The sequence below is a fragment of the Pseudomonas sp. H3_C08 genome, from assembly GCF_054669455.1.
Window position 1 is genome coordinate 1,942,911 of sequence record NZ_CP162803.1, and the last position, 114,933, is coordinate 2,057,843.

The 114,933-nt window shown below is 59.3% G+C and carries 104 protein-coding genes and 2 pseudogenes (2 of these 106 running past the window's edge); 45 read left to right on the forward strand and 61 right to left on the reverse strand.

Translation table 11 applies throughout. The features are described from left to right. The 6 genes from speB to AB4N74_RS08985 form a co-directional block, all read left to right on the forward strand. Positions 1-306, forward strand: the 3' portion of a protein-coding gene (gene speB, locus AB4N74_RS08960) for an agmatinase (RefSeq protein WP_460099517.1). 654 nt of this gene lie to the left of the window's left edge; the window shows 306 of its 960 coding nt (coding positions 655-960); the start codon falls outside the window, past its left edge; its stop codon occupies positions 304-306. Positions 307-495: 189 nt separating this feature from the next. Then, complete coding sequence (locus AB4N74_RS08965; RefSeq protein ID WP_099759072.1) at positions 496-1,212, forward strand: helix-turn-helix transcriptional regulator; 717 nt, start codon at positions 496-498, stop codon at positions 1,210-1,212. Positions 1,213-1,264: 52 nt separating this feature from the next. Next, positions 1,265-1,606, forward strand: coding sequence for a nuclear transport factor 2 family protein (locus tag AB4N74_RS08970; RefSeq protein ID WP_093432845.1), 342 nt, complete (start codon positions 1,265-1,267; stop codon positions 1,604-1,606). A 22-nt stretch (positions 1,607-1,628) separates the two neighbouring features. Next, complete coding sequence (gene zapE, locus AB4N74_RS08975) at positions 1,629-2,744, forward strand: cell division protein ZapE (protein ID WP_460099521.1); 1,116 nt, start codon at positions 1,629-1,631, stop codon at positions 2,742-2,744. Between the two features lie 18 nt (positions 2,745-2,762). Further along, a complete protein-coding gene (locus AB4N74_RS08980) occupies positions 2,763-3,344 on the forward strand; it encodes a DinB family protein (protein ID WP_460099524.1) in 582 nt (193 codons plus the stop codon). Between the two features lie 124 nt (positions 3,345-3,468). Further along, positions 3,469-3,966: a GNAT family N-acetyltransferase gene (locus AB4N74_RS08985; protein ID WP_093432839.1), complete on the forward strand. Its 498-nt coding sequence runs from the start codon at positions 3,469-3,471 to the stop codon at positions 3,964-3,966. A gap of 326 nt (positions 3,967-4,292) precedes the next feature. Here AB4N74_RS08985 and AB4N74_RS08990 read toward each other — a convergent pair whose 3' ends face one another. The 3 genes from AB4N74_RS08990 to AB4N74_RS09000 form a co-directional block, all read right to left on the reverse strand. Then, a complete protein-coding gene (locus tag AB4N74_RS08990; protein WP_460099528.1) occupies positions 4,293-4,502 on the reverse strand; it encodes a hypothetical protein in 210 nt (69 codons plus the stop codon). A gap of 273 nt (positions 4,503-4,775) precedes the next feature. Next, on the reverse strand, positions 4,776-6,524 hold the full coding sequence (locus AB4N74_RS08995) for a phosphoethanolamine transferase CptA (protein WP_320336830.1): 1,749 nt from the start codon (positions 6,522-6,524) through the stop codon (positions 4,776-4,778). Positions 6,525-6,733: 209 nt separating this feature from the next. Beyond that, positions 6,734-6,916 carry a DUF6026 family protein gene (locus AB4N74_RS09000; protein ID WP_007914840.1) on the reverse strand — a complete coding sequence of 61 codons (183 nt, stop codon included), beginning with the start codon at positions 6,914-6,916 and terminating at the stop codon, positions 6,734-6,736. Between the two features lie 273 nt (positions 6,917-7,189). Here AB4N74_RS09000 and gnd point away from each other — a divergent pair, with 273 nt between their 5' ends. The 3 genes from gnd to AB4N74_RS09015 are packed head-to-tail and all read left to right on the forward strand — an operon-like array spanning position 7,190 to position 10,508. After that, positions 7,190-8,170: a phosphogluconate dehydrogenase (NAD(+)-dependent, decarboxylating) gene (gnd, locus tag AB4N74_RS09005; protein ID WP_093432832.1), complete on the forward strand. Its 981-nt coding sequence runs from the start codon at positions 7,190-7,192 to the stop codon at positions 8,168-8,170. Beyond that, the gene (gene zwf / locus AB4N74_RS09010) at positions 8,167-9,690 is read left to right on the forward strand and encodes a glucose-6-phosphate dehydrogenase (protein WP_460099532.1); all 1,524 of its coding nucleotides are present in this window, start codon (positions 8,167-8,169) and stop codon (positions 9,688-9,690) included. Before gnd ends, zwf begins: the two co-directional genes overlap by 4 nt. Further along, positions 9,687-10,508 (forward strand): HAD family hydrolase, encoded by an 822-nt coding sequence (locus AB4N74_RS09015; RefSeq protein WP_099759080.1) that lies wholly within the window; start codon positions 9,687-9,689, stop codon positions 10,506-10,508. Before zwf ends, AB4N74_RS09015 begins: the two co-directional genes overlap by 4 nt. Before the next feature lie 124 nt (positions 10,509-10,632). Here AB4N74_RS09015 and nhaB read toward each other — a convergent pair whose 3' ends face one another. The 3 genes from nhaB to AB4N74_RS09030 form a co-directional block, all read right to left on the reverse strand. After that, positions 10,633-12,135, reverse strand: coding sequence for a sodium/proton antiporter NhaB (gene nhaB / locus AB4N74_RS09020; RefSeq protein WP_093432826.1), 1,503 nt, complete (start codon positions 12,133-12,135; stop codon positions 10,633-10,635). Positions 12,136-12,208: 73 nt separating this feature from the next. After that, complete coding sequence (locus AB4N74_RS09025; protein ID WP_460099536.1) at positions 12,209-13,510, reverse strand: NHL repeat-containing protein; 1,302 nt, start codon at positions 13,508-13,510, stop codon at positions 12,209-12,211. Between the two features lie 266 nt (positions 13,511-13,776). Further along, positions 13,777-14,043, reverse strand: a complete 267-nt coding sequence (locus tag AB4N74_RS09030) for a hypothetical protein (RefSeq protein WP_093432822.1) — start codon at positions 14,041-14,043, stop codon at positions 13,777-13,779. A gap of 354 nt (positions 14,044-14,397) precedes the next feature. On the opposite strand from AB4N74_RS09030, the gene AB4N74_RS09035 reads away from it, so the two are divergent. Continuing rightward, the gene (locus AB4N74_RS09035) at positions 14,398-15,723 is read left to right on the forward strand and encodes a sigma-54 dependent transcriptional regulator (RefSeq protein ID WP_016983762.1); all 1,326 of its coding nucleotides are present in this window, start codon (positions 14,398-14,400) and stop codon (positions 15,721-15,723) included. Positions 15,724-15,822: 99 nt separating this feature from the next. On the opposite strand, the gene AB4N74_RS09040 is transcribed toward AB4N74_RS09035, so the two are convergent. The 10 genes and pseudogenes from AB4N74_RS09040 to AB4N74_RS09085 form a co-directional block, all read right to left on the reverse strand. Continuing rightward, positions 15,823-17,130: a transporter gene (locus tag AB4N74_RS09040; RefSeq protein WP_093432820.1), complete on the reverse strand. Its 1,308-nt coding sequence runs from the start codon at positions 17,128-17,130 to the stop codon at positions 15,823-15,825. Between the two features lie 45 nt (positions 17,131-17,175). Then, positions 17,176-17,922 carry a hypothetical protein gene (locus tag AB4N74_RS09045; RefSeq protein WP_093432818.1) on the reverse strand — a complete coding sequence of 249 codons (747 nt, stop codon included), beginning with the start codon at positions 17,920-17,922 and terminating at the stop codon, positions 17,176-17,178. 48 nt (positions 17,923-17,970) lie between these two features. After that, positions 17,971-18,648, reverse strand: a pseudogene (locus AB4N74_RS09050) (C39 family peptidase); the annotation flags it as partial. 63 nt (positions 18,649-18,711) lie between these two features. Beyond that, a complete protein-coding gene (locus AB4N74_RS09055) occupies positions 18,712-19,719 on the reverse strand; it encodes a heme utilization protein (protein ID WP_093432813.1) in 1,008 nt (335 codons plus the stop codon). 73 nt (positions 19,720-19,792) lie between these two features. Beyond that, positions 19,793-20,368, reverse strand: a complete 576-nt coding sequence (locus AB4N74_RS09060) for an adhesin (RefSeq protein ID WP_460099541.1) — start codon at positions 20,366-20,368, stop codon at positions 19,793-19,795. Between the two features lies 1 nt (position 20,369). Continuing rightward, positions 20,370-20,819, reverse strand: a complete 450-nt coding sequence (locus tag AB4N74_RS09065; protein WP_093432807.1) for a hypothetical protein — start codon at positions 20,817-20,819, stop codon at positions 20,370-20,372. Continuing rightward, positions 20,795-21,031 (reverse strand): hypothetical protein, encoded by a 237-nt coding sequence (locus tag AB4N74_RS09070; RefSeq protein WP_139213402.1) that lies wholly within the window; start codon positions 21,029-21,031, stop codon positions 20,795-20,797. Before AB4N74_RS09070 ends, AB4N74_RS09065 begins: the two co-directional genes overlap by 25 nt. A gap of 145 nt (positions 21,032-21,176) precedes the next feature. Further along, positions 21,177-21,701, reverse strand: coding sequence for an AAA family ATPase (locus AB4N74_RS09075; protein ID WP_116256216.1), 525 nt, complete (start codon positions 21,699-21,701; stop codon positions 21,177-21,179). Continuing rightward, complete coding sequence (gene pnuC, locus AB4N74_RS09080; protein ID WP_099759084.1) at positions 21,698-22,261, reverse strand: nicotinamide riboside transporter PnuC; 564 nt, start codon at positions 22,259-22,261, stop codon at positions 21,698-21,700. Before pnuC ends, AB4N74_RS09075 begins: the two co-directional genes overlap by 4 nt. Before the next feature lie 167 nt (positions 22,262-22,428). Next, positions 22,429-24,063, reverse strand: coding sequence for a methyl-accepting chemotaxis protein (locus tag AB4N74_RS09085; RefSeq protein ID WP_460099546.1), 1,635 nt, complete (start codon positions 24,061-24,063; stop codon positions 22,429-22,431). 305 nt (positions 24,064-24,368) lie between these two features. Here AB4N74_RS09085 and AB4N74_RS09090 point away from each other — a divergent pair, with 305 nt between their 5' ends. Together AB4N74_RS09090 and AB4N74_RS09095 are read left to right on the forward strand one after the other, a co-directional pair. Then, a complete protein-coding gene (locus AB4N74_RS09090; RefSeq protein ID WP_257355032.1) occupies positions 24,369-25,199 on the forward strand; it encodes an undecaprenyl-diphosphate phosphatase in 831 nt (276 codons plus the stop codon). Continuing rightward, the gene (locus tag AB4N74_RS09095) at positions 25,196-25,627 is read left to right on the forward strand and encodes a DUF1294 domain-containing protein (RefSeq protein WP_095126282.1); all 432 of its coding nucleotides are present in this window, start codon (positions 25,196-25,198) and stop codon (positions 25,625-25,627) included. Before AB4N74_RS09090 ends, AB4N74_RS09095 begins: the two co-directional genes overlap by 4 nt. Before the next feature lie 117 nt (positions 25,628-25,744). Here the strand turns inward: AB4N74_RS09095 and AB4N74_RS09100 are convergent, their stop codons facing one another. Beyond that, a complete protein-coding gene (locus tag AB4N74_RS09100) occupies positions 25,745-26,104 on the reverse strand; it encodes an MmcQ/YjbR family DNA-binding protein (RefSeq protein WP_099759087.1) in 360 nt (119 codons plus the stop codon). After that, positions 26,101-27,009 carry a LysR substrate-binding domain-containing protein gene (locus tag AB4N74_RS09105; RefSeq protein WP_093432790.1) on the reverse strand — a complete coding sequence of 303 codons (909 nt, stop codon included), beginning with the start codon at positions 27,007-27,009 and terminating at the stop codon, positions 26,101-26,103. The genes AB4N74_RS09100 and AB4N74_RS09105 overlap by 4 nt, the downstream gene beginning before the upstream one ends. Positions 27,010-27,137: 128 nt before the next feature. Here AB4N74_RS09105 and AB4N74_RS09110 point away from each other — a divergent pair, with 128 nt between their 5' ends. Further along, positions 27,138-27,749 carry an FMN-dependent NADH-azoreductase gene (locus tag AB4N74_RS09110; RefSeq protein WP_257355037.1) on the forward strand — a complete coding sequence of 204 codons (612 nt, stop codon included), beginning with the start codon at positions 27,138-27,140 and terminating at the stop codon, positions 27,747-27,749. Positions 27,750-27,985: 236 nt separating this feature from the next. After that, on the forward strand, positions 27,986-29,023 hold the full coding sequence (locus AB4N74_RS09115) for an alpha/beta hydrolase family protein (RefSeq protein WP_095048871.1): 1,038 nt from the start codon (positions 27,986-27,988) through the stop codon (positions 29,021-29,023). A gap of 123 nt (positions 29,024-29,146) precedes the next feature. On the opposite strand, the gene AB4N74_RS09120 is transcribed toward AB4N74_RS09115, so the two are convergent. Further along, positions 29,147-30,334, reverse strand: a complete 1,188-nt coding sequence (locus tag AB4N74_RS09120; protein ID WP_186623295.1) for an MFS transporter — start codon at positions 30,332-30,334, stop codon at positions 29,147-29,149. Positions 30,335-30,593: 259 nt separating this feature from the next. Next, positions 30,594-32,180, reverse strand: a complete 1,587-nt coding sequence (locus AB4N74_RS09125; RefSeq protein WP_007914779.1) for an ABC-F family ATPase — start codon at positions 32,178-32,180, stop codon at positions 30,594-30,596. 378 nt (positions 32,181-32,558) lie between these two features. Between AB4N74_RS09125 and lpxO the strand changes: the two genes are divergently transcribed. After that, positions 32,559-33,458: a lipid A hydroxylase LpxO gene (gene lpxO, locus AB4N74_RS09130; protein ID WP_093433562.1), complete on the forward strand. Its 900-nt coding sequence runs from the start codon at positions 32,559-32,561 to the stop codon at positions 33,456-33,458. 116 nt (positions 33,459-33,574) lie between these two features. On the opposite strand, the gene ku is transcribed toward lpxO, so the two are convergent. Continuing rightward, on the reverse strand, positions 33,575-34,441 hold the full coding sequence (gene ku / locus AB4N74_RS09135) for a non-homologous end joining protein Ku (RefSeq protein ID WP_116256212.1): 867 nt from the start codon (positions 34,439-34,441) through the stop codon (positions 33,575-33,577). Positions 34,442-34,630: 189 nt separating this feature from the next. On the opposite strand from ku, the gene AB4N74_RS09140 reads away from it, so the two are divergent. Beyond that, positions 34,631-34,951 carry a hypothetical protein gene (locus AB4N74_RS09140; protein WP_116256211.1) on the forward strand — a complete coding sequence of 107 codons (321 nt, stop codon included), beginning with the start codon at positions 34,631-34,633 and terminating at the stop codon, positions 34,949-34,951. A 52-nt stretch (positions 34,952-35,003) separates the two neighbouring features. After that, entirely contained in the window at positions 35,004-36,158 is a 1,155-nt protein-coding gene (locus AB4N74_RS09145; protein ID WP_116256210.1) for a PQQ-dependent sugar dehydrogenase, read from the forward strand. A gap of 104 nt (positions 36,159-36,262) precedes the next feature. Here the strand turns inward: AB4N74_RS09145 and AB4N74_RS09150 are convergent, their stop codons facing one another. Then, positions 36,263-37,363 (reverse strand): peptidase C39 family protein, encoded by a 1,101-nt coding sequence (locus tag AB4N74_RS09150; protein WP_460099555.1) that lies wholly within the window; start codon positions 37,361-37,363, stop codon positions 36,263-36,265. 91 nt (positions 37,364-37,454) lie between these two features. Between AB4N74_RS09150 and AB4N74_RS09155 the strand changes: the two genes are divergently transcribed. The 4 genes from AB4N74_RS09155 to nudC all read left to right on the forward strand — a co-directional run bounded on the left by AB4N74_RS09155 (position 37,455) and on the right by nudC (position 41,815). Continuing rightward, the gene (locus AB4N74_RS09155) at positions 37,455-39,029 is read left to right on the forward strand and encodes a RimK family protein (RefSeq protein WP_460090830.1); all 1,575 of its coding nucleotides are present in this window, start codon (positions 37,455-37,457) and stop codon (positions 39,027-39,029) included. Positions 39,030-39,036: 7 nt separating this feature from the next. Next, positions 39,037-39,960, forward strand: a complete 924-nt coding sequence (locus AB4N74_RS09160; RefSeq protein ID WP_186623283.1) for a magnesium transporter CorA family protein — start codon at positions 39,037-39,039, stop codon at positions 39,958-39,960. A gap of 205 nt (positions 39,961-40,165) precedes the next feature. Continuing rightward, on the forward strand, positions 40,166-40,978 hold the full coding sequence (locus AB4N74_RS09165) for a crotonase/enoyl-CoA hydratase family protein (protein WP_095048882.1): 813 nt from the start codon (positions 40,166-40,168) through the stop codon (positions 40,976-40,978). A gap of 6 nt (positions 40,979-40,984) precedes the next feature. Then, positions 40,985-41,815, forward strand: a complete 831-nt coding sequence (gene nudC, locus AB4N74_RS09170) for an NAD(+) diphosphatase (RefSeq protein ID WP_099759095.1) — start codon at positions 40,985-40,987, stop codon at positions 41,813-41,815. On the opposite strand, the gene AB4N74_RS09175 is transcribed toward nudC, so the two are convergent. After that, positions 41,783-42,562, reverse strand: coding sequence for a TSUP family transporter (locus AB4N74_RS09175; RefSeq protein WP_093432755.1), 780 nt, complete (start codon positions 42,560-42,562; stop codon positions 41,783-41,785). The two genes, nudC and AB4N74_RS09175, sit on opposite strands and share 33 nt — an antisense overlap. A gap of 332 nt (positions 42,563-42,894) precedes the next feature. Between AB4N74_RS09175 and sfnG the strand changes: the two genes are divergently transcribed. After that, positions 42,895-43,977: a dimethylsulfone monooxygenase SfnG gene (gene sfnG / locus AB4N74_RS09180; protein WP_116256206.1), complete on the forward strand. Its 1,083-nt coding sequence runs from the start codon at positions 42,895-42,897 to the stop codon at positions 43,975-43,977. 120 nt (positions 43,978-44,097) lie between these two features. Here sfnG and AB4N74_RS09185 read toward each other — a convergent pair whose 3' ends face one another. Together AB4N74_RS09185 and AB4N74_RS09190 are read right to left on the reverse strand one after the other, a co-directional pair. Continuing rightward, a complete protein-coding gene (locus tag AB4N74_RS09185; RefSeq protein WP_038361256.1) occupies positions 44,098-44,577 on the reverse strand; it encodes a nuclear transport factor 2 family protein in 480 nt (159 codons plus the stop codon). A gap of 54 nt (positions 44,578-44,631) precedes the next feature. Then, positions 44,632-45,195: a TetR/AcrR family transcriptional regulator gene (locus AB4N74_RS09190; protein WP_007914737.1), complete on the reverse strand. Its 564-nt coding sequence runs from the start codon at positions 45,193-45,195 to the stop codon at positions 44,632-44,634. Positions 45,196-45,411: 216 nt separating this feature from the next. Here AB4N74_RS09190 and pssA point away from each other — a divergent pair, with 216 nt between their 5' ends. Continuing rightward, positions 45,412-46,755: a CDP-diacylglycerol--serine O-phosphatidyltransferase gene (gene pssA / locus AB4N74_RS09195; protein WP_093432748.1), complete on the forward strand. Its 1,344-nt coding sequence runs from the start codon at positions 45,412-45,414 to the stop codon at positions 46,753-46,755. A gap of 123 nt (positions 46,756-46,878) precedes the next feature. Here the strand turns inward: pssA and efeO (AB4N74_RS09200) are convergent, their stop codons facing one another. The 4 genes from efeO (AB4N74_RS09200) to efeU are packed head-to-tail and all read right to left on the reverse strand — an operon-like array spanning position 46,879 to position 51,102. Next, positions 46,879-47,703, reverse strand: a complete 825-nt coding sequence (gene efeO, locus AB4N74_RS09200; protein ID WP_186623277.1) for an iron uptake system protein EfeO — start codon at positions 47,701-47,703, stop codon at positions 46,879-46,881. Between the two features lie 28 nt (positions 47,704-47,731). Next, positions 47,732-49,030: an iron uptake transporter deferrochelatase/peroxidase subunit gene (gene efeB, locus AB4N74_RS09205; protein ID WP_460099565.1), complete on the reverse strand. Its 1,299-nt coding sequence runs from the start codon at positions 49,028-49,030 to the stop codon at positions 47,732-47,734. A gap of 18 nt (positions 49,031-49,048) precedes the next feature. Beyond that, on the reverse strand, positions 49,049-50,248 hold the full coding sequence (gene efeO, locus AB4N74_RS09210) for an iron uptake system protein EfeO (RefSeq protein ID WP_460099568.1): 1,200 nt from the start codon (positions 50,246-50,248) through the stop codon (positions 49,049-49,051). Between the two features lie 8 nt (positions 50,249-50,256). Continuing rightward, positions 50,257-51,102 (reverse strand): iron uptake transporter permease EfeU, encoded by an 846-nt coding sequence (efeU, locus tag AB4N74_RS09215; RefSeq protein ID WP_116256202.1) that lies wholly within the window; start codon positions 51,100-51,102, stop codon positions 50,257-50,259. A gap of 291 nt (positions 51,103-51,393) precedes the next feature. Between efeU and AB4N74_RS09220 the strand changes: the two genes are divergently transcribed. The 6 genes from AB4N74_RS09220 to AB4N74_RS09245 all read left to right on the forward strand — a co-directional run bounded on the left by AB4N74_RS09220 (position 51,394) and on the right by AB4N74_RS09245 (position 58,385). Next, entirely contained in the window at positions 51,394-52,410 is a 1,017-nt protein-coding gene (locus tag AB4N74_RS09220; RefSeq protein ID WP_460099573.1) for an AraC family transcriptional regulator, read from the forward strand. A gap of 266 nt (positions 52,411-52,676) precedes the next feature. Further along, entirely contained in the window at positions 52,677-54,341 is a 1,665-nt protein-coding gene (locus AB4N74_RS09225; RefSeq protein WP_460099576.1) for an AMP-binding protein, read from the forward strand. A gap of 16 nt (positions 54,342-54,357) precedes the next feature. Next, the gene (locus AB4N74_RS09230) at positions 54,358-55,119 is read left to right on the forward strand and encodes an SDR family NAD(P)-dependent oxidoreductase (RefSeq protein WP_414925975.1); all 762 of its coding nucleotides are present in this window, start codon (positions 54,358-54,360) and stop codon (positions 55,117-55,119) included. Positions 55,120-55,131: 12 nt separating this feature from the next. Further along, positions 55,132-56,325 carry an acetyl-CoA C-acyltransferase gene (locus tag AB4N74_RS09235; RefSeq protein WP_460099579.1) on the forward strand — a complete coding sequence of 398 codons (1,194 nt, stop codon included), beginning with the start codon at positions 55,132-55,134 and terminating at the stop codon, positions 56,323-56,325. 142 nt (positions 56,326-56,467) lie between these two features. Beyond that, positions 56,468-57,595, forward strand: a complete 1,128-nt coding sequence (locus AB4N74_RS09240) for an acyl-CoA dehydrogenase (RefSeq protein ID WP_460099582.1) — start codon at positions 56,468-56,470, stop codon at positions 57,593-57,595. A 16-nt stretch (positions 57,596-57,611) separates the two neighbouring features. Then, entirely contained in the window at positions 57,612-58,385 is a 774-nt protein-coding gene (locus tag AB4N74_RS09245) for an enoyl-CoA hydratase (RefSeq protein ID WP_460090846.1), read from the forward strand. Between the two features lie 328 nt (positions 58,386-58,713). Here the strand turns inward: AB4N74_RS09245 and AB4N74_RS09250 are convergent, their stop codons facing one another. The 14 genes from AB4N74_RS09250 to arnB all read right to left on the reverse strand — a co-directional run bounded on the left by AB4N74_RS09250 (position 58,714) and on the right by arnB (position 74,334). After that, a complete protein-coding gene (locus tag AB4N74_RS09250; protein WP_003224706.1) occupies positions 58,714-59,865 on the reverse strand; it encodes an acyl-CoA dehydrogenase family protein in 1,152 nt (383 codons plus the stop codon). Positions 59,866-59,868: 3 nt separating this feature from the next. Continuing rightward, positions 59,869-60,975, reverse strand: coding sequence for an enoyl-CoA hydratase/isomerase family protein (locus AB4N74_RS09255; protein ID WP_460099586.1), 1,107 nt, complete (start codon positions 60,973-60,975; stop codon positions 59,869-59,871). Positions 60,976-61,155: 180 nt separating this feature from the next. Continuing rightward, the gene (locus tag AB4N74_RS09260; RefSeq protein WP_460099589.1) at positions 61,156-61,842 is read right to left on the reverse strand and encodes an HPP family protein; all 687 of its coding nucleotides are present in this window, start codon (positions 61,840-61,842) and stop codon (positions 61,156-61,158) included. Positions 61,843-61,998: 156 nt separating this feature from the next. Continuing rightward, positions 61,999-63,177: an MFS transporter gene (locus AB4N74_RS09265; RefSeq protein ID WP_093432712.1), complete on the reverse strand. Its 1,179-nt coding sequence runs from the start codon at positions 63,175-63,177 to the stop codon at positions 61,999-62,001. 200 nt (positions 63,178-63,377) lie between these two features. Beyond that, on the reverse strand, positions 63,378-63,896 hold the full coding sequence (locus AB4N74_RS09270) for a GNAT family N-acetyltransferase (RefSeq protein ID WP_460099592.1): 519 nt from the start codon (positions 63,894-63,896) through the stop codon (positions 63,378-63,380). Positions 63,897-63,932: 36 nt separating this feature from the next. After that, positions 63,933-65,552: an ArnT family glycosyltransferase gene (locus AB4N74_RS09275; protein ID WP_414925979.1), complete on the reverse strand. Its 1,620-nt coding sequence runs from the start codon at positions 65,550-65,552 to the stop codon at positions 63,933-63,935. Then, positions 65,525-66,904: a UDP-glucose dehydrogenase family protein gene (locus AB4N74_RS09280; RefSeq protein WP_034153972.1), complete on the reverse strand. Its 1,380-nt coding sequence runs from the start codon at positions 66,902-66,904 to the stop codon at positions 65,525-65,527. The genes AB4N74_RS09275 and AB4N74_RS09280 overlap by 28 nt, the downstream gene beginning before the upstream one ends. Further along, on the reverse strand, positions 66,901-67,305 hold the full coding sequence (gene arnF, locus AB4N74_RS09285) for a 4-amino-4-deoxy-L-arabinose-phosphoundecaprenol flippase subunit ArnF (protein ID WP_016986767.1): 405 nt from the start codon (positions 67,303-67,305) through the stop codon (positions 66,901-66,903). The genes AB4N74_RS09280 and arnF overlap by 4 nt, the downstream gene beginning before the upstream one ends. Further along, positions 67,302-67,646, reverse strand: a complete 345-nt coding sequence (arnE, locus tag AB4N74_RS09290; protein ID WP_016986766.1) for a 4-amino-4-deoxy-L-arabinose-phosphoundecaprenol flippase subunit ArnE — start codon at positions 67,644-67,646, stop codon at positions 67,302-67,304. Before arnE ends, arnF begins: the two co-directional genes overlap by 4 nt. After that, complete coding sequence (arnT, locus tag AB4N74_RS09295) at positions 67,643-69,295, reverse strand: lipid IV(A) 4-amino-4-deoxy-L-arabinosyltransferase (RefSeq protein ID WP_460099596.1); 1,653 nt, start codon at positions 69,293-69,295, stop codon at positions 67,643-67,645. Before arnT (AB4N74_RS09295) ends, arnE begins: the two co-directional genes overlap by 4 nt. After that, positions 69,292-70,176 carry a 4-deoxy-4-formamido-L-arabinose-phosphoundecaprenol deformylase gene (gene arnD / locus AB4N74_RS09300; protein WP_460099599.1) on the reverse strand — a complete coding sequence of 295 codons (885 nt, stop codon included), beginning with the start codon at positions 70,174-70,176 and terminating at the stop codon, positions 69,292-69,294. The genes arnT (AB4N74_RS09295) and arnD overlap by 4 nt, the downstream gene beginning before the upstream one ends. Then, positions 70,176-72,167 (reverse strand): bifunctional UDP-4-amino-4-deoxy-L-arabinose formyltransferase/UDP-glucuronic acid oxidase ArnA, encoded by a 1,992-nt coding sequence (arnA, locus tag AB4N74_RS09305; RefSeq protein WP_460099601.1) that lies wholly within the window; start codon positions 72,165-72,167, stop codon positions 70,176-70,178. The genes arnD and arnA overlap by 1 nt, the downstream gene beginning before the upstream one ends. After that, a complete protein-coding gene (arnC, locus tag AB4N74_RS09310) occupies positions 72,164-73,189 on the reverse strand; it encodes an undecaprenyl-phosphate 4-deoxy-4-formamido-L-arabinose transferase (protein ID WP_099759112.1) in 1,026 nt (341 codons plus the stop codon). The genes arnA and arnC overlap by 4 nt, the downstream gene beginning before the upstream one ends. Next, positions 73,186-74,334 carry a UDP-4-amino-4-deoxy-L-arabinose aminotransferase gene (gene arnB / locus AB4N74_RS09315; protein WP_460099604.1) on the reverse strand — a complete coding sequence of 383 codons (1,149 nt, stop codon included), beginning with the start codon at positions 74,332-74,334 and terminating at the stop codon, positions 73,186-73,188. Before arnB ends, arnC begins: the two co-directional genes overlap by 4 nt. A 433-nt stretch (positions 74,335-74,767) precedes the next feature. Here arnB and AB4N74_RS09320 point away from each other — a divergent pair, with 433 nt between their 5' ends. Beyond that, positions 74,768-75,658, forward strand: a complete 891-nt coding sequence (locus tag AB4N74_RS09320) for a site-specific integrase (protein ID WP_049802099.1) — start codon at positions 74,768-74,770, stop codon at positions 75,656-75,658. Here AB4N74_RS09320 and AB4N74_RS09325 read toward each other — a convergent pair whose 3' ends face one another. From AB4N74_RS09325 to pmrG, 6 genes are all read right to left on the reverse strand, one after another. Continuing rightward, a complete protein-coding gene (locus AB4N74_RS09325; protein WP_093432691.1) occupies positions 75,659-76,717 on the reverse strand; it encodes an ABC transporter ATP-binding protein in 1,059 nt (352 codons plus the stop codon). It abuts the gene before it with no gap. Then, positions 76,714-78,312, reverse strand: a complete 1,599-nt coding sequence (locus tag AB4N74_RS09330) for an ABC transporter permease (RefSeq protein ID WP_460099608.1) — start codon at positions 78,310-78,312, stop codon at positions 76,714-76,716. The genes AB4N74_RS09325 and AB4N74_RS09330 overlap by 4 nt, the downstream gene beginning before the upstream one ends. Beyond that, positions 78,313-79,326, reverse strand: coding sequence for an iron ABC transporter substrate-binding protein (locus tag AB4N74_RS09335; RefSeq protein WP_460099611.1), 1,014 nt, complete (start codon positions 79,324-79,326; stop codon positions 78,313-78,315). It abuts the gene before it with no gap. A 210-nt stretch (positions 79,327-79,536) separates the two neighbouring features. Further along, positions 79,537-81,054: an ArnT family glycosyltransferase gene (locus AB4N74_RS09340; RefSeq protein ID WP_460099614.1), complete on the reverse strand. Its 1,518-nt coding sequence runs from the start codon at positions 81,052-81,054 to the stop codon at positions 79,537-79,539. Continuing rightward, entirely contained in the window at positions 81,051-82,766 is a 1,716-nt protein-coding gene (gene arnT / locus AB4N74_RS09345; RefSeq protein WP_460099617.1) for a lipid IV(A) 4-amino-4-deoxy-L-arabinosyltransferase, read from the reverse strand. Before arnT (AB4N74_RS09345) ends, AB4N74_RS09340 begins: the two co-directional genes overlap by 4 nt. Positions 82,767-82,829: 63 nt before the next feature. Next, positions 82,830-83,420: a lipopolysaccharide core heptose(II)-phosphate phosphatase PmrG gene (gene pmrG, locus AB4N74_RS09350; protein ID WP_460099620.1), complete on the reverse strand. Its 591-nt coding sequence runs from the start codon at positions 83,418-83,420 to the stop codon at positions 82,830-82,832. A gap of 402 nt (positions 83,421-83,822) precedes the next feature. Between pmrG and AB4N74_RS09355 the strand changes: the two genes are divergently transcribed. Then, positions 83,823-85,127 carry a sensor histidine kinase gene (locus AB4N74_RS09355; RefSeq protein WP_460099623.1) on the forward strand — a complete coding sequence of 435 codons (1,305 nt, stop codon included), beginning with the start codon at positions 83,823-83,825 and terminating at the stop codon, positions 85,125-85,127. Here the strand turns inward: AB4N74_RS09355 and AB4N74_RS09360 are convergent. From AB4N74_RS09360 to AB4N74_RS09380, 5 genes are all read right to left on the reverse strand, one after another. Continuing rightward, the gene (locus AB4N74_RS09360; RefSeq protein ID WP_099759120.1) at positions 85,085-85,636 is read right to left on the reverse strand and encodes a PqiC family protein; all 552 of its coding nucleotides are present in this window, start codon (positions 85,634-85,636) and stop codon (positions 85,085-85,087) included. The two genes, AB4N74_RS09355 and AB4N74_RS09360, sit on opposite strands and share 43 nt — an antisense overlap. 17 nt (positions 85,637-85,653) lie before the next feature. Then, entirely contained in the window at positions 85,654-87,309 is a 1,656-nt protein-coding gene (locus AB4N74_RS09365; protein WP_093432672.1) for a PqiB family protein, read from the reverse strand. A 180-nt stretch (positions 87,310-87,489) separates the two neighbouring features. Continuing rightward, entirely contained in the window at positions 87,490-88,791 is a 1,302-nt protein-coding gene (locus AB4N74_RS09370; RefSeq protein ID WP_460099627.1) for an NAD(P)/FAD-dependent oxidoreductase, read from the reverse strand. Next, positions 88,788-89,876 carry a polyamine ABC transporter substrate-binding protein gene (locus AB4N74_RS09375; protein WP_460099630.1) on the reverse strand — a complete coding sequence of 363 codons (1,089 nt, stop codon included), beginning with the start codon at positions 89,874-89,876 and terminating at the stop codon, positions 88,788-88,790. Before AB4N74_RS09375 ends, AB4N74_RS09370 begins: the two co-directional genes overlap by 4 nt. A 157-nt stretch (positions 89,877-90,033) precedes the next feature. Further along, a complete protein-coding gene (locus AB4N74_RS09380; RefSeq protein ID WP_016984752.1) occupies positions 90,034-91,392 on the reverse strand; it encodes a glutamine synthetase family protein in 1,359 nt (452 codons plus the stop codon). 162 nt (positions 91,393-91,554) lie between these two features. On the opposite strand from AB4N74_RS09380, the gene AB4N74_RS09385 reads away from it, so the two are divergent. The 4 genes from AB4N74_RS09385 (at position 91,555) to AB4N74_RS09400 (ending at position 96,470) form a co-directional block, all read left to right on the forward strand. Further along, positions 91,555-92,454 (forward strand): helix-turn-helix domain-containing protein, encoded by a 900-nt coding sequence (locus tag AB4N74_RS09385; protein WP_460099634.1) that lies wholly within the window; start codon positions 91,555-91,557, stop codon positions 92,452-92,454. A gap of 90 nt (positions 92,455-92,544) precedes the next feature. Beyond that, the gene (locus AB4N74_RS09390; RefSeq protein ID WP_116256183.1) at positions 92,545-93,054 is read left to right on the forward strand and encodes a sigma-70 family RNA polymerase sigma factor; all 510 of its coding nucleotides are present in this window, start codon (positions 92,545-92,547) and stop codon (positions 93,052-93,054) included. Next, positions 93,051-94,001, forward strand: a complete 951-nt coding sequence (locus AB4N74_RS09395; RefSeq protein ID WP_460099638.1) for a FecR domain-containing protein — start codon at positions 93,051-93,053, stop codon at positions 93,999-94,001. Before AB4N74_RS09390 ends, AB4N74_RS09395 begins: the two co-directional genes overlap by 4 nt. 66 nt (positions 94,002-94,067) lie before the next feature. Continuing rightward, positions 94,068-96,470 carry a TonB-dependent siderophore receptor gene (locus AB4N74_RS09400; protein WP_460099641.1) on the forward strand — a complete coding sequence of 801 codons (2,403 nt, stop codon included), beginning with the start codon at positions 94,068-94,070 and terminating at the stop codon, positions 96,468-96,470. A 47-nt stretch (positions 96,471-96,517) separates the two neighbouring features. On the opposite strand, the gene AB4N74_RS09405 is transcribed toward AB4N74_RS09400, so the two are convergent. The 6 genes from AB4N74_RS09405 to AB4N74_RS09430 form a co-directional block, all read right to left on the reverse strand. Then, complete coding sequence (locus tag AB4N74_RS09405; RefSeq protein ID WP_460099643.1) at positions 96,518-97,510, reverse strand: LacI family DNA-binding transcriptional regulator; 993 nt, start codon at positions 97,508-97,510, stop codon at positions 96,518-96,520. Positions 97,511-97,585: 75 nt separating this feature from the next. Further along, positions 97,586-99,055, reverse strand: coding sequence for a glycoside hydrolase family 32 protein (locus tag AB4N74_RS09410; RefSeq protein WP_460099646.1), 1,470 nt, complete (start codon positions 99,053-99,055; stop codon positions 97,586-97,588). A 29-nt stretch (positions 99,056-99,084) separates the two neighbouring features. After that, entirely contained in the window at positions 99,085-100,230 is a 1,146-nt protein-coding gene (locus tag AB4N74_RS09415; RefSeq protein WP_460099649.1) for an ABC transporter ATP-binding protein, read from the reverse strand. 27 nt (positions 100,231-100,257) lie between these two features. Beyond that, positions 100,258-101,100 carry a carbohydrate ABC transporter permease gene (locus AB4N74_RS09420; protein ID WP_007910217.1) on the reverse strand — a complete coding sequence of 281 codons (843 nt, stop codon included), beginning with the start codon at positions 101,098-101,100 and terminating at the stop codon, positions 100,258-100,260. Further along, positions 101,097-102,059 (reverse strand): carbohydrate ABC transporter permease, encoded by a 963-nt coding sequence (locus AB4N74_RS09425; RefSeq protein WP_093432644.1) that lies wholly within the window; start codon positions 102,057-102,059, stop codon positions 101,097-101,099. Before AB4N74_RS09425 ends, AB4N74_RS09420 begins: the two co-directional genes overlap by 4 nt. Positions 102,060-102,080: 21 nt before the next feature. Further along, positions 102,081-103,355: an ABC transporter substrate-binding protein gene (locus AB4N74_RS09430; RefSeq protein WP_116256177.1), complete on the reverse strand. Its 1,275-nt coding sequence runs from the start codon at positions 103,353-103,355 to the stop codon at positions 102,081-102,083. A gap of 168 nt (positions 103,356-103,523) precedes the next feature. Between AB4N74_RS09430 and AB4N74_RS09435 the strand changes: the two genes are divergently transcribed. The 9 genes and pseudogenes from AB4N74_RS09435 (at position 103,524) to AB4N74_RS09475 (ending at position 112,684) form a co-directional block, all read left to right on the forward strand. Next, positions 103,524-105,089, forward strand: a complete 1,566-nt coding sequence (locus AB4N74_RS09435; protein ID WP_460099654.1) for a carbohydrate porin — start codon at positions 103,524-103,526, stop codon at positions 105,087-105,089. Positions 105,090-105,182: 93 nt separating this feature from the next. Further along, positions 105,183-105,932, forward strand: coding sequence for a hydroxypyruvate isomerase family protein (locus AB4N74_RS09440; protein WP_414925993.1), 750 nt, complete (start codon positions 105,183-105,185; stop codon positions 105,930-105,932). 128 nt (positions 105,933-106,060) lie between these two features. Continuing rightward, a complete protein-coding gene (locus AB4N74_RS09445) occupies positions 106,061-106,465 on the forward strand; it encodes an acyl-CoA thioesterase (RefSeq protein ID WP_460101095.1) in 405 nt (134 codons plus the stop codon). 836 nt (positions 106,466-107,301) lie between these two features. Beyond that, positions 107,302-108,075 carry an SDR family oxidoreductase gene (locus AB4N74_RS09450; RefSeq protein WP_090401062.1) on the forward strand — a complete coding sequence of 258 codons (774 nt, stop codon included), beginning with the start codon at positions 107,302-107,304 and terminating at the stop codon, positions 108,073-108,075. Between the two features lie 74 nt (positions 108,076-108,149). Next, positions 108,150-109,352 (forward strand): low temperature requirement protein A, encoded by a 1,203-nt coding sequence (locus tag AB4N74_RS09455; RefSeq protein WP_099759136.1) that lies wholly within the window; start codon positions 108,150-108,152, stop codon positions 109,350-109,352. 6 nt (positions 109,353-109,358) lie between these two features. After that, complete coding sequence (locus AB4N74_RS09460) at positions 109,359-110,267, forward strand: LysR family transcriptional regulator (RefSeq protein WP_099759137.1); 909 nt, start codon at positions 109,359-109,361, stop codon at positions 110,265-110,267. Between the two features lie 184 nt (positions 110,268-110,451). Beyond that, positions 110,452-110,760, forward strand: a complete 309-nt coding sequence (locus tag AB4N74_RS09465; RefSeq protein WP_460099659.1) for a MarR family winged helix-turn-helix transcriptional regulator — start codon at positions 110,452-110,454, stop codon at positions 110,758-110,760. A gap of 122 nt (positions 110,761-110,882) precedes the next feature. Then, entirely contained in the window at positions 110,883-111,398 is a 516-nt protein-coding gene (locus tag AB4N74_RS09470) for a cupin domain-containing protein (protein WP_460099662.1), read from the forward strand. A 228-nt stretch (positions 111,399-111,626) separates the two neighbouring features. After that, positions 111,627-112,684 (forward strand): annotated as a pseudogene (locus AB4N74_RS09475) (ArsO family NAD(P)H-dependent flavin-containing monooxygenase). 55 nt (positions 112,685-112,739) lie between these two features. Here AB4N74_RS09475 and AB4N74_RS09480 read toward each other — a convergent pair. After that, a complete protein-coding gene (locus AB4N74_RS09480) occupies positions 112,740-113,516 on the reverse strand; it encodes an SDR family NAD(P)-dependent oxidoreductase (RefSeq protein WP_460101097.1) in 777 nt (258 codons plus the stop codon). A gap of 236 nt (positions 113,517-113,752) precedes the next feature. Here AB4N74_RS09480 and AB4N74_RS09485 point away from each other — a divergent pair, with 236 nt between their 5' ends. Next, positions 113,753-114,933, forward strand: the 5' portion of a protein-coding gene (locus AB4N74_RS09485; RefSeq protein ID WP_427120140.1) for a TrkH family potassium uptake protein. Its footprint extends 274 nt past the window's final position; the window shows 1,181 of its 1,455 coding nt (coding positions 1-1,181); its start codon is at positions 113,753-113,755; its stop codon lies off the right edge, out of view.

Sequence of the window (114,933 nt, forward strand, 5' to 3'; positions counted from 1 at the left end):
GGTTGCGACGCCATTGTCGAAGCGATCCGCGCGCGGGTTGGCGATAACCCGGTGTACCTGACGTTCGATATTGATTGCCTCGATCCAGCGTTTGCACCGGGCACCGGCACGCCGGTGTGCGGCGGCTTGAGCACCGCGCAAGCGCTGGAGATTCTTGGCGGTTTACGCGGCATCAATCTGGTCGGGATGGACGTGGTGGAAGTCGCCCCGGCTTACGATCACGCCGACGTCACCTCACTGGCCGCTGCCACACTGGCGATGGAAATGCTCTGCCTCTACGCCGCCCGCCACAAGGTTGATATTTAACCCGCACACGATAACCCCTGTGGGAGCGAGCCTGCTCGCGAAGGCGTCAGCTCAACCAACATCTTTGTTGACTGACCCGCCGCTTTCGCGAGCAGGCTCGCTCCCACATTTTCAGCCAAGGCTCCTGCCAGTTTCTGACACCAGCCTCTGCTAAGCTCGAACATCTTTGCCCTCCAGAGCCTGCCCAACGTGTCGCGTACCACTCGTCTTTTGACTTTGCTGCAAGTGCTGCGCGGCAAGAAGCGCCCGGTGACGGCGGCGACCCTGGCTGCCGAGCTGGAAGTGTCCGAGCGCACGCTTTATCGCGATATCGCGGAACTGACCGCCCTCGGCGCGCCGATCCATGGCGAAGCGGGGATCGGTTATGTGTTGCGCAGCGGCTTGTTTCTGCCGCCGCTGATGCTCAATGCCGACGAAACCGAAGCCATCGTCCTCGGTTTGCGTTACGTCGATCAGCGCGGTGACGAAGTCCTCGGCAAAGCCGCAGCGGATGCGCTGGCGAAAATTGCTGCCGTGCTCGATCCGCAGGCCCAGGAAGCGCTGCGCAATCCCACGGTGATGGCGGGCCCGCCGGGTTATGGTTTTCCGCAAAACGCCGTGCCGTTGAACGTGTTTCGCCATGCCATCCGCGACCAGGCCAAACTGCACATCGATTACGCCGACGCGCAACAGGTGGCCAGCCAGCGGTTGATCTGGCCCTTGGCGCTGGGCTTCCTCAATGAGGTGCGAATCATCGTTGCGTGGTGCGAATTGCGCAGCGCCTATCGTACGTTTCGCACCGACCGCATCAGCGCAGCCAGCCGCCAGGGCGAGGGTTATCCGGGACGGCGCAGCGATCTGTTGCGCACATGGCGCGAGCAGATGCAACTGGATGAAAGCGGACGTTTCACTCCTGACAAAAACTGACGCAACGCTGTTTTAGGATGAGCGCAGAACCAAACAAAAAGGAGCTGCAACCATGTCTCATCCCGTCTCTGCACTGGCCCCGGCGATTGCTGCGTATATCGATGCGGCCAACGCACGCGATACTTCCAGGGTCGCCAGTTTTTTTGCCGAGGATGCCAACGTGTTCGACGAGGGCCAACATCAGGTCGGCCCGCAAGCCATCGCGCAATGGATGCACGACACCGGGCAGCGCTATCAGCCACGGGTCGAAGTGCTGGACGTGCAGCAGCGCACCGGCAAAGTGCTGGTAAACGGGCTGATTTCCGGAACTTTCCCCGGCAGCCCGACGCAACTGCGCTACACGTTTCGCTTGAACGAGCAGGGGAAAATCGCCCGACTGGATATTTCCCTGTAACCATCGTGGCATACTGCCGCGCATGACTTTCGACTCTCCTCTCAGCGCCTGGCAACACGCCGTGCAACACAAGGGTTTCATCCAGGATGAAGCCCAGGAACACGCGGTCTGGGCGTTGCAAAAATGCCATGAAGCGCTGCACGCCGGGGCCGCTTCGGTCAGCGGCGTTTATTTGTGGGGGCCGGTCGGGCGCGGCAAGACCTGGCTGATGGATCAGTTCTATCAGAGCCTGCGGGTGCCGGCGCGACGCCAACACTTTCATCACTTCATGGGCTGGGTCCATCAGCGTTCATTCCAGTTGACCGGGATTGCCGATCCGTTGCGTGCGCTGGCCAGGGAGCTGGCGGCCGAGATGCGGGTGCTGTGTTTCGATGAGTTGTTCGTCAACGACATCGGTGACGCGATCATTCTTGGTCGGTTGTTTCAGGTGATGTTCGACGAAGGCGTGGTGATCGTCTGTACGTCCAATCTGCCGCCGGATGATCTTTACGCCGATGGCTTCAATCGCGACCGGTTTGTGCCGGCGATTGCCGCGATCAAGGCGCATATGCAGGTGGTTGCGGTGAATGGCGCCGAGGATCATCGCTTGCATCCGGGGGCAGGTCTGCAACGCTACTTTGTCGCCACGTCTGCGGTGAGTGCGCTAGAGGAAGTCTTTCAGGCATTGACCGCCGGCCAAGCAGCCAGCGCCGAACCGGTGGCGGTCGGGCATCGCCAGTTGAACGTGGTGCAGGCCGGTGAGACGGTGTTGTGGTGCCGCTACGCCGATCTCTGCGAGCAACCGTTCGCCGCCATGGATTTCATCGCGCTGTGCGACCGCTACACGGCTATTCTGTTGAGCGAAGTACCCAATCTCAGTGCGCAGAAACGCGAAGGGCGCATTGCGCGCGGCACTGAAGATGGCGCGCAGCGGGTAGTTGCGGGTGACCGTGAGTTGCCGCAATTGTCGGTTCACGACGACGGCGTGCGGCGTTTCATTGCGCTGGTCGACGAGTGCTACGACCGCAAGGTGCCGCTGTACATCGAAGCGCAAGTACCCATGGAGGCGCTGTACACCGAGGGTTATCTGGAATTTCCGTTCCGCCGCACCCTCAGTCGCTTGCAGGAGATGCAGCTGCAGCGTTTTGCCGAAGCTTGAATGGAAGAGGGCGCCGACATGAGCCAAGCGTTATCCCATCATTTGTTGACCATGGCCTACCAGAATGCCTGGGCCAATCATCGCCTGGCCAAGGCCTGGACGCAGCTGAGTGCGACGGATCTGGCGGCGCCTCGGGTGAGTTTTTTTCCGAGCATTCGTCTGACCCTCAATCACATCCTCACCTGCGACTGGTTCTACGTCGATGCACTGGAGCGTGAGCTGCGCGGAGCTGAACCGCACCCCGATTGCTACGTGTTTTTCAACGTGGACGAGCCGTTTACCGACGCCACGCATTTGCGCGAAGAGCAGGCTCATGTTGATCGGCGGCTGATCGCCTATTGCGAACAATTGCGCGATGCCGATCTGCCCCGGATCGTCACTATCGCCCGTGATACGCCGCAGCACGAGAGTCGCTTGCGCATGCTTTCGCACCTGTTCGAACATCAGATTCATCACCGTGGGCAGGTGCATGCGATGCTCAGTGATACTTCGGTGAAGCCGCCGCAACTGGATGAGTTTTTCTGTGTCGGCGAGAGTGGACTGCGCGCTGAGGATTTTGCCGAACTGGGCTGGACTGAAGAGTTGATCTGGGGCCACTGAAAAAGCAAAAGATCGTCCGATCTTTTGCATTTGTCGGTTGCCCGCCCGATCACCCCCGCGCTAATGTCAGGCAGCCTTTCAGTACGCACTTTGCGCGCCGGGGCTTTTGTGTTCGGGGATGGAAATGGATTCCGCAGAAATTCTTGTACTTCAGGCCAGCTACAGCAATCCAACGCACGCCGAGGCCATCGGTATCGTGCTCAACCACTATGCAGAAGACCCAATGGGCGGCGGTCATTCGCTCGACCCTGAGCTGCTGCGTCGGCTGCCCGAAGAACTGGCCCGGCGCCCGCATGCGTTCAGTGTGCTGGCCTTTGTCGGTGGTGAACCGGCGGGGCTGGTGAACTGCTTTGAAGGGTTTTCCACGTTTGCCTGCAAGCCGCTGGTCAACGTCCATGACGTGGCGGTGGTGGGCCGCTTTCGCGGTCTCGGCCTGAGCCAGAAGATGCTGCAGAAAGTCGAGGAAATTTCTCGCCAGCGCGGTTGCTGCAAAATCACCCTCGAAGTGCTGGAAGGCAACGCCGTGGCGCAGAATGCCTACAGCAAGTTCGGCTTTGCGCCGGGCATGTTCGACCCGGACCACGGGCGCATGCTGTTCTGGATCAAGAATCTGCAGGCCTGAAAGCCTGAAAAGCCCCTCACCCTAACCCTCCCGAAACGTCGGACCGCCCAAAGGGAGAGGGGACTGACCGAGGTGTTTGGGCAACGTACGCCGACCTGAAACATCGAGCCGAACTCAGGTTTTGAACAGCCCACAAAACTGCTCCCTCTCCCTCGGGAGAGGGCTGGGGTGAGGGGCGAATTCACCACAAATCAAAAGCCGGACATCCAATCCTGACTAATCGACTGAATGAACCCCAAAAAAAAGGCGCCCCAATCAGGGCGCCAAACTGTCTTCTTCCAGGCCAGAGCGGAGCCACGGAAGGTCCATCGGTTGCTCGGTCAATCTCAGTCGCGATACGACTCGGTCACTTGCGCCGTCTGATCGGCGGGAACGCGAATTTCCTTCGCGTTGGCGTCGCTCTTTTGCTCGCTCTGGGCGTGGTGAACCGGGAAATTGTCGTAGTGATAACGCATACGCTCAGCGCCGCCCTCGGCAAAAACGCTGGCAGAACCCAGGGCAAATAGCCCGGCAAGGATTGCGGTAGTGATTTTCATGGTGCCTCCTACTGAACAAGTGGGAGCCGTTCGTCCATGAAGCAGATCTCGGAAGAGAGTCTGGGAGGCCTGAATTAACGCGGGGTTAACGCCCGTTCAGTGGAGTTTTTGCAGCATGTTGCAGAACATTTGATAGTCGGGAACGGGGGGCACCTGTCAGAGCTGACCGTGGCGACGCATTGGATGGGGCAGAGGTAACAAGCGAAATTCGAGGCCGGCTGGATGAGTTTTCTGCGGACATGAAAAAGGGGCCGGTTTCGGCCCCTTCTGGTGTTACTTCTGCGCGACATCCGCCGGCGCGGCGTCGGGTTTCTTCGGCTTCATCAAACTGAAGTCGATCAGCGCACGCTGCTCGGTCTGGTACGGATCGCCGATCAGCAGAGGGCGAGCCTTGAAGCTGTCGCTGACCAGGCTCTTGCTGTGATCGAGTTCATCGAAGCTCAAACCGGCCAGGTCAGCCCAGGTGTGGATCAAGTGCGAACTGCTGTACGGACGATCGAGGTCGGCGGCGAAGTTCCAGTCGTGGTTGGCTTTCCACTTCGGCGACGCCCAGGCCATGAACGGGATGGTGTACATCGGCGCGGTCGGTTTGTTTTCGTTGCGGCCCAGAGTCTTGTGGCCCACTGAGTCGAAAACGTCTTCACCGTGGTCCGAGAGGTACAGCAGGAAGCCGTTCGGATCGGATTTGGCGTAATCCTTGATCAGGCTCGACACCACGAAGTCGTTGTACAGCACGGCATTGTCGTAGCTGTTGTAGGTCGGGACCTGGTCGTCACGCACGCCGGCTGGTACGCCGGTGCGGTCCTGGAACTTGTCGAATGTCGGCGGATAGCGGTACTGATAGCTCATGTGCGTGCCGAGCAAATGCACAACGATCAGCTTGCGTGGCGCGGCGTCAGCCAACGCCTTGTTGAACGGCTCGATCACATCACCATCGTACTGCGCGGCGTTCTGATTGCGGTTGTTGTTCAGGTACACCTGCTCGTCGGCCTGTTCGGAGAAAGTCGTGAGCATGGTGTTGCGCTTGGTCATGGTCTGCTGGTTGGTGATCCAGAAGGTCTTGTAGCCGGCCTGTTTCATCATGCTGACCAGCGACGGCGTCGACAGGTACAGATCCGGATGCTCTTCGTCAGCGAAGGTCAGCACTTGCTGCAACGCTTCGATGGTATATGGACGCGGGGTGACGACGTTATCGAAGATCGCCAGTTGATCCTTGAGCTTGTCCAGTTCCGGCGTGGTGTTGCGCTGATAGCCATAAAGGCTCATGCGTTGACGGTTGGTCGATTCACCGATCACCAGCACCAGGGTCTTCGGCTGGTCGGCCGAGGCATCCTTGAGGTTTTTCAGCGGCGGGATCTTGCTCACGTTATGCAACATGCCCTGCATGTCGGCAAGGGTATCCAGATAACGGTGATAGGCCACGGCCATCTGCCATGGCACCGCCGGTTCGATACGGGTTTCGAATTTCTCGAAGCCTTGGGCGAAGGTGCCCATGCGCAGGGTTTGCTTGACCAGTGGATAGCCGACCACCGCGATCACGATCGCCGTCGCCGCTACCAGCGCACGGCCACGGGGCATGTACACCGGGCGCAGGCGGGTCCACAGGAAATACGCGAACGCGGTATGGGCAAGGAATGCCACCACCATCCACCAGGCAAAGTACTGGGTCATGTACTCGCCGGCTTCAGAGATGTTCGACTCGAACATGATGAAGATGACGCTTTGCGAGAATTCCTGCTGATAAATGAAGAAATAGCCAAGACTGGCCATCGAGCAGGCCCACAACACCACGCCGATCACGGCAGCGAGCAGTTTGGTGCGTTTGGGGAAGAGCAGCATGGGCGCCAGCCACAGCGCGCTCATGAAGAACGCCTGACGGAATCCGCTGAAGCCGGAGGTGCCGGTCAGCTGGATCAGCAGTTGGGTGATACCCGAGAAGTACCAGAAGAATACAAACAGCCAGATAAAACCGGCCCAGTCGAAACCTGTCGCAGTCGTTTTGCTGCGTTTGAACAATGCCATTCGGCGCTCCAGCTCACTCGTTACAACCACCGCCGGAACATCCATGAAGCCGACGAACGGAGGCCGTACGCGCAGGTACGGCCAGAATGGGGCGGAGTATTACGAAGAGAATGTGAAAAGTTTGTGAGTTGCCGCTTTGCTCTATAGAGAGGCGGGCAGCGATGGATCATGTCGGGAACAGCGGTGGCCGTTCCCGAAACAGGCGGGGATCAGGCGTGGGGGTGACGCTGAACGACCGGCAAAGGTTGCGGCTGCACACCTTGGGTCAACAGGCGCAGCTGCGCCAGCTCCTGTTTCAACTGGTCGCGTTCGTCTTTCAACTGGCGCAATTCATCGCGACGGATTGTCACGTACAGGGTTTGTGGCGGCATTGCTGTGTGTACTGTGCCCATTGCTCACCTCGCAAATGGCGTGCATCAACTGTAGGTCGTCCCCGCTTTGGGGTACTGACTTACTATCGGCGCCGATTTTGATTTCTTTTGCCTGTGAATGGAACTTTTTTATTTTTCATGGTCGGTGTGTCTTCGGCAGGATTCGGGGCGTTATCAGTCTGGATCGGGCACAATGCCCGGAAACTTCATCGCAACGCTCTGGACTAACCTCCATCAGTCGCGTTGGGCTATAACCAATGACACACATTTATTTGTAGTAAGGAGCATCAGCACATGCAACTCGGGATTATTGGACTGGGCCGCATGGGCGGCAATATTGCGCGACGTCTGATGCTCAACGGTCACACCACCGTTGTTTACGACCGCAATACCGCTTTCATCGAGAACCTGGTCGCCGAGGGCTCCACCGGCGTCGCCGACTTGCCGGCAATGGTTGCCGGCCTGGCCAAACCGCGTGCGGTCTGGGTCATGTTGCCGGCCGGCGCGCCGACCGAAGACACCATCAACACCCTGAGCACTTTGCTCGAAGCCGGCGATACCATCATCGACGGCGGCAACACCAACTATAAGGATGACATCCGCCGGGCCAAAACTCTGGCCGAGAAAGGCCTGCACTACATCGACGTCGGTACCTCCGGCGGCGTCTGGGGGCTGGAACGTGGCTATTGCATGATGATCGGCGGTGACGCCGAAACCGTGCAGCGCCTCGACCCGCTGTTCGCTGCTCTGGCGCCGGGCATGGGTGATATCCCGCGCACCAAGGATCGCCAGTCCGACGACCACCGCGCCGAACACGGCTACATCCACGCCGGTCCCGCCGGTGCCGGGCACTTCGTGAAGATGATTCACAACGGTATCGAGTACGGCATGATGGCCGCGTTCGCCGAGGGCTTCGACATCCTCAAGACCAAGTCCAGTGAGCGCCTGCCGGAAGATCAGCGTTTCGACCTCAACGTGGCCGACATCGCTGAAGTGTGGCGCCGTGGCAGCGTGGTGTCGTCGTGGTTGCTCGACCTGACTGCCGATGCACTGGCCAGCGATCCGAAGCTCGACGGCTTCTCCGGTTCGGTTGCCGACAGCGGTGAAGGTCAATGGACCATCGAAGCGGCCATGGAACAAGCAGTGCCGGTACCGGTGCTGTCGAACTCGCTGTTCTCGCGCTACCGCTCGCGCGGTCAGGGCACCTTTGGCGACAAGATTCTTTCGGCCCAGCGCTTCGGCTTCGGCGGCCACGTGGAGACACCGAAGAAATGACCCATACGATCCGCAGAAAATCCAAGGCAGAACCCGCACCACCGACCACGCTGTTTTTGTTCGGTGCCCACGGCGACCTGGTCAAGCGCTTGCTGATGCCGGCGCTGTACAACCTCAGTCGCGACGGCTTGCTTGACGACAATCTGCGGATCGTCGGCGTTGACCACAACGCCATTACCGATGAGGCCTTCGCGCAGAAGCTCGAAGATTTCATCCGCAACGAAGTGGCGGCGAAGGTCGGCAAGGGCGATCAGATGCTTGATCCGGCCTTGTGGGCCAAGCTCGCCAAAGGTATCAGCTACGTCCAGGGCGACTTCCTGGACGACAGCACTTATTCCGCGCTGGCGGCGAAAATCGCCGACAGCGGCACTGGCAATGCGGTGTTCTACCTGGCCACCGCGCCGCGTTTCTTCAGTGAAGTGGTGCGCCGACTGGGCGCTGCCAAATTGCTGGAGGAAACTCCCGAAGCGTTCAGAAGGGTGGTGATCGAGAAGCCGTTCGGCTCCGATCTGCAAACCGCCGAAGCGTTGAACGCCTGTTTGCTCAAGGTGATGTCCGAGAAGCAGATCTATCGGATCGACCATTATCTGGGCAAGGAAACCGTGCAGAACATTCTGGTCAGCCGGTTCTCCAACAGCCTGTTCGAAGCCTTCTGGAACAATCACTACATCGACCACGTGCAGATCACCGCCGCTGAAACCGTCGGCGTCGAAACCCGTGGCAGTTTTTACGAACACACCGGCGCCCTGCGTGACATGGTGCCCAATCACCTGTTCCAGTTGCTGGCCATGGTTGCCATGGAACCGCCGGCCGCGTTTGGCGCCGATGCGGTGCGCGGCGAGAAGGCCAAGGTTGTGGGGGCAATTCGTCCGTGGACCACTGAAGAGGCGCGGGCCAACTCGGTGCGCGGTCAGTACAGCGCCGGTGAGGTCGACGGCAAGCCGCTGAGCGGTTATCGCCAGGAGCCCAACGTCTCGCCTGACAGCAACACCGAAACCTACGTGGCACTGAAGGTGATGATCGACAACTGGCGCTGGGTCGGCGTGCCGTTCTACCTGCGCACCGGCAAGCGCATGAGCGTGCGCGACACCGAGATCGTCATCTGCTTCAAACCGGCGCCGTACGCGCAGTTCCGTGACACTGAAGTCGACCAATTGCAGCCGACTTACTTGCGCATCCAGATCCAGCCCAACGAAGGCATGTGGTTCGACCTGCTGGCCAAACGGCCGGGGCCGGCGTTGAACATGGCCAACATCGAGCTGGGTTTTGCTTACAAAGACTTTTTCGAGATGCAGCCGTCGACCGGGTACGAAACCCTGATCTATGACTGCCTGACCGGCGATCAGACGCTGTTCCAGCGCGCCGACAATATCGAGAACGGCTGGCGCGCGGTACAGCCGTTCCTTGATGCCTGGCAGCAGGATGCAAGTGTGCAGACCTACGCCGCCGGTGAAGACGGCCCGCAAGCCGCCGAAGATTTGCTGACTCGCGATGGTCGCGTCTGGCATGGCCTCGGATGAGTGACTTTCCGCAACAACCTATCCGTTTTCTGCTCAGTGACATGGACGGCACGCTGCTGCTGCCCGACCACACGCTGAGCCAGCGCACCATCGAAGCAGTGCGTTCGCTGCGTGAGGCGGGCGTGTTGTTCAGCCTCGCCACCGGTCGACCGCCGAAAGCCATGTTGCAGCAGATCGAAGCCTTGGGTGTCGATTTGCCGACGGCGGCGTTCAACGGCGGCACTATCGTCAATCCTGACGGCAGTCTTTTGGTCGCGCATTACCTGCCGGCCAGCACCGCGCTGATTGCGCTGGCCACGTTTGCTGATCAGCCGGAAGTCGAAATCTGGGTGTTCAGCGGCGGCGACTGGCTGCTCAAGGATCCGCACGGGCCAATGGTGCCGCGCGAGCAGCATGGCCTCGGTTATCCGCCGGTGGTGGTGGAGAGTTTCGAGCCGTATCTTGAGCGCATCGACAAGATCGTCGCGACCAGTAACAACACTGAGCTGTTGATCGAACTGGAGGCGCGCCTGTTGCCCAAGGTCAATGGCATGGCGCAAGTGTCGCGTTCGCAACCGGTGTATCTCGACGTCACGGCGCTGGAAGCCAACAAAGGCACCGCGCTGGCGACGCTGGCCGAACATCTCGGTATTCCATTGGCGCAGACAGCGGCCATCGGCGATGGCGGCAACGACCCGGCGATGTTCCATTGTGCAGGCTTTTCGATAGCCATGGCCCAGGCGGAGGACGCCGTAAAGCGCCAAGCCGACGTGGTCACCGCGCCGAACACTGAAGACGGCGTGGCGCAAGCGATCGAGAAATACATCCTCCCTCGCTGAAAGCACGCAAAACCAAATGTAGGAGTGAGCCTGCTCGCGATAGCAATGTATCAGTCACCATTTCCTGGGCTGACACACCGCTATCGCGAGCAGGCTCACTCCTACAGTTTTTACGCGGTGTTGATCAGAGCCAATAGCTCACGGCATACCAACCCAGCAGTCCCATCACAAAGGTGTACGGCAACGCCATCCACACCATCCGCCCGTACGACAGGCGCACCAGCGGTGCAATCGCCGAGGTCAACAGGAACAGGAATGCAGCCTGACCATTCGGTGTCGCCACGCTTGGCAGGTTGGTGCCGGTGTTGATCGCGATCGCCAGCGTCTCGAAATGCTCGCGGCTCATGTGGCCGGCGAGGAACGCCTGTTTCACTTCGGTGATGTAGATCGTGGCGACAAACACGTTGTCACTGATCGCCGACAGCAGGCCGTTGGCAATGAACAGCATGCCCGGTTGTTGCTCGACCGGCAGGGCCAGCACCCACTCGATCAACGGCGCAAACAGCTGTTGATCGTGAATCACCGCGACCACCGCAAAAAACACCACCAGCAACGCCGTGAACGGCATGGCGTCCTTGAATGCGCTGCCCAGACGATGTTCGTCGGTGATGCCGGTAAACGCGGTGATCAACACAATCACCATCAAGCCGATCAATCCGACTTCGGCGATGTGAAAGGCCAGGCAGCCGATCAGGATCAGTGCCGCCGCGCCTTGCACCAGCAGGGCTGCGCGTTGGCGCGCTGTGCGCTCGGCATTGTCTTCGGCGGCGTAGTTGGCCAGCACGGCGCGAACATTGTCCGGCAGCAGTGTGCCGTAGCCGAACCAGCGCAGCTTCTCCAGCAACACGCAGGTGACCAGACCCGCTGCCAGCACCGGTATCGACACCGGCGCGACTTTCAGGAAGAACTCGGCGAAGTGCCAACCCATTTCGTGGCCGATCAGCAGGTTTTGTGGTTCGCCCACCAGTGTGCAGACACCGCCCAGCGCCGTACCGACCGCGCCGTGCATCAACAGACTGCGCAGGAACGCCCGGAATTGTTCCAGATCGTCATGGTGAAGTTTCGGCAGGTTCCGGTCGTCAGCAAACTCACTGTCCTGGCGCGGGTCGTTGCCCGACGCGACACGGTGATAAACGGAATAGAACCCGACCGCCGCACTGATGATTACCGCGGTCACCGTCAATGCATCGAGAAATGCCGACAGGAACGCGGAAAGAAAGCAGAACAGCAAGGCCAGTATCGCTTTTGATCGCACGCCCAACAGCAGGCGCGAGAACAGAAACAGCAACAGATCTTTCATGAAGTAGATACCGGCCACCATGAACATCAGCAGCAGGATCACCGGGAAGTTGTGCACCAGCTCATCGTAAAGCGCTTGGGGGGTGGTCATCTTCAGCAGCAGTGCTTCGATCAACAACAAACCGCCGGGCATCAGCGGATAGCACTTGAGCGCCATCGCCAGGGTGAAGATGAATTCGATCACCAGCAACCAGCCGGCCGCGACCGGGCCGACGCTGAACAGCACGACGGCGTTGAGGATGAGGAAACCGACGATGGTCGCCTTGTACCAACGTGGCGAGTGCCCGAGAAAATTTTGCGCGAACGCCTGGGCCATTGAACCGGACATCGGCTGCTCCTTGTCTTTAGAAGCGCGCAAGTTGCCGGATGCGTTGCGGAAGATCAAGTACAGTGCGTGTTTTTCAATGGTTCAGGTAACGCGCCACCATGGCCCGGTAGTTGCCATCCAATGAATAACCGCCGACGAGGATGGCATTGTCCGCTTGCACGGCCAGCGAGTTGGCGGTGTCGAGACTGCGCCCCAGACGCGTGCGCAGCCAGCCTTTGCCGTCACCGAAGCTGTGATCCAGGCCGCCGTCCCTCTGGTAACGAGCAACAATAAAATCTGCTTCGAATCCGCCAATGGTTGCACCGACCGCGATGATGCGGCCGTCCGCCATGCGCTGGGCGGCACTCCATTGGCAGCCGCTCGGGCCGATTTCCAGCAGTTGTGGCTGGCCACCATGGTTGTGCAGGTTCGGTCGGCCATTGGTATGCAGGCTGTACGCCATGCACCGAATCGGGTCGCGACTGCTGCCGAAACAATGCAGTGCATCGGCCGATTCCAGGACCTGACTGACCTGGGCGCTTTGCCCGTGGGCCTTGAACGCCATGAAGCCGTCCACGGCAAAACGCTCGTCGAGGCGACCATCGGGCAGGTAGCGCGCCAACAAACCTTCCTGCGGAAAGTCGATGGAGCCGGCCACTACAATTCGACCATCCTTTTGCAACAGCAGGCTGCTGAGCCAGGTGTTGAGCAGTAAGTGACGAATCATCACGAAGCCGCGGCCGTTGAAGGTTTCATCGAGGCTGCCGTCGGACTTGAGGCGGATCAGCATGCCGGCATGGTCGGCGAGTTCGAAATGGTGATTGGCGATCAGTAGAATATGGCCGTCGTCCTGGACTACAAAGTCGCAGGCTTCAGCACCCGGGACGCCCGGCGGTAGCCAGGCATCACGGCTGCCCATCGACAAGTCGCCGGGCAGGCGCACCACCTGACGACCGTTGTCACCGAAGCGCAGGTCCGGCTTGCCCTGTGCGTCAAACATGGCCAGAGCCGGCAAGGTGCGATGAGCGTTTTCATAATGCAGGCCGGCGAGCAGGATGCGTCCATCGGGGAGTACCCGGACTTTGCCGGCCGTGGCTTCAAAGCCCGGGGCAAAGGTTTCGATCACGCTGCCTTGATCGCCAAAGGTCAGATCGGCCGAGCCATCGGCAAGCATCCGCGCCAGGCCGAATCGGCTGCCGGTGGCGACGCCAACCTTTGCTGCGACCAGCACCCGTCCCTGCGCATCGAGGGCGATGTCCTCGGTCAGGTTGGACACACTGCCAGCGAAATACACTTGAGCAACGCCGTTAGCGGCAAATGTTCTGTCGAGTTGACCGGCTCGGCTCAATAAAGAAGTCGATACCACCGGCAGCGCGAAAGTGTTCAGAGTGGACATGCACGCATCTCCTTGCGAGTTGACCGGGCGGGTAACTGCATGAGCGAAACATTCAATCCCTGAACCGGGAGAAGTACAACTGTAAGAACTAACAGGTGGACGGTCGCACTGTGCCAGAACAGTGTCTTTTTGAACCAATAGCAAGCCGGCCAAGCAGTTACGCCTGAATAAGTTGCAAATGGTTGTGCAAAAGTACGGAGCGTTAAAAAGATTAGAACTAACAGAGTAGGGCGGATGACCTGAGCGTCATCCGCATCGCCCGGCGGTTAGTGTGGCATCGACCAGGATTGCAGGCTGTAACCTTCTTCGCTGAGTTCAGCGCGAGCCTGCTCCAACAGTTGCTCGAGTTGCGCCGGATCGGAGTAGGCGCTGCTCGGGATCTGTTTGCTACCGATGCGCGAGTTGGTCCGGTCGATCACGGTCAGGCTGAGCTCGCCATTGCCGTCTTGTGGCGCCCAGGCCACGCACTGGAACGGTTTGAACGCGTGGTTGGCAATCAAAAGAGCTTCGTTGATACGGAGCGGGGCGGTCATGGGGTTTTCTCTCTGTCGTGCCCAATCAAATGATGTGCCGTCGGTTGGGCTTACCGTTCGGCTGGTACTTGTACTGATGCACCGAACCGGTAGGCAGGTCACACATGAAACAAAGAAATTTCAACTTTCTTTCAGGGTGTTGCATTGTCGGCAGGTTTTGAAAGCTCACTGAAAGGTTGAAACAGCAATTTAGTCGATAGCTAACTAACAACCTGGTTTCTTATAACGCGTTTGCTTGTACACCTATAAGCAATCGATACAAGGCGCTGTCAAAATCTTGCTAATGTTACAGTCGGGTCTGCCAAATGACTGTTTTTACAATCATTTCTAATAATTTGGCGCCAAGGAACAGTCATGAGCGAAGCGCCAGCGTTACGACGTTTATTGGTGGTCGATCCGTGCGACGACTGCCACCGCTTATTGCCCGGATTACGCGCCGTAGGTTGGGATGTTGACAGTTGCACCCTGGAAAATGCCGCCGACCGCAGTTGTGATGTCGGCTTGTTGCGATTACAGCCGTTTCATCTTGAACGCCCCGAGGCGGTCAAGGAGCTGATCAGTCGCAGCGGCACTGAATGGATCGCCGTGCTCAATCAGGAAGTCCTGCGTTTACAGAACGTCGGAGACTTCGTCTGTGAATGGTTTTTCGATTTCCACACCTTGCCGTTCGACGTGTCGCGGGTGCAGGTCACCCTTGGCCGGGCATTCGGCATGGCGCGCTTGCGCGGGCAGGGCACGATTCACGTCGATCAGCCCGAACATGAACTGCTCGGTGACAGCAAGCCGATCCGCGAATTGCGCAAGTTACTCAGCAAACTGGCACCGACCGAATCGCCGGTGCTGATCCGCGGTGAAAGCGGTACCGGCAAAGAACTGGTCGCGCGCACGCTGCATCGGCAATCCCAGCGTCACAGCAAACCGTTTGTGGCGATCAACTGCGGGGCGATTCCCGAACATTTGATTCAGTCCGAGCTGTTCGGCCACGAGAAAGGCGCGTTTACCGGTGCGCATCAGCGCAAGGTCGGGCGCATTGAGGCAGCCAATGGCGGTACGCTGTTTCTCGATGAGATCGGTGATCTGCCACTGGAACTGCAGGCCAATCTGCTGCGCTTTTTGCAGGAAAAACACATCGAACGCGTCGGCGGCAGCCAGCCGATCCCGGTGGATGTGCGTGTGCTGGCGGCGACTCACGTCGACCTTGAGGCGGCCATCGAGAAGAAACGTTTTCGCGAAGACCTGTATTACCGGCTCAACGTGCTGCAAGTGGTCACCGCGCCGTTGCGTGAACGCCATGGTGATCTCTCGATGCTGGCCAACCACTTTTCCCACTTCTACAGCCATGAAACCGGTCGCCGCCCGCGTAGCTTCAGCGAAGACGCGCTGATTGCCATGGGCAAACATGACTGGCCGGGTAACGTTCGTGAACTGGCCAACCGTGTGCGACGAGGTTTGGTGTTGGCTGAAGGGCGGCAGATCGAGGCCCGGGATCTGGGCTTGATCAGTCAGCACTCGATCGCCACACCGATGGGCACGCTGGAAGATTACAAGACCCGCGCCGAACGCCAGGCGTTGTGTGATGTGTTGAACCGGCACAGCGATAATCTCAGTGTGGCGGCCAAAGTGCTCGGGGTGTCTCGGCCGACGTTTTATCGCCTGCTGCATAAACACCAGATTCGCTAGATACCTGAAGATCAAAAGATCGCAGCCTGCGGCAGTTCCTACATTGGGTTTGTGTAATCCCTGTAGGAGCTGCCGCAGGCTGCGATCTTTTGCTTTTTCCTAGAAGTAGTAAGGGAATTTCAGGCTGAAGGAAAAGTCCGGTGCATCGTCGGTCAAACCGATCGACAAGTTCGGAACAATGGTCAGGTTGTCGGTGGCCGCAATGGTCATGCCGACGTTGAAATAACCGGCGTTGGCGTCACTGGATACCACCGATTGCCAATCGCCGCCATCCTGCTTCAGCTTGCTTTTACGCTGCACCAGGTCAGACATCGAGAACGACATACTCATCTTCTCGTTCAGCGCAAACGCAATACCAGCGCCGATCTGGAAGCTGTCGCCGATCTTGACCTTGCCCGGGTTTTTCTGGTTGACCGTCGAGCTGATGTCGTCAAACGACTCCTCCAGGTTGTGGGTGTAGGACAAGCTGCCGAACAGCACCGCCGGGTCGAACGTTTTGACCAGCGAGATCCCCGGCGTGACCGACCAGACGCCGTTGCCGGTGGGCAGGGTGTCAGGCACGAACAGGTTGGAGTTGGCGTCGGTCTGGCGCAGCTTGATCCCGAACGGATCCTTGCCGGTTGGCGCCTTGACGCGCAAGGTGACGACCGCATCCGGCGTGTTGGCTGACTCATCGAGGAACTTGTAGGCAATGCCGAAGTTGACGTCGCCAATGGTTGGATCGCGTGTCACGTCCTGCTCGGTCGTGACGTTGGACGCTCCGCCGTTACCGCCGCCGGATTGATAAGTCGAATCGCGGTAGACCACGGGCACGTTCAGGTCGAACTGCCAGCGATTGTCGAAGTTGTAGCGGCCTGTGAGGTCAAGGGTCCAGGTGTCGGCCTTGATCCGGTCGAGGTTGATGTTGCCGAGAAAGATCGAGTCGAGGGCCAGAAAGCCGTTGAGGATCAACTGGCGGGTGTCATAGCGCGAGTAGGTGATACCGGTTTCGAAGCTGAATTTGCCACCGCCGAAGAAGCCACTGGCCTCGTCATACAGGTTGGACACACTCTGTGCCGGTTGCGAATCATCTGCCAGCGATTGCCCGTAAGAAGCCCCACTGCCTCCGGCTGCGCCCCCCGACGCTGCTGCGGCCCCGGTACCGGTGGCCACTTTTGGATTGCCTTTCATATCCGACGGCGACTTGGCCAACCTTTTGGGTGGTGGCGCCGCCGGTTGATCTTCGACCTGGCGAACCCGTTGTTCGAGTACCGCCAGGGCCTTTTGTTGTACTTCGTAACGTTGTTTCAGCTCCAGAAGCTCTTGTTTCAGGACTTCTACGTCGGCGTCCGGTGCCGCTTGCAGCATCGCTGCAGGTAGAAGGGTGCTCAAGCAAACAGCGGCACGCAGTGATACTGATCGATACATGAATAAGCCGTCCCTTTAAGCCCAATGATCGAGACTCAGCGTAGTTCAATATCCAATATTTCGTAGTGCCCTGAGCTGAGTCAGGTTGCAATCCAGTGCGCCGGCACTCATGCCGTTATTGTTCAGGACGACGTTGAGTTGAGTCATGTTATTGACCACGTTGGCACTGCCGAGCAAACGGGTGTTCTGCAGCAAGCCGCCTTGAGCGACCTGTTGCAGGGCCGTACCTTGATTGCCGGAGGCCTGAATGGCCATTTGTACGCCGCCACCGTTGGCCGAAACCGCCACGCTGCCTGCCGCATTGCTGCCGCCGATGGTTTGCCCGGCCATCAGCGCCTGCCCTTGGGTGGGCACCAGTGCTGGCGCCTGACTGGCTTCTTTAACGTTGATGGCAACGTTGTTATAAGCGGTATTGCTGTCACCCGCAGCGCGTACGCTCTGTGTCACGCCCTGGCTGCTGTCGAGGCCGGCGCCACCGGTGATTGTGCCGGTACCCGTTGAAAGGGTGCTGCCGTTGCCGTGCTCCTTGATGGTTTGAACATAGAATTCAGGTTTTACCGTTGCTGCCTGAAGTTGCATCGAGGTCGAAGCCCCGATCAAATCGCCACTGGCGTTGCGCCAGGTACTGCTCATGACAATGCCGAAGCTGATAATCCGCCCCGGCATGACATAACGACCACGTAGTTCGGACAACTCCTTGTCTTGTATTTCTATAGGTTTGAATCCTGCATTGGCATAGCCTGACGCACTCGCTGCCAGGCAGGCGGCGGCCAGCCAGTATGAGGTTTTCATTTGCTGCTCCCGGGACATCCAGCCCCATTCTTTATAATCGGCGATTAAAAAGAAGTCGCTCTGTATGAACCCGAAGTCCATCAATTCAGCATCTCTGACAGGGTTGAAGTTATCCAGCTTGTTCTTCGCCGTCAGCGGTGTCGGCGGGCTGCGCAATGCATTGGTTTTGTCATAACCGGGGCCGACGATGGCGAAGACAATGCCGTTCCAACCTTTGACAAAGTCATCATGTTTGTAGCGCTTGTGGCCTAAAACCGGGTCTCCGATGTAAACCCAATCCTTGTCCGAACGCTGCAGAACCACGAAATGCTTGTAGCCGCGAATTTCCATCAGTACCACCACCGGGATGGTTACAGCATCGAGTTTTTCCGGCGGAATCTTGTAACCCCTGGCGCGCATGCCGATGCTTTCTATGTAGCGCTTCATGTCCAGCATGGAAAACCCTTGAGTACGAACAAGGTCCTGGTCAGCGTTGACCAGCATGCCTTTGATGATGTGCTCCTCATCGACGTCGAGCCAATAGGCCTGGCGTAACACCGTAGCCAGTGCAGCAGCGCCGCAGCTGAAATCGGTTTTCTGTTCGACAATGTCGGAAAACTTGCGCTCACGAATGCTTTGCACGTTCTTGTAGACGAGTACGCCGCCTGGGAGGGCAGCGACTGGCATCTGGGCAGCCTGGGTCAGGCCGGACAGGCAAAGCAGAGCGAAAAGGGCAGTCTTACGCATGATCGATACGCCTTTGCGGACTGAGGAAAAGCCCCGTTTCCGGGGCTTTCGTTTCGATCGCGATTACAGGCAGGCTTTGCAACCTGCAGCGATGGACAGCGAGTTGCTTTGTTGGTTACCAACACCAGCGGCGTTGTTGTAACCAGCGTTGCCGGAGAAGTTGTTGCCAACGTTGGAGATGCTTGCGTTGTTGGTCACAGGGTTTTTCCAGCCATCAGGGGTCAGCACTTGTTGCGTGGTTACACCGGCGAGACCGAAGATGCCGACAGCTTCAAAGGTCGCTTTCTGATCTTTGCTGCCGCCGTTGCCGCCATGACCACGGTCGTTGTCGCCATAACCGCCACCACCATGGCCTTTGTCGCCTTCGATGGTCGCTTTGCCAGCTGCCACGAATGCGCCGGCAGCGGTGAAGGTGCCTCTCAGAGTATCGGTTTTGTAGGTTTGAGTGCCATTGTTGGACACAGTCAACCCAGTGGAGCTTTGGTTGGCAGCGGCAGCGGCGTTAGCTACACGACCACCGGATACAGCAATGGCCAGGTTGTTTTTCTGTTGGTTGAAGTTGCCGGCACTGTTGTTCACACCTATGTTGCCGGAACCGCCGTTACCCACGTTGTTGAGGTTGGCGTTGTTGGTTGTCGAGTAGTTGGCAACCGCGTTGTTGTTGTTGACCTGAGTCGCGCTGGAAACGGACACGGCACTGCCGAAGATGAAGCTTTCGTCGGCAGTTGCCAGTGCAGCGGCGTTGTCTTGTTGGTTGCCATCCCCGGCGGTGTTGTTCATGCCGACGTTGCCGTTGGTGCCATTGGCGGAGTCGCGAACGGAGGCATCATTTTTGGTGCCTTGGTTGCCCACCAGGTTGCCATCGCTGTTCTGCGTGTCGAGTACGGCAGCACCAGCGCCGGCGCCGATTTGCAGAAGTTGTTCCAGGGTAGGGCCTTTTGGTTCATGGTTGCCATGACCATTGCCGTGCCCGTTACCATGATCGTCATCACGACCGCCTGCCTGTGCTGCGATTGCCATCACTGCTGCAAGTGCGAAAACCAGTGGTTTGAGAGCCATTGTAGGTTTCATGGTGTTTCTCCATCGTGCTTATTAGTTGGTTAAGTGTTGGTACTTTCTAATTGCACTGCTTTTGTTGTTTGGGTCAGTCAGCGACCCGGATGCTCAGGGTGTTAGCCATACGGTTCCCCACCCCAGCACTCTGGTTCACCTGGATTACCCCGCGGCTGCCGGTGAAGGCCTGATCACTTGTCGTGACCTGGCGACTGCCGGGTGAGGTACCAGTTGCTCCTGAGCTCGGTAGAAGCGCCACGTTCTGTTGCGAAAGGGCACTGTCGTCAACGCTCTGCGGGCCAGCACTGATGCTGACGCGCGTGACGTTGGCCATCTGGTTGTTGGCACCGGCGCCCTGGTTCACACCGAGGATCCCGTTGCCATTACTGAAAGAGTTGCCGCCAATGGTCGCGCTGGCATTCGTCGACGGGTTACCGGGTGTGTCGATGTGCTGGCGGACGATTGTGGTGGCGCTGGCCGAGGTGCCGATGGCAATGGCCTTGGTGTTGGTCTGTTGCATCTGATCGCCAGCGGCCTGGTTGATGTTGTAGTTGCCGCGGTACTGGATGCCGGTGTCCTGAATGTTCGCGTTGTTCACTGAGCTGGGGTCGGCGGCCATGGCGTTGGCGCAACCGAAGAGGGCGAGCAGGAGCAGGGTGCGATTCATCTTATTGGCCTCCAGCCATGCGGGTCAGCGGCGCAAGGCCTGCGCCCATTGCGCGGTTGACGGTGTTGGAGATGGAACCGCCGGCGCCGCCGCCGTGGCCGCTGCTCATACCGGGCAGGCCGTTGGTATTGGTCAGGGTGTTCATGCCGGGCAGATTCGCCGTCGGTGTGCTGATGTTGCCGCGGATCGAGGAGCCACTGGCTACGCTGGCAAACTCACCGTCATTGAGCTCAGTGCTGCTCATCGCCTGATTGATGCGGGCTGAGGGGTTAGCATTGACTGTGGTTGGATAGGGGTCTTTACCGCCGCTGCGACCGATAGGAATAGGCTGAACATCGCGGTTGAGGACAATCACGCCATTGCCTTCTGCCTGCACGTTGAAGCTGATGAACGTACTGGCTGCTGATCCGATCAGCAGAAGGCAGGTCAAACCTTTTTTGATATTCCCCACGGCTGCAATTCCTTCTTCAGTGGGCTGGCCCTAGTCAGCGTTGTGAAGGAGAGAGCGAAAGCTGTGCCGCTTTTGAAATATCTTTCAATTTCAATTGCTTGGGGAATAGATGCGCCGGCCTGATACACCGCCTGTTTCATGGCTGATACACGCAGGGTGGCGTTGACCTGTCTATTGGCTGAATAAAGCTCTGGCACAAGGGTTTGCGCCAAGGTGTTTCAGCCACGTAACAACCGGCATGACAAAGCTGTGAACCGTGCTGAAACGGGCACTTTGCACGCGGGCGAGTGTTTCAGGATTGGACACTTTGTCCCCAAAACAGGGGAAATCGCGTGGGAAAGGGACCCTTTGACCGGGTCACTCAGCCAGCAGTTGCTCGACGGCGGCAAATGCCTGCGACTGGCGCTCGGCCCAATTGCCCTCGATGACCTGAAAGCGTTGATGGTGGTTTTCCAGCCAGTTCTGCGTGGCCTGGTAAAACGCCAGACGCTCGTCCAGATCCGGCTGGCAGCGCTGACCGTCATCGGTCCAGTCGATCTGCTCTGGCGAGAGTAAAAGGTGCAGGTCGTAATGCCGTGCCAACAATTCGGATTCCAGCCAGGCCGGGCAGTCACCGAACAGCGTCTGGCTCCAGAGCATATTGCTCAGCAAGTGCGTGTCGAGGATCAGCAATGACGGCTGTTGCGCCCGCGCTTCATCTTCCCAGTGCAACTGGCCCCGAGCGATTTCCGGGATATCAGCCAGACAAGTGTCGCGGGGATTGAGTTCGATAAACCGACGCACGTATTCATCCACCCGCAAGCCGCCAAAGCGTTGTTGCAGGCCCGCCGCCAGCCAGCTCTTGCCGGTGGATTCGGGGCCGGTCAGGACCACAACCTTCATGTGCGCAACGCCGGGTCAGCACGCCATTCACGAAAGCCCTGGATCGCCAGCAGAGTGAACAGCCCGTACAGCGCAGCGGTCAGGTACAGCCCCTTATAGATGAACAAGCCGACAAAGATCACATCCAGCACAAACCACAGCGCCCAGCATTGCAGGCGTTTCTGCGCCATCCACAGTTGCGCGACCAGGCTGAAACCGGTCAGCGCGGCATCGAGCCACGGTTGCGCGGCGTCGGTCCAGTGAGCCATGGCCGCACCGAGCAACAGGCTGCCGACCGCGCCAACGCCCAAGCCGATCAGGACCGAGCGTTGATCGAGGCGCGTGACCTCACGACCGTCATGCATCGTCCCGGCGCGGGTCCATTGCCACCAGCCATAGACTTGCAGCGCGGCGTAGATCACTTGCAGCAACATGTCCGAATACAGCTTCACTTCAAAGAAGATCCAGCTATAGAGCAGCACCATGACCAGACCGATCGGCCAGCACCACGGATTCTGTTTGACCGTCAGCCACACGGCGATCACCCCGAGGGCGGCGGCAAACAGTTCAAGCCCAGACATGGGGGTTCCTTGGGGGAAATTGAGGAGGGGGCGGATTGTACTGCATTCGCCCAGACACTGAAGAACCCTGTGGGAGCGAGCTTGCTCGCGAAGGGGCCTGTGCAGTCGAAATCTTCTTTGACTGACCTGACGCTTTCGCGAGCAAGCTCGCTCCCACAGGTTTTGGGTCAGACGCGGAACTGGCGCAGGAGGGCGTTGAGTTGTTCGCTCAACTGGCCAAGTTTCAGGCTGGCCGCACTCGATTGTTCGGCAGCGATCGCCGTGCTGTGCGAGAGGCCGGCCGCCTGAGTGACGTTCTGATTAATGTCCTCGACCACATGCGCCTGCTGCAACGTGGCGCTGGCAATCGAAGCGTTCAGGCCATTGAGATTACGCAGTGCCTGGCCAATCGCATTCAGACTCGCACCGGCCAACCCGGCTTGTTCGATGGTCAATTGCGACGCCTTGCTGCTGTCGCCGATCACTTTCACAGCGGCTTCGGAATGGTTCTGCAGACGCTCGATCATTGACTGGATTTCCGCCGTCGACTTCTGCGTACGTTGTGCCAACAAGCGTACTTCATCCGCCACCACGGCAAACCCGCGACCTTGCTCACCGGCCCGCGCCGCTTCAATCGCGGCATTAAGCGCGAGCAGGTTGGTCTGTTCGGCAATCGAGCGAATCACTTCCAGCACGCTGCCGATCTGCGTACTTTCGGCGGCGAGGGTGCGGATCACCTCCACCGCTTGATCGATAGTGCCGGACAGTTTGTCGATCTGCTGCAAGCTGCCATCGATGTTGATCTGGCCCTGTTGCGCCTGCGCTTCGGCATCGCGCATTTCGGCGGCGGCGTGCTCGGCGTTCTTCGCCACGTCCTGCACGCCATAGGTCACCTCGTTGATCGCGGTGGCCACCAGTTCCATCTGCTGCGATTGCTGCTGGCTGCGTTGCTGCGCTTGCGAGGCGTCGTTGCCCAGTTCGCTGGACGACTGGCCCAGTGCACTGGCCGACACTTGCAAGTCACCGATGACCCGGCGCAGCTTGGCGGTGAAGGCGTTGAAGTGATGCGCCAGCTCAGTGACTTCATCTTTACCGTGAGTATCGAGGCTGCGGGTCAGGTCGCTTTCACCGCTGGCAATGTTGGCCATGGCGTTCACGGTTTCCTGCAGCGGACGGACGATGCTGCGCGCGATGAGGATCACCAGCAGCGCCATGATCACGGCAATCGCCAGGCCGATAACCGTAGCCTTGATCACTTGGCCCTGGAATTCCGCCTGCACGTCGTCGACGTAAACTCCGGAGCCGAGCACCCAGCCCCACGGCTCGAACAGTTTGACGTAGGAGGTCTTGGCCACCGGCTCACTGGCGCCGGGTTTCGGCCAACGGTAGTCGACCATGCCGGCGCCTTTGGACCTGGCGATGGCGACCATTTCGTTGAACACCGCAAAACCGTCCGGATCGCGGATCGCCGAGAGGTTCTGGCCTTCGAGTTTCGGGTTGGTCGGGTGCATGACCATCACGGGCGTGAGGTCGTTGATCCAGAAATAATCGCTCTGGTCGTAGCGCAGGCCGCGAATCGCCGTCAGCGCCTCTTTCTGCGCCGCCTCTTTGCTCAGGGTGCCGGCGGTTTCGAGGTCGTGGTAGTAGGTCAGCAGGCCGCTGGCGGTCTGTACTACGTGCTGGGTTTTCTGGGCCTTGGCGTGGTAGAGATCGTCGTGGATCTGCTTGAGCATCAACACGCCCAAGGTCAGCAACATGACCACCGCCACAATCAAGATGAGCCACAAGCGTCGGCTGATCGACACACTGCGCAAGCTGTTCATAACGCTGTCACTCCGGATTCTTTTTCTTGTAATAAACGACCGCCAGCATCCAACCACGATTTCGCGGTGAGGCATACGCGACCCAAGTCGTATAACGCGGCAGCGCTATTAAGGCTTGTCTGTTAGGATTTCGGCCCCGTGCGTGAAAACCTGAATCCAAATTGAAATTTCACGGAATTTTGACCGTTTCGTGTGGATCCTGTGCGTGCGGAATCGGTACAGCCATAAACAGCTACGCTGATCGCAGTGAACGCTAGAAAAATACTATCGGGGCATGCCGGCGCGCATCGCTCTTTGGGGGATTGATGGATCTTTGGACGGCCTTGCAGGCACTGATACTAGGAGTTGTAGAAGGGCTGACGGAGTTTTTGCCCATTTCCAGTACCGGACACCAGATCATTGTTGCCGACTTGCTGAATTTCGGCGGCGAACGGGCCATGGCGTTCAATATCATCATCCAGCTCGGCGCGATCCTCGCGGTGGTCTGGGAGTTTCGCCGCAAGATTCTCGATGTGGTCATCGGTTTGCCGACGCAGCCCAGTGCCCGTCGCTTCACCGCTAACCTGCTGATCGCGTTTCTGCCCGCCGTGGTGCTGGGCGTGATCTTTGCCGACCTGATTCACGAATACCTGTTCAATCCGATTACCGTTGCGACCGCGTTGGTGGTGGGCGGCATCATCATGTTGTGGGCGGAAAAGCGTCAGCATGCAGTGCACGCCGAAACAGTCGACGAGATCACCTGGAAAGATGCCTTGAAGGTTGGTTTCGCTCAGTGCCTGGCGATGATTCCCGGTACTTCGCGTTCCGGCTCGACGATCATTGGCGGGTTGCTCTTCGGCCTGTCGCGCAAGACTGCCACCGAGTTTTCCTTCTTCCTCGCGATGCCGACCATGGTCGGAGCGGCGGTCTACTCGGGCTACAAGTACCGCCATCTGTTTGTGCCGGCGGACTTCCCGGTGTTTGCCATCGGCTTTGTCACCGCGTTCATCTTCGCCATGATCGCCGTGCGCGGCTTGCTCAAGTTCATCGCCAGCCATAGCTATGCGGCATTTGCCTGGTATCGGATCGTATTTGGTCTGGTCATTCTGGCGACGTGGCAGTTTGGCTGGATCGATTGGGCGGCGGCCAAGCCATGAGTGATTCCCGCGCACGCCGGCCCGAAGGGCGACCTTCGGGCGGCAACAACATCCAGCATCTGAAGCTGAAACTGCTGGTTCTGCTGATCGTCTGCGCGTTGCCGCTGTTCGGCTCGGTGTCGATGTGGTTGCGCGGGATTTCGTTGGTGCCGCTGACGGCTTACGGTGTTGTGAGCGTGTTGGCGTTCTTCATGTACTGGGCAGACAAGCGCAAGGCGCGCGCCGATGCCTGGCGCACTCCGGAGAACATCCTTCATGCCGTGGAACTGGCGGGCGGTTGGCCGGGTGCATTAATCGCCCAGCAGGTGTTCCGGCACAAGACGCGCAAGGTGTCGTTTCAGATTCTGTTCTGGGTGATTGTCGTGTTGCATCAGGTGTTCTGGATCGACCAGCTGTTTCTTGGCTCGAATCTGCTGACGCTGTTCTGAATACACCGCAACTCCCTATGTAGGAGTGAGCCTGCTCGCGATAGCGGAGTGTCAGCCAAAGAAATTCCAACTGACACTCCGCTATCGCGAGCAGGCTCACTCCTACAGGGATCGGGTTTACAGCAACAAACCGATTTGGGTCTTTTTCGGCAACTTGCCCACCACCAGTTGATGCGAGCGCTGCAACAACCCGCGCAATTCCTCGGCGCCCAAAGGGTAGGGCGGATGCATGATGATCCACTGCGCCCGGGCCAGATAGGGCGCCGGGTGAATCCCCGGGCGGTCGCAATGACCGAGAAACAGATCTTTATCAACCTTGAACGCCAGCGAATCCCCACGCAGCCCCTGCAAGGCAAACATCTTGTTGCCGGCAATCGAAAACACTCGCACGCCGCCCCATTTGTAATCTTCCCGAGCGCCCGGCAATGCCAGGCAGAACGCCGCAACGTCGGCTTCGTTCATCTTTCCCTTGCTCATAACAACCGCTCCCCACAGGCATTGAACGACTCGACCAGATGATCGATCCACGCGCGCACCGCCGGCATCACCCCGCGTCGATGCGGATACACCGCTTGCAGCCAGCCGCCGGGCAGTGACCACTCCGGCAACATCTGCACCAGCGTGCCGTTTTCCAGCTCGGCCTCGCAATACATCATCGGCAACAGGGTAAACCCCTGACCGGCGAGGACGCAGGCCTTGCGTACGACAAAATCATCGATGCCCAGGCGAGCCTCCATGTTCAGTTCGAAACTGTGGCCTTGCTGATCGAGCAGGCGCACATGCACCATACGATCGGCCTCCAGCGCACCCAGTACGGGCAGATGCTTCAGGTCTTGCGGATGGTTGATCGTCTTGCCCTGTAAAAACGCCGGGCTGGCCACCACGACCATCTGCGCCTGACGCAGGCGTCGGGTCACCAGCAGCGGATCCTCGTCACCGTGCTCACGCACGCGCAACGCGACATCAAAGCCCTCACCGACCAGATCAACACGGCGATTGAGCAGTACGACTTCCAGTTGCACCTGCGGGAATTTGCCAAGGAAATCGCTGATCACCCACGGCAACATTTCCCGGGCCAGACCTGTAGGGCAGGACACGCGCAGTCGCCCGCGCGGCTCGCTGGACATGCTCGCCACCGCTTCATCGGCCATTTCTGCTTCGAGGAGCATTGCCTGACAGTGGCGCAAGTAACGTTCGCCAACTGCAGTGAGATTGAGTTGCCGGGTGGTGCGTTGCAGTAAACGCGCGCCAAGGCGTTCTTCAAGTTCGGCAATGCGCCGCGACAGCCGTGATTTGGGAATCCCGAGCAATCGCCCGGCCGCAGCAAAACCGCCGGCTTCGACGACTTTGGCGAAATAGTAGAGATCGTTGAGGTCTTGCATCAGGGATATCCGACTGTTCTATCAGTGGGACAAACTATCGCATTTCAGGCGGCTAATCATCCATTGGTTTCTTGCGTAGGATTGTCTCCATTCCGTCGCCACCGGCGATTCCTTCCAGGAGATTCCACATGAAACTGCTGCATATCGATTCGAGCATTCTGGGCGACAATTCGGCTTCCCGTCAGTTGAGCAGCGAAGTCGTCAAAGCCTGGCAAGTCGCCGACCCAAGCGCCGTGGTGACCTACCGCGACCTGGCCGCCGATGCCATCAGCCACTTCTCGTCGACCACCCTGGTCGCCGCTGGCACCACCGCTGAGCTGCGTAACGCCGCACAACAGCACGAAGCCGAACTGAGCGCTTCGACCCTGGCCGAATTCATCGCTGCCGACGCCGTCGTCATCGCCGCACCGATGTACAACTTCACCGTACCGACCCAACTCAAGGCGTGGATCGACCGCGTTGCCGTCGCCGGTCAAACCTTCCGTTACACCGAAGCCGGCCCTGAAGGCCTGTGCGGCGGCAAGAAAGTGGTGATCGTATCCACTTCCGGCGGTATTCATGCCGGTCAGGCCAGCGGCATCGCTCACGAAGAATATCTGAAGCTGGTACTGGGCTTCCTCGGCATCACCGACATCGAAATCGTCCGCGCTGAAGGCCTGGCGTATGGCGAAGAAGTGCGCAACAACGCGATGACCGCTGCGCAAGCGAAGATCAGCGAGCAACTGTTCGCCGCCGCGTAAGGCTTGCGTAAAGAACAGCTGATGTTCAGGTAATACCCAAAAAACTCTGTATTCTGGTTCCGCAAGGGGCGAATACGGAGTTTTTTGTTTCTGGCTGTTACATAATCTGGCCCGGGTTATGCAGTCACACAATCAGCGTCTGAGTGCATTGTCGTACCGGAACACCGAATCCCCGGGGTTTCAGGCCCGCAACGCAACGGAACTTTCGATTGAGTAACAACAGGGTGGGGCATCCCATGATGCGTCTTTGTGCAACGTTACTGATTTGCCTGCTCGGCAGCCTTAACACAGTGCATGCCGCGCCTGGGCGACACCCGGTCTGGAGCGTCGGTTATCACGAGATGACCTTCCTCGATCCGCTGGACCTGCAACCGATGCGCGCCATCGCCTTCTATCCTTCCAGCGATCGCGAACACCTGAGCCTGCTCGAGGGCTATTCGGTCGAGGCCGGCGAAGACACCAAAGTCGCCATCGGCCGTTTCCCGATGCTGATGCTCTCCCATGGCAACACCGGCACGCCGCTCGCACTGCACGACCTGGCGACTTCGCTGGCGCGCAAAGGCTTTGTCGTGGTGGCGGTGATTCACCCCGGCGACAATTCCAAAGACCACAGCCGACTCGGCACCCTGAGCAATCTCTACGGGCGACCGATCCAGATTTCCGAAGCCATCACCGCAACCTTGGGCGATCGCATGCTTGCGCCGTACGTCAATGCGGATCAAGTCGGGGTGATTGGTTATTCGGCGGGCGGCGAGACGGCATTGATCCTGTCCGGGGCGCAACCGGATCTCGATCGCCTGCGTCGGTATTGCCAAGAGCGCCCGGACGATCGTGATGCCTGTAACACCCAGGGTGAGTTGATCGTTGATCGGGATGATCTGCAACCGGTGGCCGATCCGCGCGTTCATGCGCTGTTGCTGATGGCGCCGCTGAGCCTGAAGTTCGGTCGTCACACCTTGGCTGACGTGCATGTGCCGGTGCTGCTCTACAGCGGTGATGGTGACAAACTGGTGGCCTTCGACAAGAATGCGGCCGCGCTGGCGCGCAAACTGCCGACAGCGCCGGACTTCAAATTACTCGCCGGGGCAGGGCACTTCGTGTTTATGGCGCCGTGCAACGAAGAACAGATTCGCGCCATGCCGGCGTTGTGCACCGATGCTGATGGGGTGGATCGCGAGGATATTCACCGCAACCTGATCTCTGAGGCGGGAAGGTTCTTCTCGCACACCTTGGGTAAACCGACCCGGGCCGGCATGCAGACCGCGGATCAATAGTCAGGTGCAGAACCCTTGTGGGAGCGAGCCTGCTCGCGAAAGCGTCATACCATTCAACATATTAGGTGACTGACACACCGCTATCGCGAGCAGGCTCACTCCTACGGGGGATCGCGGCGAACTTCAGGAAATCGCCCGGCGCTGCAGCAGCAAGGTCAGCCCCAGCCCGATCACCGACAACAGCGCCGCGCTGAAGAATATCCACGAATACCCCAGGTTCAACGCCACCGCGCCCATCAACGGCCCGGCAATCGCCAGCGCCAGATCGAAGAACACTGCATAAGCGCCCAACCCGGATCCTCGGCTGGAACTGGGCACCTGCTTGATCGCCTCGACACCCAGCGCCGGGTACACCAGCGACAAACCAAACCCTGCCAGTCCGGCACCGATCAAGGCGAATGCGGTCGACGGCGCCAGCCACAACATCACCAAGCCCAAGGTTTCGATGGTCATGCAGGCGATAGCGGACCTGAACCCGCCAAACCGACTGATCGCCGAGATAAACATCAGCCGTGACAGGATGAAGCACACGCCAAACACCGTCAGGCAGTACGCCGCGCCGGTCCAGCCACGGTTGAGGTAATAGAGGGTGATGAACGTCGTCAGCGTGCCGTAGCCGATCGAGGCCAGGGTCAGACTGGCGCCATACGGGGCGATCCGCCCGAACACCGCCCAGAACGGCAGGCGTTCGCCACGGATCACCGGCACCGAAGGCTTATTGCGAATCAGCACCAGCGCACCGGCCGCCAGCACGGCTAGCGCGATGCCGAGGCTGGTGAAGCCGTAATCGGCGACCATCACCACGCCCAGCGGCGCACCAATCGCAATCGCGCCATAGGAAGCGATGCCGTTCCAGCCAATCGATTTTGCCGTGTGTTCGACGCCGACCTGGCCCATGCACCAACTGATGGTGCCGACGCCGATCAAGCCCTGCGCGATACCGAGCAGCAAACGGCCGATAATCAGAATGATCAGGCTGGTCAGCGGCCAAGTCTGCAACAGGGTGGAGAGCAGCGTCAGCAAGCCACTGAGGACAATCCCCCACAAGCCATAAATGATCGCCCGTTTCGTGCCGACCGTGTCCGACATGCGCCCGGCCATTGGCCGGCTGAGCAGGGTGGCCAGGTATTGCGAGCCAATCACCAGCCCGGCGATGACCGCGCTGAAACCCAGCTGCTCATGCACATAACCGGGCAACACCGCGATCGGCAGGCCGATGCAGAGGAACGCAATAAAGGTGTAGAACACGATAGAAACGATCTGCAGGGTGATCGCCATGGAGCTTTGCGGTGGCAGTTGCTGCGCAGACATGAGGACTCGTTCGCGGGCGGCGGTGGGAGAGTTCGCATCATGGCTTGGGTGTCAGATAAAAGAAAGCAGGCTAACTACTTTCCCAAAAGATTGATGTCGCAGCTACTGGCGTCTTCGCGAGCAAGCTCGCTCCCACCTTTGAAATGCATTCCCCTGTGGGAGCGAGCTTGCTCGCGAAGGTAGCCGCACCAGCAAATCACTGCCCTGAAATGCAAAAAAGCCCCGTCACATGGACGGCTTTTCAGTTTTCAGCAGTTGTTTAGAACACCACACCCTGACTACGCAGGTAGTCATCGTAAGTGCCGCTGAAGTCAGTCACGCCATCCGGGCTCAGCTCGATGATGCGTGTGGCCAGGGACGATACGAACTCACGGTCGTGGCTGACGAAGATCAGCGTGCCCGGGTAGTTTTCCAGCGCCAGGTTCAGCGCCTCGATCGATTCCATGTCCAAGTGGTTGGTCGGTTCGTCCATGATCAGCACGTTCGGCTTTTGCAGGATCAGCTTGCCGAACAGCATGCGACCTTGCTCACCACCGGAAATCACTTTGACCGACTTGAGGATTTCGTCGTTGGAGAACAGCATGCGCCCCAAAGTGCCGCGAATCATCTGTTCGCCCTGGGTCCACTGACCCATCCAGTCGAACAGGGTGACGTCGTCTTCGAAGTCGTGCGCGTGATCCTGGGCGTAGTAGCCCAGTTCGGCGGCGTCGGTCCACTTGATGCTGCCGGCGTCCGGGGTCAGTTCGTTGACCAGAGTGCGCAGCAGGGTGGTTTTGCCGATACCGTTCGGGCCGATGATCGCCACGCGCTCGCCGGCTTCAACCTGGAAGCTGAAGTCTTTGAACAGTGGTTTGCCGTCGAAGCCTTTGGCCATTTTTTCGACGATGACCGCCTGGCGGTGCAGCTTCTTGTTCTGATCGAAGCGGATGAACGGGCTCACGCGGCTCGAAGGCTTGACCTCGGCCAGCTGGATCTTGTCGATCGCCTTGGCGCGGGACGTGGCCTGCTTGGCTTTCGAGGCGTTGGCCGAGAAGCGGCTGACGAACGATTGCAGCTCGGAAATCTGCGCTTTCTTCTTGGCGTTGTCCGACAGCAGTTGCTCGCGGGACTGGGTCGCCACGGTCATGTACTCGTCGTAGTTGCCCGGGAACAGACGCAGCTCGCCGTAATCCAGGTCAGCCATGTGCGTGCACACGCTGTTCAGGAAGTGACGGTCGTGGGAGATGATGATCATCAGGCTGTTACGCTGGGTCAGCACGTTCTCCAGCCAGCGAATGGTGTTGATGTCCAAGTGGTTGGTCGGTTCGTCGAGCAACAGCACTTCCGGATCGGAGAACAGCGCCTGCGCCAGCAATACGCGCAGTTTCCAGCCTGGCGAGACTTCGCTCATCGGGCCGAAGTGCTGCTCGATGCCGATGCCCAGGCCCAGCAACAGTTCGCCGGCACGGGATTCGGCGGTGTAGCCGTCCATCTCGGCGAATTCGGTTTCCAGCTCGGCCACGGCCATGCCGTCTTCTTCGCTCATTTCCGGCAGCGAGTAGATGCGGTCGCGCTCGGCCTTGACCTTCCACAGCTCTTCGTGACCCATGATCACGGTGTCGATCACGGTGAATTCTTCGTAGGCGAACTGGTCCTGGCGCAATTTACCCAGACGTACGTTCGGCTCGAGCATGACCTGACCGCCGGACGGGTCGAGGTCGCCGCCGAGGATTTTCATGAAGGTCGACTTGCCGCAACCGTTGGCGCCGATCAGACCGTAGCGGTTGCCCGCGCCGAATTTGACCGAAACGTTTTCGAAGAGCGGCTTGGCGCCGAACTGCATCGTGATGTTAGCTGTAGAGATCAAGAGTTTTTCCTGCGAAGCATTCTGAGTAGCGAGGGTGCGGCTGGAGCGCTTGGCCCGAGTCAAAGTGCGCTGAAGCGGGGAAGTCCCGTCATCAACCAAGGGGGGCGCGTAAAGTTTGGCGGCGATTGTACTGGTCTGGCTCTTTAAACGATAGGGCGATCACGCCACGATCGCCGATTGGCACCTGCGCGGGACAGTTTTTCACAGATGAACGCTCACCTTTGGCGACAAACTGTGGCTAAAATGCCACCTTTCACCGAGCGTCCGGTTACGGCGCGGGCCAAGGACGAGCCATGTGTATTCAGACCACTGCATGAGACGCTGGGCCTCAGGCCGCCAGGCGCGCAGTTTGTTCACTTCTGACGTGTGACGATTTCCGTGAAACTCATCATTGCTGCTATTTATGTCATTTCCATTGCATACGTTCATCTGCGTGGGCGTGTGCGACACAAACTCGGTCGACAACTGAGCGACCATTCGACGTTTCTTGCGCCGATCAACTGCTTCCTTTATCTGTTTTCGAAAAAACCGAACAAGCCGTACCTGGACCCTAGCGAGTTTCCTGACTTGAGCCCGTTGCAGGCGCACTGGGAAGAAATCCGTGAGGAGGGGCAGAACCTGCTGCGTGCCGGCGAGATCAAGCGCTCCAACCAGTACGACGATGTCGGTTTCAACTCGTTCTTCAAAAGCGGCTGGAAGCGGTTTTATCTGAAGTGGTACGGCGAGAGCCATCCGTCGGCCATGAAGCTGTGCCCGCGCACCACCGAACTGGTGCAGAGCATTGGCTCGATCAAGGCCGCGATGTTTGCCGAGTTGCCCCCGGGGTCGAAACTGGTGCGTCACCGCGACCCGTATGCCGGTTCCTATCGCTATCACCTGGGCCTGGACACGCCGAACGATGCCGGCTGCTACATCAACGTCGACGGTGAGAGCTACCATTGGCGCGATGGTGAAGCGGTGATGTTCGACGAGACGTTTATTCATTACGCCGAAAACACCACCGACAAGAACCGCATCATCCTGTTCTGCGATATTGAACGGCCGATGAAATACCGCTGGGCCGCCGCGTTCAACGCCTGGTTCAGCCGCACGGTGATGTCGGCGGCGGGCGCACCGAACGATGCCAGCGACCGCACGGGCGGGATCAACCGCTTGTTTACCCGGATCTACAAGATTCGTCTGCGTGGCAAAGAGCTGAAAAAGCGCAATCGCAAGCGTTACTACATGGAAAAGTGGGCGATCTTCGGTGGTTTGCTCGCGGTATTCATTCTGATCTGAATTCAAGACAAACGCTGCTGACGCCATCGCGAGCAGGCTCACTCCTACATTTGAAATGCGTTCCCTGTAGGAGTGAGCCTGCTCGCGATGACGGTCTCAAGGGCAACCAATCACTATCAGGAAGCCTTCTTGGTCTTCTTCGCCGGCGCAGATTTCGCCGTTTTCTCTGCTTTCGCTTTCGGCTTCGCCACCGCTTTCCCGCCCAGGCTGCGTTTAAGCAGTTCGGTCAGGTCGATAACATCGGCCGTCTTACGCTCTTCTTCGCCACCCACCGACTCAACATCCTCGATCTTGCCTTCATGGGCCTTTTTCTCGACCAGGGCCATGATCTTGTCTTCAAATTCATCCTTGTAGTCTTCGGGCTTCCAGTCGGCGCTCATGTCCTGCACCAGCCGTTTGGCCATGTCCAGCTCACCCTTGGCCAACTGCGGCTTGGTCACTTCGCTGCCCAGTTCCAGCTCATCGAGACCACGTACCTCCTGCGGCCAGCGTAACTTCACCAGTACCAGCGCAGACTCCAGCGGCATTAACGCTGCGAGGTATTGGCGCGTATGCAGAACAACGCGGGCGAGGGCGACCTTGTTGGTTTTGCTCAGGGTTTCACGCAGTAACGCGTAGACCTTGCCACCGCGTTTGTCCGGCGCCAGATAGTAGGGCGTGTCGATGTTTTGCAGAGGAATCTGATCGGCGTCGACAAACGAGAATATGTCGATGGTCTGCGTTGAAACAGGGTGTGCCGAGCGGATCTCTTCTTCGCTGAGCACCACATATCGGCCTTTTTCGTAGGCCACACCTTTGACAATGTGTTCCTTGGTAACTTCTTTGCCGGTGACCTTGTTTACCCGTTTATAGCCAACGGGATCCATGCTGCGGCTGTCGAGCCAATCGAAATCCACGCCCTGCGACGAAGTCGCCGAGACCAATGCGACAGGGATGTGCACCAGTCCAAAACTGATTGCGCCTTTCCAGATTGCCCGAGCCATGGTGAGTTCTCCGAGTGATGATCGGATGACCAGCGGCCACGGCTGAAAGTTTCCCCGGGATGCGCGGGTTGCCAGCCACTTGGTCAAGCCGTGTTACATGTTGTTTAAGCCTGACGGGTTAACAAATCCGAACCCTCGGCGTAGCGTGGACTCGAAGGCTCTATCCCACGCCCATCGAGAGGCAGCGTCATGAACCGAATTCTGCTTGGCATCGTCGTCCTTGCCCTCAGTGGCGGGCTGGTTCATGCCGACATGCTGTTGGCGCAAAGCCCCACCGGTAACAGCAATAACCCCTACAACAGCCCGATCCGCCGGGCCAATCCGAACAGCATGCAGGGCACTCAGCCCAGCGCTCCCCCCATTCGGGGGCCGAACACCGTACCAACGCCGCGTCAGCCTACGGTCGAGAACCGGGGCATTGGCAACGGCCAGCCGATCCGTTCGGTGCCGAGCACACCCCCCACGTTCATTCCCAACCCACCTTCGCGCGGCGGAGACAGCAATCGTTGAGCGGCAGGACTGAAGTTCTGTCGGCCCTTGAAACGAACAAAAGGAATCGTGCATGTTGCGTAAAACCCTTCTAGCCACACTGTGTGCTGGTGCGCTGATCAGTGCTCCGACCTTTGCCGCCGCGCCTAAAGAGCTGCAAAGCGAACAGGGCAGCCTCGAAGTCACGACCATCACCGCAGACCTTGAGCATCCATGGGCGCTGGCGTTTCTGCCGGATCGCCAAGGCATGCTGGTCACTGAGCGTCCCGGCAATCTGCGCGTGGTGGCGGCAGACGGCACGCTGTCGGCGCCGATCTCCGGTGTACCGCAGGTCTGGGCCAAGGGGCAGGGCGGGTTGCTGGATGTCGCGCTGTCGCCGGACTTCAAACAGGACCGTCTGGTCTATCTGTCCTATGCCGAAGGCGGCGGAGCCGGCGACAAGGCTGGCACCGCCGTAGGGCGCGGGCGGCTTGCGGATGACCTGAAGACGTTGAAGGACTTCAAAGTGATCTTTCGCCAGGAGCCGAAGCTTTCGGTCGGCAATCACTTTGGCTCGCGGCTGGTGTTTGATCGCGACGGTTATCTGTTCATTACCTTGGGCGAGAACAACGACCGGCCGACTGCGCAGGATCTCGACAAGCTGCAAGGCAAGGTCGTGCGCATCTACCCCGACGGCAAGGTGCCGGACGACAACCCCTTTGTCGGCCAGTCCGGCGTTCGCCCGGAAATCTGGGCCTACGGCGTGCGCAATCCGCAGGGCGCAGCGCTCAATCCATGGACTGGCACGGTATGGGAGAACGAGCACGGCCCGCGCGGTGGCGACGAAGTGAACATCATCGAACGCGGCAAGAACTATGGCTGGCCACTGGCGACTCACGGCATCAATTACTCGATGCAGCCGATTCCGGAAGCCCAGGGCAAAACGGCCGAAGGCACCGTCGCGCCGCATCATGTGTGGGAGAAATCGCCGGGCGTTACCGGCATGACGTTTTACGATGCCGATCGCTTTAAACCGTGGCAACACAATGCGTTTATCGGGGCACTGGTGAGTCAAGAACTGATCCGCTTGCAGTTCGATGGCGACAAGGTCGTGCATGAGGAGCGTTTGCTCGGCGAACTCAAGCAGCGGATTCGTGATGTGCGGCAAGGGCCGGATGGTTATTTGTATGTGCTGACGGATGAAGAGAACGGCTCGCTATACAAAGTTGGCCTGAAGCCGACACCTTGACGGGTAGGCCCTGTATGAGCTGCCGCAGGCTGCGATTTTTTGATCTTGATCTTCACAACAAAATCAAAAGATCGCAGCCTTCGGCATCTCCTACATGTGGAGGCTTACGTTTCGCGGGAATACAACACCACCGCCGCACGCAATTTACCCCGGCCAAACCGGCACATCTTCTCGAACTCGCCATGACTCACCGGTACATGCTGGCAGTCCATGGGTTGGCGATGCTGGCTGTGATCGACATCCGGGTCATGCAGGTAAACGAAATCCTCGTCGCAATCGGTGACGATCACCCAATGCGGCGACTTCGAGCGGGTCAGTCGATAGCTGCTGATCAACACCATCGGCTGCCCGCCGGCATCCAGCAAACGCGGCAGATCCAGCGACGCACCGATCACACACTCGACATCGGTCTCCTGCAATTGCGCCGTGAACTCTTCGTGTACCAGGCGCATGACGTCTTTTTTATGCGCATCCCGCACTCCATCGAGGAATAACGGCCCGCTCATGCTCAACGCCATACGCACGCGAAAGCCCCGACGCCACGCCGCCAACGCCAATCCCTGCGGACTGCACCCGCCGTGGCCGGAGGTCATGAACACCGTGGTCGCTTCCCGCCAGATCTGCAATTCTTCGCGCCGCTCCAATAAACGCTCCGACTGCAATGCGCCCATGGCCATCAACAGGCACGCCGGGCCACAGCTGAAATCGGTGGTTTGCGGGTAGTAAGGCACCTTGATGCTGCGCGAATCGCGGTGCTGGAGAATGCGTTTCTCCAGGCGCAGCGCGTCGGCGTGGTCTTCGTAGTAATCATGGATCAGCGCAAAGCGCCGGTAGCCATTGCGTTCATACAGGGCAATGGCCGCAGGGTTGTCGATGCGCACCTCCAGGCGCAGATAGGCACAATCGTGCTCCAGCGCCATCGCTTCGATGCGTTGCAGCAGTTGCTTGCTCAGACCGGTTCCTCGCGCTTCAACGGCCAGTGCAATGGAATACAGCCGGGCGAGCGAAGTGCCGCGATGAAACAACACCAACGCATAACCCAACAATTGACCGTCGCACTCCGCCACCAGCAACTGCCCGTGAGCACGGGTGATCATCCACTGAAAGCTGCGACTGGTGAGCCGGTCTGTGGTGAAACATTGCATTTCCAGTGCCAGCAGCGCCGGCAAGTCTTCAACTACCGCCAAACGAAAAACAGCCTTCATATGACCACCGTAAAAGTTGCGTAACGAAACGAGACTTTCAAAAACTTCGTGCTTAATAGAAAAGGTCTTGTTCTCCAACGGATCAATCTCTATGTCAGCGGTACAGGGTCATTGGCGCGAAGTATCCGAGCAAAGTTTGCCGGCGGCAACTTATTTAAGTTCGGCGATTAAGGCATCCAGCCAAGTGTTGATTATTGTCGAGCGCAAGGAAGACTGGGCTTCATACTTCCCCAGTGAAGACATCCTGACGGCGCAGGAATACCTCGAGCACAGCTGTGACAGCGAGCCGGGCAAGCGTGTGCAGGTGATCAATCTGTGCCGCAGCTACAAGTATCTCGGTCATGGCTACTACTGCTCACTGCTGGCAGAAGCGCGGGGGCACAAGGTGATTCCCTCCGTGCGCACCATCAGTGAACTGACGAAAAAATCACTGTATGGCCTGGCGCTGGATGACCTCGATAAAACGCTCGAGAAAGCCCTCAGTCATCATCTCTACAGTGATACCGAAGGATTTACCCTGACCCTGTATTTCGGTCGGACACATATCGAGCCATTACAGGATCTGGCGCGACAATTGTTTGAAGTGTTTCCCTGCCCGATATTGTTAGTTGAGTTCCGTCGAACTAATGGTTGGCACATCGAAGGTATAAAGTCCGGCGCTCTGCACAAGTTGCGCGATGATCAGGAAGATCAGTTCGCCAACGCGCTGGACGGGTTCAGCCGTAAAGTCTGGCGGGTGCCGCGCTCGCCGCAAGTGGCACGCTATGATCTGGCGATATTGCACGATCCGCAGGAGGCGTTGCCGCCGTCCAATGCCAAGGCACTGGCGAATTTCGTCCGGGTCGGCAAAGGCATGGGCATCGACGTCGAACTGATTGAACGCAAGGATTACGCACGTCTGGCCGAGTACGACGGTTTGCTGATCCGTGAAACCACCAGCGTCGACAACCACACTTATCGCTTCGCCAAGAAGGCCGAAAGTGAAGGATTGGTGGTGATGGATGACCCGACGTCGATTCTGCGTTGCACCAACAAGGTCTACCTGACTGATTTGCTCAATAGCCATCAACTGGGCATGCCCGCCACCGAAATCCTCTACAAAGAGCGACCCGAAGACTTCGAGCGTGTGGGCGAGCGCCTTGGCTTTCCGCTGGTATTGAAGATCCCTGACGGCTGTTTTTCCCGTGGCGTGATCAAGGTCGAAAGCCAGCAGGCGTTGCTGGAGGCGACCGCCGAACTGTTCGAACACTCGGTGTTGCTGCTGGCGCAGGAGTTTTTCTACACCGAATACGATTGGCGCATTGGTGTGCTCAACCGCAAACCGATCTTCGCCTGCCAGTACTTTATGTCCAAGGGCCACTGGCAAATCTACAATCACAAAGCCAAGGGTCAGGACGTCAACGGCGAATGCCGGACCATGGCGATCCACGAGGCGCCGCGCGCGGTGGTGGATCTGGCGGTGAAAACCGCAAACCTCATCGGCGACGGCCTCTACGGCGTCGATCTGAAACAGGCCGGTGACAAGGTGGTGGTGATCGAAGTCAACGACAACCCCAACCTCGACGCCGGTATCGAAGACGCCTATTTGCACGACGATCTGTACGCACTGGTGCTGGAGGAGTTCGTGCGCCGCCTGGAGCTGAAGCGTCGCGGTCAGGCGTGGTGAGGCGCCGATGATCAACAGCTTCGCACTGAGCCACGGCGCCCTGCAGCGGGTCGAACGACTGGATGCCGAGGTGATGCTGTTCAGCAACCCCGATGCTGCCGAACGCGACTTGCTGCACAGTCATTTCAAGGTCGATGAGCATGCACTGGCGTCAGCGCTGGACCCGGACGAGGTGTCGCGCATCGAGTTCCATCCCGACCATTTGTTCCTTATCTGGAAACGCCCGGAAAACTATTCCGGCGGTGGCAGTCTGGCGTTTGAAGTGTCGTCCTGCGGGCTACTGTTCGCGCCCGGGCAACTGCTGGTGATCGCTACCGACGACACGCCGCTGCACGGCCTCGGCACCCGCCAGCCGTTGAACACGCCGCTGGATGTGTTGCTCGACTTGCTGTTCAACAACATCCATCACTACCTCGGGCACTTGAAGGTGATCAAACTGGTCGCCCGCGAACTGCAGCAGAAATTCAACGCCTCGATGCAGAACCAGCATCTGGTGCAGATGTTCAACCTCAGCGAAAGCCTGATCTATTACATCAACGCGTTGCACAGCAACGGCGCGGTCCTCACGCGCCTGCGCAATCATGCTGAGAAGCAGCATTTCGCCAGTGAAGCGCTTGGCCTGATCGACGACCTGATCATCGAGAACAACCAGTGCTACAAGCAGGCGGAAATCTACTCGACGGTGTTTTCCGGGCTGATCGACGCGCGCGGCAATCTGATGAACAACAGCATGAACAACCTGCTGCGCAAGCTGACCTTGATCAACGTGGTGTTTCTGCCGTTGAACCTGATTGCGAGTATTGGCGGCATGTCGGAATTCAGCATGATGACGGCGGGGACGCCGTGGTGGATTTCCTATCCGCTGTTTCTGGCGGCGATGTTGCTGGGGGCGGGGGGGATGTTGTTTGGGTTGCGGCGTTTGGCCAGATGATTTGTAGTGACTGATCGGACGTCTTCGCGAGCAGGCTCGCTCCCACAGTGGGAATGCATTTCAACAGGGTGGGAGCGAGCCTGCTCGCGAAGAAGCCGGCACAGGCAAAGTAAAACTCAGGACAGTCCCGCATTTGGCCGAACCGCCACTGTGATGCCTTGTTATAGTTCGGGCCTCATTTTCTGCCCGGTAAAGGATCACTGCCATGACTCAATACTCCGCCTTCAGTGTCGAACTGGCCGACAACATCGCCCATGTGCAGATCAATCGCCCGGAAAAGATCAACGCGATGAACGCGGCGTTCTGGAGCGAGATCGTCGAGATCTTCCAGTGGATCGACGACACCGACGAAGTGCGCGTGGTGGTCCTCAGTGGCAACGGTAAACACTTTTCCTCCGGCATTGATCTGATGATGCTCGCCGGCGTCGCCAATGAACTGGGCAAGGATGTTGGCCGCAACGCGCGCCTGCTGCGCCGCAAGATCCTCACCCTGCAAGCCTCGTTCAACGCCGTCGACAACTGCCGCAAACCGGTGCTTGCCGCTATTCAGGGGTATTGCCTCGGTGGCGCGATTGACCTGATCGCGGCCTGCGACATGCGTTACGCCGCTGAAGACGCCCAATTCTCGATCAAGGAAATCGATATCGGCATGGCCGCCGATGTTGGCACTTTGCAACGGTTGCCACGGATCATCGGTGACGGCATGCTGCGTGAACTGGCTTACACCGGTCGCACGTTCGGCGCTGACGAGGCGCGCAGCATTGGCCTGGTCAATCGCGTCTACAGCGACAAAGACGCGCTGCTTGAAGGGGTGCTGGACATTGCTCGCGAGATCGCTTCGAAATCGCCGATCGCGGTTACCGGCACCAAGGAAATGATCAGCTACATGCGCGACCATCGTATCGACGACGGTCTCGAATACGTTGCCACCTGGAACGCCGCCATGTTGCAATCCACCGACTTGCGCGTGGCCATGGCCGCCCATATGAGCAAACAGAAACCCGAATTTCTGGATTGAGAAACCATGACATCTCGCTGGACCACAGCAGTACTGGACACCGATCAACCCGGCGGCTGGGCCGTGGCGCGCAGCCCGGAAGGCTTTCTGTTCGATGACAACGGCGCACTGTTCCCCCGGGAATGGCTCAAGCGTCAGGACTTGTCGGTCCTCGCCGAGCACGGCATTGGCCATCTCGACGGTGAGCCGGTGTACTTGCTGGAACTGCACAGTGCCAGTGAGGTGCCGGGTTGTAACTGGAAAGGCCTGCGGGCGTTCATGCTCGATGGCGAGCACACGATCTACAAAGTGCTCGGGTATGCCGCGCAGATAGGCACGTGGGCGCGCGAGCATCGTTTCTGCGGTAATTGCGGCCAGGCGATGACGCAGGTACCGCGTGAGCGGGCGATGTATTGCCAGCCGTGCGATCTGCGCAGTTACCCGCGGATTTCACCGAGCATGATCGTACTGATTACCCGTGGCGACGAGATTCTGTTGGCGCGCTCACCGCGATTCGTCACTGGGGTCTACAGCACGCTGGCCGGATTCGCTGAACCCGGCGAGTCGGCCGAGGATTGCCTGATTCGTGAAGTGCGCGAAGAAGTGCAGATCGAGGTGCAGAACATTCAGTACATGGGCAGCCAGTGCTGGCCCTTCCCGCATTCGATGATGCTCGGCTTCCATGCCGAATATGCCGGTGGCGAGATTGTCTGTCAGGAAGACGAGATCGAAGACGCCCAGTGGTTCAACGTGCACGACCTGCCGCCGTTGCCGGCCTCAAAGTCGATTGCCCGTTACCTGATCGACGTCTACGTGGCGCGACGCTTAGGCCACGCTGAACCAGTGCTGCCAGGCTAGGCGCACGGTCAAACCCAGCACCACGGTGATGAACACCGGGCGAATGAACTTGGCGCCGCCGCTGATCGCGGTGCGCGCGCCAAAGAACGCGCCGACCATCACCGACAGGCCCATGCTCAGGCCGATGATCCAGTCCACCTGCCCGGAAAACACGAACACCGACAGCGCCGCAATGTTGCTGACGAAGTTCATGCTGCGCGCCACGCCGCTAGCCTTGACCAGATCGATCGGGTAGAGCAGCAGGCTGCTCACTGTCCAGAACGCGCCCGTACCGGGGCCGGCCACGCCGTCATAGAAACCGAGGCTGAAGCCTTGGCTCGATTGCCATTTCTTTTTGATCGGCGCGTCGCTGTCCAGCGGCGCTTTCGGTGTGCCGCCGAACAACAGGTACAGGCCGCAGGCAAACACGATCACCGGGAGCATTTTGTTCAGCCATTCTGCCGGCAGGTAATGCGCGACGATGGCGCCGGCCAGGGCGCCGACCAGTGTGCCGACGATGGCGTGGGTCCACTGACGCGGGTGGAACAGCTTGCGTTTGTAGAAGGTGAAACTGGCAGTGGCCGAGCCGAACGTCGAACTGAGTTTGTTGGTGCCGAGCACCAGATGGGGCGGCAGGCCAGCGGTCAGCAGGGCGGGCGTGGTCAGCAGGCCGCCACCGCCGGCGATGGCATCGATGAAACCGGCAATGAAAGCGACAAAGGCCAGAATGGCGAGGGTGGTGAGGTCAACGCTGAGTTCGAAAGGCATGGAATCGGCTTATTCGGCAGGGCGCAGATTTGGCTGCGGGGAGGGCGGTCATGTTACCTGTATCCAACTGTTGCGGCGACCCGTAAAGCCCAATCGCGAGCAGGCTCACTCCTACAGGGGAACGCATTCCAAATGTAGGAGTGAGCCTGCTCGCGATGACGTCAGTCCGGCCACCCCATCACCCACTGTTGCCCACTCAACATCCAGCCAACAAATCCCCCCTCCACCAAACATCAACTCCACCCAAAAAACCAACAAAACCGGGCATTTCCAGGCTGGCACGCTTGCTGCTCTACCACTCCCATCTCCGCAAATGTCCCGAGGACACGCCAATGAGTCAGCAAGCCGTAAAATTTGCCTACTGGGTGCCGAACGTCAGCGGTGGGCTGGTGGTCAGCAAGATCGAACAGCGCACCGATTGGGGCATCGACTACAACCGCAAACTGGCTCAGATCGCCGAAGCGGCCGGGTTCGAATACGCGCTGACGCAGATCCGCTTTACCGCTGGTTACGGTGCCGAGTTTCAGCATGAGTCAGTCGCGTTCAGCCACGCATTGCTCGCGGCCACCAGCAAGCTCAAGGTGATTGCAGCAATCCTGCCCGGCCCGTGGCAACCGGCGCTGGCGGCCAAGCAACTGGCGACCATCGATCAACTCACCAACGGCCGCATCGCGGTGAACATCGTCAGCGGCTGGTTCAAAGGCGAATTCCAGGCCATCGGCGAGCATTGGCTGGAGCACGACGAGCGTTATCGCCGTTCCGAAGAATTCATTCGCTCACTGCGCGGCGTGTGGAGTCAGGACAACTTCACCTTTCGCGGCGATTTCTACCGCTTCGATAATTACAGCCTGAAGCCAAAACCGCTGGGTCGTCCGGAAATTTTCCAGGGCGGCAGTTCCCGTGCCGCGCGGGACATGGCCGCACGGGTTTCGGACTGGTATTTCACCAACGGCAACAGCGTTGAGGGGATCAAGGCGCAGGTCGACGATATTCGTGCCAAGGCAGCGGCGAACAATCATTCAGTGAAGATCGGCGTGAATGCCTTTGTCATCGCCCGTGATACCGAAGAAGAGGCGCGGGCGGTACTTGCGCAGATCATCGATCAGGCCGATCCGGAAGCGGTAAACGCTTTTGGCGATGCGGCGAAACAGGCAGGCCGTGCATCGCCGGAGGGTGAGGGCAACTGGGCGAAATCGACGTTTGAGGATCTGGTGCAGTACAACGATGGTTTCAAGACCAATCTGATTGGTACGCCGTTGCAGATTGCCGAGCGGATTGTCGCGCTGAAAGCGGTGGGTGTGGATCTGGTGCTGGCGGGGTTTCTGCACTTTCAGGAGGAGGTCGAATACTTCGGGCGACGGGTGTTGCCGCTGGTGCGCGAACTGGAGGCAGAAAAGACTGCCGCTGTTGCCTGAACCCTATGCAAAACCTGTGGGAGCGAGCTTGCTCGCGAAGGCGTCCTTTCAGTAAATACTGTGATTACTGATAAACCGCATTCGCGAGCAAGCTCGCTCCCACATTGGATCTTTGTGAATCTACAGACCGAGGTCAGACAGGCTCGGATGATCATCCGGGCGGCGGCCCAGCGGCCAGTGGAACTTGCGTTCGCTTTCCTTGATCGGCATGTCGTTGATGCACGCGTAACGCTGGAACATCAGGCCTTGCTCGTCGAACTCCCAGTTTTCGTTGCCGTAGGAGCGGAACCAGTTGCCCGAATCATCGTGCCATTCATAGGCGTAACGCACGGCGATGCGGGTATCCGAGTAAGCCCAGAGTTCCTTGATCAAACGGTAATCCAGTTCCTTCGCCCATTTACGGGTCAGGAAGGCCTTGGCTTCTTCGCGGTTGTTGGCGAATTCGGCGCGGTTGCGCCATTTGGTGTCGAGGGTGTAAGCCAGCGATACCCGTTCCGGGTCGCGGGAGTTCCAGCCATCCTCGGCCAGGCGAACTTTCTCAATGGCTGATTCACGGTTGAAGGGCGGCAATGGCGGACGTACCTGGGCTGCAGTAGACATATCAGTCTCCCGATCTAATTAATAATTGAACAACAAGTCCGGCTTATTAAGGCGTTACAGGTCCAATAACTTTCGCGCCATGCATTGCGCATTATCGGCGGCACTGTGATCACCCATCACAAGCGCTACGGTAATGGCGCCATCAATCAGGATCAGCAGCTGTTTGGCCAGCAGTTGCGGATCCTCGGCGCCATGTTCGGTACACAGCTCGCACACGTAGTCGAGCAGCTTCTGTTTGTGTTCTTTCGCCACCAGCCGCACCGGGTCTTGCGGGTCACCGGTTTCGCCGCTGGTGTTGATGAACGCGCAGCCGCGAAAGCCTTCGGAGGCAAACCAGCTCTTGAGCACGGTAAACAGGTTGAGCAGGCGATCGGCCGGGGTTTCGGCCTGATCGACAGCGCTTCTGTACCAATGCATCCAGCGCACGTCGCGACGTTGCAGGGCGGCGACGGTCAGCGCGTCCTTGTCGGCAAAGTAACGGTAGATGCTTTTTCTGGAGACGCCGGCGGTTTTCACCAGAAGATCCATGCTGGTGGCAGCGATGCCACTTTTGTAGATCAACTTTTCGGTGACATCCAGAATGATGTCGCGTGTGTCATTGCTAGTGATTTCGTTCATGTGGCGAACAGTAGAACGATTGTTCTCCTTGGTCAAGCGGGTATTTTTGTCGACTGTGAAATCGGCTTCGCGAGCAGGCGCGCTCCCACAGGGGAATGCGTTTCAAAGGTGGGAGCGAGCCTGCTCGCGAAGAGGCCATTACAGACACTAACAAGACCCGAAGGATGCGATGGTGTAAGCTCTCGGGTTCTTCGGATTCGACCCATTGCGAGCCCTATGCCGTTGCTTTTCAAACGTTCCTTGCTGCCCAAATTGCGCAGCTTTCCGCTGACCGCCGAGGCCGTGACCATTCTGTCCGGCGCCGCCGAGTTTCGTCGTTGCCTGCTGGAGAAAATCGCCACGGCGACCCAGCGCATCTACATCGTTGCGCTGTATCTGCAGCAAGACGAAGCCGGTCAGGAAATCCTCGATGCCTTGCACGCCGCCAAGCTCAAGCGCCCCGAGCTGGAGATCGCCGTGGTCGTCGATTGGTTGCGCGCCCAGCGCGGGCTGATCGGCGCCGGCAAGCAGCCGGGCAATTCGGCGTGGTATCAGGAAATGACCCGCACGCACCAGAGCGAAGTGCCGGTTTACGGCGTGCCGGTGCAGACCCGCGAGTTGTTCGGCGTGCTGCATTTGAAGGGCTTTGTGATCGACGACTGCGTGGTCTACAGCGGTGCGAGCCTGAATAACGTTTATCTGCACAAGTTCGACAAGTACCGTTTCGACCGTTATCACGTGCTGCACAGCGCTGAGCTGGCCGACTCGATGCATCACCTGGTCAAACATGGCCTGATCGAATCCAAAGCCGTGCATCGCCTCGATCTGCCGAACCTGCCGACCACACGCAGCCTGCGCAACGACATCGGCGATCTGCGCAGCCGTCTCAAATACGCGACGTACGACACCGCCAATGGCAGCACCGCCAGAGACGGCCTGTCGGTCAGCCCGCTGCTCGGCGTCGGCAAGAACAACCCGTTGAACCGGGCGATTCTCGAACTGATCGCCAGCGCTCAAAAACAGCTGACCATCTGCACCCCGTACTTCAACCTGCCGTTGGGTGTGATTCGCGAGATCAACCGAGCGCTGGCCCGTGGCGTGAAGATCGATATCGTGGTCGGCGACAAGACCGCCAACGACTTTTATATCCCGCCGAGCGAGCCGTTCAAGGTGATCGCGGCGTTGCCGTATCTGTACGAAATCAGCCTGCGCCGCTTTGCCAAGCGCCATCAGCGCAACATCGACAGCGGGCAGTTGAACCTGCACCTGTGGCGTGACGGCGACAACACCTATCACCTCAAGGGCATGTGGATTGATCAGCGCTATACGCTGCTGACCGGCAACAACCTCAATCCACGGGCGTTCCGCCTGGATCTGGAAAACGCCTTGTTGATCGATGACCCGAAAGGGGAATGGCTGGAGCCGCGGGCGAAAGAGCTTGAAGAGATTTTCCGCCATACCACACGGATCGACAGCTTTCAGAGCCTGGAGACGCTGCCCGAATACCCGGCCGGGGTGGCCAAGTTTCTCAAGCGCGTGAGTCGGGTGCGGATTGAGCGGTTGCTCTACCGGATTTTGTAAGGCTTTAAATTTGTAGCGGTCATACAACCGCTATCGCGAGCAGGCTCACTCCTACATTTGGAACGCGTTCCCCTTGTAGGAGTGAGCCTGCTCGCGATAGGGCCTTAACAGACGCTAAAAAACTTAGTTCAGCCCCAACTTGCCACGCAACGTGGACAGATCTTCCGCCAGTGTATTCACCGGCCCAACCAGCGCTTTACGGTCGTTATCCTTCACCTTGTCATACGTCTCGAAACCACCGTCCTTGGTCTTGTACTTGGCCAGAATCTTGTCGACCGTGGCAAAGTTCTTGTCGACCTTCGCGACAAAAGCCTTGTCCTGCTGCTCGATCTGCGGACGGAACAGATCAACGATTTTCTTCGCGCCGTCGATGTTGCCCTGGAAGTCATACAGGTCAGTGTGGCTGTAGCGATCTTCTTCGCCGGAGATCTTGGTCGCGGCGACTTCTTCCAGCAGCGCGGCGGCACCGCCGACGACTTTCTCCGGCGGGAAAGTCAGGCCGGCGACGCGGGTTTGCAGATCTTTTACGTCGCTGTTGAGCTTGTCCGCCAACTCGTTAAGGCCCTGGGTGCTTTTTTCCGAGAACAGCGAGTACTCGATGCGGTGGAAGCCGGTGAAGTCGTCAGCCTTTACGCCTTTCTCGTGGTCGTCGACGCGGGAGTCGATGGACGCATCGAGGTCACTGAACAGCTCGGCAATCGGCTCGATCGACTCGTAGTAAACGCGGGTCGGTGCGTAAAGCTTTTGCGCAGTAGCCAGGTCGCCTTTCTTCACCGCATCGGTGAATTGTTGGGTGTGGCTGCCCAGCTCATCCAATTGCTCGGTAACGTAAATCTTGTAGTCCGAAACCGGCCCCACCAGATCCAGCGGTGCAGTGGCGGCGAATGCCGACAGCGGGGTGTTGAGCAAACCAAGGGTCAGCAATAACGCGAGTGGGGTCTTTTTCATCGGGGGCGGCTCCAGTGTCGAGATTGTTTTATGCGGCTGTTTTCGGTTGTGTGGCGTTGAGCAGCGAGCGACCGATAAAGTCCTTGTCGCCCGTGACACCCGGCAGGGTAAAGAAATAGCCGCCGCCGACCGGTTTGAGGTATTCCTCCAGCGGCTCGCCGTTGAGGCGGGTCTGCACGGTGATAAAGCCTTTTTCCAGGTCGGCCTGGTAGCAGATGAACAGCAGGCCCATGTCGAGCTGACCGTTCTTGTTCACGCCGTTGGAATAGTTGAACGGCCGGCGCAGGATCAGGTTGGCCTGGCTCGCGGCGGTGCGCGGGTTGGCCAGGCGAATGTGCGCGTCGAGCTTGGTCAGCTTGCCGGCCGGGTCTTTGCTGTAATCCGGGACTTCAGTCTCATGCTGCGCACCCATCGGCGCGCCGGTGGTTTTGACCCGGCCGATGATGCTTTCCTGTTCCTGCAATGGCGTACGGTCCCAGCGTTCGACAAAGTTGCGGATGATCCGCACCGCTTGATAGCTGCCGTGAGCGGCCCAGGCCGGTTCGTCACTGCCCGGTTGCACCCAGACCAGGCGATCCATGGCTTTAGCGTCGTTGGAATCGGGGTTGGCCGAGCCATCGCGGAACCCCAGGAAGTTACGCGCCGATTGCGCCGGCACGCCAGGTTTTGCCGGGGCTTGCGGCGGTACGCTGCCTTCCTGCTTCCAGCGCACCAGCAGCAGATCGGGGAGGTTTTTGACGATATCGCGCAGGGCGTGAATGTTGGTGTCGGCGGTGTTCGAGCAGAACTGCAGGCTCAGGTCGCCGTGGCAGCAATCGGCGTCCAGCGCATCGTTGGGAAACCCGACCATGCGCATCAGGCGTTTGGGCTTGGCGTCGGCCAGACCGAAGCGCTCGTCGAACAGCGACTCGCCGACCGAAACGGTGATGGTCAGGTTGTCCGGGGTTACATTCGGGCCAAGGATGCCGGAGTCCGGCGGCGGCAGTTTCGGATCGATCTGCGCCACCGCGCCGCCCTTCATCAGGAACGCGATGCGCTCGTTGAGGGTGCGGAACAGCCGCTCCAGATCGTCACGATCACTGGCCAACACGTCGAACGATACGAGCATGCCCGACGCCGGGCGCGGGGTGACGATGCCGGTCTGGTGGATGCCGTGGAAATCGTGACGGTCTTCGGTCTTGTCACTGCTCGGTGCTTCGGTGACTTGTGCCGGCGCGGCGGCCATGGCCGGACAGCTCAGGGCCGAGCCGGCGAGGGCGACACCGGCGGCGCCCATGCCCATCAGGACACGGCGACGTTGCAGGTTGAGTGGTTCGATATCTTTCATCGTCAAATCGTCTTCTGCTTACAGGCCGGAGAGGCCGAGGGCGGGATCGATGCCATCCAGAGCGTCGGCCAGAGCCTGGGCCTTGTCGGCAATCTGCTTGCGTTGTTCGCCGCTGATGGCGTCGTAACTGGCGTAGCCGTCCTTGATCTTGTAGGTGTCGAGTTCACCGTCGAAGTCCGCCAGTGCCTGGTCGATTTTCGGCAACAGCTCGGCTGCCGACTTGGTCAGCATTGGCCGCAACAGATCGACGACTTTGTGTGCGGTTTGCGCGTTGGCAGCGAAACCGTTGAGGTCGCTGTGGCTGTAGCGTTCTTCTTCACCGCTGGCAGCACGGACGTCGGCCAAGGTGTTGAGGTTGCGCACGATGATGCTGACCAGTTGCTCCGGTGGCAGGCTCTGCGCGAGCAATTGCTGTTTGAGCGTGGTGACATCGCTGAGCAGGCGCTGGGCAACGGGCGTCAGTTGGTCGAGATTGCGTTGCTGGAACAGTACGTATTCGATGCGGTGGAAACCGACGAAGGCCGGATCCTGTTCGCGCTTTTCGAAATAATCGGCGCGGGCGTTGATGCTGTTGTCCAGTTCCGCCAGGCGTTGCGCGGCAGGGGCCAGACGCTGATAAGCCGCGCGGGCCGGTAGGTACAACGCTTGAGCCTGACTGAGGTCGCCGCTTTCAATCGCTTGATCGAGCGCGGTCACGGCTTTGATCAACGCGCTGCTCTGGCTGGCCAGGTACACGCGGAATTCCGACAATGGCCCGACGAAGGCAATCATCGACGGCTTGGCTTTGGCCGCAGCATCAGAGGCGGCAGTCGGCGTCACGTGCAGGGTGCCGCGCGGGTTGCTCAGCAGGCCGCAGGTGATCGCGTAATCGCCCGGTTGCAGGTTGGCATTGATCACTTGGCTGAGGCCCGGCGCAATGTTTTCCCGCTCCTCGACAACGAGCACGCCGTCGAGGATTTCCCATTCCACGGCACGGTCGGAGCGGTTGACGATGCGGAAACTGGAGCGACCGGCCGGCACCGTCAGCGCGTTGGGTTCGCAACTGCCCGGATGAATGTTCACCACCACTTCATCGTGGTTGTGCTGACGCTTGGCCGCAGCCATTTTCGAGGCGTAATAGAACAGACCACCGGCGGCGATCATCACCACCACCGAGCCGGCCACCGCCCAACGCAAGGCGCGAGGAGGGGAGGCCTGAGGAGTATTAGGCTTTGACATGAATGCCCTTATTGGCTGGAAACGGAAGACGATTGTGCGGAGGGCTTCGGCGCGGGAGCCGGGTAAAAGAACATCACCAGCGCCACCAGCAGATAAAGCAGATACGCACCGAGGGTGCTGACGGTCGGCGCATCCTGATAACCGAACATGCCGGCGAGCACGGAGCCCAACGGGCCATCCATCGGCAGCGTCGCGCTGAAGTCGAACAGCACGGTTTGCAGGTGATTCCACAACCCGGCTTCATGCAACGCCTGCACCGAGTTGGCGAGAATCCCGGCGGCCACCACCAGAATGAACAGGCCGGTCCACTTGAAGAACGCCGAAAGATTGAGGCGCATGCTGCCGCTGTAGATCAGGAAACCGACGATGATCGCCAGAATCAGCCCGAGCAGGGCACCGATCGGCGCGCCGGGGCCTTCACTTTGCTGGAATACCGCGAGCAGGAAGAACACCGTTTCCAGGCCTTCGCGAGCGACCGCGAAGAACACCATGGCGATCAGTGCAATCACCTGATGTTTCGAAGAGGTCAGCGCGTGATCCAGCGAGGCTTGTAGCGAATGCTTGATCGAGCGCGCGACCTTGCGCATCCAGAACACCATGGAGCTGAGAATGCCTACGGCCACCAGCCCGACCACGCCTTCGAACAGCTCCTGCTGCTTTTGCGGGAATTCAGCGCTGACCAGCTCCAGACCACCGCCGACCAGCAGGGCGAGGGCGGCGGCGAGAAATACGCCGATCCACACGGCAGGCATCCATTGACCACGGCCAGTCTGTTGCAGGTAGCTGGCGATAATGCCAACGATCAGCGCGGCTTCAATGCCTTCGCGCAGCATGATCAGGAAGGGAACGAGCATTCGGTGTCCAACAAGTCATTCGAAGAGGTTACAAGTTGTAACATAATGACAAGCATTCTCACATGACAATGATTGGCATAAACCTGAACACAAGCTGAACAACCTGTTTTTTGCCCCAGCACAAAACCCTGTGGGAGCGAGCCTGCTCGCGAACGCGGTGGCTCAGAAAAATCAATGTTGACTGACACGACGCTATCGCGAGCGGGCTCACTCCTACAGGGGATTCGTGTTGAATTCGTGTCCTGCGGTAAGATGCCCACCACTCAAAAACAACAAGGTTTACCGCGCTCCATGTCGGAAAAAGACACCATCGCCGTGCAACTGGTGCGTGAAGCGCTGCTGCAAAGTTGTGCCCCGGGCGCAGCCACCGAAGAGGTGTTGAACAAGGTCGGGATTGCTCCGGCGTTGCTGCAAAACGAGCACGGCCGGGTACCGGCGTCGCAGTACGCCAGACTCTGGCGCTTGTTGGCCCGACGCGGGGATGACGAGTTTTTTGGCATGGACCCGCGCAAGCTCAAGTCTGGCAGCCTCGAATTCCTCTGTCGCAGCGCGATGGCACAACCGACGCTGGCAGCGGGTTTGAACACGGGGCTGAGCTTTCTGTCGCTGATGCTGGAGCGCATGCCAGCGCAATTGGTGCATCAGCAAAGTCTGGCGGAGATCGTCCTGCTGGAGGATGACCACGAGCCACGCCGCGCTTTCACCTATTTCACCTACTGGATGATCGTCCACGGTGTGGCCTGCTGGCTGGCGGGGCGGCGGATTCCGATTCTGGCGATCGAACTGCGCTGTGCGGCGCCGGCGTTCACCGATGACTATCGAGTGATGTTCTCGGAAAACCTGCGTTTCGAGCGTCCACGCACGCGGATGATCTTCTCTGCCGATTGCCTCGATCTACCGATCAAGCGCACCGCCGAAGAACTGAAACGCTTTCTCGCCCACGCCCCGGCCAACATTCTGGTCAAGTACCGCGACCCGGAAAGCCTTGCCAGTCGGATCAAGCACGATCTGCGGGAGTTGCCGGCCGAGCAGTGGCCGGAAACCGAGGCCCTGGCCCAACAGTTGTGCATGTCGGCTTCGACGTTGCGCCGGCGCTTGGCGGAAGAAGGGCAGACCTACCAAGGGCTCAAGGACAGCGTGCGCAAAGAACTGGCGATCATCTGGCTGGCGGAGCCTTCGATCAGTTTTGTCGAGATTGCCAGCCGCTTGGGATTTGCCGATGCGAGTTCGTTCTACAAGGCGTTTCGCAAGTGGTCGGGGTCGAATCCGGGCCACTATCGCCAACTGATCCTGAATGAGGTTGTCTGACCCAACACATTCCGCCGCTTGATCGTTCCCACGCTCCGCGTGGGAATGCCTCAAGGGACGCGCCGCGTTCCAGCTCTGGAGCGGACGCAGAGCGTCCGAGGCTGCATTCCCACGCAGAGCGTGGGAACGATCAGTGTGGTAGCGGTCTTGGCCAAACCAGTCAGCCACATTGATGGCTTTGACCATTGCCCCAGCCCCCGCACAGCGCGACTATCCCCCTGTTGTTTACGGTTCCCAGCCTAATAAAAAACAGAGGGATTCTGGCAATGCGCGATTACTTGTCTGCCACTGAACAGTTCAACTATCAGCACACCGTGGATGCCGCGCTCAGCGGTACGCTTGCGGCGCTCAACGCCTGCGTCGAATGTTGCGACCGTCATGCCTTGCCCGGGCGCATTGCGCTGTTCTGGGAAGGCCGCGACGGCGCCAGTGCGACGTACACCTTCAGCGACCTGCAGGACAAAGCCGCGCGTTTCGCCAACTTCCTCCTCGCTCAGGGCGTGCAGAAGGGCGACAAGGTCGCCGGCCTGCTACCGCGCAACATCGAATTGCTCATCACCGTGCTCGCCACCTGGCGCATCGGCGCGGTGTATCAACCGCTGTTCACCGCCTTCGGCCCCAAAGCCCTCGAACATCGCCTGAACAACTCCGGCGCCAAAGTCGTGGTCACCGATGCGGTCAACCGGCCGAAACTCGCCGAAGTCGCTGACTGCCCGACCCTCGTGACCGTAGGCGGCGCCAAAGGCCAGGGCATCGTCCGTGGCGACTTCAGCTTCTGGGCCGAGCTGGCCAATTATGCCAATGTCTGCGAACCGGTCCTGTTGACCGGCGAAGACCCGTTCCTGCTGATGTTCACCTCCGGCACCACCGGCCCTTCGAAAGCGCTGTCGGTACCGCTCAAAGCCATCGTCGCGTTCCAGAGTTACACCCGCGATGCCGTCGATTTGCGCCCGGAAGACGCCTTCTGGAACGTCGCCGATCCGGGTTGGGCCTACGGCATCTATTTCGGCGTCACCGGGCCATTGTCGATGGGCCATCCGATCACTTTCTACGATGGGCCGTTCACCCTCGAAAGCACTTGCCGGGTGATCAACAAGTACGGCATCACCAACCTCACCGGTTCGCCCACCGCTTATCGCTTGCTGATCGCCGGTGGCGACGAATTCGCCAAGTCGATCAAGGGCAAGTTGCGCATCGTCAGCAGCGCCGGTGAGCCGCTGAACCCGGAAGTCATCCGCTGGTTCGCCGACAACCTCGGCGTGGTCATCCACGACCATTACGGCCAGACCGAACTGGGCATGGTCCTGTGCAACCACCACGGCCTTGATCACGCGGTGCACGTTGGTGCCGCCGGTTTCGCCTCACCGGGTCATCGCATTGTGGTGCTCGACGATCAGTACAACGAACTTGGTGTCGGCCAGCCGGGCATTCTCGCCATCGACCGTCCGCAATCGCCGATGTGCTGGTTCGGCGGTTACGAAGGCGCGCCGACCAAGGCTTTCGTCGGCGATTACTACCTGAGCGGTGACACCGTGGAATGGAACCCGGACGGCAGCATCAGTTTTGTCGGCCGCAGCGATGACGTGATCACCACATCGGGCTACCGCGTAGGCCCGTTCGATGTCGAAAGTGCGCTGATTGAGCACCCGGCAGTGGTCGAAGCGGCCGTCGTCGGCAAGCCGGACCCGGAGCGCACCGAACTGGTCAAAGCCTTCGTCGTGCTGAGTGCGCAATACCGCGCCGCGCCGGAGCTGGCCGAAGAATTGCGCCAACACGTACGCAAACGTCTGGCCGCGCACTCATACCCGCGTGAAATCGAATTTGTCAGCGAATTGCCCAAGACCCCAAGTGGCAAATTGCAGCGCTTTATCTTGCGCAACCAGGAAATCGCCAAGGCTCAAGAGGCCGCGGCGCATAACGTTTCAGCTTGAATCAGGAAGTCCAGTCATGCAGATCGAAAACAAGGTTTTTATCGTCACCGGCGGCGCGTCCGGCCTGGGTGCCGCCACCGCTGAATTGCTGATCAGTGCCGGCGCCAAAGTGATGCTGGTGGACATGAATGCCGAAGCTGTCGCCGCACAGGCGCAGCGTTTGGGCGCGCAAAGCGTCGTTGCCGATATCAGCAACGAAGCCGCCGCTGAAGCTGCCGTGCAGGCCACCGTTAAAGCCTTTGGCAGCCTCAACGGTCTGGTCAACTGCGCCGGTATCGTCCGTGGCGAGAAGATCCTCGGCAAGAACGGCCCGCATGCACTGAGCAGTTTCGCCCAAGTGATCAACGTCAACCTGATCGGCAGCTTCAATATGTTGCGCCTGGCCGCTGCGGCCATCGCCGAAGCCGAGGCCAATGCCGACGGCGAACGCGGCGTGATCATCAACACCGCCTCGGTCGCAGCGTTCGACGGCCAGATCGGCCAAGCGGCGTATTCCGCTTCGAAAGGCGCGATCGCCAGCCTGACCCTGCCGGCCGCCCGTGAGCTGGCGCGCTTCGGCATCCGCGTGATGACCATCGCCCCGGGCATTTTCGAAACGCCGATGATGGCCGGCATGACCCCGGAAGTCCGCGATTCGCTGGCCGCCGGCGTACCGTTCCCGCCGCGTCTGGGCAAGCCTGCCGAGTACGCCGCGCTGGTTCGGCATATCATCGAAAACAGCATGCTCAACGGCGAGGTGATCCGTCTCGACGGTGCCTTGCGCATGGCCGCCAAGTAAGGAGGATTTGTCATGACTATTTCCAACGATCCGATTGTCATCGTCAGCGCCGTGCGCACGCCGATGGGCGGCTTTCAGGGCGAACTGAAAAGCCTCACCGCGCCGCAACTCGGTGCTGCTGCGATCAAGGCTGCGGTTGAACGTGCCGGTGTTGCCAGCGACGCGGTCGATGAAGTGCTATTCGGTTGCGTGCTGCCTGCGGGCCTCGGCCAGGCGCCTGCGCGTCAGGCTGCATTGGGCGCCGGGCTGGATAAATCGACCCGCTGCACCACGGTCAACAAGATGTGCGGCTCGGGCATGGAAACCACCATTCTCGCTCACGACATGCTGGTGGCTGGCAGTGCTGATGTGGTGATCGCCGGTGGCATGGAAAGCATGTCCAACTCGCCGTATCTGCTGGATCGTGCCCGCGCCGGTTATCGCATGGGTCATGGCCGCGTGCTCGACTCGATGTTCCTCGACGGCCTCGAAGACGCCTACGACAAGGGCCGCTTGATGGGCACCTTCGCCGAAGACTGCGCCGAGACCAACCACTTCAGCCGCGAAGCGCAGGACGCGTTTGCCATCGCCTCGACCACCCGCGCGCAGCAGGCGATCAAGGACGGCAGGTTCAAGGATGAAATCGTTCCGCTGACCGTGACCGTCGGCAAAGAGCAGGTGCTGATCAGCCACGACGAGCAGCCACCGAAAGCCAAACTGGACAAGATTGCCTCGTTGAAACCGGCGTTCCGCGAAGGCGGCACGGTGACGGCGGCGAACTCCAGCTCGATCTCTGACGGCGCGGCGGCACTGGTGCTGATGCGCCAGTCGCAGGCGCAGAAACTCGGCTTGAAACCGTTGGCGGTGATCCATGGCCACGCTGCGTTCGCCGATACCCCGGGGCTGTTCCCGGTGGCGCCGATTGGCGCGATCAAGAAGCTGATCAAGAAAACCGGTTGGTCGCTGGGTGATGTCGATCTGTTCGAGGTCAACGAAGCGTTTGCCGTGGTTGGCATGGCGGCGATGACGCACCTGGAAATCCCCCATGACAAGCTCAATGTGCATGGTGGTGCCTGTGCGCTGGGCCATCCGATCGGTGCTTCGGGTGCGCGGATTCTGGTGACGCTACTGTCGGCCCTGCGCCAGAGAAAGCAGAATCGCGGTATTGCGGCGATCTGCATCGGCGGCGGCGAAGCCACGGCCATGGCTGTGGAATGCCTCTACTGAGCCCAACACCAATCCCCTTGTAGGAGTGAGCCTGCTCGCGATGACGTCGTGTCAGTCACCACTGATTTATATGACCCACCGCTATCGCGAGCAGGCTCACTCCTACAGGGAAAGCGGTGCGACTTACATTTAAGGATTCACCATGATTCCCAACGAAGACCAAACCCAGATCCGTGATATGGCCCGGCAATTTGCCGAGGAACGCTTGAAGCCGTTCGCCGCCGAGTGGGATCGCGAGCACCGTTTCCCCAAGGGAGCCATCGCTGAAATGGCCGAACTGGGCTTCTTCGGCATGCTCGTGCCGGAGCAGTGGGGCGGTTGCGACACCGGTTACCTGGCTTACGCCATGGCTCTGGAAGAAATCGCCGCCGGCGACGGCGCCTGTTCGACGATCATGAGCGTGCACAACTCGGTCGGCTGCGTGCCGATCCTCAAGTTCGGCAATGACGATCAGCGTGAACGCTTCCTCAAACCGTTGGCCAGCGGCGCCATGCTCGGTGCCTTTGCATTGACCGAACCACAGGCCGGTTCCGACGCCAGCAGCCTGAAAACCCGTGCACGGCTGGACGGCGATCACTACGTGCTGAACGGTTGCAAACAGTTCATCACCTCCGGGCAAAACGCCGGGATCGTGATTGTGTTTGCGGTCACTGATCCGAGCGCCGGCAAGCGCGGCATCAGCGCGTTTATCGTGCCGACTGATTCACCGGGCTACAAAGTCGCTCGCGTCGAAGACAAGCTCGGCCAACACGCCTCCGACACCTGCCAGATCCTCTTTGAAGATGTGAAAGTGCCGGTGGCCAACCGCCTGGGTGAAGAGGGCGAGGGCTACAAGATTGCTCTGGCCAACCTTGAAGGCGGTCGCGTCGGCATCGCTTCGCAAGCGGTGGGCATGGCCCGCGCGGCGTTTGAAGCGGCGCGTGATTACGCCCGTGAACGCGACACCTTCGGCAAGCCGATCATCGAACATCAGGCCGTAGCTTTTCGCCTCGCCGACATGGCCACGCAGATTGCCGTCGCTCGGCAAATGGTGCATTACGCGGCGGCCCTGCGTGACGGTGGGCAACCGGCACTGGTCGAGGCGTCGATGGCCAAACTGTTCGCCTCGGAGATGGCCGAGAAGGTCTGCTCGATGGCGTTGCAAACCCTCGGCGGTTACGGTTACCTCAACGACTTCCCGCTGGAGCGCATCTACCGCGACGTGCGCGTGTGCCAGATCTACGAAGGCACCAGCGATATTCAGCGCATGGTTATTTCGCGCAATCTTTAAGAAGGAATTTTGATTCATGACGTACGAAACCATTCTGCTGGAAACCCATGGCCGCGTTGGCCTGATCACCCTCAACCGTCCGCAGGCGCTGAATGCGCTGAACGCGCAACTGGTCAGCGAAGTGAACCAGGCCTTGGATGCGCTGGAAGCCGATTCGAACATTGGCTGCATCGTCCTCACTGGCTCGAAAAAGGCCTTTGCCGCCGGTGCCGACATCAAGGAAATGGCCGAGCTGACCTACCCGCAGATCTACATGGACGATCTGTTCAGCGACAGCGATCGCGTGGCCAACCGGCGCAAGCCGATCATTGCCGCCGTCAACGGCTTCGCCCTTGGCGGTGGTTGTGAACTGGCGTTGATGTGCGACTTCATTCTGGCCGGTGACAACGCCAGATTCGGTCAACCGGAAATCAACCTCGGCGTACTGCCGGGCATGGGCGGCACCCAGCGCCTGACCCGCGCCGTCGGCAAGGCGAAAGCCATGGAAATGTGCCTGAGCGGGCGCATGATCGATGCGGTGGAGGCCGAGCGTTGCGGCATCGTTGCGCGGATTGTGCCGAGCGATGAGTTGTTGGATGAAGCGTTGAAGGTTGCTGCGGTGATTGCCAGCAAGTCGTTGCCGATTGCGATGATGGTCAAGGAAAGTGTCAACCGAGCCTTTGAGGTCAATCTGACTGAGGGCGTGCGCTTTGAGCGCCGGGTGTTCCATGCGGCGTTCGCGACGCAGGATCAGAAGGAAGGGATGGCGGCGTTTATTGCCAAGCGTGAGGCTGAGTTCAAAGGCAAGTAACGCGTCCCCTCACCCTAACCCTCTCCCGGAGGGAGAGGGGACTGATTGGGGGATGCTTGGGAGGTACGCCGACCTGAAAGTGCTTTATTGAATCCGTAATCGACCCGGTCTTTCAGGTCGACGTATAACGCCAGACACCTCGGTCGGCTCCCTCTGCCGCTGGGAGAGGGGACTGATTGGGGGATATTTCAGATTTACGCCGACCTGGAAGTGCTTTATTGAATCCATAATCGACTCGGTCTTTCAGGTCGATGTATGACGCCAGACACCTCGGTCGGCTCCCTCTCCCTCCGGGAGAGGGCTGGGGTGAGGGAAGGGGCCAACACCGTTACAACTGATAGTTCTTCAACTCCCGCGCAATCACCATCCGCTGAATCTCGCTCGACCCTTCATAGATCTGGGTAATCCGCGCATCGCGGTAATACTTCTCGACCGGATAATCCTCCAGATACCCATACCCGCCATGAATCTGAATCGCTGACGAACAGACCTTCTCGGCCATTTCCGACGCAAACAGTTTGGCCTGTGACGCCTCCGACAAACACGGTTTGCCCGCCGTGCGCAGTCGCGCCGCATGCAGGATCATCAGGCGTGCCGCGTTGATTTGCATGTGCATGTCGGCCAACAGATTGGCGATGCTCTGGTGCTCGTTGATCGGTTTGCCGAACTGGATGCGATCGCGCGAATACACCAGCGCCGCTTCAAACGCAGCACGGGCGATGCCCAATGCTTGCGCAGCGATGCCGATGCGACCACCTTCAAGGTTGGACAGGGCGATCGCCAGACCTTTACCGCGTTCACCGAGCAGATTGGCCTCGGGAATGCTGCAGTTGTTCAACGTCACCGCGCAGGTGTCGGAGGCGCGAATGCCCATTTTGTGCTCGGTGCGATCAACGATAAACCCCGCTGTATCGGTCGGCACCAGAAACGCCGAAATACCTTTCTTGCCCAGATCCGGATCGGTCACGGCAAAGACGATCGCCAGTTTCGCCCGTTTGCCGTTACTGACAAATTGCTTGGCGCCGTTGATCACCCACTGGCCGTCGCGTAGTTCGGCGCGGGTGCGCAGGTTGTGCGCCTCGGAACCGGCCTGCGGTTCGGTCAGGCAGAAGCAGCCGATGGTTTGCCCACTGGCCAGATCCGCCAGCCAGGTCTGTTTTTGCGCTTCGCTGCCGTAATTGAGCACCGGACCGCAGCCCACCGAGTTATGGATACTCATGAAGGCGCCGGTTGCGCCATCACCGGCAGAGATCTCTTCCACGGCCAAGGCATAGGCGACGTAATCGACGTAGGTGCCACCCCATTCTTCGGGCACCACCATGCCGAGCAAACCGAGCTCACCCATCTTCGCGACGAGCGCGTCATCGATCCAGCCAGCCTTTTCCCACGCCTGCGCATGGGGCGCGATTTCGCCACGGGCAAAGTCCCGGGCCATGTCGCGGATCATTACTTGTTCTTCAGTCAGTTCGAGATCGTGCATGGCTCAGCTCCCGCTCTCAGCAAACCCGTGGAAGAAACTCGCGACATGCTCTGCGTCCAGCGTAGCGAGGGTCGGCGGGTTCCAGCGAGGTGTCTTGTCTTTATCGATCAGCAGGGCGCGGACGCCTTCGATCAGGTCGCCACGGGCGAACCACTGGCGATCCAGATGCAGTTCCAGCGCGAAGCACTGTTCCAGGCTCAAGTGGCGGCCGCGACGCAGCATCTCCAGGGTCACCGCCATGGCCAACGGCGAGCGGGTTTCCAGCAGGTCAGCCGTTGTGGTCGCCCATTCGTGGCTGTTGGCAACCGTCACTGCGCGTAACTGCTCGACCATGCTCGGTACGTCCGGCAGGGCGAAGAAATGGTCGATGGCCGGGCGCAAAGCCTCAAGTGGCGCATCGGGCAAGGTTTGCACTGCGTGTTTGGCCAGCAGGTTTTGCAGGGCCTTGAGCGGTGTGTCCTGCCATTCCATCTGATCGAGTCTTTCGTCGAGCAGCGCCAGTTTACTGCTGTCCAGATACCAGTCGGCCAAGCCGCAATACAGCGCGTCGGCGGCACGGATCTGCACGCCGCTGACCCCCAGATAGATGCCCAGCTCACCGGGAATGCGCGGCAGGAAATAACTGCCACCGACATCGGGGAAATAACCGATGGCCACTTCTGGCATGGCCAGACGACTCTTCTCGGTGACCACACGCAGATCGGCGCCTTGCACCAGGCCCATGCCGCCGCCGAGGACGAAACCGTCCATCAGCGCCAATACCGGTTTGCGGTAGTGATGAATCGTCAGGTCGAGGGCGTATTCCTCGACGAAGAAATCTTCGTGCAGCGTGTCGCCGCTTTTGAAACTGTCGTACAGGGACCGAATGTCGCCACCGGCACAGAAGGCTTTTTCACCGGCACCGCGCAGGACCACGGCGTGAACATCGGCGTCAGTCGCCCAGGCGTCGAGCTGCTGTTGCAGCAAGCGCACCATGTCGAGGGTAATGGCATTGAGACCGGCGGGGCGGTTCAGGGTCAGGTGACCGATATGATTGCGAACCTCGGCCAGCACTTCGTTTTGCGTGGCATCCATGGACGGGGTCCGCGGGGATGAAGCCTGAGCTGTCATCAGTAACTCCCTGCTTTTATTGTCTTTATTCGAGAAGCTCGCGCGCGAGCGTTAGCCGATCGTAACAGTGCAAATTTGCCCTGTACAACCGGGATATTCGCAGGGGGAGTTTGCGTTTTTACATCACCCGAATCGCCGCGTTCCTGCGTAGGAGCAGCCTGCGGCAGCGCCTACCCGGGGTCAGCGGAATGTTTCGGTAATGCTGCGCCGTTTGGCGTGCAGTTCGCTGGCGTGGATCAGCTGCTCGAGGTCTTCGGGGGTGACGTCGATAAACGCTTCCATCTCGGCCAAGGCAAGTTTCAGGTCTTCGGCGGTGATCGCCTGACTGTCGACCGGCCCATGCACCGGAGCCGGTTCTGCCGGGCGTTTCGGGTAACGGATCCGTGTCAGGTTGTTGTAGGCAAGCGCGCTGAGCAGCATGCACACCGCGCCGAGCATCACCGGTTCCATGGCTTTCCAGTCCATGGCGATGGTCGCCGGATCCGCCAGCACCAGCGTCAGGGCCAACGCGCCAGCGGGCGGATGCAGGCAACGCAGCCAGCACATCAGGATCAGCGCCACACCCGCCGCCAGACAGGCGCTGCCAAGGGTTCGGCCAAGCACATGCGCCACCAGCAACGCGACCACGCCAGCACATAAATAGCCACCGACAATCGACCACGGCTGGGCGAGGGCGCCGGAGGACACGGCGAACAGCAACACCGCCGATGCGCCCAGCGGGCCGATCAGGTGATAGGCGACCTCATGGCCGAATACCTGCGCGCACAACCACACACTGAACAACGTGCCCAACGCCATGCCGATGGCGGCGCGGCTCCATTCGGTGGGACGGGTGTTGATGGCGGCGGGCAACCAGCGAGCGAGCATGTGAATCCGATCCTTGCAGCAAATTCGAGGCAAAAAAAGGACTTGTCCGGCATATCCGGAAAGCCCTCGAAGTGTTCCAACATTGGGGGAGGAACGCGCACAGTGTGCCGGGCAAACTCGATGCTGACAAATTCATATTAATGCAGATTTAGTGCATTAATTTTGAATTGAAGCGGCGCGACGGCCACTGACGAAACACAAATAGCCGCCCACAGCCGCCAGTGCGCTCAAGGCATAGAACATGCTCGGTGCCGGCGTGTGCATCAGCAGAAACCCGCACATGACCGGACTGAACGCACCACCAAGCGCGGCCAGGTTCTGCGCGCCGTAATAGCTACCGCGCAATTCTTCCGGGGCGAGGGTGTCGACAAACAGAAAGTCGGCCGGGTAAATGATCATCTCGCCCAAGGTGAAGATGAACATCGCCACGCACCAGCCGACCAGGCTGTCAGCCAGACTGAAGCCGATCAGCCCGACGATGAACAACGCGGTGCCGCCGGCAATCCAGTGGCGCAGATGCTCGCGGGTGAGTAATCGGCCGATCTGGTACTGCAACACAATCACTGTGATCGCGTTGCAGGCAAGGAGGGCGGCCATGGTATCCAGCGTCTGTTGCTGGGTGTGGGTGACCAGCAGGTATTGCGACAGGTACAGGGTGAAACGCCCGTGCACCAGCGTGCTGAGCAGGCAGCCCAAGGTAAACAGGATCATCGTGCGGTCGTTCTTCAGGATGATCAGGGTTTTCAGAAAGCTGGGTGGCGCAGCGATTGCCGAGACCGGATTCACTTCACGCGTGGCACCGAGCAGCAGAAAGATGCTCCCGATGGCAATCGCGCCCGCGACGATAAACGGCGCTGACGGCTGAACGCCGGCAATCACCACGCCGATCATCGGGCCGACGGCGTAACCGATGTTGGTCAGCGTGTAGTTCAGGGAAAACGCCTTGACTCGCTGGCCCACTGGCAGGTTTTCACTGAGGATGGCTTTGGAGCAGATCAGGAACAGCGCCGACGCCGTTTCGCTGATGATCAGCACCAGGGTGACCAGGTACAGATTCTGCGCGAAGGTCAGCAGGATCAGACCGATACCGCTGGAAAGCATGGTCAGGATCAGCAACTGGCGCTTGTCCAGCCGATCAATGATGTAGCCGCCATAGAGCGACAACAACGTGGCGCTGAACACCGCGATCCCCAGCAGCAGGCCGACGTCTTGCGGGTTGAGGTCGAGCTTGTTGCTGAGGAACAGCGTCAGTAGCGGGCTGATCAGCGCGCGGCTGATGACGACGGTCAGCGAACTGATCATCAACCGGCGGATGAGGCGCGAGTAGGTAGCCACGAAGGGTCAATGTCCTTATTTCAAATGCCTGGCGGGCGTGCGTCATCCTCACCGGGCAATTATCACCGGTCAAGCTGCCATAACGCATTTCCTTTGTAGGAGTGAGCCTGCTCGCGATAGCGGAGTGTCAGGCAACATTGATTTCTCTGACCCAACTCAATCGCGAGCAGGCGAAGGCCTACAGGGGATTTGTGTGGTCTTCAGGAAAGGGGCAGGCGCATCGCGCAGCGGCGCTCTGCGGGAAAGCCGAATAGAACTTCGGCTTGCAGCGCATCGCGCAAATGGCGGTCGGTGTGTGCATGCGTCAACTCGACAAATCCCATCCGTTGATAAAACGGTGCATTCCACGGCAGATCGCGGAAGGTGGTCAGCGTCACTGAGTTCAACTGCATCACGCGCGCTTGTTCAATGACTGCCGCAACCAGTGCGCGACCCCTGCCTTGTCCTTGAAAAGCCTGACTGACGGATAGCTCCTCAATGTGCATGTGCTGATCAATGTCTACAGCACGAACAAATCCAGTCAGTTGCCCATCGCTATTTTCAGCAACCCACACGTACGCCTGTTCGATGGCCTGCAGATGTTGGCCAGCATCGGGCACCTCGGCATTAGCCAGCCACGCCAACGGCGGTTCAAGACGAAACAATTGCGCGGCCGAACGCTCTATCCCGGGGAGGGCAACCGCGTCAGCAGGGCTGGCGCGGCGTACGTCCAAGGTCATGTTGAGGCGCATCCTGTCGGTCAAAAGCTCGACAGGTTACGGTTTCAGCCACAGCAATACATAGTCGTTTTTATCGAAACGCCCGCTCAACACCGGCTGCGCGCTTTCCAGCGGCGTGCCCTTGAGAGATGGCAGATCACTGCGATCCATCATCAGCCACGCCGGACCTTTGAGCGCCTCCAGTTGCTGGATCGAGTCGCTGAACTGCGGTTGCAGATCCTGCTCGATATTGACCATGAACTTGATCGCTTTCGCGTCCTTGCCCATACCGTGCAGCACCAGCGGCGCCGGGTTTTGTTGAACCTGGGCAAACACCGCGTGACTGAATGCCTGGGTGTCGTACAAACGCCGCTCCACCGGCTCGAACACTGCCGCGTACACCGTCCACAACGCCAACACGGCACTTAACGCCAGCACTTCGACACGCCAACGTGGGAGCAACAATCGCGACAACGCCAAGAGTTGCAGCAGGCCCAGCGCGATCAACACCCAGGACACGTCACTCAATTGCTCGGGAAAGCGCCGTTGAGCGACCAGCAAAACCACCAGCAGCAAGCCCGGCGTGACCAGCCACAAGCCCATGATCAAGCCGCGCAAATAGCGGAACACCCGCCCATGCGCAACCTGAAACGGATACGCCGCAATGATCGCCGCCATCGGCAGCATCGGCAGCAGATACCGGGCCTTTTTCGCCTGGGGAATCGACAGGCCGACCATCACAATCAGTCCCGCCGCCGCGCAGTACTGCACCAGACGCAGCGCCGGGCCACGTTGCTGCGGTTTGCTCAGCCAGGCCGCCACCAGTACCAGCAATGCCAGCGGATAGGCCAGCGCGTAGTTGCCGAACGAACTGGTGAAGTAATACAGCGAACCGCTGACGCCTTCGCTGCCGTCCATGCGCCCCATGAACTGCATGCGGATCACGTCCTGCAAGAAGACCGGGCCACCGCTGAGTTTCGCCAGCCACAACAGCAGGCCGACGCAGGCCGCGAGCAGCAGCGAAGCCAGTACGCCGAACACCAGCAGTCGCGACCACTCACGGTTGAGCAGGTAATAGCTGCACAGCATGCCGGTCGGCACCACCAGACCAATCGGCCCGCGAATGCCGAAGCCGAGCAGCAGCAACGCGAAGATCAACGGCCAGTGACGCCTGCCGGCAAAATGCTCATGGGCATAACCCAGATAGAACACCGCGAAGGCCACCGCCGCGAGCATCAAGTCCTGCGACACCGCGCGCACTTCAGTGACGAAACCGCTGGTGAGCATCAGCAACGCAATACTGATCAACGCCCAACGCCGCGAGTACGGCGCCAGCAGTCGATACATCAGCGTCACGATCAGCGCACCGGCGACGGCACTTGGCGCCCACGCCGTAAACGCGTTCACCGCGCCGAACGGCAGCGACAGCAGCCAGATGAACAGCGTCGAAACCGCTGAATAATCCGCATACGGCTGACCATAGGTGGTCGGAAACACCGTCGGCCCATGGCGCAGCATTTCTTGCGCGAACAACACAAACCGCGAATCGAAACCGATCGGGGCCTGCCCGTAGACCCCGGCCATGAACACTAAAAACGCCAGCAGCCCTGCGATCAGGGACTGCCGGCGAATCTCAGGCGATAAGCTGATCAAGCGACGTCGGACGCGTGTGGCCATTGTTGCAGCGGGATCGGCAACTTACGCGATTCGCCACGGCCCATCGGGAAGTAATGGAAACCGTTACGTGCCAGACGCTCGGCGTCGTAGAGGTTACGGCCGTCGAAGATCACCGGACTGTTGAGGCGCTGTTTGATCAGATCGAAATCCGGCGCCTTGAATTGCTGCCATTCGGTGCAGATGATCAATGCGTCGGCGCCGGGCAGTACCGATTCTGGCGTGCCCATTAGCATCAGCTTCGACTCGTCCGGATAAAGGTTCTGGGTTTCCTGCATGGCTTCCGGGTCGAAGGCGCGCACGCTGGCACCGGCGGCCCACAGTTCTTCGAGCAGGACACGGCTTGGCGCATCGCGCATGTCATCGGTGTTGGGTTTGAACGCCAGGCCCCACAGGGCGAAAGTCTTGCCGCGCAGGTCACCCTTGTAGAACGCGTTGATGCGCTCGAACAACTTGTGTTTCTGCCGCTGGTTGATCGCCTCGACCGCTTGCAGCAAATCGCTGGAGCAGTGCGCTTCTTCGGCGCTGTGGATCAACGCGCGCATGTCTTTGGGGAAGCACGAGCCGCCATAACCGCAGCCCGGATAGATAAAGTGGTAACCGATGCGCGTGTCGGCACCGATGCCCTGGCGCACCGATTCGATGTCGGCGCCCAGGTGTTCGGCGAGTTCGGCGATCTGGTTGATGAAACTGATCTTGGTCGCCAGCATGCAGTTGGCGGCGTACTTGGTCAGCTCGGCGCTGCGCAGGTCCATGAACATGATGCGGTCATGGTTGCGGTTGAAAGGCGAGTACAGATCGCGCATCACATCGCGCACTTCATCGCCTTCGCAGCCGATGACGATACGGTCCGGGCGGCGGCAGTCAGCAACGGCCGAGCCTTCCTTGAGGAATTCCGGGTTGGAAACGATATCGAATTGCAGCAGGCGGCCGGTTTTGATCAAGGCTTTTTCGATGTGCTTGCGCAAGGTGTCGCCGGTGCCCACCGGTACCGTGGATTTTTCCACCAGAATCAACGGCTGCTCACGATGGCGGGCAATCGCGTCACCCACCGATAGCACGTAGCGCAGGTCTGCCGAGCCATCCTCACGCGACGGCGTACCCACGGCGATAAACGCGACTCGACCGTGCTGCACGGCAAGTTGCTCATCAGTGGTGAATTGCAGGCGTTTCGAGTCGAGACCTTCGCGCACCAGGCTGGCCAGCCCAGGCTCAAAAATGCTGACATGACCCTGGCGCAACAGGTCGACCTTCTTCTGGTCGACGTCCATGCACACGACATCATGGCCGACCTCGGCCAACACAGCCGCTTGCACCAGACCGACGTAACCGCTGCCAAATACTGTGATTTTCATGGAGCACTCCTGAATTCGGGCGCACGAGCCGGACGAGTGTTGATGGTGATGACCCCGAGCATGACCAGCGCCACGCCGAGTGATTTAGTGAAACTGAAGGATTCGTTGAACAGCGGCAGACTGGCCGCCAGCAGATACACCAGCGCATAGCTGATGCTCAGCAGCGAGTAAGCCCGGCCCAGCGGCAGATCGCGCAGGGCGGCGAGCCAGCAAAGCATCGACAGGGCGTAGGCAAAAACCGCCGCAATGACCACGGCCAGCGCCCGCCAATCGAGGCTGTCGATGTGCAGCCATTGTTCCGGCACGGGCAGGCGGGTCATGCTCCAGCGCATGCCCAGTTGCGCAGCGCTGACGAGGAACACGCTGCCCAGCGCGAAGGTGATGCCGCGACGTTGATTCATGACTGTTGCCCCAGCAAAACCACGCCGCCGATGACCAATGCCACGCCAAACCAATGCTGGCGGTCGATGGGTTCACGGAAGACGAAGCGCGCAATCAGGGTGATCAGCACGAAGTTGAGGCTGAGCATCGGGTAGGCGATGCCGACTTCCAGACGCTGCAACACCAGCAACCAGACCAACAGACCTGAGCCGAGGGCGAGCAGGGCCAACCACAACCACGGCGTACGCAGCTTTTCGGCCCAGCCCGACTCGACGCCGCGCCAGCTCTCCACGGCGTACTTCTGCGCCACCTGGCCGAGGCAGGTCAGCAGGCACGCGGCCAACAGCAGCAACAGGCTCATGACGCCTCCTTGGGCAGGATCATGATCACCAGGTTGCCCTGTTCGTAACGGAGGCCGTCCTTGGGCAACTTGTCGATTTCGTCCAGTTCGTCCTGCCCCTTGACGCGCATCACCACGCCGACCGAACCGCTGCGGCGCGCCTCGCGCATCCACCGTTGCACGTCTTTGGTGTCAACCCGCTGTTGAACGCCGTCAGGATAGGCAAGGCCATATTTCAGTTCGCCTATCGTGTTGTACAACGCCACTTGCGGCGTTTTCAGGCGCCAGGCCAGCGCCGAAGCAGCCCCCAGATCGTTGCTCAGCAAATGGGTGGTCTGCGCCAGTTCCGTGACGTGATGCTTGATGAACTGATCCGGCATCTTGTTGGCGACCACCGATTTCGGCAGCGCCGCCGGCAACACCGCAATCAGCAACAGGCTGCCGAGTGCCGGTGCTGCCCAGCATTGCAGCGGCAGAAAGGCTTGCAGCAGGTTGGCGATGATCCAGCCGATCAGTGCGATAAACACCAGCACCATGCTGTGCAGTTCGTGGTCGTAAACCGGTTTGGTCAGTTGCAGATAAACCAGCGCGATCAGCAACACGATGCCCAGCGCCAGATTGAGCAGGCCATTGATGCTCAGCGCACGTCCTTGCTCCAGGCGCAAACGGTCGGCGAGCGCATTGCCCAGCAACAACGCTATCGGCAGCAGGCACGGCAGGATGTAGGTCGGCAGTTTGCCGTTGGCCAGGCTGAAAAACCCCAGCGGCATCGCCAGCCAAAGCAGCACAAAGACCACTTTCGGCTGAGCACGGCTTTGCCAGGCTTGTTTGAACGCGGTCGGCAGCAGCCCCACCCACGGCAGACTGAACGCCACCAGCAGTGGCAGGTAGAACCACCATGGCGCATCGTGTTGCGCATCGTCACCGGCAAAGCGGCGGATGTGTTCGTGCCAGAAGAAGAACCGCCAGTAGTCCGGCTCCTGCTCATGCACTGCGAGCACCCACGGCAGGCTGACGAGGATCGCCACGGCAATCGCCACCGGGCCGAACATCAGCAGTTCACGCCAGCGTTTTTGCCAGAGCATCCACGGCAGGGCGATCAGCACCGGCAGCAGCCAGGCGAGAAAGCCTTTGGTCATGAAACCCATGCCACAGGCCAGCCCCATTACCGCCCAGGCTGCCATGCGCTTGCCGCCGGTTTGACTGTCGAGGGCAAACCACAGCGCCACCAGACTCAGATTGACCCAGAAGGTGAATTGCGGATCGAGGTTGGCGTAACCGGCCTGACCGGCGACGATAGTGAAACTCATGTAGAGCAGGGCGCAGACGAAGCTTTTGCGCGGCTCGTTCCACAAGCGCCGAGCGACCAGATAGCACAGCAGCACGCTCAACCCGGTGCTGAGCGCCGACGCAAAGCGCACGCCGAACAGGTTCTGCCCGAACAACTCCTGACCCAGCGCGATCATCCAGTAACCGGCAATCGGCTTCTCGAAATAACGCAGGCTCATGAAGTGCGGCGACACCCAGTTGCCACTGAGCAGCATGTCCTGGCTGATCTGTGCGTAACGGGTCTCATCAGGAATCCACAAACCGTGCGTGCCTAGCGGCAGCAGATAGGCCAGCAAGCAAATACCCAACAACAGCAGTGGCAGCGTCCAGCGTTTAATCATGCGCCTTGCACTCCCAGCCAGCCTTCACGGCCGTCGAGGGCGCCGCGTTGCACGCGACCCACGGGCAAGGTGTTGAAGAACTCGGGCAGCAAGTCGCCCAGTGGTTTGAAGTCGATATTGCGTTGGCGCGCATCGGCCAACAATTGACGAAAATCCTCAGCCATCAGAATCCCTTCTACTTCGGCGTGAATGGTGTAGACGTTGAGTTGTTGCGGGCGAAAGTGATCAAGGATGAAACCGTTGAAATCCCGCGTCGCTACGATCGGGCCGACGACTTCGTCGAAGGTCGGCAGGTCCACCGGAATCTGCGGGGTGCCCGGCGTACCGTCGGCCAGCAAAGGGCGAAACAGGTGTTGCCCACGACAATCGCTGTTGTAGCGAAAGCCGAAGGCTTGCTTGGCCTCGATCACGCGTTCGTCCGCACGCCAACCGGCGGCGGCCGAGCACTCGACTTTCTCGCCGAGAATGTCGCTCAAGGTGTCGACGCCCTGACGGATCTGCTCGATCAGTTGCGCATTGCTCCAGCGCCCGGCATTGGCCTGCCAGCCGTGGTGATCCCACGCATGCAGGCCCACCTCGTGACCGGCGTCGCGGGCCTGACGCATCAGGTGCCCGAGATCGCGGCCGATCGGCTTGCCCGGCCACGCGGTGCCGGCGAGCAGAATGTCCCAGCCGTACAGGCCGGCAGCATTGGAGCGGAGCATTTTCCAGAGAAACTGCGGGCGGATCAGGCGCCACAGATGCCGGCCCATGTTGTCCGGGCCGACACTGAAGAAGAACGTTGCCTTGATCTGCGCCTCGTCGAGCATTTCCAGCAGCCGCGGCACACCTTCACGGGTGCCGCGGTAGGTGTCGACGTCGATACGAAGTCCTGCCTGCATTACTTCTTGTCCGCGATTTCGAGCATGGCCTCGCGCAAGAAGAAATCGAGCGTATTGCCGATGGTCTCGCGCATTTCCACGGTCGGCGTCCAGTCGAGCAGACGCTTGGCGTTGGCAATGCTGGGTTTACGGTGCTCGACGTCCTGGTAACCGGCACCGTAGAACGCCTTGCTTTCCACGTCGCGGAAGCCGGCGAACGGCGGGAAGTTGTCACGCAGCGGGTGCGCTTCGAACTGACGCAGTAGCTCTTCGCCTAACTGACGGATGCTGGCTTCGTTGTCCGGGTTGCCGATGTTGATGATCTGGCCGTTGCAGACGTCGTTGTCGTTATCGATGATCCGCGCCAGTGCCTCGACGCCGTCAGCGATGTCGGTGAAGCAGCGCTTCTGCTCTCCACCGTCGAACAGGCGAATCGGCGTGCCTTCGACCAGGTTGAGGATCAACTGGGTGATGGCGCGGGAGCTGCCGATGCGGGCCGAATCCAGACGGTCAAGGCGCGGGCCCATCCAGTTGAACGGGCGGAACAGGGTGAAATTCAAGCCCTTGGCGCCGTAGGCCCAGATGACCCGGTCCAGCAGTTGCTTGGACACGGAGTAGATCCAGCGCTGCTTGTTGATCGGGCCGACCACCAGGTTGGAAGTGTCTTCATCGAAGTGTTTGTCCTGGCACATGCCATAGACTTCCGAGGTCGACGGGAAGATCACGCGCTTGTTGTACTTGACGCAGTAGCGCACCAGTTTCAGGTTTTCTTCGAAGTCGAGTTCGAACACACGCAGCGGGTTGCGGGTGTATTCGATCGGCGTGGCGATGGCCACCAGCGGCAGGACCACGTCGCACTTCTTGATGTGGTACTCGATCCACTCGGAGTGAATGCTGATGTCGCCTTCGACGTAGTGGAAGTGCGGATGGCTGCGCAGACGGTCGATGGCGTCGGAACCGATATCCAGACCATAGACTTCATAGCGGTCATCGCGCAGCAGGCGCTCGGACAAGTGATTGCCGATAAAACCGTTGACGCCGAGGATCAGCACGCGAGTGCGACGTGGCGCACGGCCGGATTCGGCACCGCGCAACAGCGAGCCGTCGACCAGGCCGAGTTCGTTGGCCAGTTGTGGGCCACTGAGGAACAGGCCGTTGTCGTTGCGCTGGCCGGAGAGGATCACCAGCGAGTCTTCGCCACAGGCAATGCGCAGCGGGTCGACACTGATCACCCGGCCCGGCGCCTGACCGTCGTTGCCTTTGACGACTTCGGCGCTCCAGGCGATGAGTTTGTGTTCGCCGACCGCGCAGAACGCGCCCGGATACGGTTGGGTCACCGCACGCACCAGGTTGAACAGTTGCTCGGCCGGTTTCGCCCAGACCAGTTTGCCGTCCGCAGCGGTGCGACGCCCGAATACGCTGGCTTTCGATTCGTCCTGCGGGGTTTCGCTGATCTTGCCTTGCAGCATGGCTGGCAGGGTGTCACGCAACAGATCGCTGGCCGCAGCGCGCAATTTGCCGTGCAGGCTCAACGCGGTGTCGCTGCGTTCGATGGCGACACGTTGCTGAGCAACGATGGCGCCGGCATCGGCACGCTTGACCATGCGGTGCAAAGTGACGCCGGTTTCGCTTTCGCCGTTGACCAGTACCCAGTTGGCTGGGGCGCGGCCACGGTAGCTTGGCAGCAGCGAACCGTGCAGGTTGAACGCACCTTTTTTGGCCACGGCCAGCAACGACTCGCTCAGCAGGTTGCGGTAGTAGAACGAGAAAATGTACTCAGGGGCGAGCTTGGCAATCCGCTCGATCCACAACGGGTGGTTGACGTCTTCCGGCGCGTGCACCGGGATGCCTTTGTTGGCGCACAGTTGCGCAACCGATCCGTAGAACGCGTTCTCTTTCGGGTCATCGGCGTGAGTGAACACCGCCGCGATGTCGTAGCCGCTGTCGAGCAAGGCTTGAATGCCGGCGCAACCAATATCGTGATAAGCGAAGACAACAGTTTTTGCACTCATGAGAGAACCTGACCGGTAGTAGAAGTAGTAGTGGAGAGACCATCAACGGTGACTGCAGGCGCCGGCTCGGCGGCGTGGCTGCGCAAGACTTTTTCAATGAAGAAACGCGGGCGGGCGCGCACGTCGCTGTACATGCGTCCCAGGTATTCGCCGAGCAGGCCCATGCCGATGAACTGGCCACCGGTGAACACGAAGAGCACGGCGAACAGCACGAACATGCCGTCACCGGCCCAGCCGGAACCGAAGGCCAGACGCATGACGATCAACGCAAAAGCAAACAGCAATCCAAGCCCGGCCATGGTGAAACCGACGATGCTCAGCAGGCGCAACGGCGTGGTGGTCATGCAGGTGACCAGGTCGAACATCAGGTTGATCAGGCGCATCGGGCTGTACTTCGAATCGCCGTGCTCACGTTCGGCGTGGGCCACGACGATTTCGGTGGTGTGGCGGGCGAAGCTGTTGGCCAGAATCGGGATGAAGGTGCTGCGTTCACGGCAGGCGAGCATTGCGTCGATGATCGTCCGGCGGTAAGCGCGGAGCATGCAGCCGTAGTCGCTCATGGCGACGCCGGTGGAGCGTTGCACGGCGAGGTTGATCAGCTTCGACGGATAGCGGCGCAGGGCCGAATCCTGGCGGTTGCCTCGCACGGTGCCGACCACGTCGTAACCCTTTTCCGCTTCGGCGACCAGCCGCGGGATTTCTTCCGGCGGGTTCTGCAGGTCGGCGTCGAGGGTGATCACGACATCGCCTTTACATTGTTCGAAACCGGCCATGATTGCTGCGTGCTGGCCGTAGTTACGGTTGAGGATGACCGCCACGAACGGGCTGTCTTCACGGGTCGCGGCTTCTTCCAGAAGGTTGGCGGACTCGTCACGGCTGCCGTCGTCGACGAGGACGATTTCAAAGTCGTGACGCAGCATCTGGCAGGCGGCTTCAGTACGGCGCAGCAGTTCCGGCAGGCTGTCCTGTTCGTTGTAGACCGGGATAACGATCGACACACAGCGGATCGGATAAGGTTTCACGGGCGTTTGTCCATAAGAGTGGCGATGGCACCGACCACGCGATCAAGGTCTTGATCGCTCATGTCGGGGAACAACGGAATCGAGCACAGCCGCGCGGAGTTCCATTCGGTGTTGGGCAGGTACAGATCGGGGTCACGCTGGCGATACCAGGTGTGCAGGTGAGTGGCGATGAAATGGATACCGGTACCGATGCCCTGGTCCTGCAAGCCTTTCATGAAGGCTTCGCGGTCCATGCCGCAGCGCTCGCTGTCGATGCGCAGGATGAACAGGTGCCAGGCGTGGGTTTGTGCGTAGGCGGGCAAAGCCAGTGGTTGCACCGGCAGGCCTTCGAGTTTTTGCCGGTAGGCGGCAGCCAGTTCAGTGCGGCGCGCGTTGATCGCGTCGAGACGCTCCAGTTGCACCAGGGCAATCGCCGCATTGATGTCGGCGAGGTTGTATTTGAAACCCGGCTCCATCACTTGCGCCTGCGGCTTGCGGCCACCGGTCAGGCGATCGTAGGCGTCGACACCCAGACCATGGAACTTGAGCATGCGCACACGGCTGGCCAGGGCTTCGTTGTCGGTGACGAACATCGCGCCTTCGGCACAGGTCATGTTCTTGATCGCGTGGAAGGAGAAAATCGCCGTGCCTTGCGAGCCGACGTGGCGGCCCTTGTAACGGGTGCCGGCAGCGTGGGCGGCGTCTTCGATGACCGCGATGCCGTGCTTGTCGGCCAGCGCATACAGCGGATCAAGATCAAACGCAGCACCGGCGTAATGCACCGGAATGATTGCTTTGGTGCGTGGCGTGATGGCGGCTTCGATGCGCGCGGCATCGGTCATCAAGGTGTCGCGATCAACGTCGACGAACACCGGCGTGGCGCCGAGCAGGGAAATCATGTTGGCGGTCGAGACCCAGGTCTGCGACGGGGTGATGACTTCGTCACCCGGGCCAATGCCCAGCGCCAGCAAGGTAATGTGCATGCCGCCGGTGGCGGACGAAAGTGCCACCGCGTGACGAGAGCCAACGTATTGCGCGAATTGTTCTTCGAGTGCCTGATTTTTCGGTCCGGTGGTGATCCAGCCGGAACGCAATACTTGCTCAACGGCTGCAATTTCTTCATCGCCGATACTCGGGCGAGAGAAGGGGAGAAACGCCTGACTCATGAACACCTCATCACAAACAATCAGAAGAAAACCAATTCACCGGATAGGATCCAATCTCAGCGTAGACGCAAAAAACACCTTTGCATCAATAAGTTGCTGAAGTGACTTACCGTCGGGGTTCGGTTGACTTTTGTGGCTTCGCGCGGCAGTTTGAACGGCGCCGACACGGGATCTGTTGGAATTAAGGTTATGCCCGTTTTTGTGAAAGGAACATGAAAAACCGGTCGGCGAATCGTTTATCTGAACCCCATACAGCCACTGTTCAGACTTCTGCCGCTTATCGTCATTTTTAGTAGAAAAGTCCTACAGAAGTGTTCCCCTTACACTGGGAATGTTGCAGTTATTAGTTGGTGTGTTGAATTGTTTTTACTCAAGGCCTTTACGTTTGACTGACTTGTCCGTTGTACCGCTGCAAACCCGCCAAACCAATCCGATGACCCTGTATCTGGCGCGCCTGGCCCCCTCCAGCCAGCTGACCATGCGCTATGTTTTGCAGGATGCGGCCGACCGCCTCGGCTTTGAAGACATGAATGTCGAGGATATTCCCTGGCACGCATTACAACCTGAAGATGTTGTTGCGCTGGTCGCCGCTTTGCGCGAAGACAACTATGCGCCCAACACTTCTTCGCTTTATGTGAATGCCGTGCGCGGTGTGATGAATGAAGCCTGGCGCATGAGCCTGATCTCTCAGGATCATTTGTTGAAAATGCGTTCGGTCAAAGCCATTGCCGGCACGCGCTTGTCCCAGGGGCGCAACTTGAAGCGCACCTTGATCCACGAATTGATGGAAGTCTGCGCCGCCGATCCGCGTCCGCAAGGGCTGCGCGACGCAGCGGTGATTGCGTTGTTGTACGGCACCGGCATGCGCAAATCGGAGTCGGTGGACCTGGACTTGAATCAGGTCGACTTCACTGAGCGCAGCCTGACCGTCACCGGCAAAGGCAACAAACAACTGATCAAGTACGCGCCGGCCTGGGCATTCGCCAAACTTGATGCGTGGCTGGAACTGCGGCGCTCGCAGCTCAAGGAAGGCGAGCGCGACGATGCCTTTCTGTTCAACCGCATCCGTCGCGGCAGCCACATCACCCGCGAGCGCATCACCAAACACGCGATTTACTACATTGCCCGTCAGCGTGGCACGCAGGTCGGGGTGAAGATCATGCCGCACGACTTCCGTCGCTCGTTTATCACGCGGGTCATCGAGGAACATGATCTGTCGATCGCGCAGAAACTCGCGCACCACAGCAACATCCAGACCACCGCCAACTACGATGTGCGTGATGACAACGAGCGGCGGCGTGCGGTGGATCGCTTCGATCTGTAATCAGGACGCGGCGAACAGATGCGCCGCACCGAGCACCGATAACTGCACGTCGCTGCCAGCAGGCGGCGCGTGCATGCCGGAGCTGCGCACCAGCAGCGACCGCCCGGGATCCTGAGTGATCGGCGAGCGCAGTTCGACGGTGAGGGTGCAGGTGTTGCCGGCAAAATCGCGCTCAGTGACCACGGCGGGGCAGCCTTGTGTGCCGACTACGGCGCCGGACAACTGCAACTGCTCGGGCCTGAGCATGATCTGCGCGTCGCCAATGAAACCGTTGCTGTTCACCGGCACCTGACCGAGATCGCAGTGGGCCAGACCGGATTCGATCCGTGCCGGCATCACTACGGCTTCGCCGAGAAAATGTGCGGTCTGCTCGTCGCGGGGAAAGCGGTAAAGGTCCATCGGATGCCCGGACTGCACCAGCCGCCCGCCGCGCATCACTGCCAACTGATCGGCAAAGGACAGCGCTTCGCCCTGATCGTGGGTCACCAGAATCGTGGTGACGCCGGCGTCCTCAAGCAAGCGCGCGACCATTTTGCGCATGGCGCTGCGCAGGCCGGTGTCGAGGGCGGAGAACGGTTCATCCAGCAGCATCAGCCGTGGCTGCTGCGCGAGGGCCCGGGCGAGGGACACCCGTTGCTGCTGGCCGCCAGACAGTTCATGGGGCCAACGCTCGGCCATGTTGGCGTCCAGCGCGACGCTGTCCATCAGCTCCTTGATCCGCTCGTGTCTGGCCGCGCCGGTCAGTGCCAGGCCGAACCCGATATTGGCGGCGACGGTCATGTGCGGAAACAACGCGCCGTCCTGCGGAACATAGCCGATCTGCCGTTGGTAGGCGGGCACCGCATGGGTGCTGTCGACCAGCACCTGACCGTTGAGGGTCAGGCTGCCGGCGTCGGGGAATTCAAACCCGGCAATTATCCGCAACAGCGTGGTTTTGCCGGAGCCGGACGGGCCGACAATCACCGTGCGGCTGCCGGTCGGTACTGACAGGCAGATGTCATCCAGCGCTTTCTGCGCGCCAAAGGACTTGTTCAGGGAGATCAGTTCGAGTGCGTTCATCGGCCAGCGGTGCGCCTGGATTGGTGATAGAGGAGGGCCGTCAGCGGCAGCGAAAGCAGCACCATCAACAGTGCGTAAGGCGCGGCGGCGGCGTAATCGATTTCGCTGGTCATCGCCCAGAAGCCGGTGGCCAGCGTACGGGTGCCGTTGGGGGCGAGCAGCAAGGTCGCGGTCAGTTCATTGGTAATCGCCAGAAACACCAGCGCGGCGCCGGCGGCAGCGCCCGGTGCCGCGAGGCGCAAGGTGATCAGCCACAAGGCGCGCAGGGGTGATCGGCCGAGGCTTTGCGCAATGTTCTCCTGTTCTACTGGCGCCTGGGCAAAACCGGCACGCAGGCTGACCAGTGCACGTGGCAGGAACATCAGCAGATAGGCGAGCAGCACGGTGATGGTGGTCTGGTAGATCGGCCGGGCGAAATGGATGGTCACGGTGACCAGTGCCAGCGCCACGACAATCCCCGGCAGCGAACTGGTGATGTAATTGCAGCCTTCGAGCAGTCGCTGCAATTTGCCCGGCGCGCGGATCGACAGCCAGGCAATCGGAATCGCCGCCAGACTGGTCAACAGCGCACCGGCGACGCCAAACGACAGGGTTTGCAGCAGCGCGGGCAACAGTTCGTCGCCGCCCCACACGTCCCAGCCACCGGCGATCAACCAGCGACTCAATGTCAGCAGCGGCACGCCGAGGGCGAGCAGGCAGGTCAGCACTTGCAGACCGAGCCCGAGGATCACGCTGCCACGACCGAGCCGAACCGTGCGTTGTTCGCGGGCACTGCCGGAACCCACGCGCGCATAGCGCGCCTTGCCCCGGGCGGCGGATTCGGCGGTGAGCATCGCCAGGCAGCACAACGCCAGAACGCCCGCCAGCATGTTCGCTGCCGGGCCGTTGAAGGTCGATTTGAACTGATCGAAAATCGCCGTGGTGAACGTGTCGAAACGAATCATCGCGTACAGGCCATATTCGGCCAGCAAATGCAGCCCGACCAGCAACGCACCGCCACAGATCGCCAGGCGCAACTGCGGCAACACCACCCGGAAAAACACCGCCCAAGGCTTGAGACCGAGGGATTCGGCGACGTCTTCGATCGCCGGATCAAGTCGGCGCAAGGTTGCGGCAATCGGCAAGTAGAGAAACGGAAAATAGGCGATTACCGACACCAGCACGCCGGCCGATAAACCGTGAATCGATGGAATCAGGCTGACCCACGCATAGCTATGCACGAACGCCGGTATCGCCAGTGGCGCCACGGCCAGCAATGACCATAGGCGTCGACCGGGCAGATCGGTGCGTTCGGTCAGCCATGCCAGTGCGGTGCCGAGCAGAATGCACAGCGGCAAGGTGATCAACACCAGCAACACGGTGTTGATCAGCAGTTCCGCCACCCGTGGACGAAACACCAAGGCTTCGATGGTTGCCCAACCGGTGGCCCACGACACGCCGAGGACAAACGCGATCGGCAGCAGCGACAGTAATGAAACACCGATCGCCAGCGCAACCACCCACGAGCCCCCGCGACCGGTGAGGGCGCGGGGTTTAAGTCTAAGGCTCGCGGAGGCGGTCACTGCAACCTGCGCGGGTAGGGTTTCGGGGAGCACTTACAGGATTCCCGCCTGGGTCATCAGCTCGACGGCTTTCTTGCTGTCGAGTTTCGACGCGTCGACTGTAGGCGCGTCGAGATCCTTCAACGGCGTCAGTTTCGGGTTGGACGGCGCGTCTTTGCCGACCGCGTACTCAAACGATGTGCCGCTGTGGAGAATCTCCTGGCCTTCTTTGCCGGTGATGTATTTGACGAACTTCTGCGCCTCTTCCTGATGTTTGCTGGAGGCCAGTACGCCCGCGCCGGACGTGCTGACAAACGCGCCCGGATCCTGATGCTTGAAGTAGTAGAGCTTGGTGTTCTGGCTGTTTTCGCCGGTCTTGGACTGATCGACGAAGCTGTAATAGTGGTAGATCACGCCGCTGTCGATCTGACCGGCGTTCACCGCTTTGAGCACGGCGCTGTTGCCGCGGTACACGCTGGCGTTGGTTTTCATGCCTTTGAGCCAGTCGAGGGTAGCCGTTTCGCCTTTCTGTTCCAGCACGGCCGCGACGATGGCCTGGAAGTCCGCACCAGCGGGTGAAGCAGCCCAGCGGCCTTTCCACTCCGGTTTAGCCAGGTCGAGCAGGGATTTCGGCAGGTTTTTTTCCGCGAGTTTCGCCGGGTTGTAGACGAACACCGTCGAACGCGCGGCGATGCCGATCCATTGGCCATGAGCCGGGCGGTACGCCGCGTCCACTTGTTGCTGCGTGGCGGGTGCAATCGGGGCGAGCAGTTTGGCGTTGTCGACCAACACCATCGCCGGTGAGTTTTCGGTGAGGAACACGTCTGCCGGCGAGGCCGCGCCTTCCTGCACGATCTGGTTGCCCATCTCGGTGTCATCGCCATTGCGAATCGTCACCGGAATCCCGGTCTCTTCAGTAAAACCGGCCACCCAGGCTTTGGTCAGGCTTTCATGCTGGGCGTTGTAGACCAGCAGGCCAACGCTGTCAGCGGCAAACGCCTGACCGGCACTGAGCAGGGCGCTGACCAGCAATGCGCGTTTCAGAAAGGACGGGACCTTTGGATTCATAACGGTAACGCTCCTGATTTTTTAGACGTTATGGGCAGGCATTCGCGGGCAGACTTCAATGCGAATGATTTGCAGATATTCAGCCGCAGGCAATGTAGAGAGGCAAATGAGAAAAAAACGTCAAACAAACCGTTAATACATGTCATTGCCATTCAGATTAGCAGCGACTCGGTGACGCACGGTTGCCGTGCGTCATTCCGCGTCAGCTATTCAGGAGGGATTGGGGATGTAGGCGACGCTCTGGTCGGTGCGGCCATGGAACACTTGTTCGCCGCGGGTTGGCGTGGTGCTGATGACCCGGTGATCGGCGCTCAGGTAGTCGAGTGGCAGCGGATCACCACTGCGGTACTGGGCAACAATGATGGTGCGTTGCGCGTCCCAGTGCTGACCGCTGCTGCGTTCCAGCCAGGCCAATAACGCTGCGCTGTTGCCGGTACGCGGAAAGTCCGCAGTTTCCGGCACGTAGTAGAAGGGCGCACCGCCGGTTTGCAGGTACATCGGGACTTTGTTGTCGACCTCGATCATGACCATACGCCACTGACTCAACGGTGCCTGCTGGCTGGCCTGTTCGCGTACCGTTTCACCGAAGCGGATCACGCCGCCTCCGCTGTTGGTCCACGGATACACCAGGTCGAGCACGCCGATCATGACCGCCGTGGCGATCGCAAAGCCGACGTGCAAGCCACGCCCTTGAAGGTTGCGCGCGGCCATCCGGCGGGTAATCCACCACGCACCGAGCAGTTGCGCGAACGGCACCAGAGGCAACACGTAATAGCTGCGTCGGCTGCCGCTGGCGGTGAAAAACAGCAGCAACAGGCCGAGACCTTGGATCAGCCAACGGGTGTCCGGCTCAATGTTTCGCCAGTTTCGCAGCGCCACCCACAGGGCGATGATCCAACACGGCGCCCACGGCAGGGTGTAGACCGGCAAGTACAACAAATAGGTGTAGATCGGGCCGATGTTGTCGAACGGCTGGAAAAACCGCACGACGTTTTCCCGCAACACCAGTTCCAGACCGCTTTGCCGATAGTCGGGGGATCCGTAGACATGCGAGAGCAGGAACGGCAATCCATAGAACGCCCCGGCGATCAGCAGCGCGGCGCACAGGCGCAGGTTGAGATGGCGTTTCCAGCGGCCGTTTTGCAAAAGATGCGGCAACAGCAGCAGCCCCGGCAGGATGAAACCGATCAGGCCCTTGAACAGTGATGTCAGCGCCAACAGGCAAAAAAACACCCCATAGCGCCAGAGCCGCGTGTCGTCAGGGCCACGCCAATACCACCACACCGCCGCGAGAACGCCGCAAACGGTGAGGATGTCGGCCGTCGCGACCCGCGCCCAGAAGACGAAATAGAATGTGGTCGCCAACATCCATCCGGCAATCAGCCCGGTGCCTTTGCGAAACAATTGCTCGCCCAAGAGGTACACCAGCCATACGCTGATCCACGCCGAAATAACCGACGACAAGCGCAATGACCACGGCCCCAGGCCTCCGGTCAGCCAGGACGTCGCGGTGATCAGCCAGTACGACAGCAATGGTTTGTCGTAGTACGGATCGCCCTTGAGATACGGGTCGAAGTAATCACCGCTTTGCAGCATCTGCAACGCGATATTGGCCCAGCGGGTTTCCGCGCCCCAGAGTTCGCGGCTGCCCAGCCTAAGCAGCAACATCAGCGCAGTCGCTGCGAGAAGAATCCATAACGCCTTGCGTTCTTTGGCCGTTGCGGTCATGGCTGGCGCTTGGCGAAAATGTAGATCTGCAGATTGCCGCGCTGGTAATGCTTGCCGTCAGCTGGCAACAGCTCGATTTCCTGCGCTTCCTGGGTGCTGTTGACGCGCATCACCACCGCCACCGAGCCTTTTTTGCGCGCTTCGGTCATCCATTGGCCGACATCATCCAGACCGACCTTGCGGGCAGCCATGGCCGGATCGTCGAGGCCGTATTTCAGTTCACCGACGGTATTGAACAGATCCACTTGCGGCCGCTTCAGACGCCAGGCCAAGGCCGACGCGGCGCCAAGGTCATTACTCAACAGCGAGGACGCTTCGCTCAAGGCCTGTTGATGCTCGGCAATAAACTGGTCGGGCATCTTGCTGTCGACGATTTGCGCCGGCATTGCGGCGGGCAGCAAGGCGATCAGCAGACCGATGCCGAGCGCCGGCATGGCCCACATCGTCAGCGGCCGCATGACTTGCAGGGCATTGGCGATGATCCAGCCGATCAGCACGATATACACCAGCGACAGGCTGAACATCTCGGTGTTTTCGTAGAGTTCCTTGCTCGCTTGCAGGTAGATCAGCGCAATCAGGGCAACGCTGCCCATTACGGTATTGATCACGCCGTTCAGGCGCAGAACCTGCGTGTTGCGCTGCTCCAGCCAGTTGACCACGGTGTAGCCCATCAGCAGGGCCAGAGGAAACAGGCACGGCATGATGTAGGTCGGCAGCTTGCCGCTGCTCAGACTGAAAAAGATCAGCGGCAGCACAAACCACAGCGCCAGAAACGCGGTTTTTGCCTCGCGTTTTTCACGCCAGGTACGAATCAGCGTCGACGGCAACAACAGCGCCCATGGCAACGTCGAAGCAAACAGCAACGGCAGATAGAACCACCACGGCCGTGCATGCTGGGCATCATCGCCAGCGGCGAAACGGCGGATGTGTTCATGCCAGAAGAAAAACCGCCAGAAGTCCGGCTCGCGCACGTGTACCGCCAGTGCCCACGGCACGCTGACCAATGCGGCCACCAGTATCGCCACCGGGCCGTAGCGCAGCAGTTCGCTGAAACGGCGTTGCCAGATCATGTAGGGCAGGGCGATCAGCACCGGCAGCAGCAGGGCCAGAAAGCCTTTGGTCATCAGGCCCATGCCACAAGCGGCGCCGAGCAATGCCCAACTGCCGAGACGGGCCTTGGGGGTGGTGCTGTCGATGGCAAACCACACCGCTACCAGACTGAGGTTGACCCACAAGGTGAACTGCGGATCAAGGTTGGCGTAGCCTGCCTGACCGGCGATCAGGCCAAAACTCATGTACAGCAAGGCACATGCCGCGCTGATCCGCGGGTTGTTCCAGAGCCTGCGTGCCAACAGATAGGCGAGCCAGACGCTGACGCCCGTACTCACCGCCGAAGCGATGCACACACCGAACAGGTTGTCGCCGAAAATCGCCTGGCCGATGGCGATCATCCAGTATCCGGCAATCGGTTTCTCGAAATAGCGAATGCCCATGAAATGCGGCGCGACCCAGTTGCCGCTCAGCAGCATTTCCTGGCTGATCTGGCCGTAACGGGTTTCGTCGGGAATCCACAAACCGTGGCTCATCAGCGGCAACAGATAAAACAGCACAAACGCCAGGATCAACCCAGGGATCGCCCAGCGTTCGATCAGCGAGGGAGGTTGCATCAAATGACGGGCAGCGTGGCGCAACGGAGGGGTATCGGACGTCATGACTGAGCCTTGGGGCGAATAAATAGTATCTGGCTTAAAACACTAGAAGCGGTGGCGGTTTTTTCATTGTTTATGTGTAACGTCTAATATCTGCCAGAACGGTGTATTGATAATGCCCAGCACTGTAAGTTGTTTCCGGTCATCAATTCGTACAAGTAAGGTACTGCCATACTCGGCGGCAATCGCGTGAGGAAAACCGGTCTGTTTTTCAAAATCACTGATACAGCCGCTGTGCGTGACCAGTACAAGATTCTGCTGCGCCACTTTGCGCGCGACGATGTCATCGCGAAGTGTCGGGCCGCAGGTGGCCAGCCAGTCTTCGGCGCTGGCGTCGTGGCCGAACATGTAATGCGCAGTTTGCGCCGTGCGGGTCAGCGGGCTGCTCAACACCACGGCCTGCTGCATGCCCAGTCTGACGAAGCCTTGACCGACCGCTTGCGCCGCGCGGCTGCCCACTTCGGTGATGCCGTCCGCCGGGCCCAGGCAGGTATTGCTCGAACGATCGCAGCGTTCGGTGTGTCGCACCAGCGCAACGACTTCACCGGCCCGCCAGGCTTTTATCCATTGAGCGGTGGTGCTGTGCCCGGCATGATCGAGGTCGGTCGGTGAGCGTGGCCACCAGACAAAACCACTGACCAGAATGGCCACAAGCACGACGCAGACCAGTGCAACCCATAGCCGAAAGCGCGGCGTACGCCGGTACCGAAATAAATGTTTCAACTGAAATAATTGCGCCACAATGTTGCCTCTTTAAACGCCGGATAGTTCATTCAGTGCAACGCAAGGCTTGGGCAGCGAGCAACTTTACGACTGTTTACTTGAATGCTGGCTGAACACTACGTTCAAGGTCGTCGGGGCGCGGTGAAGAACATGTGAAAAAATTGCCAGAAGTTACTGCGGGCAAACTAAAGCGCCTATTTGATAAACAAACTCAATTGTTGTTTTTGTTTGTCGAGGGGCCTTAACAAGTCTCCATCGTTGCGGTGAAGCTCAGGCTGTCACGCAACGGCATAGCGCCGGGCTAGCCGGATAAACACTCAGGAGTCGTTCGAACGCATGGATCTCAAGCAAAGCCTGACAAAACGGATCGTGATCGTGTTCGCCCTGATGAGTGCTCTTGTGGCCGGTGTGTTTGCGTTGGGGATCGTCGCCACCGTGCACGTGGTCGAGCGCAAGTTGACCACCACCACGCTAAGCGGAGGTCTACGCCGTTTATTGGCAATGGATGACATCAGTCACTGGAGCCACGCCCCGGAAAAGGGCGAATTGTTTTTTTTCGAGGGCGGCCAGGGGCCGTTGGCACTGACCCGGCAACTGGCGGCGCTGCCCTTGGGCTTTCAGGAAATCACTTTTCACGGTGACGCTTTCTACGCCATGGTCGAAGCCGTTGGCGGGCGCAAATACGTGTTGCTGCGGGATCAGGAAAGCCTCGAACAACGTGAGCATCTGCTGTTTATTGTGGTGATTGTCGGGTTCATCCTCAGCGTGATTCTGGCGATTATTCTGGGCCGCTTGCTGGCGCGACGGGTCATGGCGCCGGTGATTCGTCTGGCTCGCCAGGTGCGCCACCGCGATCAGCTCATCGAGGTGGCGCCGCCGTTGCATCCCGATTACGCCGCTGATGAGGTCGGCGAGCTGGCGCTATCGTTCGATCAGACGTTGGGACGTCTGCGCGCCACCTTGAGCCGGGAGAAACTGTTCACCAGCGATGTCAGCCATGAACTGCGCACGCCGTTGATGGTGCTGAGCACGTCCTGTGAGTTGCTGCTGGCGAATCCGTCGCTTGATGCCCGCTCGACGGCGCAAGTCAGCCGGATTGCCCGGGCCAGCCACGAGATGCGCCAATTGGTCGAAACCTTTCTGATGCTGGCGCGCAAACCCGAAGAAGTCCGCGTGCAGTCCACCTGCACACTGAAGGAAATTGCCGATGCGCAGACAGATGTGTGGGGCCGCTTGATCCGCGAAAAAGGCCTGGAGTTTGCCTACGATCCGCAGCACGCCGGCGCCGGACGCTTCAACTTGACCTTTCTGCAATCAGTGATGGGCAACCTGTTGCGCAACGCCTGGCATTACACCGACCACGGTTTTGTGCGACTGACCTTGCAGGAAAACAGCTTCGTGGTCGAAGACAGCGGCATCGGTATCCCGGAAGAACAGCGCCATGCGATGTTCCAGCCCTTCGTGCGCGGTGACGAACAGCGCGGCGAAGGGCTCGGCTTGGGGCTTTCACTGGTGCAGCGGATCTGCAGCCAGCAACAATGGCAGGTGAAACTCACCACCCGTGAGCCGAATGGCTGTCGCTTTACTGTGACGCTGATTCAGGACGCGGGCGGGCAGCCGCGCGGATTGCCGGCAGCCTGACTGATCGCCGCAGCCAGGCGTTTGACGTTGTTCTGCTGGGCCGTCACCAGCTCATCGATGCTCGGGCCTGAAGGTGTTTGCAAGGTCGAGCGGCAGGTCAGCAGGCCACTGTCGGTCGCCCCTGATGGACGCAGACGCCATTTGGCGTCGATCAAGGCGTACTGCCCCGGAATCGAATCGAAGCGCTGCACTTCGATGCGTACCGAGGTAGCGCCCTGGCTGCCGGTATTGCTCAATTGATCGCTCAGTGCGCCGCGCAGCTCATCGGCAAGTGTCGCGCCCCACCAATCGGTTTCCAGAATCGCCAGGCCGCTGTTGCCTTGGCGGATAACGATTTGCGCGCGGTCGACCTGTGGCGGAACGCTGAGGGCTTCGATCGGAATCTGCGCACCGCCGCCCTTGTTACTCAGTTGCACCGGGGTCAGGGTGTGAAAGCTGATCGGGTCGCTGCGGCAGGCGCCCAACAGCAACACGGCAGCGAGCACGGTGATCTTCAGCGGTAAAGCCATTGCGGTAGCTCCTGTGCTCAATTGCGTGGTGGCCCTTTCAGATCCAGCGGCGCGGCGTTATCGGGACGACCGCGAATCAGCGATTCCGGATGTCGGCCCAGGTAATCCGACAGCTCACGCAGCGAGCGCGACATCCGCCCGAGTTCGTCGAGGGTTTCCGTGAGTTTTTCGCGTTGCGGCGAGTCTTCGGCGAGCGTTGAACTGGCGGACTGCAATGTCTTGCTGACGTCGGCGAGGGTGCTTTGCACACCCGGCAGGGTCTTGGCATTGAACTGGCTCAGGCCTTTGCGCAGTTCGACCAGATTGCTGTCGAGGTTACCGGCAATCCGTTCAACCGGCAGTTTGTTGAGCTTGTCGACCATCGCTTCGAGTTTTTCCTGCAACTGTTCGAGGCTGCCCGGAACGGTCGGTAGAACGACCGGGCGAGCGCTTGGATCGAACGCGACTTTCTCCGCTTTCGGAAAGAAGTCCAGTGCCACGTACAACTGGCCGGTCAGCAGGTTGCCACTGCGGGCCTGGGCACGCAGGCCATTATCGACGAAGGTGCCCAGCAGGCGGATGCCGGCGGCTTCGTCGTTGGGGTCGTGCTTGAATTCGGTGAGCATCTTTTTGTAGGCCTGACCGAGGCGCTGCGGGTAAATGACGATGCCGACATTAAGCGGGAAGGTGCGTTTTTTCGCATCGAAATCCAGGTTGATGCCCACGACCCGGCCGATTTCCATACCGAGGAACTCGACCGGCGCATCGACCTTGAGTCCGCGCAGCGACTGGTCGAATCGCAGCACCATGTATTGCGCCTTGCCGTTCGGCGGGGCGAGGGCACTCTGCTGGTCGGCGAACAGTTCGAAATCCTTGTCGTCAGCGGCGGCCACATCGTTGGGACTGTAATCCGGAGCACGGAACGCAATACCGCCCACCAGCATCGTCGACAGCGATTCGGTCTTCACGGCAAAGCCGTTGGCACCGACATTGATGTCGATGCCGCTGGCATTCCAGAAGCGGGTATTTTCAGTGACGAACGCGTCGTTCGGCGCGTGAATGAACACCTCGATGTCCACCCCTTTGCCTTCGGGATTGAGGGCGTAGGTGACGACCTGACCGACCGGAATCTTGCGGTAATAAACCGGAGAACCGATGTCCAGCGAACCGAGGTCCGGCGCATGCAGCATGAAGCGCTTGCCCGGTTCGCCGTAGGTGATCGGCGGCGGATTTTCCAGGCCTTTGAAGTGTTTGGCGCGGTTGTCGGCCTGACCGATGTCGGCACCGATGTAGTCACCGGAAAGCAGGGTGTCGATACCCGAAACGCCACCGGCGCCAATGCGCGGGCGAACCACCCAGAACTGTGAGTCTTCGCGCGTGAAGGTTTCCGCCTGTTTGGACAGTTTGATGGTGGCGTCGACACTTTTCTGGTCGTTACTCAACTCGACGTCCGTCACCTGACCGATGACCACGTTGCGGTATTTGACCTCGGTCTTGTTGGCTGTCAGGCCGCTGCCGGTCTTGAAGTTGACGATGATCGTCGGCCCTTCCTGCATCACGTTGTGCACCACCAGCGAGATGCCCACGAGCACCGCCACAATCGGCACGATCCAGACGAGTGAAATGCTGAAACGGCGGGTTTTGACTGGGGCTTGGCCTGGTGCTCGCGGCTCGTCGGTGGCTGACGACTTCATCCATGTCCTCCTCGATTGATTGGGCACTGAGCGTCAGGAACGCCAAAGCACCTCATCAATATAGAAGTGCTTGGCGATAGAGCAAATGTGTATAGCTCACCTGCGCTTGATGATCGTTCCCACGCTCTGCGTGGGAATGCCTCAAGGGACGCTCAGATCGTGTCAGCGCGGTTTGTGCTGTCAGCCGAGCATTTCCCGCAGGCGATACCAGAACATCCCCAGTGCCAGCAGCGGCGAGCGCAGGGCCGGGCCGCCGGGGAAGGTCATGTGCGGCACGCCGCTGAACACGTCCATGCCTTGGCTGTGACCGGCATGAATCGCCTCGCCGAGCAGTTTCGCGCACCAGTGCGTGACGTTCAGGCCATGGCCGGAATAACCCTGCGCGTAGAACACGTTCGGGTGCTGTTTGAGCCGGCCGACCTGCGGAAAGCGGTTGGCGGTGATGCCAATCTTCCCGCCCCACTGGTAATCGATGCGCACGTCGGCCAGTTGCGGGAAGACCTTGAGCATCTTCGGGCGCATGTAAGCGGCGATGTCCGCCGGATCACGCCCGGAATAGTGGCAGGCACCGCCGAACAGCAGGCGCCGGTCCGCCGAGAGCCGGTAGTAATCGAGGCCGACTTTCTGGTCGCACACCGCCAGATTGTGCGGGATCAGTTGCGCGGCGCGTTCTTCGGACAACGGTTCAGTGGCGATGATGTAACTGCCGGCGGGCAGGACTTTGCCACTGAGTTGTTGTTCGAGGTCGTCCAGATGCGCGTTGCAGCCGAGCACCAGACTGCCGGCACGCACTGAGCCCTTGGCGCAACGCACCTGAACGGTCGGACCGTGGATGATTTCCAGCACTTCACTCTGCTCGAAAATTCGCACGCCGAGTGACGCCGCCAGTCGCGCTTCGCCCTGCACCAGATCCAGCGGGTGCAGGTGCCCGGAACCCATGTCGACCAGTCCGCCGCCATAGATGTCGGAATTCACCACTTGCTGGCGGATCTGCTCCGGGCCGATCAGACGGGTTTCGTGGGCATAACCGAGTTCGGCGAGGTCGACCAGCTCATCCTTGAAGGCCGCGAACTGCGCCGGGGTATTGGCCAGATCGCAGAAGCCCCAGCGCAGATCACATTCGATGCCGTTGTCGCCGATGCGCTGACGCACCAGTTCCACGGAATCGATGCCGGCGCGCTGCAAATAACGCACGCCTTCCTGGCCGACATATTTGGCGAAGCCTTCAACTTCATGACCGATCCCGCGAATCAACTGACCGCCGTTGCGCCCGCTGGCGCCCCAGCCGACACGCCGGGCTTCGATCAACACCACCGACAATCCGCGCTGAGCCAGTTCTATGGCGGTGTTGACCCCGGTGAACCCGCCGCCGATCACGCAGACATCGGCGGTCAGGTCAGCGTCCAATACCGGATAAGGTGTGGTCGCCCGCGCCGAAGCAGCGTAATAGGAGCGAGCGTGTTCCTGGGTGTACTGATTCATTTGTTCGACTTCACTTTGCTCCAGGAGCGGGTCATCAGACGCATGATCGCTTGAGGCGGGGTGGTAGAGATGTAGAGCTTGTCGAGGACTTCTTGAGGCGGATACACCTCAGGATTGTTGACCAGCGCCTGATCCATATATTGCTTGGCGGCCGGGTTCGGGTTTGCGTAACCCACCGAAGCGCTGACTTTGGCGATCACTTGCGGATCGAGCAGGTAATTGATGAAGGCGTGGGCTTCTTTGGTGTTGCTCGCATCGGCGGGGATGGCCAACAGATCAAACCAGAGGTTGGCGCCTTCCTTCGGAATGGCGTAAGCGATGTTCACGCCGTTCTTGGCTTCCTTGGCCCGGTTGGCGGCCTGGAACACGTCGCCGGAGTAACCGAAGGCCACGCAGATGTCACCGTTGGCCAGATCCGACACGTATTTCGAGGAATGGAAATAGGTGATGTACGGACGGATGCTGAGCAGCTTCGCTTCAGCCTTTTTATAGTCTTCCGGGTTTTCGCTGCGCGGGTCCAGGCCCATGTAATTGAGCATCGCCGGGAAGACTTCGTCGGCGGAGTCCATCATCGACACGCCGCACTGGGTGAGTTTTTTCAGGTTCTCGGGTTCGAACAGCACGGCCCAGGAATCGATGTGGTCGATGCCCAGCACTTGCTTGACCTTGTCGACGTTGTAGCCGATGCCGTTGGTGCCCCACAGGTACGGCACCGAGTGCTGGTTGCCTTGATCGTTTTTCTCCAACAGCTCGAGCAGTTTCGGGTCGAGGTTTTTCCAGTTCGGCAGTTGCGAACGGTCGAGTTTGAGGAACGCGCCAGCCTTCACCTGACGCGCAAGGAAATGGTTGGACGGCACTACCACGTCATACCCGGTGCGACCGGCGAGGAGTTTGCCTTCGAGGGTTTCGTTGGAGTCGAAAACGTCGTAGATCACCTTGATCCCGGATTTGCTCTGGAAGTCGGCGAGGGTGGTTTCGCCGATGTAATCGGTCCAGTTGTAGACGCTGACCGTCGGCTGGGCGTGAGCTACAGCGCTAAACAGCACGCTCAGGGCAACCGGGAGTACGGATTTCAACAGACGCATTTCGACACCTCTTCTTATAATGATCGTTCCCACGCTCTGCGTGGGAATGCCTCAACGGACGCTCCGCGTTCGGCTTTGGATGGGACGCGGAGCGTCCCGGGCTGCATTCCCACGCAGAGCGTGGGAACGATCGACACAGGGGATCTTTTGGCTTTGCTCAGACGCTCAGCATCAGGAACTCACGCTCCCACGAACTGATCACGCGCTTGAAGTTTTCATGCTCGGCACGTTTCACCGCGACGTAGCCACGGACAAACTTGTCGCCCAGGTACTGCGCAACGGCCTCGCACTCTTCCATTTGCGTCAGCGCTTCCTCGATGGTGATCGGCAGGCGCAGGTTGCGGCGCTCGTAAGCACGGCCATGGACCGCAGCGCTCGGTTCGATGCCTTCAACCATGCCGATGTAACCGCAGAGCAGGCTCGCGGCGATTGCCAGGTACGGGTTGGCATCGGCGCCCGGCAGACGGTTTTCCACACGCATGGCTTCCGGGCTGGACGTTGGCACACGCAGGCCGACGGTGCGGTTTTCTTCGCCCCATTCGACGTTGACCGGCGCCGAGGTGTCCGGCAGGAAGCGGCGGAACGAGTTGACGTTTGGGGCGAACATCGGCAGCACTTTCGGGATGTACTTCTGCAAACCACCGATGTAATGCAGGAACAGTTCGCTCATCTGCCCGTCAGCGTTAGCAAAGATCGGTTTGCCCGTGGCGATGTCCACCACGCTCTGGTGAATGTGCATGGCGCTGCCCGGCTCGTCGCCGATCGGCTTGGCCATGAATGTCGCCGCAACGTTGTGCTTGAGTGCGGCCTCACGCATGGTGCGCTTGAACACAGTGATCTGGTCCGCCAGATCGAGGGCGTCGCCGTGACGGAAGTTGATTTCCATCTGCGCCGGGCCGTCTTCGTGGATCAGCGTGTCGAGGTCCAGGCCTTGCAGTTCGCACCAGTCGTAGACGTCTTCGAACAACGGATCGAATTCGTTGGCGGCATCGATGGAGAACGACTGCCGACCGCTTTCAGCACGGCCCGAGCGGCCCAGCGGTGCCTTCAGCGGCAGATCCGGGTCTTCGCAGCGTTGGGTCAGGTAGAACTCCATTTCCGGCGCCACAATCGGCTTCCAGCCTTTGTCGGTGTACAGCTGCAAGACTTTCTTCAACACGTTGCGCGGCGACAGTTCGATCGGGTTGCCGAACTTGTCGAAGGTGTCGTGGATAACGATGGCGGTCGGTTCAATCGCCCATGGAATCACGTAGACCGCGTCAGCCACGGGCTTGCAGACCATGTCGATATCGGCAGGATCGAGCAGGTCGTAGTAGATGTCGTCGTCGACAAAATCCCCGGTTACCGTTTGCAGCAGGACACTTTCCGGCAGGCGCATGCCTCGCTCATGCAGGAACTTGTTGGTCGGTGCGATCTTGCCGCGGGCAATGCCGGTCAGGTCGCTGACCACACATTCGACTTCGGTAATCTTGTGATCTTTCAGCCACGTGAACAGCTGATCGAAAGGGGCATTCATAAAGACCTCGTTATTGGTTTTATAGACGCCGGGGAGGGCGGGTTTCATCTTCCGCCCCTTCCCCTGTGGCGCGTTGACGACTATCTTGGGCGAGCCTTGCAGTTCCATCTATCCACTTTAAGCAGCACCAAAGCGCACCAAAAGAGTGCGCAAGGTCACCCCATGACAACGTGCAATCCGCTCCAGGTTCAAGCGTTCAACACCGCCGATGTGGCCGAGCAAGTCCGCGCCACACCGGGCTGGGTCCAGCATTACCAACAAATGTCGCCGGGCCATTTCGCCGGGCAGATCCGCTATCTGGATCTGCAGGGTGTCGAGGTCTACGAAGAGCAGATGAACACACGCGTCGAACAGAACTTCAGCGCGCCATCGGGTGCCTTGGCGTTCTGTTTCGATCGCAGTGACAACGCGCTGTATCTGCTCAATGAAGAGAGCCGCAACATCTGGATCACCCCGGAGAACTACCAGGAAATCGCCGTGGTGTTCGGTCCGGAATTTGTCCGCCAGCACGGTCTGAATGTGGCGAAGCTCGAAGGGTTGTTCATGACGCAACTCAATTGCGGACAGAACGCTTTGTTCAGTCGCTGGTTAAGCTCAACTCTCACGAAGTTGTCACAAGCTGTTGATCTGCTTGATAAAGAGTCATTGACGCAGCAGCTACTTGAAGACTGCCTGTTCATCCTCGACAACGCTCACACCAGCCTCGATCGCGGCGGATTACAGCGGCGTAGCGAAGAGCGGATGATCATGAAACGGGTGGGGGAATGGGCGGCGGATTCGCCGGAAGACACCGTCAATCTGCTTGAGCTGTCACACGTGGCAGGCGTGCCGTTGCGCCAATTGCAGCAGGCATTCAAGGCCTACACCGGGATGACCCCGAGTCACTGGCTGCGCCTACGCCGGTTGAACAGCGCACACCGTGAATTGCTCAAGCGCCGGCCAACGGAGACCACCGTGGCCGAGGTGGCGATGCACTGGTCGTTCTGGCATTTGGGAAGGTTTTCCAGCAGTTACCGGGCGTTGTTCAAGGAGTTGCCGAGCGAGACCTTGAAGCGCTCATGAAAGCTGTCGCGGTTAAAAAGGCTTTGTCTCGGCGCCGAAGTTAAATAGAATCACTCTCATTTGAAACTGACTTCGCGCAGGACTCTTGAGATGACTGAAGCAGCGACGCCATCGCCGCAGCACCTGCACGAACTGTATCGCGATCACCGAGGCTGGCTGGAAACCTGGCTGCGCCGGCGCATGGGCAATGCCTGGGATGCGGCGGACCTGAGCCAGGACACGTTCTTGCGCGTGCTGTGCAGCGCTCAGCCGATTGCCGACGTGCGTGAACCGCGCGCGTATTTGCTGACCGTGGGCAAACGCCTGCTGAGCAATTTCTACACCCGCCGCAGTCTGGAAAAAGCCTACCTCGAAGCCTTGGCGCAGTTGCCGGAGGAGTGCGTGCCGTCGCCCGAACAACGTTGGCTGCTGCTGGAAACCCTGCAAGCGCTGGATGAACTGCTCGATGGTTTGCCCCGAGCTGTGCGCCGGGCGTTTTTGTGGAGTCAGCTTGAAGGCCTCGGTTACCGCGAAATCGCCGAGCGCTTGCAGGTCTCAGAACGCACAATAAAACGTTATATGGCGCAGGCTTACGAGCATTGTTTGATGTTGGATCTATGATGCGTGTCGCGCCCGGCAACGAAGCGCGTGAAGTCGCCCGTGCCGCCGCACAGTGGTTGGCATTGCTCGAATCCGGCGAGGCCAGTGAAGCCGATCACGTGCGACTGAAGCACTGGCGCGACAGCGATAACCGCCATGAAAACGCCTGGCAGAAGCTTCAATCGTTGCGTCAGCGCTTTTCCAGTCTGCCAGCAGAATTGGCCATGGCCACACTCGATCGCCCGGATCTGGCGCGGCGGGCAGCATTGAAAAGGGCGCTGGGGCTGGCGGCTTTGGTGCCTGCGGCGTGGCTGATCAGTCGCCAGTTGCCGCTCGACGTCTGGCGCGCGGATTTGCAGACTTCCACCGGAGAGCACACGCGAACACGGTTGGCCGACGGCAGCACCTTGCAACTGAACACCGCCAGTGCGGTGAACGTCGATCTGGCCAGCCGTCAATTGACGTTGGTGCGTGGCGAAATGGCGCTCAACGTTCCGGGTAGCAAGGCGTTGACGGTCAACGCGCCGTACGGTCGGATCGTTGTCAGCCGCAGCGAAATCTGCGTGCGCCTCAACGAGCGTGACTGCAACGTGTCGGTGGTCAGCGGCTCGGTGCAATTGCAGCCGTTGCGCGGGCCGGCACTTTGGTTGAGCGCCGGGCAACAGGTCAATCTGCACGCTTCCGGCGCCGGGCCGGTTGCGCTGTTCGACGCAAAAATGCCGGGCTGGCGTGACGGTGTGTTGATGGCGCAAAACCAGCCGCTGGGGGACTTTCTTCGCGAGTTGAGCCGTTATCGCTCGGGGCTTCTGCGCTGGGAGTCGGCACTTGAACGTCTGCGTGTCACCGGCAGTTTCCGCCTCGACGACACCGATAAAGTGCTGGCCCTGCTGGCGGCGAGCCTGCCGTTGGAGGTGCATTCGCGCACGCGTTACTGGGTAACGCTGACGCCGCGAAAAAATTTCGTCTGAAGCCTGTCCCTTTTTTTCGCCTCGCTGGTCATTCCAGGCAAGTGAACAAATCGAGAGCGTCTTCCAATGCCCGCAGTATTCCCAAGTCGTTTGCGTCCGTTGTTGCAGTTGAGCCTTTTGCTGAGCCTGAGTGCCAGCCCCGTGTTGATCCAGACCAGTTGGGCCGAAGACGCCGCTCGGCGCAGTTACCAGGTGCCGGCCGGTAGTTTGAGCGCCGCACTGACCCGCTTTGCCGGGTTGGCCGGAGTCAATCTGTCGGTGGATCCGGCGCTGGTCAGCGGGCGCAACAGTAATGGTTTGTCCGGCGAATTTGGCGTGGAGGAGGGGTTCACCCGGTTGTTGCTCGGCTCTGGTTTGCAACTGCAACCGCTGGGTGAGCACGCTTACACCCTGGTGCCCGCAGCGGAGGCCGGAAGCCTGCAACTGGCGCCGACGTCGATCCTCGGCGCCAGCAATTCGACAGGCGCTGATGTCTTTGCCGGAGGGCAGGTGGCGCGGCGCGGTTCGCAGGGTTTGCTGGGGTCGAAAGACTTCATGGAAACCCCGTTCAGCATGACCACCTACACCAGCGAGACGGTGAAAAACCAACAGGCGCGCACGCTGGGCGATCTGATCGCCAGCGACCCTTCGGTGCGCGCGACCAATCCGGCCGGTGGTCGTTACGAGCAATTCACCATCCGTGGTTTCAGTCTGTTCAACAGCGACGTCGCCTATAACGGCCTCTATGGCGTGCTGCCGACGTACACCATTGACATGGAAATGGCCGATCGCGTCGACATTCTCAAAGGCCCGAGCCAACTCATCAACGGCATCTCGCCACGGGGTAGCGTGGGCGGGGGCATCAACGTGGTGCCCAAGCGAGCCACCGACAAACCGATCACCTCGCTGACGGCCAATTATGCGTCGAACAATCAGGTCGGCGGCGCGGTGGATGTCGGCCGGCGGTTCGGTGAGGACAATCAGTTCGGCTTGCGTTTCAACGGCGTCAAGCAGTCCGGTGACACGGAGTGGGATCATCAAAGTGTGGACCGCGATATGGCCGTGTTCGGCCTGGACTTTCGCGGTGAGCGGCTAAGGCTTTCGACCGACATCGGCCACACCGAGCGCGATACCGATGCACCGCAAGAGCGCGTGCAAGTCGCCGCCAATGCCAAGGTGCCCAACGCCAAGGATGTGCGCGATAACTACGCGCAACCGTGGACGCAGGCGAAAACCGAGGACACCTTCGGCACGCTCAACGCTGAGTTTGATGTCAGTGATTCGGTGATGGTCTACGGCGGTGTCGGTGCTCGCAAAAGCAATCACGACTTCCTTCGACATGCGGTTTCCGTGACCAACGATGCCGGTGATTTCAGCGTTCAACCGCGTGATTTCACCCGCGACGAGAATGTCCGTACCGCAACGGCCGGCGTGCGCAACTGGTTCCATACCGGGCCGGTGAGCCATGAAGTCAATCTGGCGGCCAGCTACTTCTACATGGATTTCGAGAACGGCGGCGCGCGTTACGCGGCCGGTCGCAGCAACCTGTACGACCCGGTGGAAACCGCGAAACCCGGCACGCCGACGCGCTACGACGCCAAGGTCTACACGGAAAACCGCTTCAGCGGCGTGGCGTTATCCGACACCCTGGGCTTTTTCGATGATCGATTGCTGCTGACCCTCGGCGCCCGCTGGCAACGAGTGAAAGTCGATGACTGGAGCGATGACGTCAAAGGCGACACGGCTTACGACGAGGAAAAGGTTTCGCCCTCGGGCGGCATTCTGTTCAAGGCGACTGACAAGCTGTCGCTCTACGCCAACTACATGGAAGGCCTGAGCCAGGGCAAGATCGCGCCGTCAACGTCAGTGAACGAAGACGAAATCTTCCCGCCGTTTATCAGCCGTCAGGTCGAGATCGGTGCCAAGTACGACGCCGGTTCGTATGCTTTAACGGCAGCAGTATTCAGGATCAAGCAACCCGCCTATGAAACCAACGCCACGACCCGGGTCTTCGGCCCGAACGGCAAACGACAGAACAACGGCGTGGAGCTGAGCATGTTTGGCGAACCGCTCAAAGGCCTTCGGTTGCTCGGCGGCGTGATGTACATCGACAGCGAGCTGACCCACACCACCAACGGCACGTTCGACGGCAATCGCGCGCCGGCCACGCCGAAATACAACGTCAATCTCGGCGCCGAGTGGGACGTGCCGACGGTGCAGGGCCTGACGTTGACCGGGCGCGGCATTTATTCCAGCTCGCAGTATCTGGATCAGTCGAACAACAAGGAAATCGACTCCTGGGAGCGCTTTGACGTGGGTACGCGGTACGCCTTCAAGGTCGATGAGAAAACCATCACCCTGCGCGCCAACGTCGAGAACGTGCTGGATAAACGCTACTGGAGTTCAGCAGGCGCTTCGGATGACAGTGAACCGGGGTTGACGTTGTCGACACCGAGAACTTATCTGCTTTCAGCGACGGTGGATTTCTGATTCCACTCGGTAAATCAAAAGCGTGCTCTCAGCGAGCTGACCCACTCTTACAGTGATGTCCTGACCACCAATGGACAGTCAACTCGCTGGGTTCCCGAAAGCTCCAGGGTCTCGATCAGATGCCGTGCAGCCTGGCGCCCAATGTCGTAGTACGGCAGTTGCACGGTGGTCAGCGGCGGGATGAACAACTCGGCAATGCCGATCATGTTGTCGTAGCCGAGGACGGCGACATCGTCGGGAATTTTCAGGCCACGCCCCAACAACAACTGATAGGCACAAAAGGCAATGCGGTCGTTGCCACAGATCAAAATATCGAATTTGGGACGACCATCAATGACATGCCGGTCGAGGATAGCGGCTGTTTCACCATAGGCATCATGATCGGAAAGGTCGTATTGCAGGAGCGTGTCCGGCGCCAGTCCGAATGCCTGACAGGCACGCTGCAGGCCTTTTTGTCGCAGCCCCCATGCCAGACTCTGTTTCGGCAGATTGATACACAAAGGACGCTTGTAGCCGAGGCTCAACGCGTGGTGTACGGCGCGATACTGGCCCATTTCGTCGTCGGGTACATAGCTGACGAGGCTGCTGTCATCTGCCAGACAATTGGCGAGCACCAGAGGCTTGCTCTTCAAGCGCTCGGGAATGCTGACCTGGCGAAACCCCATGGCGCTGAAGATCAAGCCATCCGGACGGTGCGACAGCATCAGGTCGATGTTCTGGTCGGTGGGCGGGTTGCTCAGCAGGTTGAGGATAAAGACATTCCAACCGGCCTGTTGCGCGGTCTGCTCAATGGACAGCAGCAGCTCGACCGCAAAGGGCGTGGTCGCAGTGTCCAGCGCGAACACACCGATGGTTCGCGACTGGAGGTTGTCACCGCGCATCTTGCGCGCTGACAGGCTGGGTACGAATTGCAGTTCATCAATGGCTCGACGCACCCGTAGAAGGGTTTCGGGGCTCAGTTTTTCCGGACTATTGAGCGCTCGAGACACCGTCATCAGGGACACGCCGGCCAGCTGTGCAACGTCTTTCACTGAAGTCATGCGAAGTGCGGCCGGTCAGGTTGACGCAGAATCATGACACAGGGCCCGGGCTTCTCGCGACCCGAATGACGCCGCTCATGACCATCCCGAACCCAGAGGCCATGCCTTGGCAATCGAGACGCGCCCGCCACTCCCGCTGGCCACCAGCTTCACGCCCAGACTGTCGGAACGCGGATAGAGGCGACTGCTGAGGCTGAAGCGGCCGTTTTCGTCGAATACCTCGATGGATGAGCGATCAAGAAACACGCGCAGTTCCAAGCGCTCTTGTGTCGGGTCTATCGCCACGCTGCGCTGGCCTGTGACTTGCGGACCCGAGCGGCTGCGATCAAGCACCAGGCGCTGCAGTGACGGATCATAGTAGAGCAGGGTTTCTTCACGGCCATCGTCGCTGCAGCGCAAGGCGACTCCCAAGTGGCCGTCAGTGCAGCCGAGCAGATCGAGATGCACATGGATTTCCAGCATGTCGCCGTTTACCTCCGGCACCCAGCGGGCTCCCGACGCTTCCCACCACGGCGTACCCGGCAATAGCGCCATTCGCAGCGCGCTGAGCTCGCGTGCCGGATACACGCGAAGGCGATCGGCGCGCAGTTCAAGTTCGCGGGGTAATCCGAGCATGCCGCACCAGTGATGGGCCTGGCTCGGCATCGGGCTTTCCCACATGTCCAGCCATGCCCATACGAGGCGCCGACCATCGGCGGCCAACAGCGTTTGCGCTGCATAGAAATCGTGGCCGTTATCCAGCTCGATAAAAGGCCCGCCGGTGAAGTGCCACTGGTTGTCGAGCTGGCCCACTCGATAACCGCTCTGGTATTTGTTGAGCCGGTCATAACCGTCGGCTTGCATGCCTTGTGGTGAGTACAGCAGCACATCGCGTCCATTCAGGCGAAACAGGTCCGGGCATTCCCACATATAGCCATCGCCCTCGCTGCCGGCGGACACATAGTCGAGGAATTCCCAGACGTGCAGATCCGTGGAGCGGTACAGCGGCAGTAGCGGTCTGTCGCCCAGACGTGCGCCGGCAATCAGGTACCAATAGCCATCTTCCTGCCAGACCTTGGGGTCGCGGAAATGCATGATGGCGTCTTGCGGCGCGCTGTCGATCACTGCGCCGTGTTTGACGAAGCGGATGCCATCGGTACTGGTTGCCAGGCACTGCACTTGACGGATCAAGCGCTCGTCACCCACTTCGCCCAGCCAGGTGTGCCCGGTATAGATCAGGGCCAGAGTATCGCCACAGACCACGGCGCTACCGGAGAAACAGCCGTCGCGGTCGCAGTCATCGCCGGGGGCCAGTGCAATGGGCAGGTGCTGCCAGTGCACCAGATCGGCACTCTTGGCATGGCCCCAATACATCGGCCCCCAATTCGCGTCGAAGGGGTGATGCTGATAGAACACGTGATACTCGCCACGGAAGTACACGACCCCGTTCGGGTCGTTCATCCAGCCTGCCGGCGGGGCAATATGGTAACCGGGTCGATAATCCTCAATGACGCGAGACTGGCTGTCAGCCAGTGCGCGCTGCGCAAGGTCAAGGGTCGAAGACATGAGATCGCTCGGGGTATTCAAAGACAGGGTCATAGGGCGTGTGCTCGGATTGAGCGTAGAGAGAGGTCATCCGCCATGGATTCAATGACTTTCGGGTAGCGCTTCAATGCCAAGCCGTCGGTGTCGAACAGGTGAATCTTGTCGATGTCCGGCTGCAGTTCGACCCGATCGCCTGCCTGCCATCCGGCGTTGACTTCACAACGACAGATCAATGGCTCGTCCTGCCCGGTATCCAGGTGCACATAGGTTTCACTGCCCAGGTATTCGATCCCGGTCACGACGACGCCAGCGCTTCCCGGCGCCGCTTTGAGTGACAGGTGTTCCGGGCGAACGCCCAGGCTCAGCGCGGCGTCTGCCGCCAGGTTCGAGCTGTCGAAGGGCAGGGTGGTCATCCCCAAAACCGGAGTATCAACCAGGCTGGTTTCGCCCGGCGCATGCAGGCGGGCCGGCAGGAAATTCATTCTCGGCGAACCGAGAAAACCGGCGACAAAGCGGCTGGCCGGGCGCTCGTAGAGTTCGCGCGGTGAGCCGACCTGCTCGACGTGACCGCCATTGAGCACAACAATTTTGTCGGCCAAGGTCATCGCTTCGACCTGATCGTGGGTGACGTAGATCATGGTTGAGCGCAGTCGCGCATGCAGCCGGGCGATTTCGTTGCGCATCTGCACCCGCAAGGACGCATCCAGGTTGGACAGCGGCTCATCGAACAACAAAATGTCCGGTTCCCGCGCCATGGCTCTGCCCATGGCTACACGCTGACGCTGCCCTCCAGACAACTCTTTTGGCTTGCGTAGCAGCAGTTTGTCCAATTGCAGGATTTGCGCAGTTTTCAGTACCCGCTCGCGCAGGCTGCTCTTTTCAGTCTTGGCCAGTTTGAGGCCAAAACTGATGTTGTCGTAGACGCTCATGTGTGGGTACAGCGCATAGGACTGAAACACCATGCCGACGCCACGTTCGCGCGGTTCGAGGTCGTTGACCCGGCGCCCGTCGATCAGCAGGTCGCCGGCGCAGATCGAATCCAGTCCGGCGATCAGCCGTAGCAGCGTCGACTTTCCGCAGCCCGAAGGACCGACGAACACCACGAATTCACCCGCAGCGATCTCCAGGTTGATGTCGCGAAGAATCCGCGCGCCGCCCAATTGTTTGTTGACGTTGTCCAGTTTCAATTTCATCACGATGCGGTTCCTTGTCTTTATTGGGCATCAACCCTTTAACGCGCCGGCAGTGAGACCGGAAACGATTCGGCGCTGGAAGATCAGCACCAGAATCACCAGTGGGACGGTGACCAGCACTGAGGCGGCCATCAACAAGCCCCAAGGCAACTCATGGGGGCTGCCGCCGGAAATCAAGGCGATGGCCACCGGCACCGTGCGTTGGCTGTCGGTGAGGGTGAACGTCAGGGCAAACAGAAACTCGTTCCACGCGGCGATGAAGGCCAGCAAGCCCGTGGTGACCAGGGCGGGCCAGAGCAGCGGCAACAGCACGCGGGTCAGCGTCACCCAGGGCGAAGCACCATCCATGATTGCCGCTTCCTCCAGTTCATGGGGCAGTTGGCCCATAAAGGTGGTCAGTACCCAGACGGTGAAGGGCAGGGTGAAAATCGTGTAGCTCAGGATCAGCGCCCACGACGTGTTGTATAGACCCAAGGCGCGGATCACTTCGAACAGTCCCGACAGCACCGCGACCTGGGGAAACATCGACACGCCAAGGACCATCATCAACACCGTGCCACGTCCACGGAATTTGACCCGGCCCAAGGCATAGGCAGCGGTGAGGCTGAGGAACAGCGCCAGTGTCACCACGCACAGCGCAACCACCAGCGAATTACCGATTGCTCGCAGGAATGAGGCCTGGTGGAGGACCGCCGCGTAATTGGAGAAGTCAGGATTTTCGATCCAGTAGCTCACCTCGAACAAGGCGCTGGAGGGCTTCAGCGAAGTCACGATGGCGTAGTAGAACGGGAAAACCGCATACAGCAGCAACACCCCGATCAGACACCAGAATCCGAGGCGCAACAGCGCTTTTTTCAGCAGGCGCGGGCTCATGCGCGGACCTCCAGTTGACGGCGTCCGAGGTAGAGATAAAGCATGGCGATCACCGCGACCACGAGAAACAACAGCGTCGACGCCGCGCTGCCGTAACCGACGTCCTGGAACTCCACCAGGTGCTGACGGGCATACACCGACATGCTCATGGTGCTCGACGAGTTCGAGGTCAGCACATAGATGACGTCGAATACCCGCAGGGAATCGAGGATGCGAAAGATCGCCGCCACCAGCAGTGCAGGCATCAACAGTGGCAGGGTGACGCGCCAGAACACCTTCAGCGGATGAATGCCATCGACCCTGGCCGCTTCGTAGCAATCGCTCGGCAACATCTGCAAGGCCGCCAGCATCAGCAGCGTGACGAAAGGCACGGTCTTCCAGACATCAACGATGATCACCGCCCACATCGACAGGTCGGCATCTGCCGTCCAGGCCAGGGGAGCATCAATCAGGCCGAGACTGAGCATCAGATGATTGATGATGCCGAACTGGTCGTTAAGCATCCATGACCAGATCTTCGCCGAGACAATCGTCGGAATCGCCCACGGAATCAGAATCAACGCCCGCACCAGAGAACGGCCGGTGAACTTGATGTTCAGCAGCAACGCCACCAACAACCCCAGCACGACCTCCAGTCCCACCGAGACCACCGTGAAATACAACGTGTTGCGCACCGCATTCCACCACTGCGGATCGACGAGGATGCCCGACCAGCCGGAATCGCTGAACAACAGATAATTGCTCAAGCCTATGAAGGTTGCGCCACCGGTGTCTGCCAGGCTGGCGTCGGTCAGGCTGAACCAGAATGTGCGCAGCAGCGGCCACGCGGCCACCAGGGCCAGGCAGACCAGCATTGGCGTCAGAAACAGCCAGGCAGCGCGCACCCGGCGCCGTTGTACAGGCGTTTCCCTCGTGAGCAGAAGCTCGTCAAAGGGGGCATGGGTCGTAGAGACAGACATGGTGATTTCCTTCCTTGTGGCTTACCAGTTCCGGCGTTTGATACGCGTGAGTTCACTTTCCAGTTCGGCCAGTGCCTGATCCACGGGCAACTCGCCCGCCAGCACGCCATGCACCCGATCGAAGAAGGCATTGGAGACCCGTGGATAACGATCGGCGGTGATGGCGGCGGGGCGCATGACCCCAGCGTTGAGAATGCTGTGCAGCTGAGCGTAATAAGGCATGGCCGCGAGCAACTCGGGATCTTGATACAGCGACTCGATCACCGGGTTATAGCCGCCTGTCAGAGCGCGATGTTTTTGCTCTTGGGCACTCGTCAGGTAGCTCACCAGTTCTGCGGCAAGTTTGGGATGAGCGCTGTAACGCGATACGGCCAGGCCCCAGCCACCGAGGGTGGAAGCATGTTCGCCGGTTTCGCCGCCGCGGGGCAGGGGAGCGACGCCGACCTTGTCTTTTACGGCACTGTCCTGGCTTTGCACCAGGGCCCAGACATAAGGCCAGTTACGCATGAATAGCGCATTGCCCGACTGGAATACACCACGTCCTTCTTCCTCGGTGTAATTGAGCACGCCACGCGGAGAGATGTCTCCGACCCAGCTTTTCGCCAGCGTTAACGCCGCTCTCGAGGCCTGACTGTTGACCACGATGTCGCCGCGTTGATTGATCAGGCCGCCTTGCGGTTGGCTGCTGATCCACTCCAGCGCATTGCACGTCAGCCCCTCGTAGGCACGCCCCTGAAAGATGTAACCCCAGGCATTGGCGTTCCCGGCGTTGCGTTCAGCCTGTTGCACATCCCTGGCGGTAGCGGTCATTTCCTCCCACGTTTGAGGAACCTGTTTGTTGTATTTCTCAAGCAAGTCCTTGCGGTAATACAGCAGCCCTGAGTCGGTGAACCACGGCATCGTCACCAGCCGGTCGTTGACCGTGGCGTTATCGACCTGGGCCTGGAAGTAGCCTTGGGTCGCGTTCGCGGGAAGCACCTCCCGCAGATCCAGCAGGTGTTTTGCCAGCATCCCCGGCCACACCATGTCGATTTGAATGATGTCGATGTCAGTGGACTGCGCACTGAGGATCTGCTGGTAGAACGACAACCTCTCGGTTGCCGAGTTAGGCGTGGAGACCACCTCGACGTTGTTGCCGGTCTGTTTCGACCATGTCTCGACGGCCTCTTTGCACAGTTGCAACTCCGCACCCACGGCACCGCAAGAGATCGTCAGATCGGTTGCGTTCGACACGGATGGCAGTGCGGCAGACAGGGTGATCAATGCAACGGGCAGGAGCGATTTCAGGTGTTTCATCGAGCGTCCTTTATTTTTGTTTTTAGAAAAGTTAACGTTAACATCGCCAAATGTAGCAGCGTATTTGCGATGAGGCATCCTTTTTTTCGTCGATTGCGACAACTCGCAACGCACGTAAAAAACGGCCGTTTGCGTCAACCAACAATAAAAACAAAACAGGGATTTCATATGCACAAAGCAACAGGCTGGCTACTGGCAGGTGTGCTCGGCACATCCGCAGCGACCGCTCAGGCCGCGACACTGGAAGAGCGCATGGCCGCACTTGAGGCGCGTGCCAGCGCAGCGGAAAAGCGTGCAGCCACGGCCGAACAGCAGACCCAGGCACTTGCCCGGGAATTGCAGCAGGTCAAACGCGCGGCGCCGCCCTTGCAACCCGTCGCCTCTAACGCAACAGCCATTTCGGCACCTGCTCTGGACACCCGACTGGCAAAACTCGAAGCCCGTCAGCAAAGCCTGGAAAAGGAGGGCAGTACTGGGAACCTCACCGATGGGTTCAGCTTCAACGGCTATGCGCGCTCCGGATTGCTGGTTGACGAGGGGCTGGGTGGCGGGCGTGGCGGCCCTTATACAACGCCGGCCGGTTCGGTGGGCGGGGCAGTCGGGCGACTCGGTAACGAGGACGACACCTACATGCGTATCGACCTGTCGAAAGAGGTCTATGCGCAAAACGGTACCCGTTCCAAATTCACCGTCTCCATCGCCGACGGTGTGGAAAGCTCCAATGACTGGACGGCCGACGAAAGCAAACTCAACGTACGCCAGGTGTTCGCCACCCTCGACCATGTCGCTGCATTCAAAGGCAATTCAGTCTTCGAGAACGCTACGCTGTGGGCGGGCAAGCGGTTCGATAGAGATAATTTCGATATCCACTGGCTGGACTCCGACGTCGTTTACCTGGCCGGCACCGGCGGTGGAATTTACGATGTGCAGATGAACAAGCATTGGCGCTCGAATTACTCGTTGATTGGGCGTAGCTACGGGGATTTCAGTCAGGGCGGTATCAATGCCGATGTGGAAAGCTACATCCTGACCTCCAACCAGTTCTTCGAGGATGGCCAGTGGCAGTGGATGTACAACGCCATCGGCGCCAAGAAAAACGATTTCGGCACCCACACCAACAAGGCCGGTTTGACGCCTGCGGATAGCGGTTTGCACAGCATGCTGGCCAATCACCAGAAAACCTTTTTCGGCAGAGAAGGGTTCTTCAAAACGGCGCTGCTCTATGGACAAGGCCTGGGGGCAGAGGTCAAGAACGTTGGCTCGGACGGTGAACTGATCGACGACGCCCGCGCGCTGCGTCTGGCGCTTTACGGTGAGACGCCGCTGACCTCTGACTGGCGCATCGGGCCCAGCTTGCTGGCCGAACAGAGCAAGGATAGATACGTTAAAGGTGACGACTACCGCTGGCTGACCCTCAACGTGCGATTGGCCAACAAAATCAACAGCAACTTCGAAATGGCCTACGAAATGAGCTGGCAAACCATGAACCTCGACCCCAAGGGCTATCTACAACGTAATGCGGTCGATGGTAACTTCTGGAAGTTCACGGTCGCCCCGACATTCAAACTCGACGTCGGCGATCTACTCACGCGTCCGGAGTTGCGAGTGTTCGCCAGCTACATGAACTGGTCTTCGGATCTGGACCGGTTCAGTACTAACGACTCCTTTGGCATGTCCGACTTCCAGGCGGGTGGGGTGTGGCAATACGGCATCCAGATGGAAACCTGGTTTTAATTGTTGAACGCACTTGCGATAGTGCAGTGCTGGAGCGGCAAAGGATGCTCCAGGCTAATGATGTCGTTTCTTCCCAGGATGGATGATTACCCAATGCTCAAGTTCAATGCTCATCTCGGCTTCCAATTCAATGAATTGCCTTTTCTGCAGCGCATCGAAGCCGCCGCAGCCGCCGGTTTCCGGGCAGTTGAGTTCCCGTCACCGTATGAATTCGACGCCAGTCTGCTTGCCGACCATCTAGCCCAATACAGTTTGCCGTTGATTCAGTTCGCCGCCCCGGCTGGCGTGACCAAGGGCATCGCCGCGTTACAGGGCAGGGGAGAGGAATTTCGTGACGGGTTGCTCCAGGCCGCCCGCTACGCAAAGACCTTGGCGTGTGCGGATGTCCACATCATGTCGGGCGTTACCACGCAGAATGACGCTGAACGAACCTACGCGGGCAACCTGGAATATGCGGTGAAGTACTTGGAAGATCAGGGGCTGCGGCCGCTGATCGAAGTGATCAGCGCGCAGGCGATGCCGGGCTATTACATGTCTGACTTCAGCAAGGCGCAACAGGTACTGGAGACGTTCCCGAGTGTCGGGCTAATTCTTGATCTTTACCATGCCCAGCTTTTGACCGGAGACGCAGCCGACGTGCTGGCGCGGTTCTATGACAGAACCGTGCATGTGCAAATTGCCGATTGCCCGGGTCGTCACGAGCCGGGAACGGGGAGTATCGACTTTGCTGCGTTATTCGCGGCGCTGGAGCAACGCGGCTACGCCGGATGGATTGGCTGTGAGTACCGTCCTTCTGGAACTACCGTTGCGAGTCTTGACTGGTTCAAGCAGCTAAGTGCTTAGGTGCTAGACAAAAATCTTTGAGTCGCTGATGTGGGCAAAATCGCCGCCATCAAAGGCAAAAGCCCTTGATGGCCGAGCGAGAAGAACCCATCGATATCGGCCTGACGCTGGCGGGTAGGGGGGATTTAATGCCTGATGCGGTTTTTGTAAGTCGAACTATTTTGTTCGGAGATTGTGATCCGGCAGGGGTGGTTTACACCCCGCGATTCTCACATTTTGCTGTAGAGGCCATTGGTGTAGCACTTGACAGATGGGTAGGGGGGCCGGGGCTTAGAGCAGTGATGAGTTTTAATATATTGCCGCCGGTGCGTGCGATGTCGATCGAGTTGCTGGCTCCGCTGACGTGGGATGACGAAATGACTATTAAAGTTGGCGTGGCCAGGTTAGGCGAGCACTCTTTTACTTTTTTGGTTGAGGGGGTTATAGGCGAAGGCGTGCTGGCATTTACCGCGAATGTCACACACGTTTGTGTCTCACCGGAAAGTAAAGAAGTTGTACCCATTCCAGCTCCGTTGCGAGCGCTTCTTTCATAGACGATCAGACGGACTCAACAAACGTTTGGGGGGCTGTCGAGTGTCCGGTTGTGGTCAAAATCTACCGTTCCTCACCGGCAGTTATGGGCGATTGCGGCCTTGGTGACCGGCAGCAATCGGCCAAGAGCGGACGTTTGCGCGCTCCGAAACAAGCCGTCGTTCACTCCTGTGAGTAAGGCGCGTTATCTGCCGACTGATGCCAAATAGATCCATGGGCTCGGCAGAGCTCAACGGAATATCTGTCGCACAACATTTCGATGGCGGCTTTATTAAGTGCCTGATCTGAAGAGGAGATTGACCCACCACAGGTCAGGTACAAGTACAACGCAACCAGGGCCTCCAGCCTCGACGAGTCGGACTGCACGGTAAACCTTGAGACATCTACCTCGCTCGCATTGATTTCGATGTAAGGGTCATCGCTCTCTCTGTCCTTCACATACAGGTATGTCCAAGAGCGGCTGTTCACAGGGTATGAATCACCATCCGTGTCTACGTTTCGCCCAGGGCCATAGAGCAAATCCAGAAAACATCTGAAGTCGGGCCGTTCGCTAACGACGGTCACTGTGTACATAGGTTCTCCGTATTGTCCGCTTTGGGTCGAAAACAGCTTTTTGTGACTGGCATCTTCTGACCGGAAGTTGACGGTCAGGAGCGGCAGCTAACGGCCATATGCGGTCATTTACCTGACTCGATAACAGCGGACGTTTAGAGTCGGGAAAGTAACTTTACGCTGATTGGCTGAAAAAACTGAACAGTGCATCCAGCATCAGTGTGCTTATCTTTGCCCGCGGCCGCTCTAGACTGGGTCGTACCTTTCCCAGCCCAGGAGCGTTGTCATGTCCAAACATTCAATCAACGGCAAGGTCGTACTGATCGCCGGCGGTGTGAAAAATCTCGGCGGCTTGCTCGCTCGCGATCTCGCCCAGCACGGCGCTAAGGCTGTGGTGGTGCATTACAACAGCGCCTCCAGCCAGGGCGATGCCAACGCCACCGTGGCGGCTCTCGAAGCGTTGGGAGCCAAGGCAGTGGCGTTGCAGGCAGACCTGACCACTGCCGGTGCAGTGGAAAAGCTGTTCAGCGATGCCGTGGCCGCAGTCGGGCGCCCGGATATTGCGATCAACACCGTGGGCAAGGTATTGAAAAAGCCTATGGCCGAGATCACCGAAGCTGAGTACGACGAGATGATGGCGGTTAACTCCAAAACCGCGTTTTTCTTTCTCAAGGAAGCCGGTAAGCACCTCAACGACAACGGCAAGATCTGCACCATCGTCACCTCGTTGCTCGGCGCGTTCACGCCGTTCTACGCGGCGTATGCCGGCAGCAAAGCGCCGGTGGAGCAGTTCACCAGAGCGGCTGCGAAAGAACTTGGCGCGCGTGGTATTTCAGTGACGGCAGTGGGCCCTGGCCCGATGGATACTCCGTTTTTCTATCCGGCCGAAGGTCAGGATGCGGTGAACTATCATAAGACCGCCGCCGCGCTTTCGCCGTTCTCGCGCACGGGCCTGACTGATATCGAGGATGTGGTGCCGTTTATTCGCAACCTGGTGAGTGATGGCTGGTGGGTGACGGGCCAGACGATTTTGATCAACGGCGGTTACACCACCAAGTAACGGGCGAAAAAACGATTGCAACCCCGCAATGTCGCGTTAACACTTTTCCCGACAAACCAGGCCATGGGGTTGCTATGAGCGCCGATCAGTCTGCACATCACCCGTTACTTCGCCACCGTGATGGTCACCATGCGCGGGTGACGTTCGAAGAGCTGTTGTTCGATCTCGTCTATGTCTTCGCCGTGACCCAACTCAGCCACGGCCTGCTCCATCACCTGACCCTGGTCGGCGTGATGGAGACCCTTATTCTGTGGTTCGCGGTATGGCTTGGCTGGCAATACACCTGCTGGGTCACCAACTGGTTTAACCCGGAAACCCCGCGGGTGCGCGGCCTGATCTTCGCCCTGATGTTTCCCGCCTTGCTGATGGCGGCGAGCATTCCTGAAGCCTTTGGCGAGCGGGGCTTAGTGTTTGCGCTGGCCTATGTGGCGATTCAGGTAGGCCGTACCGCCTTTATCGTGCTGCATTTGCCCGGTGAACACGCGCTGGCACCGAACTTCAAGCGCATGCTCGGCTGGGTAGTGATTGCCGCGGCGTTCTGGTTGGCGGGCGCGTTTATGGAAGGGCCGTGGCGTATCGGCCTATGGCTAATCGCGGTGCTGTGTGAGTACGTGTCGCCCATGTTCGGCTTTGCGCTGCCGGGGCTGGGACGCTCGCGCACCAGTGACTGGACCATCGAGGGCGCGCATCTAGCCGAGCGTTGCCAGCTGTTTGTGATTGTCGCACTGGGCGAAACGCTGCTGGCCAGCGGCGCGGTGCTCGCCGAAACCGAGCACTGGGATATTCCCGTGTTGGTGGGGTTATTGGTGACCTTACTGGGCACTCTGGCTATGTGGTGGTTGTACTTCGGCACGGCGAGCAAAGACGCCATTCATTGCGTTACCCACTCCAAGGACCCTGGGCGCACCGGCGCTTACTTTCATTACATTCACGCAGTGCTGGTGGCCGGCATCATTGCCACGGCCGTCGGCAATGATCTGGTCATGGCCCACCCCGACAAGCACATGAACACGGCCTACGTCGTGACCCTGCTGCTGGGGCCCATGATCTTTCTATTCGCCAGCCTGTTGTACAAACGCGAGGTGTATCAGGTGGTCGCCAAATCGCACCTGGCCGGCATCGTGCTATTGCTGGCGCTGGCGCCGATTGCGGTTTTGACCGACCTGCTGATGGTGGGCACGTTGACCACCATGGTGTTGTTGATCGTCAGTTTCGTGGAATGGCGGGTGGTGCGCCGGTTTCGAGCGAAACAGGCTAACGCCGTCGTCGAGCACTGATAACCCATGGACCGCATCGAGCAGTACCGCGTTTTCGTTCAGGTGGCTGAGCTCGGCAGTTTCATCCAGGCCGCACGACTGCTTAAACTGCCGCGTGCCACAGTATCGGCGGCCATTCAACAATTGGAAGCCAATGCCGGAACGCGCTTGTTGCACCGCACCACGCGCAAGGTGTCATTGACCACCGACGGCACCCAGTTACTGCAGCGAGCGCGCCAAGTGTTGGTCGAGATCGATGAGATCGACCAACTGTTCCACACCCATCAAGAGCAGGTGATGGGGCGCCTGGAAGTCGATGTGCCCAGCCGTATCGCCCGGCGCCTACTCATTCCCGCGCTTCCCGAGTTTTTCCAGCGTTATCCGCGCCTGCAACTGGGCCTGGGTTCCACCGACCGGGCGATAGACCTGGTGCAGGAGGGCGTCGATTGTGTGATTCGTTTCGGCACGCCGCAGAGCAGCAGCCTAGTAGTGAAACCGTTGGGGCAGGTGTTGCTGATCAACTGCGCCAGCCCCGCCTACCTGGCCGAATTTGGCGTGCCCACCGAGCTTGCCCAGTTGCAGGAGCGGCACGTATGCGTCGGCTATGTGGCGGGGTCGGGCGGGCAAGAGGCTCAGTGGGAATATTGTCTCGACGGCGTCCGCCAGTCGTTTCCACTGCCCAGTCAACTCGTGGTCAATAATGCGGAAAGCTACATCGCCGCGTGCTGCACAGGGCTCGGTTTGATTCAGGTGCCGTTGTTCGATGTGCAGCATTTACTGGATAGCGGCGAGCTGGTGGAGGTGCTGGCCGCTTACCGGCCGCCGTCGATGACCGTGTCTTTGCTGTATCCGGATCGTCGCCAACGCTCCCGGCGCCTCGGTGCATTTATCGAGTGGTTTGCCGGCTTGATGGCGCCGTATCTGCAGAGTAAGTAACGCCGTTTCGATTGGCGGTAAAGCCTGGACGCCGCATCCAGCGCCCTAGGCTTATATTTGCGTGAGGCGGATCTTGACTGGGTAGGTCTTGTAACCGTCGGGAGCACTATCGCCAAGTTTGGCCGCCCGGGACGCATGTTTTCAAAGGCATAGAGGCAGATTCCCCCCCTGTAAACGTCCGCTATTGACCGATTATCGAATCTGCCAGGCGATCGGTCTCGACAAGAGCGCGGTCAGCCGTTCATTGCAGACGCTGGAAGCAGCGGGGCGGATCACTAGTCAGTTGGATCCCAAGGATGCACGGCGTTACACCGTGCGATTGACGGCCAGCGGTAAAGAACTGCATGACCGCGTGCTCAAAGTTGCACTCGAGCGTGAGTCGCGTCTACTCAGCGGATTGACCCCGGCTGAGGTCGATACGTTGGTCGACTTGCTTGGCCGCCTGCATCTGCAAGTGCCCAATGTGAACAGTTATGACCCGAGTGAGGAGTGAATCAGCGGAAGATCGAAATTTGTCTGGAAAGTTCGTCATTCGTCTTCGATATGCGCTTAACTACACTAAATGGTCGTTTAGTTGAGCTATAAAAAACCACCATAAAATCAAGGGGGCGGGCGATGATTCAACGTAAAGCAAGCACACAAGACGTGATCAATGCGCTGAATCTCGAGCCTCATCTCGAAGGCGGCTATTTTCGTAGAACCTATCAGTCAGACCATCGCGATTGGCTCGAAACCGCTGGCGGCCCACGTTACCTGATGACGTCGATCTACTATCTGCTGACCGAGCAATCACCGGTTGGCCAGTTTCATTTCAATCAGTCTGACATCCTGCATTATTTCCACTTGGGCGACGCACTCGAATACAGCCTGATCCATGCGGACGGTTCATTGCAGACAGTCATCATGGGCAACGATGTTCTCGCAGGACAGCGTTTGCAATTGCACGTACCGGGTGGCATCTGGAAAGCATCACGATTGCTGGACGGCAAAAACGGATTTGGATTGATCAGTGAAGCGGTTTCGCCAGGATTTGATTTTGCCGACATGGAGATGGGGAATCGCCAGAAGCTCACTACAGCGTTTCCACAGCATCGAGCATTGATTGAAAAGCTGACGCGGGATGAGGATTGAGCGATGCAGATTCAGAGGATTAATCAGGTTGGAGGGAAAGCCGGTTTGGGGCATTGCAGGAGAATGAAATCTCGCGGGCAACGTGGCTAATCTCGAAACATCTTGTTACGTGTAATGTATATTATGTTAAATCATATCCATTACAACGCCACCGATTGAGCAACATCAACAAACGTCCACTTCAAATGGATTAACTTGACCTGACTTTCGCTGACCCAAGGATTCCCCATGCCTGCCGAAGTGGATGTTGCGATTATTGGCGGTGGCCAGTCTGCACTCGCCGTCGCTTACTTCCTGCGCCGTACCGGGCGTTCCTTTGTCATTATCGATGCCGAAGCAGCACCGGGTGGCGCCTGGCGGCATGGCTGGGATTCCCTGCGACTGTTTTCACCGTCGACCTGGAGTTCCATCGCCGGTTGGATGATGCCTCCGGTCACTGACGGTTACCCCAGTCGCGACAACGTAGTCGATTACCTGCGCCAGTATGAGCAACGCTACCAGTTTCCTGTCGCACGGCCCTACTGGGTCAACGCTATTGAACGTCGGGGCAATCACCTCAACGTAAAAGCCCAGGGTCGCAATTGGCTGGCCCGCACCGTGGTCAGCGCGACCGGCACCTGGCGCCATCCCTACCTGCCGCATTACCCCGGCAGCGAAACCTTTACCGGCCAGCAATTGCATTCGGCCCACTACGTTACCGCCAAGCCGTTTGCGGGAAAAAAGTCCTGGTGGTGGGCGGTGGCAACTCCGGTGCGCAGATCCTCGCTGAAGTCTCGCAAGTGGCCGATGCCACTTGGGTTACTCCGCAGCCGCCAGAGTTTCTTGCCGATGACGTTGATGGACGCGTGCTCTTCGAACGCGCCACCGAGCGCTGGAAAGCGCAACTGGCCGGCATCGTCATTGAACAGCCCGTTGGCGGCCTGGGCGATATCGTGATGGTGCCGCCAGTCGTTGAGGCACGGGAGCGCGGCGTGTTGCACGCGGTTCGGCCGTTCCTGCGCTTCACCGAGACCGGCGTGACTTGGGCTGATGGCTCGCAAACGCCGGTCGACGCGGTGATCTGGTGCACCGGCTTCCGCCCTGCCCTCGGCTATCTGGAGTCACTGGGCGTGTGTTCCGCCGACGGGCGCGTGGCCGTCAAAGGTACGCATTCGATTCAGGAACCGCGTTTGTGGTTGGTGGGTTATGGCGACTGGACTGGTGCCGCTTCCGCGACACTGATCGGCGTGACCCGAACGGCGCGCAGTACCGTTGAGGAAATTGAGCGGTTTTTGCTGGAGCAGTGAGTCGGCGCAGCGCAGTTCAGGCAACGTTGAGGTCCCTCTCAGGAATTAAAATGTCTTAACCCGCTTTGTTCTCAACCAGGCAATTGCCTCCATCCACCACGAGCAGTTCACCGGTGATGTAACTCGCTTCAGGTGAAGCCAGGAATACAACGGCTGCGGCCACTTCGTCTGGGCGCCCCGCTCTCCCGAGAGGCGTAGAACGTGCGGCTTTGACTTCATCAGGCGTGCTCGACCCTGTAGCTATCCAGCCAGGGGCAACTGAATTCACCGTGATACCTTGATGAGCCACCTCAAGGGCTAGACTCATGTTCATTCCTACCATTCCCGCCTTTGCAGCACTGTAAGCAGCCTCCCCTGGATTACTGGCCCGCGTGCCGGTAGTTGAGCTGATGTTCACTATGCGGCCATAGCCTCTCGCTCGCATCCCAGGCAACACCCCTTGGGTTAACAGAAACGCAGTTGTCAGATTTCTAGCGATGGAAAGATTCCAGCTTTCGAGGCTCGTACTCGTGAACTCGGAGAACTGTTCTGGACTCCCTTGCATCGCCATACCGGCATTATTTACAAGAATATCGATGCGGCCCCAGACGGCCTCAGCCCAAGCGACGAATTCACTCACCTGATTTTCCTGAGTCAAGTCGACCGGTCGACCCACTGCTTCGAAGCCGGCGGCACGTAACTCCGCAACCCGCTCATTGATGCGTGCGCTGCTTGCCGTGACGATCAACTTGGCCCCTTGAGCCCCAAGACGATGGGCAATGGCCATACCGATTCCAAGCTCACTGCCCGCTCCACTCACAAGTGCCACTTGATCTGCCCAGGTTGGATGCATCATCGTTGTTGCCTCTGTTAGAGCATGGCGGATGGACACGAAAGCAGAGCCCCGTTTTGCCCTGACAATAAAGGATGCGCATACAGTTATGTTAATAAAAAGCCGCTATGTCCTTTTGATGCTGGCGACATACCGCCGTCCCGTTCCAGTGAGGTCGCGATTTTTTACGCAAAATTTACACGCATTTGATCTTAGCCACCGGATACTTCGCGGCGGTATTTTTGCAGGTTAACCTCATGTCCTCCGCTGTACTCAGGCTCGTCGGCTTCATCTTAGGTATCTTTTTAATCACGCTGGCTGTGAGCATGGCTATTCCCATGATCACACTGGTTGCCTATGAGCGCAGCGATGACCTGTCGGCCTTCCTCTGGTCGAGCTTGATTACCTTCATCACTGGCCTCCTTTTGATAGCGCGAGGTCGTCCAGACAATGCCCAGCTTCGTCCAAGAGATATGTATCTACTGACGACTTGCAGTTGGGTGGCGGTATGTACCTTCGCGGCGTTGCCGATGGTGTTCATCAGTCAGATCAGTTACACCGACGCTTTTTTTGAAACGATGTCCGGCATTACAACCACGGGTTCAACTGTCTTGAGTGGTTTGGATACCGCTTCACCTGGATTGTTGATCTGGCGCTCAATGCTGCACTGGTTGGGTGGTATCGGCTTCATCGGCATGGCTGTAGCGATCCTTCCACTGCTGCGAGTGGGCGGTATGCGTCTTTTCCAGACAGAGTCCTCAGACTGGTCGGAGAAAGTAACACCTCGCTCTCATGTGGCAGCCAAGTCCATTCTCTTTCTCTATTTTGGGCTCACTGGCGCCGGGGCAGCAGCTCTCTGGATCGCCGGCATGACGCCGTTTGAAGCGGTCAACCATGCCATGTCGTTGATCTCGACTGGCGGGTTCTCTACTTCTGACGCCTCGCTTGGGCATTGGACGCAGCCAGCGATTCACTGGATCGCGGTGGTCATCATGATTCTGGGTAGCCTGCCGTTTACCCTCTATGTCGCGACATTGCGCGGCAATCGGCGTGCGCTGCTCAAGGATCACCAGGTACGCGGGTTTATTGGTTTCCTGATTGTGACTTGGCTAGCGGTGGGGACATGGCTGTGTTTCCACAGCGACTACGGATGGTGGGATGCGTTTCGTATCGTGGCGGTCAATGTGACCTCGGTTGTCACGACCACCGGAATTGCTGTAGGTGATTACACCTTGTGGGGCAGCTTCGCGGTCTTGCTTTTTTTCTATCTGACCTTCGTCGGCGGGTGTTCAGGCTCAACAGCTGGTGGCCTTAAAATTTTCCGTTTCCAGGTTGCCGGTGCTCTATTAGTGAGTAGCCTGAAGCAGTTGATCCATCCTCGTGCGGTGATTCAGAAAAAATACAACGGCCATCCGATTGATGAAGAGATCTTGCGTTC

Bases quoted from the DNA above. Each gene is read 5' to 3' on its own strand.
- AB4N74_RS08970 (WP_093432845.1), top strand. From the start codon at position 1,265: ATGTCTCATCCCGTCTCTGCACTGGCCCCGGCGATTGCTGCGTATATC.
- zapE (WP_460099521.1), top strand. From the start codon at position 1,629: ATGACTTTCGACTCTCCTCTCAGCGCCTGGCAACACGCCGTGCAACAC.
- AB4N74_RS08980 (WP_460099524.1), top strand. From the start codon at position 2,763: ATGAGCCAAGCGTTATCCCATCATTTGTTGACCATGGCCTACCAGAAT.
- AB4N74_RS08985 (WP_093432839.1), top strand. From the start codon at position 3,469: ATGGATTCCGCAGAAATTCTTGTACTTCAGGCCAGCTACAGCAATCCA.
- AB4N74_RS08990 (WP_460099528.1), bottom strand. From the start codon at position 4,502: ATGAAAATCACTACCGCAATCCTTGCCGGGCTATTTGCCCTGGGTTCT.
- AB4N74_RS08995 (WP_320336830.1), bottom strand. From the start codon at position 6,524: ATGGCATTGTTCAAACGCAGCAAAACGACTGCGACAGGTTTCGACTGG.
- AB4N74_RS09000 (WP_007914840.1), bottom strand. From the start codon at position 6,916: ATGGGCACAGTACACACAGCAATGCCGCCACAAACCCTGTACGTGACA.
- gnd (WP_093432832.1), top strand. From the start codon at position 7,190: ATGCAACTCGGGATTATTGGACTGGGCCGCATGGGCGGCAATATTGCG.
- zwf (WP_460099532.1), top strand. From the start codon at position 8,167: ATGACCCATACGATCCGCAGAAAATCCAAGGCAGAACCCGCACCACCG.
- AB4N74_RS09015 (WP_099759080.1), top strand. From the start codon at position 9,687: ATGAGTGACTTTCCGCAACAACCTATCCGTTTTCTGCTCAGTGACATG.
- nhaB (WP_093432826.1), bottom strand. From the start codon at position 12,135: ATGTCCGGTTCAATGGCCCAGGCGTTCGCGCAAAATTTTCTCGGGCAC.
- AB4N74_RS09025 (WP_460099536.1), bottom strand. From the start codon at position 13,510: ATGTCCACTCTGAACACTTTCGCGCTGCCGGTGGTATCGACTTCTTTA.
- AB4N74_RS09030 (WP_093432822.1), bottom strand. From the start codon at position 14,043: ATGACCGCCCCGCTCCGTATCAACGAAGCTCTTTTGATTGCCAACCAC.
- AB4N74_RS09035 (WP_016983762.1), top strand. From the start codon at position 14,398: ATGAGCGAAGCGCCAGCGTTACGACGTTTATTGGTGGTCGATCCGTGC.
- AB4N74_RS09040 (WP_093432820.1), bottom strand. From the start codon at position 17,130: ATGTATCGATCAGTATCACTGCGTGCCGCTGTTTGCTTGAGCACCCTT.
- AB4N74_RS09045 (WP_093432818.1), bottom strand. From the start codon at position 17,922: ATGAAAACCTCATACTGGCTGGCCGCCGCCTGCCTGGCAGCGAGTGCG.
- AB4N74_RS09055 (WP_093432813.1), bottom strand. From the start codon at position 19,719: ATGAAACCTACAATGGCTCTCAAACCACTGGTTTTCGCACTTGCAGCA.
- AB4N74_RS09060 (WP_460099541.1), bottom strand. From the start codon at position 20,368: ATGAATCGCACCCTGCTCCTGCTCGCCCTCTTCGGTTGCGCCAACGCC.
- AB4N74_RS09075 (WP_116256216.1), bottom strand. From the start codon at position 21,701: ATGAAGGTTGTGGTCCTGACCGGCCCCGAATCCACCGGCAAGAGCTGG.
- pnuC (WP_099759084.1), bottom strand. From the start codon at position 22,261: ATGTCTGGGCTTGAACTGTTTGCCGCCGCCCTCGGGGTGATCGCCGTG.
- AB4N74_RS09085 (WP_460099546.1), bottom strand. From the start codon at position 24,063: ATGAACAGCTTGCGCAGTGTGTCGATCAGCCGACGCTTGTGGCTCATC.
- AB4N74_RS09090 (WP_257355032.1), top strand. From the start codon at position 24,369: ATGGATCTTTGGACGGCCTTGCAGGCACTGATACTAGGAGTTGTAGAA.
- AB4N74_RS09095 (WP_095126282.1), top strand. From the start codon at position 25,196: ATGAGTGATTCCCGCGCACGCCGGCCCGAAGGGCGACCTTCGGGCGGC.
- AB4N74_RS09100 (WP_099759087.1), bottom strand. From the start codon at position 26,104: ATGAGCAAGGGAAAGATGAACGAAGCCGACGTTGCGGCGTTCTGCCTG.
- AB4N74_RS09105 (WP_093432790.1), bottom strand. From the start codon at position 27,009: ATGCAAGACCTCAACGATCTCTACTATTTCGCCAAAGTCGTCGAAGCC.
- AB4N74_RS09110 (WP_257355037.1), top strand. From the start codon at position 27,138: ATGAAACTGCTGCATATCGATTCGAGCATTCTGGGCGACAATTCGGCT.
- AB4N74_RS09115 (WP_095048871.1), top strand. From the start codon at position 27,986: ATGATGCGTCTTTGTGCAACGTTACTGATTTGCCTGCTCGGCAGCCTT.
- AB4N74_RS09120 (WP_186623295.1), bottom strand. From the start codon at position 30,334: ATGTCTGCGCAGCAACTGCCACCGCAAAGCTCCATGGCGATCACCCTG.
- ku (WP_116256212.1), bottom strand. From the start codon at position 34,441: ATGGCTCGGGCAATCTGGAAAGGCGCAATCAGTTTTGGACTGGTGCAC.
- AB4N74_RS09140 (WP_116256211.1), top strand. From the start codon at position 34,631: ATGAACCGAATTCTGCTTGGCATCGTCGTCCTTGCCCTCAGTGGCGGG.
- AB4N74_RS09145 (WP_116256210.1), top strand. From the start codon at position 35,004: ATGTTGCGTAAAACCCTTCTAGCCACACTGTGTGCTGGTGCGCTGATC.
- AB4N74_RS09150 (WP_460099555.1), bottom strand. From the start codon at position 37,363: ATGAAGGCTGTTTTTCGTTTGGCGGTAGTTGAAGACTTGCCGGCGCTG.
- AB4N74_RS09155 (WP_460090830.1), top strand. From the start codon at position 37,455: ATGTCAGCGGTACAGGGTCATTGGCGCGAAGTATCCGAGCAAAGTTTG.
- AB4N74_RS09160 (WP_186623283.1), top strand. From the start codon at position 39,037: ATGATCAACAGCTTCGCACTGAGCCACGGCGCCCTGCAGCGGGTCGAA.
- AB4N74_RS09165 (WP_095048882.1), top strand. From the start codon at position 40,166: ATGACTCAATACTCCGCCTTCAGTGTCGAACTGGCCGACAACATCGCC.
- nudC (WP_099759095.1), top strand. From the start codon at position 40,985: ATGACATCTCGCTGGACCACAGCAGTACTGGACACCGATCAACCCGGC.
- AB4N74_RS09175 (WP_093432755.1), bottom strand. From the start codon at position 42,562: ATGCCTTTCGAACTCAGCGTTGACCTCACCACCCTCGCCATTCTGGCC.
- sfnG (WP_116256206.1), top strand. From the start codon at position 42,895: ATGAGTCAGCAAGCCGTAAAATTTGCCTACTGGGTGCCGAACGTCAGC.
- AB4N74_RS09185 (WP_038361256.1), bottom strand. From the start codon at position 44,577: ATGTCTACTGCAGCCCAGGTACGTCCGCCATTGCCGCCCTTCAACCGT.
- AB4N74_RS09190 (WP_007914737.1), bottom strand. From the start codon at position 45,195: ATGAACGAAATCACTAGCAATGACACACGCGACATCATTCTGGATGTC.
- pssA (WP_093432748.1), top strand. From the start codon at position 45,412: ATGCCGTTGCTTTTCAAACGTTCCTTGCTGCCCAAATTGCGCAGCTTT.
- efeO (WP_186623277.1), bottom strand. From the start codon at position 47,703: ATGAAAAAGACCCCACTCGCGTTATTGCTGACCCTTGGTTTGCTCAAC.
- efeB (WP_460099565.1), bottom strand. From the start codon at position 49,030: ATGAAAGATATCGAACCACTCAACCTGCAACGTCGCCGTGTCCTGATG.
- efeO (WP_460099568.1), bottom strand. From the start codon at position 50,248: ATGTCAAAGCCTAATACTCCTCAGGCCTCCCCTCCTCGCGCCTTGCGT.
- efeU (WP_116256202.1), bottom strand. From the start codon at position 51,102: ATGCTCGTTCCCTTCCTGATCATGCTGCGCGAAGGCATTGAAGCCGCG.
- AB4N74_RS09220 (WP_460099573.1), top strand. From the start codon at position 51,394: ATGTCGGAAAAAGACACCATCGCCGTGCAACTGGTGCGTGAAGCGCTG.
- AB4N74_RS09225 (WP_460099576.1), top strand. From the start codon at position 52,677: ATGCGCGATTACTTGTCTGCCACTGAACAGTTCAACTATCAGCACACC.
- AB4N74_RS09230 (WP_414925975.1), top strand. From the start codon at position 54,358: ATGCAGATCGAAAACAAGGTTTTTATCGTCACCGGCGGCGCGTCCGGC.
- AB4N74_RS09235 (WP_460099579.1), top strand. From the start codon at position 55,132: ATGACTATTTCCAACGATCCGATTGTCATCGTCAGCGCCGTGCGCACG.
- AB4N74_RS09240 (WP_460099582.1), top strand. From the start codon at position 56,468: ATGATTCCCAACGAAGACCAAACCCAGATCCGTGATATGGCCCGGCAA.
- AB4N74_RS09245 (WP_460090846.1), top strand. From the start codon at position 57,612: ATGACGTACGAAACCATTCTGCTGGAAACCCATGGCCGCGTTGGCCTG.
- AB4N74_RS09250 (WP_003224706.1), bottom strand. From the start codon at position 59,865: ATGCACGATCTCGAACTGACTGAAGAACAAGTAATGATCCGCGACATG.
- AB4N74_RS09255 (WP_460099586.1), bottom strand. From the start codon at position 60,975: ATGACAGCTCAGGCTTCATCCCCGCGGACCCCGTCCATGGATGCCACG.
- AB4N74_RS09260 (WP_460099589.1), bottom strand. From the start codon at position 61,842: ATGCTCGCTCGCTGGTTGCCCGCCGCCATCAACACCCGTCCCACCGAA.
- AB4N74_RS09270 (WP_460099592.1), bottom strand. From the start codon at position 63,896: ATGACCTTGGACGTACGCCGCGCCAGCCCTGCTGACGCGGTTGCCCTC.
- AB4N74_RS09275 (WP_414925979.1), bottom strand. From the start codon at position 65,552: ATGGCCACACGCGTCCGACGTCGCTTGATCAGCTTATCGCCTGAGATT.
- AB4N74_RS09280 (WP_034153972.1), bottom strand. From the start codon at position 66,904: ATGAAAATCACAGTATTTGGCAGCGGTTACGTCGGTCTGGTGCAAGCG.
- arnF (WP_016986767.1), bottom strand. From the start codon at position 67,305: ATGAATCAACGTCGCGGCATCACCTTCGCGCTGGGCAGCGTGTTCCTC.
- arnE (WP_016986766.1), bottom strand. From the start codon at position 67,646: ATGAGCCTGTTGCTGCTGTTGGCCGCGTGCCTGCTGACCTGCCTCGGC.
- arnT (WP_460099596.1), bottom strand. From the start codon at position 69,295: ATGATTAAACGCTGGACGCTGCCACTGCTGTTGTTGGGTATTTGCTTG.
- arnD (WP_460099599.1), bottom strand. From the start codon at position 70,176: ATGCAGGCAGGACTTCGTATCGACGTCGACACCTACCGCGGCACCCGT.
- arnA (WP_460099601.1), bottom strand. From the start codon at position 72,167: ATGAGTGCAAAAACTGTTGTCTTCGCTTATCACGATATTGGTTGCGCC.
- arnB (WP_460099604.1), bottom strand. From the start codon at position 74,334: ATGAGTCAGGCGTTTCTCCCCTTCTCTCGCCCGAGTATCGGCGATGAA.
- AB4N74_RS09320 (WP_049802099.1), top strand. From the start codon at position 74,768: ATGACCCTGTATCTGGCGCGCCTGGCCCCCTCCAGCCAGCTGACCATG.
- AB4N74_RS09325 (WP_093432691.1), bottom strand. From the start codon at position 76,717: ATGAACGCACTCGAACTGATCTCCCTGAACAAGTCCTTTGGCGCGCAG.
- AB4N74_RS09335 (WP_460099611.1), bottom strand. From the start codon at position 79,326: ATGAATCCAAAGGTCCCGTCCTTTCTGAAACGCGCATTGCTGGTCAGC.
- AB4N74_RS09340 (WP_460099614.1), bottom strand. From the start codon at position 81,054: ATGACCGCAACGGCCAAAGAACGCAAGGCGTTATGGATTCTTCTCGCA.
- arnT (WP_460099617.1), bottom strand. From the start codon at position 82,766: ATGACGTCCGATACCCCTCCGTTGCGCCACGCTGCCCGTCATTTGATG.
- AB4N74_RS09355 (WP_460099623.1), top strand. From the start codon at position 83,823: ATGGATCTCAAGCAAAGCCTGACAAAACGGATCGTGATCGTGTTCGCC.
- AB4N74_RS09360 (WP_099759120.1), bottom strand. From the start codon at position 85,636: ATGGCTTTACCGCTGAAGATCACCGTGCTCGCTGCCGTGTTGCTGTTG.
- AB4N74_RS09365 (WP_093432672.1), bottom strand. From the start codon at position 87,309: ATGAAGTCGTCAGCCACCGACGAGCCGCGAGCACCAGGCCAAGCCCCA.
- AB4N74_RS09370 (WP_460099627.1), bottom strand. From the start codon at position 88,791: ATGAATCAGTACACCCAGGAACACGCTCGCTCCTATTACGCTGCTTCG.
- AB4N74_RS09375 (WP_460099630.1), bottom strand. From the start codon at position 89,876: ATGCGTCTGTTGAAATCCGTACTCCCGGTTGCCCTGAGCGTGCTGTTT.
- AB4N74_RS09380 (WP_016984752.1), bottom strand. From the start codon at position 91,392: ATGAATGCCCCTTTCGATCAGCTGTTCACGTGGCTGAAAGATCACAAG.
- AB4N74_RS09385 (WP_460099634.1), top strand. From the start codon at position 91,555: ATGACAACGTGCAATCCGCTCCAGGTTCAAGCGTTCAACACCGCCGAT.
- AB4N74_RS09390 (WP_116256183.1), top strand. From the start codon at position 92,545: ATGACTGAAGCAGCGACGCCATCGCCGCAGCACCTGCACGAACTGTAT.
- AB4N74_RS09395 (WP_460099638.1), top strand. From the start codon at position 93,051: ATGATGCGTGTCGCGCCCGGCAACGAAGCGCGTGAAGTCGCCCGTGCC.
- AB4N74_RS09400 (WP_460099641.1), top strand. From the start codon at position 94,068: ATGCCCGCAGTATTCCCAAGTCGTTTGCGTCCGTTGTTGCAGTTGAGC.
- AB4N74_RS09405 (WP_460099643.1), bottom strand. From the start codon at position 97,510: ATGACTTCAGTGAAAGACGTTGCACAGCTGGCCGGCGTGTCCCTGATG.
- AB4N74_RS09410 (WP_460099646.1), bottom strand. From the start codon at position 99,055: ATGTCTTCGACCCTTGACCTTGCGCAGCGCGCACTGGCTGACAGCCAG.
- AB4N74_RS09420 (WP_007910217.1), bottom strand. From the start codon at position 101,100: ATGAGCCCGCGCCTGCTGAAAAAAGCGCTGTTGCGCCTCGGATTCTGG.
- AB4N74_RS09425 (WP_093432644.1), bottom strand. From the start codon at position 102,059: ATGTCTGTCTCTACGACCCATGCCCCCTTTGACGAGCTTCTGCTCACG.
- AB4N74_RS09430 (WP_116256177.1), bottom strand. From the start codon at position 103,355: ATGAAACACCTGAAATCGCTCCTGCCCGTTGCATTGATCACCCTGTCT.
- AB4N74_RS09435 (WP_460099654.1), top strand. From the start codon at position 103,524: ATGCACAAAGCAACAGGCTGGCTACTGGCAGGTGTGCTCGGCACATCC.
- AB4N74_RS09440 (WP_414925993.1), top strand. From the start codon at position 105,183: ATGCTCAAGTTCAATGCTCATCTCGGCTTCCAATTCAATGAATTGCCT.
- AB4N74_RS09445 (WP_460101095.1), top strand. From the start codon at position 106,061: ATGCCTGATGCGGTTTTTGTAAGTCGAACTATTTTGTTCGGAGATTGT.
- AB4N74_RS09450 (WP_090401062.1), top strand. From the start codon at position 107,302: ATGTCCAAACATTCAATCAACGGCAAGGTCGTACTGATCGCCGGCGGT.
- AB4N74_RS09455 (WP_099759136.1), top strand. From the start codon at position 108,150: ATGAGCGCCGATCAGTCTGCACATCACCCGTTACTTCGCCACCGTGAT.
- AB4N74_RS09460 (WP_099759137.1), top strand. From the start codon at position 109,359: ATGGACCGCATCGAGCAGTACCGCGTTTTCGTTCAGGTGGCTGAGCTC.
- AB4N74_RS09470 (WP_460099662.1), top strand. From the start codon at position 110,883: ATGATTCAACGTAAAGCAAGCACACAAGACGTGATCAATGCGCTGAAT.
- AB4N74_RS09480 (WP_460101097.1), bottom strand. From the start codon at position 113,516: ATGCATCCAACCTGGGCAGATCAAGTGGCACTTGTGAGTGGAGCGGGC.